We start from the raw sequence: 115343 nt of genomic DNA, 5'->3' as shown, positions 1-115343 counted from the left end.
TACAAGAGAAATTCCCATTTCGACATTATTATCTGTTGACATAAAAAAACTTAAAATGATAGCTCCAAGCCCTAGCAGCCCTAAAACGCCGCCTGGCACTACAATCTCTAATAGAAGCAGTATAATTCCTGCTATAAATAAAACGAGGACTTCCATTCCTGCTAATCCTGCTACCATATGACCATAGAAAAATAAAAGAAGTGAAGCTACTCCAATGGAGCCCGCAATACCAAATGAAGGCGTAAACAATTCAATTACAATTCCTAAAGCACCAATAGATAATAAAATGGGAACAACAAGCGGATGGGTAAGAAAACGAGCAATTTGTTCACTTACACTCATTTTTGCATACGTCAGTTTAGCATCTTCATAGCCAAGCACGCTCAGGAGATTATCTAAATTTTTTACAGTTCCTTCTGAATAACCAACTTGCTCGGCTTGCTTCGGAGTTAGCGTCAACAATTCGTTCCCTTTTAAGTTGAGCTCAGGTATGACCATCTTTGTGTTTGCCATCGCTTCTGCATATTTAGGGTTTCGGTTATTTTGTTCTGCTGCGCTCTTCATAGCCGATAACCAGTAGGACTGAGCTTTTTTTCCTGCTGCATTTCCCTGTTGGTCAATCACAGCTGCCGATCCCATTGTAGAACCGGGTGTCATATAAATTTGATCGGCGTTAAGTGCAATATACGCTCCGGCCGATAATGCTTTTTTGTCGACAAAAGCAGCGGTAGGAATAGGTGTTGAGGTTAAGCTTTTAGCTATTTCAGAAGCTGCATCTACAGCTCCTCCAGGAGTATCTATGTCCAATATAATCAAATCTGCACCGTCATTTTCCGCATCTTCAATGGATCTGTTTAAAAAAGAAAGCAGTCCATTTTCTACCGTTTTATTGACAGGAATAATGTGTACACGCTTCACGTCAGCGGTGCTAATAGTGGGGAATAACCCAGTGGCTAAAATAAGAAAGCACACGAAAGAAAATAAGGTTTTCACCGAATACACTTCCCTCCTTCCATAGATAGTATGAGTATGTATCTGTATATACGAATAACTTTAACAATAGTTTCAAATTTTTTAAAATTTATCTATTTTATTCTTTGCACTAGAGAAACAAAACATACGTTCGGATATTATCTATATAAAAAACACCTTACACAAGGTAAGGTGTTTTTTATGATAAGTGTTGAAGGACAAGCTTATTAACAAGAGAGCCATCCGCTTTGCCTTTTACTTTCGGCATAAGCGCTCCCATAACTTTCCCCATATCAGCTTTAGAGGAAGACTGCGTTTCTTCAATCGTCGTTTTAATAATTTCAGATAACTCTTCTTCAGTTAGCTGTTTAGGAGCGTAAACTTCTAAAACCGCTAATTCAGAATGAATTTTATCAACAAGATCTTGACGACCTGCTTTCTCAAATTCATGGAGGGAGTCTTTACGTTGTTTGAATTCGCGAGAAATAACCGTCAACTCGTCTGCTTCAGTTAGGTCAGTGCCTAACTTAATGGCTTCGTTTTGAAGAGATGCTTTGACCATACGAATGACCCCAAGCTTCTCTTTCTCTTTGTTTTTCATCGCTTGTTTCATATCACTATTTAAACGCTCGAGAAGACTCATAAATCCACCCTCTTATTAGAACTTGCGTTTTCTAGCAGCTTCAGATTTCTTCTTACGCTTTACGCTAGGCTTTTCATAGAATTCGCGCTTTCTTGCTTCTTGTAACGTACCAGTTTTTGAAACTGAACGTTTGAAGCGACGAAGAGCATCTTCAAGCGATTCGTTTTTACGAACAACTGTTCTTGACATTCTAATTCCCTCCCTCCGAACAAAACCACTAACATCATAATGAAATGACATGTTAGACATGTCTTTTGCAATTATAATATAATGATTCCTTAAGGTCAACCGCTTTACATAAAGTAATGCAGTTATTCCTCCTTTATTTTATGAACTTTCTTGATAAAACATTACTCGCTCAGCTGTTTTATACGTATGAAAAAAGCTGCGCAAACACGCAGCTTTCCAATAAGTGTTATGAGCTCATTTTCACCTGATCTTGAAGATGAACCTCATCTAGCACGCGAACAAACTCACCTTCATTATAAGGATATCCAGCTTTTGAAATTTTCACTTTTACAAGCTTTCCAACCATTTCTTCAGACGCTTTAAACACAACCTTTAAGTAGTTATCAGTATATCCTACATATAAACCACTTTCAGGATCTTCTTTATATTTTTCTTCCGGAATTACTTCCAGTACTTCTCCTTCAAACGTTGAAGCATATTCTTTTGCCAATTGGTTTGAAAGTTCGATTAAACGGTGCACACGTTGATTTTTTACTTCTTCATCAATCTGGTCGGTCATACGAGCTGCTGGCGTACCTGTACGTTTAGAATACGGGAATACGTGAAGCTCTGAAAAACCGTGCTCTTTAATAAAGTTATACGTCTCCATAAACTCTTCTTCTGTCTCACCTGGGAACCCGACAATCACATCTGATGTAATCGCTAATCCAGGAAGAGCTTCTTTCAGGCGGTTTAAGCGCTCGCCAAAGAACTCCATTGTATACTTACGACGCATGCGCTTCAATACCGTATTTGAACCTGATTGAAGAGGGATATGCAAATGACGTACAACCATTTCTGACTGATCTAGTACCTCTATCACTTCGTCCGTAATTTGACTTGCTTCAATTGACGAAATACGAATGCGTTTTAATCCTTTTACTTGAGACTCTAAATCACGAAGAAGCTGGGCAAGATTGTAATCTTTCATGTCTTCTCCGTATCCGCCAGTGTGAATACCTGTTAACACGATTTCTTTATAGCCTGCATCCACTAGCTGCTGTGCTTGTGCTACTACTTCTTTAGGATCACGAGATCGCATTAAACCGCGTGCCCATGGAATAATACAGAATGTACAGAAGTTGTTACAGCCTTCTTGAATTTTTAACGAAGCACGCGTACGGTCTGTAAATGCCGGTACATCTAGCTCTTCATATACGCGTGTTTTCATAATGTTTCCTACACCGTTAATCGGCTGACGCTCTTTTTTAAATTGTTCAATATAATCAAGCATCTTAACACGATCTTGTGTACCTACTACGATATCAACACCAGGAATGGCCATAATTTCAGCTGGCGAAGTTTGAGCATAACATCCAGTTACACAAATAACCGCATCTGGATTTTTTCGCACAGCTCTGCGAATAACTTGACGGCTCTTTTTATCTCCTGTATTTGTTACCGTACATGTATTAATTACATATACATCGGCAGTTTGTTCATATTCAACACGCTCATAGCCTTGGCCTTTGAACAATTGCCAAATTGCTTCTGTTTCATAGTGATTTACTTTACACCCTAGCGTGTGAAAAGCAACTGTTGACATAATCGTCACCTCATTAACTCAGTTTGATAAGATATAGCAGACAGCGCATATAATGGAGCTGTTTCTGCTCGTAAAATCCGCGGACCAAAGCCGCTTATTGTAAATTCATTTTCTTCTAATACTTCTACTTCCTGCTCGGTCAAACCACCCTCGGGGCCTACAACCACAAGCACGGAATTGCCGGGTTTTAAAGCTGAAAGAACAGCATGCAGATGAGATGTTTCTCCTTGCTTTGCTCTTTCTTCGTAGGCTACAACTTTATGAGTATAGTCACCGCTAATTTCTACTAGTTTCTTAAAAGAAATTGGGGCTTCTACTGCTGGTACAATCGTACGATGAGATTGTTCTGCAGCCTCTTTAGCAATCTTGTTCCAGCGATCTACTTTTTTTTGACTCTTTTTATCATCCCATTTAACAACTGAACGAGCCGCAATAAAAGGGATAAACCTATACGCTCCAAGTTCTGTCCCTTTTTGGATAATAAGCTCGAGCTTATCCCCTTTAGGCAGACCGTTCACAATTGTAACATGGACTGGAAGCTCTTTTTCTTCGCTTATCCATTCTATAATAGATGCTTTCACTTCGTTAGCGGAAATATTTTCAATTTCACACAAAGCAGCTTGCCCCTGTTCATTACAGGCAATAAACTGTGATCCTTCATTCATTCTCATGACGCGTGAGATATGATGGGCATCATCTTGTATCACTGTGACACTTTGCTCTTGAAATTGATCATTTGGCAGAAAATAACGTTGCATCTTGACACCTTCTCACTTGTTAAGCTTGTTTTTGCGCAATAATTGCTACCCAGTCTTCCATAAGCGTTACTTCTTGAATAACAAAGCCCGCTCCCGTTAACGCTTTTTTGACATCTTCTTTTTTCGCACTAATAATACCTGATGTAATGAACATGCCTCCTGGCTTTAATACCTTTGCAGCATCGTCTACAAAACGAACGATTACCTCAGCTAGAATATTCGCCACAACAATGTCAACCGGCCCTTCTATGCCTTGCAATAAGTTGTTTTGACCTACTGTTACGATATTTCCAACTTGATTCAGTTCAATATTTTCGCGGGCAGAACGTACGGCTACTTCATCAAGATCTAGAGCTTGTACATTACTTGCTCCTAACAGGGCTGCGCCAATACTTAGCACTCCTGAGCCTGTACCCACGTCAATAACGGTATCTCCTGCTTTCACTGTTCTTTCCAATGCTTGAAGAGACATAACCGTCGTTGGATGCGTACCTGTACCAAAAGCCATTCCGGGATCAAGCTCGATAATCAATTCATCTGTGCTTACTTTTTCATAGTTTTCCCAAGTTGGTACAATCGTAAAACGCTCTGAAATTTTCACAGGGTGGTAATATTTTTTCCAAGCAGTGGCCCACTCTTCCTCGTTCACTTCACTGATCGTAACTTTGTTAGCTCCTAAATCAAAGTCGTAAACAAGCAGTCCATTAATTTCTTTTTTGATACCATCCACAGTTTCTGCTAAAAAGCTGTTAACTGGAAGGTATGCTTTAATCACTACACCTTCCTCTGGGTAGTCTTCTACGTTTAAATCATAGATTTCACCAAAAGTTGTATCTCTGTCCTTCACTAAATCAGCAGGATCTTCAATGACTACCCCGCTAGCTCCTGATTCATGTAAAATATGAGAGATGGGTTCAATTGCTTCTTGCGCTGTATGAATACAAATTTCAGACCATTTCATTGCTACCAACTTCATCCTTTCTGCCTTCAGTAATATAGGATTTTAAATATGAACATGACAGATGACAGGTTGGCAAAGTACCTTTACCAACCTGTCTCTGTTTATTATGAAAGACAATTATTCTCCTTTAATTGCTCGTTTTACTTTTGCAAAAAAGGAATCATGCTGCTCATCAACGGCTTCTTGACCGCTCAGTTCAGCGAACTCACGCAATAATTGTTTTTGTTTTTCTGATATTTTTGTTGGCGTTACAACGCGAACGTGAATATGCTGATCTCCTTGACCATACCCTCGTACGTTTGCCACACCTTTTCCTTTTAAACGGAATTTCGTCCCCGTTTGTGTACCAGCAGGAATCTTAAGCTTCACCTTGCCGTGTAGAGTTGGTACTTCTACTTCATCACCTAGTGCTGCCTGAGCAAACGTTAAAGGCATTTCGCAGTAGATATCGTCTCCATCACGTTCAAAGAATTCATGAGTGCGCACGTGGAACACTACGTATAAATCTCCCGGAGGACCACCATTTACCCCTGGTTCTCCTTGAGCACTAACGCGCAGCTGTTGACCATCATCTACACCAGCTGGAATTTTAACATTAATTTTACGTCGTTTTGTTACTTTACCGTCACCGTGGCACGTTGCACATTTGTCTTTAATGATTTTCCCCGTACCATTACAATGATGACACGCACGTCGATTTACCACGCGACCAAACGGCGTGTTTTGTTCAACGTTTAACTGACCTGAACCATTACAGTGCGAACATGTATCAACTTTTGTTCCAGGTTTTGCACCTGAACCGTGACATGTTTCACACGTTTCTTCACGTGGAATTTCAATTGTTGTTTCTTTTCCGAAAACAGCTTCTTCAAAAGAAAGTGTCATCGTGTATTGTAAATCGGCACCTTGTCTCGGAGCATTAGGGTCACGTCTGCGACCACCACCACCAAAGATCGAGCTGAAAATATCTTCAAAGCCGAAGCCGCCAAAGTCTGAGCCGCCTCCACCAAAGCCGCCAAAGCCTTGATTTGGATCAGTATGACCAAATTGATCGTATTGTGCTTTTTTTTGGTCATCACTCAATACTTCATATGCTTCTTTTACTTCTTTAAATTTGTCAGCAGCATCTTCCGCTTTATTAATATCTGGATGATATTGTTTAGAAAGCTTGCGGTATGCTTTTTTTATTTCATCTTTTGTAGCGCTCTTACTGATACCGAGTACTTCATAGTAATCTCGCTTACTCATCAATACTCACTCCCGAATCGTTTCACATAAACGTAATTGTATCATTATTAATAATTCCATAGCAACATAAAAGTTACTTTCTATTGCTCACGTGCACGCAGAGAGCCAAGAGAAAAACTTCCCCTTTCGCTTTTCCACGTTAAAAAAGTCAAAGCCAAGAAATAAGCTTGACTTTGACTTTTTAAAAAGATGTGAATCGCACCATGGCGTCATTCACGTTAGTCGTCAAGATGCATTATTTTTTGTCGTCGTTTACTTCTTCAAACTCTGCATCTACAACATCATCATTTTGAGCGCCTTGTTCACCTGCTTGCTGAGCTTGTTGAGCTTGCTCATACAATTTTACAGTTAACGCTTGAACGATTTCTTGAAGTTCATCTTTTTTCGCTTTGATTTCTTCAAGGTCATTCTTTTCAATCGCAGCTTTTAAAGCATCTTTTGCTTCGTTAGCTTTTGTTACTTCAGCTTCTTCTACTTTTCCTTCAAGATCTTTTAATGTTTTTTCAGTTGTAAACACTAGTTGATCTGCTTCGTTGCGTAGTTCCACTTCTTCTTTACGTTGCTTATCAGCATCTGCGTTTTCTTCCGCCTCTTTTACCATGCGTTCGATTTCGTCATCTGATAAACCAGTTGAAGATTTAATTGTAATCGCCTGCTCTTTGTTTGTACCTAAATCTTTTGCACGAACGTTTACGATACCGTTCTTATCAATATCGAATGATACTTCGATTTGAGGTACTCCGCGTGGTGCAGGAGGAATGTCTGTTAATTGGAAACGTCCTAGCGTTTTATTGTCTGCAGACATTGGACGCTCACCTTGAAGAACGTGAATATCTACAGCCGTTTGGCTATCTGCAGCCGTTGAGAATACTTGTGATTTACTTGTTGGAATTGTCGTATTACGCTCAATTAGCTTTGTAAATACGCCACCCATTGTTTCGATACCTAGTGATAAAGGCGTTACGTCTAGTAATACAACGTCTTTTACATCACCAGTTAATACGCCACCTTGAATTGCTGCACCAAGTGCAACTACTTCATCAGGGTTTACACCTTTATGAGGATCTTGACCAGTTTCTTTTTTGATTGCATCTTGTACCGCTGGGATACGAGTTGAACCACCAACTAAGATTACTTTATCAAGTTCGCTTGCAGAAAGACCTGCATCTTTTAAAGCTTGACGCACAGGGGCCATTGTACGTTCAACAAGACCTGCTGATAACTCGTCAAATTTAGCACGTGATAAAGATACTTCTAAGTGAAGAGGACCAGCTTCTCCAGCAGTGATAAATGGTAAAGAAATTTGTGTAGATGTTACGCCTGATAAATCTTTTTTCGCTTTTTCAGCCGCATCTTTTAAACGTTGAAGCGCCATTTTATCTTTGCTTAAATCAACGCCGTTTTCTTTTTTGAATTCAGCTACTAAATAGTCGATGATCACTTGGTCAAAGTCGTCACCACCAAGGCGATTGTCACCTGCAGTTGCGCGAACTTCAAACACGCCGTCGCCAAGTTCTAGAATAGATACGTCAAACGTACCGCCACCAAGGTCATAAACTAAAACTGTTTGATCTTCATCTGTTTTTTCTAATCCGTATGCAAGCGCTGCTGCAGTAGGCTCGTTAATAATACGCTCTACTTCTAAACCAGCAATTTTACCAGCATCTTTTGTTGCTTGACGCTCAGCATCATTAAAGTAAGCAGGAACTGTGATAACAGCTTTTGTTACAGGCTCACCTAAATACTCTTCAGCATAACCTTTTAAATGTTGAAGAATGATAGCTGACATTTCTTGAGGCGTGTATTGCTTGCCTTCAGCTTCCACCTTATGGTCTGTACCCATATGACGTTTAACTGAAATAATTGTGTTAGGGTTTGTAATAGCTTGACGTTTCGCTACTTCCCCAACTTGACGCTCACCGTTTTTGAATGCCACAACTGATGGCGTTGTACGGTTTCCTTCTGGATTTGGAATTACTTTTGGTTCGCCGCCTTCTAATACAGCGACACAAGAGTTAGTTGTACCTAAATCGATACCAATGATCTTACTCATTGACAATGACCTCCTTCATAATATGTAGTGTTATTGATTCACTTTAACCATCGCAGGGCGGATGATTTTATCTTTTAATTTGTAACCTTTTTGAAGCTCTTCTACTACCGTGTTCGGTTCGTATTCATCGTCTTCTACTTGCATCACTGCTTGATGCTCGTATGGATCAAATGTTTTCCCAACTGACTCAATTGCTTCAACACCTTCTTTTTGAAGTGCCTCTACCAATTGACGGTATACCATTTCTACACCTTGTAGCACAGATTTGGTTTGTTCGTCCGCTGTGTTAACTTGTAATGCACGTTCAAAGTTATCAAGTGCTGGTAAAATATCCGCAACCAATGATTGAGCACGGTATTTTTGAGCAGCTTCTGCATCGAGACGTGAACGACGACGGAAATTATCGAAATCAGCTTGTAGACGTAAGTAGCGATTCTCTTCTTCTTCAAGCTGTTGCTTTAATTGATCATTTTCTTGTTGAAGAGGGTTTACTTCCTCAGACGCTTCAGCTTCAGTTGCTTCAGCAGCTTCTGTTTGAACTTCTTCAACCACTTCTTCGTTTTGTTCTTCTACTTGCTTTTCGTTTGACAATTCATTCACCTCCCTTAAATGTTTACACACATTTTCACATTTTAAACAACGATTTTTATTTTATCACAGGGAAAGGATGGAAGTAATATATTCCACCCGATTCCTTTATTCTTTATACAAGTTTGTTAACACTTGAGACATATCTGATGATAGCAGTGTAAGCAAACTAATCACACGCGCATATTCCATGCGGGTCGGTCCCAGTATAGCAATTGTGCCAAGCTGTTCGTGACCAAAAGAATAACTAGCTGTAATTAAGCTGCAGCCTACCATTTCATTCAACTTATTTTCATGACCAATTTTCACGTGTATGCCAGCCTCATTTGGGCTTAGCAGCTTATAAAACTGCTGTTCATGTTCAATAATGTTGAACAGCCCGCGAATTTTATTAAGATCATGAAATTCCGGCTGAGCAAACATATTCGTTTTGCCGCCAACTACTAATTTGCCATTCATGTTGAGCTTTAATGCATCATTGAGTATATCCATCGTCTGCTCATACCCTTGAATGTGGCTTTTTAAGAGCGTCGCTACTTCTTTGTACATTTTATCATGTAAATCAGTAATGCGAACGCCGATGAGCTTTTCGTTCAAAATGTTAACCATCTTTTCAATATCGGAAGGTTGAATACTGCTCGGTAACGTAATCGTCCGACTTTCAACGTGTCCTGTATCAGTCACAATAATGGCAACAGCTGACTGAGCCGTTAAAGGTAAAATCTGCAGCTGTTTTAACTTATGGCTGACCGCTTTTGGCCCTAGCACAATGGACGTTAAACTCGTTAAATCAGATAAAATTTGCGCTGATTTTTGAACGAGCTGCTCCAGTTCTACAATGCGCTCAGCAAATACCGAACGTACTGTAGAAACATCGCTTGCTTTCAAGTGCTGCGGGGACACTAGGTGATCAACATAATAACGATAGCCTTTCTCAGACGGAACGCGCCCTGAAGAAGTATGAGTTTTTTCAATAAATCCAAGTTCTTCTAGGTCTGACATCTCATTACGAATCGTAGCCGAACTAAAATTAAACTCTTCTTTCTTAGATAATGTTCGAGAGCCTACCGGCTGCGCAGATCGAATGAAATCATCAATAATGACTTGTAAAATTAATAACTGTCGATCAGTAAGCACGCTTCATCACCTCTGTTAGCACTCTAAAACTCTGAGTGCTAAATCTAATAATAAATTACCAAATCACTATAGCGATGTCAACGATTTGGTATTAGATTATCCCAATAAAGGCTTGAAAAACTTCATTCCCCAAAAATCGACCATTGTGTGTTAAAAAGACGGAGCTATTGTCTTCACCCAAAAGTCCTTTCTTTTTGTATTCTTGAATAGGTTCTCCAAATACATCTTTTAATTCTCGATTGAATTTTTGCTTAAACTCCTCTTTTGAGACTCCTTTCGTTTTACGAAGACCCAAAAACATTTCTTCTTCCATTTTTTCAGCCTCGGTCACGCTCACTTCATTAAGATATGCATTTCCTTTTTGCTCGACTGAATCAATGTACTTTTTTAATGGTCCAATATTTGCTCGTCTTATTCCGTCAATATAGCTATGTGCGCCTGCACCAATTCCGTAATAATCGTCGTTGTTCCAATATGTTAGATTATGAATACTCTCGTAGCCTGACTTTGCGAAATTACTGATTTCATATTGATGAAAACCTTGTTTGTCCATTTCTTTCATAAGCAGCTCATACATAGCTGCTTCTTCTTCTTGAGCAGGCAGCGGCAGCTTCCCTTTATTCATTAAATTATAAAATACCGTTTTAGGTTCAATAATTAACGAATAGGCAGACATATGCTCTACCTCTAATGAAAAAGCGGTTTGAAGCGTAGAAGAAAAATCAGCTACCGTTTGTTCCGGCAAGCTATAAATTAAGTCTAAGCTTATATTCGACATTCCAATCTTTCTCGCTTGCTCAATACAATCAAATACCTGCCTATTTGAATGCACACGTCCAATTTTCTCCAATAACCTTTCATTAAACGTTTGTACACCAATACTTAAACGATTCACGCCATAGTCATGGAGAAGCTGAAGCTTTTCTTTTGTCAATTCATTCGGATTCGCTTCAAATGTAAACTCACCTTTCTCATCATAAGGAAGATACATACGAATGGATTCTAAAAAATACTCCAGCTGCTGTTCATCTAAGGCTGTGGGCGTTCCACCCCCAACGAATATCGTGTTCAAATTGGTCGTTGGATAACGTTCGACTGTTTGTTTCATTTCTTCTCGCATGCTTTCCAAATACGGCATAACGGGCTGATTTTTGAAAAACACTTTATTAAAGTCACAATAGTGACAAATATGATGACAAAACGGGATATGCAGATATGCTGCCTTCACCATGGACTTTCACCTCAATCACATTTATAAATGATAAAAATACCGCAGAGTCTCTCTGCGGTATTTTTATCTATGTTCGTTCACACTTATTTACAGCGCTCAAAACTCTTTACTATCGTATCAGATTCGCTTCATTTTCAAAACTAATTTGACATGTTAAATAATAGAATTTCAGCTATTAATCTTCGTCCATGCGAAGCACAGCCATGAATGCTTCCTGCGGTACTTCAACAGAACCGACCTGCTTCATACGTTTTTTACCTTCTTTTTGTTTTTCAAGAAGTTTACGTTTACGAGAGATATCTCCTCCGTAACATTTTGCTAAAACGTTTTTGCGAATGGCTTTAATTGTTGAACGCGCCACAATTTTTTGACCGATTGCCGCTTGAATCGGCACTTCGAACTGTTGACGTGGAATAAGCTCTTTAAGCTTTTCTACAATGACTTTACCACGATCATAAGCTGAATCTCTGTGAACGATAAAGGACAGCGCATCGACCGTTTCACCGTTTAAGAGAATATCCATCTTCACAAGCTTCGAAGGCTGATATCCGATAAGCTCGTAGTCAAACGACGCGTAGCCTTTTGTATTTGATTTTAGTTGATCAAAGAAATCATATACAATTTCAGCCAGCGGAATTTCGTATACAATACTCACGCGATTAGCATCCAAGTACTGCATATCAATAAAGTTGCCTCGCTTCTTCTGACAAAGCTCCATCACAGCACCAACATAATCGTTTGGTACCATCATTGTGGCCTTCACATACGGTTCTTCCACGCGTTCAATCTTTTGTGGGTCCGGCATATTAGAAGGGTTATCTACAGACAGATGAGTCTCGTCTGTTAAATATACGTCATAAATAACGCTTGGAGCTGTTGTAATTAAATCAATTTTAAATTCACGCTCAATACGCTCTTGGATAATCTCCATGTGAAGCAGTCCTAAGAATCCACATCGGAAACCAAACCCTAAGGCCTGAGACGTCTCTGGCTCAAACTGAAGTGCAGAGTCATTTAGCTCTAACTTTTCTAGTGCTTCACGAAGATCGTTATACTTCGCTGTATCAATCGGATACAGTCCGCAGTATACCATTGGATTCAGACGACGATAGCCAGGAAGAGGTTCACTTGCTCCGTTTTTGGCAAGAGTAATCGTGTCCCCTACTCGCGTATCTCCAACATTTTTAATAGCTGCTGTTAAAAACCCTACGTCGCCAACAGAAAGTTCATCTTTAGCAACGGCTTTTGGCGTTAACACACCTAGCTCCGTTACCTCAAACTCTTTTCCTGTTGCCATCATTTTAATTTTGTCGCCTACTTTTACTCGTCCCTGTACGATACGAATAGATGCAACTACACCTCGGTATGCATCATAAAATGAATCAAAGATTAGCGCTTGAAGCGGTGCATCTGGATCCCCTTCAGGAGCAGGAACTTTTTCAACAATTTGTTCTAAAATTTCTTCGATTCCAATTCCTGCTTTAGCTGAAGCTAATACAGCTTCCGACGCATCTAATCCAATTACGTCTTCAACCTCTTGGCGCACTCGCTCTGGCTCTGCGCTCGGCAGGTCAATCTTATTAATGACAGGTAAAATTTCAAGGTTGTTATCAAGCGCTAAATATACGTTTGCTAGTGTTTGAGCTTCAATACCTTGAGCTGCATCTACTACTAGAATAGCACCTTCACACGCGGCTAAACTTCGCGACACTTCATATGTAAAATCGACGTGTCCCGGTGTGTCAATTAGATGAAAAGTATACTCTTCTCCATCTTTTGCTTTGTATTGAAGCTGCACAGCATTTAATTTAATGGTAATTCCACGTTCACGTTCTAAATCCATCGAATCTAAAAGCTGAGCTTTCATTTCTCGCTGTGTTAACGCATTTGTTTTTTCTAAAATACGGTCTGCTAATGTTGACTTACCGTGGTCTATATGAGCAATAATCGAAAAGTTTCTGATTTTCGATTGTCGTTTCAATCTTGCTTCTCTATCCATATTTTTTTCACTCCTACTGAAAATCGGCAAAATACACTAAACTAAATTATAACAACACATTCGTCAACATTCAATAAGCATTCCATTGGGGATTTTTCCATACAAAAAAGCAGAAAGAGATTCTGCTTTTAATTAAGAAGATGATGGATAGCCTTAAAAGCTTTCCCTATTGTACTTTTCACGCCTTGCGCTAGACTTTGACCTAGCGAGGAGAAAAAGTTAAAAGCCTTTCGTTTTTCTAAAAGCTGCTGTTTTTCATCAATGTTCACAACTTTTTTTGAACCTAAAACAGCAGCTTCCACCTGACCATCTGACGTTTTAGACACATTAATAACATGTTCAATCGAAGGATCATTATATCCCTTCATTTTAATCAGCCCTTGCTGAGCCGTCTGCATTCCTAAAAATACGACGAACAGTAAAAAAATAGTTAGCACTACTGATTTTAAAGTAAATTTAATCATATTATTAGGCCCCTTACTTCTTTATCTTCTGTAGTACTAACCATTATGACTATATTCTGAAGAACTCATTCATCTAAAAGCGTATTAATGAGTATATGCCCCAAAGTTCTCCTGGTCCACTTCATGATGCAAAGCAGCGTTAAGTCCTCCTGCAACTACATTAGCCATATCTTCAATAAACATATCCACTTCTTTTGGTGTAACCATCAAATTATGACCTAAAGGTGCAAGCACTTCATGAATAAGACGTCTTTTTTCTTCAACGGGAAGAGTGCCAATCATACCGAGGTACGTTTGACGCTGCTCTTCATTGGGTAAATCATCCTCCGTGAGCTTCTTTTTTTCTCCAAACGTCATACCGGACGGAAGCAGCGACTTAGACGGCTTTCCCTGCTCTTTCATTTCTCGGCCAAAATGTTTTAAGATAAAGTCAATTGTATCGCTTGTAATGGACACAGCATCCACCACCGTTGGAATACCTATTGCAATAACTGGAATGCCAAGTGTTTCATAACTGATTTCTTTGCGCTTGTTTCCAACCCCAGACCCAGGATGAATACCTGAATCTGAAATTTGAATGGTAGCATTTACCCGTTCAATCGAACGAGCGGCCAGCGCATCGATTGCAATAATAAAATCCGGATTCACTTTCTTTACAACGCCAAAGATAATATCACTTGTCTCAATACCCGTCATTCCCATTACTCCCGGAACAATGGCGCTAACGGGTCTAAAGCCATCTTGCACGCTTTCAGGCTGTAACTCAAACAAATGTCTTGTAATCAACAAATTATCTACTGCCTTTGGTCCAAGCGCATCTGGTGTCACACTTAAGTTTCCAAGACCCACTACAAGACAGCTAGCATCATCTGGAATGTTGAGGCTTTTAATAAAAAAATTCAGCTCTTTAGCAAATACTTCTTCCATAGCCTCTTGCTTTTCAGTATCCTGCTCGCGAATGCCTACCGATTCAAGGGTTACATATCGGCCTTTTTTCTTACCGATTGCTTCTGCGCCCTCTTCCGTAATTTCTACCATTGAAATTTTGACACCTTGTTCTTCTTTTTCTTTTACAATTACGCCGTTGATTTCTGACTGGTTATTCGGTTTAGGCTGATTTTCTAACGCTATGTCTTTTGCTTCGACAGCTAGATCCGTGCGCACGCTATATTGACTTAAATCAAGTTCTTTTTCCATTTCTTAACCTCCTAGACAATCTTTGTTGAAATTATTGTCACCGAGGACTGGCAGATTCATGCATTTAAGAAACGAAAAGTAGAAGGAAGGGCGCAATATCAGCTACAAGCTTTTAAAGAGAGGTCTGTCATATAAAATTCCTTGTCAAGGCTATTGCATTCTGTCCTTGTGTTTGATAAAATATCTTTTGTTCTTATTGTGAAGAATGTCGAGTTCTATATAATCTCGATTGTTATCATTTCGGGAGGTGAAACGGATGCCAAACATTAAATCAGCTATCAAACGTGTAAAAACTACTGAAGCTCGCCGTGCTCATAACATTCAAGCTAAATCAGCTATGCGTACTGCAATCAAAAACTTTGAAGCTTTAGTTGAAAACAACGATGTAGATAACGCAAAAGCAGCATTTGCTGTTGCTTCTAAAAAATTAGACAAAGCCGCACAATCTGGTCTTATCCACAAAAATGCTGCAGCTCGTCAAAAATCTCGCTTAGCAGTAAAACTTAACGGTTTATCTGCATAATTGAGACAAAAACGATCCCATTAGGATCGTTTTTTTATTGCGCTCTTTTTAATAAAAACAGCTGTAAAATAAGCGCTTTATCCATTTTTCCCGTCTTCATTTCATAATCTGCCTCTGCTAAATCCTTTAAAATTCCTTTAAGCTGCTGTTCCTCAAAACTTCTGCTCTGCTGCAAAGCGATTTTCACACGAAACGGATGAACCTTAATCGTTTGAGCAATTTGCTGCTGACCGTACCCTTGACTAGACAGCTGCTTCGTATGATAAATTAAACGAAACTGCGTCGCTAACAAAGATAAAATTTTAATAGGCTCTTCGTTGTTACGCAGCAAATCCTGATACATATTTAAAGCGATAGAAACCTTTCGCTGAATAACAGCATCAATAAGCGTAAATACGTTTTGTTCAAGCGTTTTTGCCACAAGCTTAAGCACCACTTCTTTTGTAATGACTCCTCCTTGTCCAACGTATAACACCATTTTTTCAATTTCATTTGTCACGAGCGTTACATTAAGCCCCACAAGCTGAATAAGCAGCGTTTCAGCATCTTCATCCATATTCACTCCATCTTTTGAAAGCAAATTATGAATCCACTGCTTCATTTCTTTTTCACCAAATTCGTTCGCTTCGATGTAAGCTGCTTGGTTTTTTAATAATTTTGTTATTTTTTTTCTTTCATCCAGCTTTTCATAAGGGGCTAGAAGAATTAACGTTGAAAAAGACGGGGGCTGTTCGACATATTGCTGAAGTTTTGCCAGATCATGCTCAACTTTATCTTTTGATTTTTCAGCCGTTAAAAATGCTGCATTTTTCGCAACCACTACACGCTTGTCTCCTAAAAAAGGAAGCGTTTCAGCATCTTCTAGAACTTGATCAATCGATGTCTCTTCTAAATCGTATAGGGACAAGTTAAATTCTTTATCTTCTTCATTCAACGTATAGTCGACGATTTTATCTCTAATCTTTTTACTCATAAATGCATTAACCCCGTGTATTAAATAAACGGGGGCGATATTATTTTTGGTAATACTTTTTAAGCTATCAACTGCCAACGTATATACGCTCCTCTTTTTTTATTCATCTATATTGATTATGTATAGTTACTGATAAACAAAATACAATTTCTATCGTAAAGGTGTTATGAGTTTTTGGCAACAATACAAAAGGAATTGTCTTAAAACGACAATTCCTCAGTTTATGATAAACATCAACAATATAAGCCCTAGGTTACTTATTTGTTAATGATTAAACCCTTATCTCTATTTTCTCCTCATGCTCATAAAGTATAGTTGTTAACTGTTGTCAGTTTGTGAAAACGCTTTTAAATTGTCTAGATTTTTAAAAAAAGTTAGATTATACTGTAAACAGGAGGGGTGTTAATGAACCAATTTGAAGAAAGTGTCCAAAGTAAACGCAACGACGCTGTCGATTCTGCCGTAGGATTTGGTGTTTCATTTGGCTTTTTCACTGCCTTATTTGTTATTGCAACTGTGATTCACTACTTGGGTTCGTAAAATTGCTTCAAGGCTGCTTCTTAGCAGTCTTTTTCAGTTCGTTTTTCTTACTATAGACTATGGAAGTTGCTGCAAAAACGTTCCTGACTTTTTTGTAAATTCATACATTACCCCACCATCTTCATCCGTTCGGTAAATATACACCCCGTAGCTTTTCAGAAGCTCTAATATTTCTTGATGAGGATGACCATAACGATTTTTTTGCCCCGCTGAAACAAGCGCTACTTTAGGGTTTAAATGTTGAACAAACTCTTCTGAAGTTGAGGTTTTACTGCCATGATGACCCACTTTTAATACATCTGCTTTAAGGTTGGGAAAGTCTTTCAATATTCTTTGTTCTCCTTCCTTTTCTAAATCTCCGGTGAATAGCCATCTTAAATTTCCTAACTTAGCGTCTATTACAATTGAGCCGTTGTTGCTCGTTTCTTCGAAACCTGTCGGAGAAATAACCTGAAATAAGACACCTCCTTCTTGCCAGCTATCTCCTTGTTGAACAATTTGAACAGGCACGCTTTGTTTTTGAGCAGCGATCACCAAGCCAGTCTCTACGTCATTTAATTCGGCTTTTTTCCCAAGCACCAGCTCTCCGACAGCCACTTGTGAAAATAAATGCTGTGCCGCCCCTGCGTGATCATAATCGCCGTGTGTAATAATCATTTTATCTACCTTTGTCATTCCTTTTGAATGCAAAAAGGGAACAAGTACGTCTTCTCCCACGTCAAAAGAAGAACGGCGTTTTTGCCATGGTTCTTTTGGAAATGAAACGGTTCCTCCGGTATCGATCATATACACGCCTTTTCGATAAGGAAGCTCAATGATAAAGCAGTCTCCTTGTCCTACATCGACCATTGTGACCGTTCCTTTTGGATTCAAATAAGGATACATACATTGTGCGGCTAACAATGCCGCGAGAAGAAACATATAGCGAACGAAAAATTCCCCTTCTTCGACCGCCACAAATAAAGCATAAATGCATAGGTACATGCCCAAAAACAGCAAAATGTGGGGTTTTCCTGTTACGAAATCAGCGGGAATCCACTCAAAAAAATCAAGCAATTTTTCACAAGCAAGTAAAAGAACATGAAGAATTTGCTCCAGCAATTCACTCACTCCCGGCAAGATGATACGAACAAAAAGAATGAGCAAACAAAGAGGTAATACAACAAGAGAAAACAACGGTACAAAAACCATATTTAATGGCAAACTGAGGAGAGATACTCCATAAAAATAGTACAACAATAAAGGAAGTGAACTGACTTGTGCAATCGCTGAAACAGCCATGAGCTGGCTGAAAGAAGAATGAAAACGAGGTAAAATTGTCTGACTCGATAAAATCAAGGCAAAACTAACGGCAAAAGAAAGCTGAAATCCTACATCAAATAAATAGTACGGTTTGAAAAGCAGCATGCTCATAAAAGCAAGGCTGATGCTATCAACCAAAAGAATTTTTCTTTGTATTTTTATCGATATAAGCATCAGCATACTCATAAAAACAGCTCGGACAACTGAAGCGCTGCCACCGGCCAAAACCATGTATACAGGAAGAAGCAAAAGTAAAAGCGTAATGGCTCGCTCGCGCGTTATTCCAATCCGAATGAGCAAATAAAAACACATCGCTGTCAGCAGTCCAACATGAAGACCTGATATGGCAAGCAAGTGTATTAAACCAAATTGCTGATAGCGCTTGATACTCTCTTCTTCGATCCCAGTACGCTCGCCGTAAATTAGTGCCTGCATAAATCCAGCGCCTGGATCCGACATGTTTTGTTGAATATAATTAATTCCTTTTTGACGAATAAAGGTAAGGTACGTAAGTGGAGTTAAGGTGGGGAGCTGGCATTTTGCCAAATCAAGTCTCTTGACGTTAAGCTGCCAATGAATAGACTGATGGTATAAATATTGCTGATAATCAAATGCATGAAGGTTGCGAGCAGATGAAGGAGAAGTTAATTGCCCTGCTAGTTGACAAACTTGATGAATCGTTAGCTTTTCGAGCTGCTGTTTCTCTTCCAGCGTTTTTAGTTTATAAAAAGCCATGACTTCTTCATTTTGAACCGTAAACTTAAAAGTAAGCTTGTCGCCGTCACTATACGGAACAGATGAAATTTCGCCTGTAAAAGTAGAAGATTCAGCTAAAAGAACCGTTTTGTTATGGTTATTTGCCTCAGCTAATAGGTAGACGCACAAAACGCTCAACAGTGTAGAAGCAATAACCACTTTCCTCGGACATTGTAGCCATTGAAAAATGAAAAGCACGATTAGCAAAAACAGGCTTACAGCGGAATGATTATCATATACATATAAGGCTAGCATCATGCTAAAAGCACAGTAAATATAATATCCTTTCACTTTTAGCTCCTTTCTTCCTTAAAAGAAAGAGGCTTCTTACTGTTACCAAGTAAAAAACCTCTTTTACCTTTAATTTGCCGTAAACAAAGCGAGAGCTTCACGCTGTAAATTCATCACTTCTGCTTCGTCAGCTCCGCTTTTTTCTAAACGAGCGAGAACATCCGTTACAAATTGAAGCTTCTCTTTACTTTTTAAGTCAATGATTGCTTCATCAAGTTCAACTTTTGCTGTTTTCACTCCCGCCTGTTCAAATAACTCAACAGCATACGGATGATTTTTGTAATCATTAGCATAATATACTGTTTTAATTCCCGCTTGAATAAGAGCTTTACAGCAGTTTAAACAAGGAAAATGCGTGACGTATACTTCCGCATCTTCTGTCTTCACACCAAACTTAGCACACTGCAAGAGTGCATTCACTTCTGCATGGACAGTTCTTACGCAGTGGCCATCAATTACATAGCAGCCTTCGTCAGCACAATGCACGCCTCCACTGATCGAACCGTTGTATCCTCCAGCTATAATACGTTTATCACGCACCACTGTAGCTCCAACAGCCAGACGTTCACAAGTGCTTCTTAAAGCTAGCAAATGGCTTTGTGCCATAAAATATTGATCCCATGAAATCCGGTTCATCTCATTCCCTGCCTTTTTATTTAAAACTGAATAATGATACTTTTCTCTTTCATAGTGTAGCGTTTTTTTTCCTTTTTCGTCAATAAGTCTCTACTGTACCGTAATTTGAGCTTTGATTTTTTCTAGCGACTTCTCGCCAATACCTGATACTTTTCCCAAATCCTCTACTGTTTGAAACAAGCCATTTTCCTCTCGATATGAAACGATGGCACTGGCTTTTGAAGGTCCAATGCCATTTAACGTTTGCAGTTCATCAGTGTTCGCTGTATTGATATTAACAAGGGGCTGATCATTTGAAGTTCCTGAGGAAGAAATTAAAGAAACTGGAGATGAAGGGGGGATTTCTTCTCCAGCAGCTGGAATATACACAGCCATTTCATCTTGTAGCTTGCTAGCTAAATTGAGCTGTCTTAAGTCCGCTTCTTTCGTAGCGCCTCCGGCTTGTGCTAGAGCATCTTTTACCCTTGCATCTTTCGGAAGCTGGTATACACCAGGCTTCTGAACAGCTCCTTTAATATCCACCATCACAAACGGGGAATCTTGGCTTGAAATTACTTGATTAGACGACTCTCCTTCTTTTTTTGTACCAGAAGATTCTGCCTTGATTATATCTGAGGTTTGAAGAGAACTTTCTGGTTTCTCTCCGCCTGTTCGATAGATATAAAAAGCCAACCCAACTGCTAAGCAAATACACCCAATTAGCCATTGTTTTTTTGAAAAAGTCAACTTGTACACTCCTTTGAATTTTGAAGTAACGTCATAAATTCCATTACGTCTTCATAGTGTTTAGAAGAAAAGGCTTTTGAAGGAGGGAATGAATCAGTGAACATAGGGTTTATCGGAACAGGAAACATGGGGAAAATATTAATTGATGCGTTTATTGAATCAAAAGCCGTACGTCCTTCTAAAATTACTATTATGAATCGTACAAAAAAAAGGGCCAAAGAGATTCAACAGCAGCATAAAAAAATTCATGTTGCTGATACAGCTGAAGAAGTTGTTCACGCATCCAAAGTCATTTTTATTTGTGTTAAGCCATTGGATATTCACCCCCTTTTAATAAAATTAGAACCACTGCTGACGAAAGATCACTGCATTGTATCCATTACCAGTCCAATTAGCGTAGAACAAATCGAACGCCTCATTCCGAGTCAAGCAGCTAGAATTATCCCTAGCATTACGAATCGGGCATTAGCAGGTGTTTCTCTTTTCACATTTGGAGAAAGATGTACGCCTTTTTACCAAAATTATTTACATGAATTATTTTCATCTATGTCAAAGCCTGTGGCTATTGATCAAACGATTACCCGCGTATCATCCGATATCGTAAGCTGCGGTCCTGCATTCTTCAGCTTTTTGCTTCAACGCTTTATTGATGCAGCAGTTCAAGAAACAAATATTTCTGAAGAAGAAGCTACCGTCATGGCCAGCGATATGATTATTGGAATGGGAAAACTGTTGGAAAAAGAAATATTTACGCTTCCTACCTTGCAGGATAAAGTATGCGTAAAAGGCGGTGTAACCGGAGAAGGTATTAAAGTTTTAGAAGCTGAACTCGGAGAGATGTTTGTGCACGTATTTCAAAAAACACACGAAAAATTTGACGAAGACATTGAGCTTGTTCACAATCAGTTTGATAGTCTTATTCCATAATTTCTGTAGAAATCCTGCTTTGAAACAAAAAAAGAAGCCTCTACTCGGCTTCTTTTTTTTGCGCAGAGAAAAAGATGCGCTCACTGTTTGAAGTAGGCTTACTCATTTTGAAATCTGCACTTACTTCTATATTTATAAAACCAGCTTGGCTCAACCATGATTGATAATGGTCAATCGACCAAGTGCGCTGAGCATGCACCTCATCAAAGCGATGATATGCATCGATTTCTTCATCATAAGCAAAAAACGTAATATCATGCTCTACACGCATGTCTGTATCGTCATAGGTGCAGTTCCAAATATATGACACGTCTTCATCTACATAAGAAAAAGATTGATTTCCAAATACGTCCTTCATCTTGTGCACTGAATGAACATCAAATATAAAGAGCCCACCTGGTTTTAAGTGTTTATATACACGTTGAATGGTTTCTTGAACTTCTTTATCACTTTGCAAATAGTTCAAAGAATCACAAAAGATTACTACACAATCAAACTCTTTCAATAACTCAAGTTCCGCCATATTTTGCTGAAAAAGAGATAGCGTTACCCCTGCTTCTGCTGCCTTCTCTTGAGCTACCATAAGCATATCATCAGACAAATCAACGCCGACTACGGAGAAACCTTCTTTTGCAAATCGAACGGAGAGTTCTCCCGTGCCGCAGGCAAGGTCTAATATACTGTTAGGCTTTGTTTTTGCTTTTGCCACCTGCTGATTAAAAAATTCAGCCCAATCGTCATACGGAACGTCTGCCATTAGCTGATCATATACGTAGGCAAATTCTCCGTACCTGCTCATAGCTGTAGCTCTTCTGAACTTACAAATGGTGCATCTCCCCATAAGCGTTCTAAGTTATAATATCCGCGCTCATCTTTATGGAAAATGTGAACCACAACATCTCCAAGATCAACAAGCACCCACTTAGCCTGCTCAAACCCTTCTAAACGCTTCACAGAAATGCCTTGTTCGTGTGCTTTTTCTTTAATTTCACGAGCAATTGCCTGCACTTGTTTATCTGAGTTACCGTGACAAATAACAAAATAATCTGCCACAAGTGAGATTCCTTCCATATTTAACGCTACGATATCGATTGCTTTTTTATCATCGGCTGCTTCTACAACAAGAGATAGCAATTCACGTTCAGTCATGTGTTTGACCTCCTAAGATTAAATCATTATATGTCATCATCGTATCGGGATAAACGGCCTGATGTTTGGTCATTAAAAAAGAAATAGTATTCTTTAATGATTGAATAAGTGCTGCATTTAAGTCGGTTTTAGCTAACTCCCGCACTTCATCAACACCTGGAAATCTCCTTCCAGGTTCAATATAATCAGCAACGTACACAATTTTTTCAAGTAACGTCATGCCAGGTCTTCCGGATGTATGGTAAGCAATTGCATCCAATACTTCCTTATCCGTAATCCCTACTTCATTTCCCACTAAAAACGCGCCTACTGGAGCATGCCATAATTCGGTATTGTATTCCAATAAAGAAGGGTTCATGTTTTGATCAATAATAATTTGCTTCATCTCTTCCTTTGGACGAAACTTGGCATAGTCATGAAAAATAGCAGCCAGTTCTGCTTTTTTTTCGTCTGCTTCAAAACGTTTAGCTAATTCAATTGCTGTTTCCATTACCCCGACAGTATGAATATAACGACGTTCTGTTAACTGTTTCTTTACGATTTCTAATGCCTCAGTTCGATTCATATAATTGATTCTCCTCGATATATTGTTTAACACCAGCAGGTATAAAATAACGAATGGTTTCTTTCTTTACTACTCGTTCGCGAATAAAGGAAGAGGAGACATCAAACTGCGGAACTTCTACTTCTTTTATCGGGTAAGGGGACGTAATGGTATACCCCGGGCGCTTTACACCTACAAATGTAACCAAATTGACTAATTCATCAATTTCATACCACTTCGGCAAATATTCTACCATATCAGCACCAATGATGAAATGAAACTGATACGTTGGATATTTCTCTGTTAGTATTCTCATCGTATCATATGTATATGAAGGCTCTTTGCGCTCAAATTCAATCGGCTGCAGGGTGAATTGATCATGTTCTTCAATAGCTAGCTTTAGCATTTGTAAACGATGATATGGCTCAATAGGCTCTTTGATTGTTTTATGAGGTGGAATATATGACGGCATGAACCATATCTCATCTAATTTCAAGGCATGCAAAACCTCATTTGCCATCATTAAATGCCCCAAATGAGGCGGATTGAACGTTCCACCTAAAATTCCAATACTCTTCAACAATCCCCGACTCCTTTAATTTACTTCATTTTTAAATAGAGCGGGTTTCCCCGCTCTATTTCATTTCACTTTTGGAAGCATTAACTGCTTATTTTCACGTGATTCTTTATATAACACAATTGTATTTCCAATCACTTGTACAAGCTCTGCTTTTGTTCCTTTTGTTAATCGAGCAGCAACCGTGTCACGATCTTCGTCACAGTTTTGCAGAATGCTTACTTTTAATAATTCTCTTGCTTCTAATGCATCAGCAATTTGACCAATCATATTTTCATTGACTCCACCTTTTCCTACTTGGAAAATTGGATTTAAATGATGTGCTTTTGAACGTAAAAAACGTTTTTGTTTACCTGTTAACATAAAAACCTCCGTTGTATCTTATCTCTTAGTTAGTGTTGAAAGAACAATGTGTTCCATTGCCTCTTCGTCAGGACGGACCTTCGTCCATTTTTCAAATGCAAGTGCACCTTGCAGTACAAACATACCGACACCGTTATGAGTGCCTGCCCCTTTTGCTTCAGCCTCTTTCAAAAGCTTTGTTTTTAAAGGGTTGTAAATAATATCGCTGACTACCGCTTCTTTTTGCAATAAAGTAAGTGCTAAAGGCAGCTCATCAACGTTAGGATACATCCCCACGGAAGTGGTATTAATAATAATATCGAATGTATCTAGTTGTTTTTCCGCATCAGAAATAGACATCGCCGCCGTTTTCGTCGAAAAAGGCAGCTCGTTAGCTAGTAAAGCTGCTTTTTCGACGGTACGATTGCATATCGCAATTACATCGGGAGCGTGCTGAGCTGCAATTGTATAAAAAATAGCTTTTGCAGCACCTCCAGCTCCAATAATTAAAATTCTTTTTTGGGATAAGCCGCCTTCTACTGCTTTGAGTAAAGAAGTCACATACCCCTCTCCGTCGGTATTGTATCCAATATAACGGCCATCTTGATTAACAACTGTATTTACAGCGCCAATTGCCTTTGCTAATGAATCGACTTCATCCAAATGATTCATAATATCAACTTTATACGGAATCGTGACATTAAATCCTTGAATGTTTTTATCTTTTAGCTCTCCAATAGCTGACTCAAAATGAACAGGTTCAATTGGAAAAGCCTCATAATGCGCATCCATGTTCAGACGTTTAAAGGCATCATTTTGCATCAATGGCGATAGTGAATGCCCAAGCGGATAACCAACTAGCCCATATAATGTACTCAAGATTTTTTCCCCTTTTTGTTTAAATTAAAGAATCGCGCACAAATACGCCGACTCCTTTTGGTGCATGCGCCACAACTTTTGAACCTGACTCATTAACCGTCACCCAGCCAAGCCCTGAAAAAACAATATCCGTCTTTTCATTTTTGATTGTAAATTCATGTGCAACAAGTTCAGGAAACTCACTCATTTGCTCTGGGCGCGGCGGCTGAAGCAGTTCACCTGCTTGCTTTTCATACAACTCATCTGCTTTTTCAAGCTTTGTACGATGGATATGCAAATCATTCGATACATAACATGTTAACGACTTGCGGCCTCCCTGTACATAATCTAAGCGCGCCAGTCCTCCAAAGTATAACGTTTGCCCTTCGTTTAGCTGATAAACCTTCGGCTTTATTTCTTTTTTAGGAGAAATTAACTTTAAGTCTCGTTTATCTACATAGTGAGCCATTTGATGATGATTAATAATGCCAGGCGTATCATATAAAGACGCGCCGTTATCAAGCGGGATATCAATCATATCAAGCGTTGTGCCCGGATATTGAGACGTAGTAATAATATCTTTTTCTCCCGTTACTTCTTTAATAATGGCATTAATAAATGTCGATTTACCAACGTTTGTACATCCAACAACATATACATCTTTACCTTCGCGATAATGTTCAATGGCTTCGGCAATTTCTCGAATTCCTTGTCCTTTTTGCGCGCTCATGAGGAACACATCCACTGATTTTAGGCCAAGCTCTTTCGCTTCTCGCTTCATCCAATGAATTAGTTTATTTTTCTTTATAGACTTCGGCAGTAAATCTGCTTTATTTCCCACTAAAAGAACCTTATTATTTCCAACAAATCGATGCAAACCAGGTAACCAGCTGCCGTTAAAGTCAAAGATATCTACAACTTTTACAACCAAACCGTCCGTTTGACCAATTCCATTTAAGATTTTTAAAAAATCATCGTCTGTTAAGGAAACATCTTGTACTTCATTATAATGCTTCAAGCGAAAGCATCGCTGGCAAATAATAGCTTCTTTTTCTAATGCTGATTTTGGAGCGTAGCCAAGTTCATTCGGTCGTTCTGTTTGAATCTCCACTCCGCATCCTACGCACTGTATTTTTTCTTCACTCACGTTTTAATCCTCCCAGTTAATCATACCTTTTCGTTTCATCCAACCTAAAATTCTTCGTTCCATTTTACGGTTAAATTTCGTTACAAATCCATCTGTTTGCGCAACTGGTACAACCAAAACCGTATATACGCCTAGGCGATTTCCTCCTAATACATCCGTTAAAAGCTGGTCGCCAATGACCACAACCTCATCTTTTTGCAGCTCCATATCACGAAGAGCTCTTCTAAATGCTTTACGCATCGGTTTGCGTGCTTTATATACAAATGGAAGTCCAACTGGATCTGAAAACAGCTTGACTCGTTTCTCCACATTATTCGATACAATCGTAATTTTAATTCCACTATCTTTCATTAACTGAAACCACTCAATTAATTCCGGAGTGGCATCAGGGCGATCCCATTCCACCAACGTGTTATCTAAGTCGGTAATAATTCCTTTTATCCCGCGCTCTTTCAAATCGTCTGGCTTAATTTGAAACACGTTTTTCACATGTTCATTTGGTAAAAAAAGTTTCAACACGTATCATGCACCTCGAATATATAGTTACATACTAAAATTAACGCCGTCTATCATTATAACGACTTCTTGTTATTTTCCAACCTAAAATTTTATTCTCTTCAAAAACAGGTCTTTTCTTAGTATAAAGGATATGCCTTGTGAATGCTTTAACTTTATACAGAAAGTTATTGACAAAATGCAGTAAACCTCCATTTGTTCGTGAGCTTACGATATATTTACCCACTGCAAACTTAAAATAAAAAATAGTGCAGAAAACGTTTATTACTTATCAAATAGGGTAAGTGGTAAACAAATTCTGTTAAAAGTTTTCGACAAAAAATGATAACCCCAACTATGTGGATAAGGTTATACACATTATCCTCTGTTATAGTTCAGCAATTAATGGTAATTATAAACAACATACCCACATTTTATCCACCGAAAGCTGTGGATAACAGAACGATTGTTCCTTTATTTGATTCATGTTAGATTATAAATAAGGAATTTATTAGCATTTAAATATAACTTTTTAGGATATTTATTTTAGTAGGAGGTGGCGGCAATCTTATGAGAAAATTATCAGATGAGCTGCTTATTGAGTCATACAGCAAAGCAACCGAACTGCAATTAAGCCCTGATTTTATAAAATTAATTGAAGAGGAAATTGAAAGAAGATCATTAAAGATTAGCATACAAATTCCGTCTTAACGAATAAAAGAGCCTTCTTAATAAAAGAAAGCTGCATCTTCATTTATCTATCTACTCTTTTATTATATAGGCTCTATCTTTTCAAATGAGCAATTGGTTCTCCACATTTTACGTAAGAACCTGAGTGGACGTTAGAATCAAAAGTGATTGAGTTCTTCTCAAATAATAAAATGACAGTCGAGCCAAACGTGAAGTAAGCCATTTCTTCCCCTTTTTCGACTACTTCTTTTTTAGAAACCGCTTCAATGCTGTTTATAAACATGGCTCCTACTTTTACCATCAGCATGTGACCATTTTCAAATGTTAACTCCGTGAGCTTCCGGAAATTTTTCACAAGCGGTTCTTTCCCATACTTGATTCCTAATGAATTTACTGGATAAGACTTTTGTCCAACGGTCCACGTATTCCCTACTTGTGCTTTAAGAGGACTGTGAATGCGATGATAGTCTTTTGGACTAAGATAGAGGATGATAAACTGTCCTTCTATATATTTTTCAAGAATGAGATCATTTGAAACCATTTCCTGTATAGAATAAGGTTTGTTTTTTACAATCATTTCTTTTTGAGGCGTAATGACTCCATATGCTTCTATCTTTGCATCTACAGGACTGACAACGCTGTCTTTCTGCTGATCGACCGGACGGGCAGAGGGCTTCAAACGACGAATAAATAGCTCGTGTAAGTTTTGATAATGATGCAGAGGCTTGTCCATTTCTTCTTTATTTACTTTAAAAACTTTTGTATAGGAGGGTATAATAAACCGACTCCATTTAGAGAAAGTGAATTTTCGAATGAGCTTCGATGATCCCTGGTGATTCGTAAGCTCAATAAACGTTCGATACAGGTGCTGCAACAATAATTTTACCTCCACATACTGAATAGTTCTTTACTAGAATAAGGTTTGCGTCTACAATGAAATTACCATTATTTTTACCTTTAGTTCATTCCATCCTTTAAAGGAGTGAGGAAATTGTTTTTATTAGACTATCTAGATCATACAATTAAAAAGCTGAGATCCCAAGCGGCAAACTCCTTAACGATTGTTAATTTAAGTTTAGGAAGCTTTGCTATTTTATTTGTCATGAAAAATGAATTGAACTTAAGTTTATTACTAATTTTTTTAGCAGCGTTAGCAGACCGATTCGACGGCATGGTAGCCAGAAAGCTGCAAATTGAATCTGAACTTGGAAAACAACTGGACTCCATGTGCGATATTATATCATTTGGCATCGCTCCAGCTCTACTACTTTATCAAAGTATTTTATCTCACTTTGGTGCTGCAGGTTCAATTGTTACCATCTGTTACATTGCTTGCGGAGCACTTCGTCTTGCCCGCTTTAACATCACAGAAAATACTGGGTATTTTACAGGGCTCCCTATTACCGCAGCAGGTTGTTTATTAACTCTTAGCTACTTGGGCGTCCCTTATTTGCCTTCACACTTTTATATGTTTTTAATTATCGTACTCGCTTGCTTGATGATTAGTACGTTCAAGCTAAAAAAAGTATAGAGCTCCATTTACTTTTACAAAGGAATATTATCATCTTGCTTCTTTTCTTAATTATAGAATAAATCATCTTCTTTAAGAAACAAAGCGAAAATTCCTTAAGAATTCTTAAAAATGAATGGTTCTATTCGGTAGGATATGTCATCTAAAAAAACTCATGCACATGCATGAGTTTTTTTTAACACCAGCAGCTAAAAAACCAATAGAAGCTTCCGAAAATTAATAACAGAACAAATAGAACAATCAACAATCCAAGTCCCCAGCCGAACCCTCCTCCGCATGGGTAAGCTGGATAATTAGGATAACAGCAGCCTCCGTAACCGTACATACTCTCCCTCCTTACACTATGAACTACTACTAGCGTATGTACATACTTTTTCTCTGTATAGGCTGGTAACTATCTCTAAAGAAAAATCTGTGGACTTTTTCAAACTCTCTTGTCCCTGGGGGGAATTTTAAACGTACAGGCAAAGACATCCTTCTTTTTACATATAGTGTAATGTTAGTCTCTCACAGGTTGATATCCCCTTATGGAGGTGAAGAGATGTCTGCATTATTTACCGCACTAGGCTATTTCTTTAAAGAATTGGTTTTCCTTGTTTCCTACGTAAAAAACAATGCGTTTCCTCAACCCTTGTCTGCTGCTGAAGAAAAGAGATATTTATCTTTAATGGAACAAGGAGATCAAGAAGCGCGAAACCTTCTTATTGAACACAATCTCCGACTCGTTGCGCATATTGTTAAAAAGTTTGAAAACACGGGAGAGGATGCGGAAGATTTAATTTCAATTGGGACAATCGGTTTAATTAAAGCAATCGAAAGTTATTCGCAAGGAAAAGGAACAAAATTAGCTACTTATGCCGCACGCTGTATTGAAAATGAAATATTGATGCACTTGCGAGCGCTCAAAAAAACAAAAAAAGATGTGTCGCTGCATGATCCAATTGGCCAGGATAAAGAAGGAAATGAAATCAGTTTGATTGATGTATTAAAATCAGAATCAGACGATGTAATTGATATGATTCAACTAAATATGGAATTAGAAAAAATAAAAGAATACATCGATATCCTCGATGATCGAGAAAAAGAAGTAATTGTTGGCCGCTTCGGTTTGGATTTGCAGGATGAAAAAACCCAGCGAGAAATTGCAAAGGAGTTAAATATTTCAAGAAGTTATGTTTCGCGAATTGAAAAGCGAGCGCTGATGAAAATGTTTCACGAATTTTACAGAGCCGAAAAAGAGAAAAAAAAGAGCGGAAAGAAGGAGAATTAATCCTTCTTTCCGCTCTTTTTTTAAAATAATTTCCAAATGATAATCCGCAGCAAACACATCATTACTCCCCCTACTAGTCATTTAGGTGGAATCTTTCTCCACAAGCAGCCATACAACGATATATCCTTTTTGATTAATCATCATTCATCCACTCCTTTCCACTATTCAAATTAGAAATGACGATAAAATTCATACTTGCGGTCTTTTATTTCTTCTTCTAATTGTCTTACATACTGTTCATGCTTAATTTCTTCCTCTGAGTATTGACGGGACTTTATGGTAATAGTTAAAAAGAAAATATTCAGTGTCATTCCAATCACCTCCTTATACAAAAAAAACCACAGTTATGCATAAGCATCCTGTGGCTGAAAAACAATAAAAACCACAGGGCTACTATTCGCACCTGTGGTGAATTAACGTGTTTTAACGATCAAGGTAAGAAAGTTACTTGATACAGGAACACGGCCGAATAGTATACATATATAGACGATTTTTGAACATAGCCCAAACTGAATGATCCATACCTGATAAACGTCTTAACATATGACTCGACCTCCTTTTAATAAAGTATTTTCCTTACAATGGTAATTATATCCACGAACTTATAAAAAGTAAACTGTTTTTTTGAAAAATAGGGAATTTTTTTATTTTTTTAACCCTCATAAAAAAAAGACGATGGATCATCGCCTTTTTGTATCTATTATTCTTTTTCTTTCATTAATTCTTTTTTTAGTTTTTTAGTTTGATAACTAAAATAAAAAGCAAGGGCGGTAAAAAGAATAACGATCGCTTCCATTATTCCAAGCTGCATATCACTTTTTTCACCTTGGCCAATCATAACACCAATATACAAGAATGTACTTACGGCTAGAAGGACGTAAATAAAGCGGCTGTAATCTTCAATTTTTGCTTTGATGTGTTGAGCTTTCATACAATCACCTTCTCAGTAGAATGTTATAACTCTACTCTATCATAGATCTATAGGTCTATAAAAATCCTATTTTTACCACCTTTATTCCAATGCTCTTTCTAAGTCTTCAATTAAATCTTCTACATCTTCAAGACCTACAGAAATACGAATTAATCCATCTGTAATTCCTAGCTCTTTACGTCGGTCGCTCGGTATAGAAGCATGAGTCATTTTAGAAGGAATAGAAATGAGGCTTTCGATGGCTCCTAAACTTTCTGCTAATGTAAAATACTTCACTTTGCTCAGTACTTCTTCCGCTTTCTCTTCGCTTCCCACATCAAACGAAACCATTCCCCCAAAACCTCTTGCTTGCTTTTTAGCAATGAGGTGGTTTGGGTGGGTTTTTAATCCTGGATAATATACTTTTGCCACAGCAGGATGGGCAAGTAAAAATTCTACTATTTTCCCCGTGTTGAATTCGTGTTCTTCCATTCGTATTCCTAATGTTTTAATCCCTCTCATTAAAAGCCAAGAATCCTGAGGTCCTAAAATGCCTCCAGTCGCATTTTGGATAAAATGAAGGTCTTCAGCTAATTTAGGCGAATTCACCACTGCTAGCCCTGCTACAACGTCACTGTGTCCCCCTAAATACTTAGTTGCACTGTGCAGAACAATATCTGCGCCTTTTTCGATAGGATTTTGCCAATACGGCGTACTGAATGTGTTGTCAACGATGGTAAGTAAATGGTGTTGTTTAGCTACTGAAGAAGCATGCTGCAAGTCAGTAATTTTTAGAAGAGGATTCGTTGGAGTTTCAATAAAAATGGCTTTTGTGTTAGGGCGAATTTCTTTCTCGATATTTTGGATATCGCTTGTATCAATAAAAGTAGCCTCAATGCCGATACGGCTTAGTACCTTTGTGATCACTCGATACGTTCCTCCGTATACGTCATCTGTAATTAACACATGATCTCCGCTGTTAAACAGCATGAACACGGCAGTAGTAGCGGCCATACCAGATCCAAACGCAAACCCAGCATATCCTCCTTCAATTTCTTTGATAAGTTCTTCTAGGGCATGACGTGTAGGGTTACCGGTTCTCGAATACTCATATCCCGTATGTTTTCCCGCTCCCTCTTGTTTATAAGTACTCACTTGATAAATAGGAACAGAGACAGCACCCGTCTGTTCATCGCCAACAATTCCACCATGAATCAACTGTGTTTTACGTTTCATCTTATCTTCCTCCACTGTAAATATTTTTACTTAAGTACCGTTCACTGCTATCCGGAAAAATCGTGACGATATGAGCCCCTTTTTCTGCATTTTTTGCTTCGATCAGGGCTGCTTCAAAGGCTGCTCCTGAAGAGCTACCTACTAGTAACCCCTCTTTTAAAGCCAGCTCTTTCACTCTTTGAAAAGCATAAACATCTTCAACAGTATGAATAGCATTAAAATAAGATCGCTCCATATAATCAGGAATGAACTCCATTCCAATTCCTTCAGTTAAGTGAGGACCGGATTTCCCCCCGTTTAAAATTGAACCTTCTGGCTCCACGATGACTGTTTTTAGAGAAGGATTTTTTTCTTTCAAAAATTTCGCTGTACCCATAAATGTCCCCCCTGTACCTGCTCCAGCTACAAACACGTCAACTTTTCCATCAAGCTGTTCATATATTTCTGGCCCTAAGGTTTTATAATAAGTCATAGGGTTGGCCGGATTAGCAAACTGTTGAGGACAATAAGAACCAGGGATTTCACGCAGCAGCTCTTGAGCTTTGTTTATAGCACCTTTCATACCAGCTTCAGTAGGCGTTTGAACCACCGTTGCCCCCAAAGCCTTCATAAGCTGCTGTTTTTCAATACTGAATTTTTCTGGAACACATAGTATGACGTTTATTTCGTACTGAAGAGCAGCTAAAGCCAGCCCGATCCCCGTATTCCCAGCAGTAGGCTCAACCAGCGTTCCGCCTCGCTTCAGTCTTCCAGAGCCAAGAGCTTCTTGCAGCAGTTCTTTTCCTAAACGATCTTTTACACTTCCTCCTGGATTAACATATTCCAGCTTGGCAAATATCCTGATTTCCCTAGGTAAATCAAATTGTGTAATCTCAATCATAGGTGTGTTTCCAATCAATTCATGAACGTTTTTGACTACCTTCATAATCTTGAACACCTCGCTATCGAAATAATATAACTTAACCTATAAATAAAGTAGGAATTAAGATAAAAATATAGTCTACACCCCATGTTATGACAAACGATGCAGAGTGTAGACGAAAACAAACTCTATATTTTATGAACAGCTTATTTTAATTTTGTAATAAAATTCAATACTAATTTCGTTGAATTAACAGCTGCTTTTTCTAAAAATTGCTCAAAAGAAACATTTGATTCTTTGCCGGCGATGTCAGAAAGAGCACGAAGAATAACAAACGGTACGCCAAATTGATAGCATACTTGAGCAACAGCCGCTGCTTCCATTTCAGCTGCATAAAGGTCTGGAAACTTAGAGCGAACAAACTCTACGCGCACAGGATCGTTCATGAACGAATCTCCTGTAGCAATTAATCCTTTTACAATTTTCATATCCGTTACTTCAAGAGCGCTTTCTTCAGCAAGGCGAACTAGTTTTTCATCTGCTTTAAAAGCTGCAGGCAAGTTTGGCACTTGACCGTATTCATAGTTGAATACCGTTACATCTACATCATGATGACGAACTTCTGTTGAAATAACCGCGTCCCCTACGTTTAACTCTGGATGGAAACCGCCTGCTGATCCTGTGTTAATAACGTAATCAGGTTTGAACTTCTCTAGTAAGATGGCTGTAGATAACGCCGCATTTACTTTTCCAATACCTGATTTTAATAATACAACCTCCACGCCGCTGATTGTTCCTGTTGAGTATTCACATCCTGCGATTACTGTTTCTTGACGATTCTCAATTTTATCGCGTAAAATCGTCACTTCTTCTTCCATTGCTCCAATGATTGCTACTTTCATTTTAAAACCTCTTTCTACTATTGTTTCGTTGCCTCCAATACCCACACAAAGTGATTAAATTGTGTAAAGGTTATGTGAAAACCATTGCTTTCAAAGATTTGCTTTAAGACAGGGATCGTTGTATAGTATTCCCTCTCTAGATCTTCTGCTAGTTGCGTATACCCTTTTTGTTTTGCCTGAACAATGGTATCAGCAAATGAATCCGCTGTTTCAAACATTGTATCGGCAAACACTATTTTACCACCGGTTTGAAGTAACTTTCCATAGTTTATCACAGCTTCTTCTTTTTCTTTATCTGTTAAATGATGAAATGCATACGTACTAACTAAGCTCTCTGCTGGAAACAACGATGTATCAAACTGTAAAAAGTCTCCCGGTGTGACTAAAACATCTGCTCCTAATTTCTGGTGTGCCAATTGTCTCATTGGCACTGACGGCTCAATTCCTACTACCGTAAGTTCTTTTTCTAAAAGTTTTTTTGTTAAGTTTCCAGTGCCTGTTCCAAATTCTATCACATGCCCTATTGAACGGTCTGCTACATATTCTAAGATTTCATTATAATTGCGAAACACTTCTCTATACTGTTCATCTTTCCCGCTTACCGATGCATCATACTCATTCGCCCACTTTTCAAAGATATCTAAAAACTCTAGCCCCATAAAAAACGCCTCCTCCTAACTAATAATTCTTATGGATATAGTATGTTTTTAGTCATCGTTTGTTCTTCATTTACAAATATTTTAAGCTTTTAACTTTCTATTTGCTATACTATAGTAATGAGGTAAGGAGGCCGTAAGATGAATTTTGAATTTGAAATGATTGAAGATAAAATAGAATTTTTTGAAGCGCCTGATGTTAAAATGCTTGAAAAACAAATTGCTGAAAAAATTGATCAAAATAAGGCGATTTTACTTGAGGTACATAGCGTATCTCATCAAATGTCTGTGGACTATGAACAAGGTAAAAAACTGTACTCTGCAGTTGTTCATTTCAAAATAAAAAAGCAGCGCTAGCGCGCTGCTTTTTTTATTGAAGCTTATCCACTACTGCGGGCTTCCAGCCTTCTCCATCTACCCATTCAATTTGAACGCGGTATTTTGTTGATGAGTTGCCTTTAGGACTAACCGTAGCTACAGCTTTACCTACGCCACCGTTATTACCTAGACGCCATACGGTCATATTGCTTGGGCTAATGCCTGACCCTTCGCCTACAGCTTTTAGCATTTCGTTCCAATCCGTTGATCCTTTTTTATATGTTGCTGCAGGAGCATCTTGTGATGTACCTACTGAATCCCATGAAGGATCTACCTTGCGTTCTGCCACGCCAGGCTCTGGATTTTTCTCTACTTCAGCCTGTGAATCTGAGTCGTTTGATTCTTCATCTGTTGCTTGATCATCTTCAGAGCTTTGGTCATCTTCAGAGCTTTGATCGTCCGTTGCTTGATCCTCTGTTGCTTGATCATCTTTCGAAGAATCATCGTCTTTTTTAGCCGTCTTGTCCGTTTTTTGGTCATTTGTTTGCGGATTGTTTTGAGTTGTTTCCGCTTGGTTATCCGATTTATCCTTGTTTCCAAGAATCATCGTACCACCGACAAATACAATTAAAACCGCTACGACAGCAATTAACAGATTATATAATCGGTTTACTTTTTTTTCTTTGTTTTCGTGTCTTGAAGAACGATTGTTATTCATTGCTACAATTTCCTCCAACTTTTATAATGCTTTATTCTAACATGTGTTTTCTTATACATGAAGCATCAAAATTTATTTGAAGTATATTTGTAATATTTTTTACAAATTCTTCTTGTTTTAACGTGTATTTAAGTCATACATCCCTTTAACAATATCATAAAATACGCTGTTTGTGGGAGATATCGCACTTTTTGTATTTAAATCCACTACTACCATTGCGTATTTTGGATCATCTGCCGGAAAGTAACCCGCAAACCATTTATTGACGATATCGGCCTTCACATTGATTTCAGCAGTTCCTGACTTTCCTGCCACTTCATAAGGAAGCGTTTGAAATCTTCTTCCTGTTCCTTTTTCGCTCTGTACGACGCCTTTTAAAAGCTGCTGCATAGAAGCAGCTGTGGCTTCATTAATCGTATCTCCTTTTAGCTCATGCTCTTTAAACGTATACAGTGACGTATTGTTTTTATAGTCCAGCGCATCTACCGCTTTTACCTGCTTCTTTTCTCCTCCCCGTGCAATTGTCGCCATCATATTTGCTACTGCAAGCGGAGTCACTTTTACGTCAAGCTGTCCAATTGCTGTTTGCGCTACAGCATTTGGTACTTTTTTTTCTCTATCATTTGTCCAAACTCTTCCCGATTTTTCTCCTAAAAACTGCTTAAAATGTTCAAAGTGAAACACATCACCCGTCCATCCTACAGGCTGAAGAAGCCCTAACTTATCAGCATATTGTTCAATGATATCCGGATTAGATATTATCATTTCTTTTGCTAGCTGGGCAAACGTTGCATTACAACTTTGCGCAAAGCTTTCTTCAAACGTCAGCTGCCCTTTTTGATGATCTTCTTCTACATTATTGCCATAAATACTTTTATCGCAGTTATAGGTAAAAGAAGGCTGAATTTTATTTTGTTCAAGCGCTGCAGCTGCTGTTACGGTTTTAAATATAGATCCAGGAGTTTGCGGCGTCAGCAAACGATTTTCTACGCTGTCTGAACCGTTTTGCTTTTTAAATGGATCTTTCTTATTAATTGAAGGCCTGCTGGCCATCGCAATTACTTTATTGTTTTTTATATCAATTAAGACGGCTCCTCCGTCTTTTAACTTATAATGATTCAATGTATTCTCCACTAGCTCCTGAGCAGACAAATCAAGCGTCGTACGCACACTGACTGGATAATAAGGGTTAGCTGTGCCCGTATATTTTACATCGATGCCAAACATAGGCCCACCTAGTCGATCAACATGATAAAGGAGCTTAGACTCTTGTTCAGGCAGCAAAAACTCGTCAAAAGCCCTCTGCATCCCTGAGATACCTACAGGCGTAGTTGATTTAATAGCTCCATTTTTCAATTTATCACTGTACTTCTCTTCAATTATTTGTTTGCTTTGTGCTTCTAGTCCGATTAAATGTTCAGCAAGAGGAACTGGACGCTCATCTTTTAGAGGAATTCCAAACACGCCAGGTACCTTTAATGCATTTATTTTTTCGACTTGTGCATGGGATAATTCTTTTGTAATAACAACCGGTGTTTTAGCATTCGCTAGTCTGTTCGTTAATTCCTGTGGTTGCATTCCCACAATTTCGCTTACTTGCTGAACGGGCCACTTCATTTTTTCTAAAAATGGAAACAGGACTAAGCGATTATGCGTGATAGATGTTAAAGACTGTCCATTTGTATCTTCGAATTTCCCTCGTCCGTCGTCTACCACCATTTCCTGCGTACGCTGTTTTACGCTTCCTTCAATTAAGTTAATATTTTTATCAGTAAAAGATTCTGTGCTGACAAGCTGGAGTTGAACAAGCCGTGCTCCCAGTCCACTAATTAATAATAAAATAAAAATAAGAGTAATATAAATTCGCTTGTGAATTATTTTCATGACTACACCTCACTCTTTACAAGTGTCGACGTTGCCATTACTTTTAAAACCATTATCTTAAGAAATATTCATTCTTTTTTTCATTCCATAAAAAAACTTGCTGATTCAGCAAGTTTTTATTATTCATTTTCCGTTAAAAATTGTTGAGTTGTTCGTAGCTTTCCTATTTTCGGAAAGATGTAAGAAAGAGTGGCTTCATGCTCTTCTTTTGTAAATGTCGCCATGGCATCCGTGATAAAAATTTGGTTATATCCATACTGAAATGCTTCACGAGCTGTGCTTTCCACACCAATATTTGTTGCAATTCCGCAAAGGACAATTGTATCAATTCCTCTTCGGCGAAGCTGAAGGTCTAAATCTGTCCCAAAAAAGGCTCCCCACTGACGTTTTGTCACAATGTAATCAGTCTCTTGAACATTAAGTCTTGGATCGAATTCTGCCCAGTCTGCAGGTCTTTCTTGAGGAGCAGATGGCTTTTGATCCGTTTCTGGCGTCAACGCATCTTTTCCATCTTGAAAATCTACTCGTACAAAGCTAATAAATCCACTTTGTTCGCGGAAACGATTCACAAGCTGAACAGATTTTTCTACGATTTCGTCTCCTCCAATTGGAACAATCCCTTTTTGTAAATCAATTAAAACAAGCGCTGTTTTAGTAAAATCGATATCTTTCATCTTCATCTTTCCTTTCCTACATATCTTTTCTATTCTCTCCGTTTTTTTAAATCATATAAAAAAAAGCTGACGCGTGTCAGCTTTTTTACTTACGAGCATTCAGTAGAACGCTTCCAACCATATGTTTTACTTAACAGATACAATTTTCACTGACATATCTCCACCAGGAGTTTGAACAGTTACTTGATCTCCAATTTGTTTGCCCATTAGACTTTTAGCAATTGGCGAATCATTTGAAATTTTCCCTTCAAATGGATCTGCTTCTGCACTACCTACAATTGTATACGTTTCTTCGTCACCATCTGGCAACTCTACAAATGTTACAGATTTACCTAATGATACGATAGAAGAATTTTCTACATCTTCTTCAATAATTTTCGCATTGCGAATCATATTCTCAAGCGTTGTAATACGTCCTTCCACGAAAGCCTGCTCGTCTTTTGCAGAATCGTACTCAGAGTTCTCCGATAAATCTCCAAAACTGCGGGCGATCTTGATACGCTCTACAACTTCTTTACGTTTTACTGTTTTTAAATATTCTAGCTCTTGCTCTAGCTTTAGCTTTCCTTCTTCTGTCATTGGAAATACTTTTTCTTGTGCCATAATCCCTTCACTCCTTCTTGAACTCAAAATCTCTAGTGTATACAGTCGATTTCTGTATGTACAAAAAATTTTCCACTCTGTGGAAAAATCAGTTAATAGAGAAATGACAGCTTCAAAATAGAAGCTGCTCGTTTCTCTATTCTTTATAATGTTTGTGTTTAGTTAGCAGAATATGTCTGCATTGTCTTCAAAAAAATTCCTGCATCTATGCTATGTTATTATAAAATGGCATTTTGTTCAAGAATTGTTTGAATTTTAGTGACCATCAAGTCAATCGCTACGTGGTTTTGACCGCCTTCAGGAATGATAATATCTGCATAGCGTTTTGTTGGTTCAACAAACTGATTATGCATCGGGCGAACGACAGATACGTATTGATCAACAACTGACTCAAGCGTACGCTCTCGTTCTTTAATATCACGAAGCATACGACGAATGATACGAAGATCCGCATCTGTATCTACGTATAGCTTGATATCCATTAAATTACGCAAGCGCTGATCTTCTAGTACAAGAATACCTTCTAAGATAATAACATCTTTTGGTTCTTCTTTAATTACCTTCTCAGAGCGCGTATGAATTGCGTAATCATATACCGGTTTGTCAATGCTCTCATAATTTAATAAGTTTTGCAAGTGTTCAATCAGCAAATCATTATCAAATGCTAGAGGATGATCGTAATTTGTTTGCAAACGCTGTTCAAACGGTACATCGCTTTGATCTTTATAATAATAGTCTTGCTCAAGAAGCATAATAGAATGCCCTTTAAAATACTCATAAATAGCTTTGGTTACAGTTGTTTTACCAGAACCGGATCCACCAGCGATACCGATTACAACGGGCTTTTTCCCCATTTTATATTTAAATCCCCTTTCGCATCATGTTATATGAAAATAGAGGTTGGTCCACTTTAAATTTCACAATTTGCAGCGGATGACGCGCAGCATCTAGTTCATTGCCATCTTCGTCCCAAATTTTATCTATTTTTTGCGTAAAGTTTTTAATTTCCGGACCAAAAAATTCCACTTCTTCTCCCGGTTTAAAATAGTTACGCTGTTGCAATGTCACGATGCTTGTTTCTTCATCATAATTCAATACTAAACCAGCAAAATCAAATTTTGTTTTCTTGCCGTGTACGCCAAACATTTGTTCATCCACTCCAGGAACCCCTTCAAAAAAGGCGGGAGCCGTATCGCGATTCGCACATTTGTCTAGCTCATCAAGCCATTCTTTTTGAATCACAAAATTCTCAGGATCTGCACAGTATGCGTCAATCACTTTGCGATATACGCTCACCACTGTTGCAATATAGTGGATCGACTTCATACGTCCTTCAATTTTCAAGCTATCAATACCCAGCTCAATCATTTGAGGGATAGATTGAATTAAATTTAGATCTTTTGGACTCATTGCAAACGGATCGTCTTGCTCATCAAATAAAGGCGTTTCCGTTTTACCGTCTTCTACTTTAAATAAATCATAGTCCCAACGGCATGATTGACAGCAGCCTCCACGGTTTGAATCACGCGCTGTCATGTGGTTACTTAGCACGCAGCGGCCTGAATAAGCAATACACATCGCTCCGTGAATAAAAGCTTCAATTTCAATATCCACTTTTTCTTTCATTTCGCGCATTTCTTCAGCACCCGTTTCACGAGCAAGTACAACACGTTCTAATCCTTCTTCTTTCCAGAATTGAACGGCTTTCCAGTTTGAAAGTGATTGCTGCGTACTTAAGTGTACTTCAAGCTTAGGTGCAACGCGTCGACAGGTTTCGATAATTAACGGATCAGCTACGATGATTCCAGAAACGCCAGCGCGCTCTAATCCCATTAAATAATCTTCAAGTCCGTCCATATTTTCATTGTGAGCAAAAATGTTTGTTGTAACATAAATACGTGCGCCGTATTTGTTTGCAAACTGAACACCTTCTGCCATTTCTTCAAATGTAAAGTTATCTGCATTTGAACGAAGGCCAAACTCTTTTCCTCCGATAAACACAGCATCTGCTCCATAGTGTACGGCAACTTTTAATTTTTCAAGGTTACCGGCTGGAGCTAACAACTCAGGCTTTTTCGTAATAACTCGTTTACCTTCTACTACAGTATCGATTTGAACAGCCATCGTTTGTACCTCCTTTGTTTATCTTTCTTTGCATGCTTTTTAATATACCGTTTCTTTAAAGAAAAACCCTGTGTCTAACGGGCGGTTAATTGGCTGCAAGCTTTCAATTTCTTCTAACAAATCGTCTTTAACGTTTTCGTATTCTTCACGGTCATCTACACATAAATCAATCGCTTGACGATATTTTTTTGTTACTTCTAAAATATATTGCGGTGACTTTAATACGCCGTCAATTTTAAATACATCTACTTCAGCGTCAATCATTTCGGAAAGCTCATCGATAATGCACATATCATTTGGACTCATAATGTGCGTTCCATTTTCATCTTCGAAAATTGGATACTTATTGTTTCGCTCATTATCAAGTAAAAACATATCTTTTTCTACTTTACGATTTTCAATTTCCATGACTTTTCCTTGATACTCAAAGTAGTTGCCAAGAAGTGAACGTTTCGATTGGAACATACACGTCATGCCATGCACCTGAACTTCAATTTCTACTTCGGCTTTTTCTTTGATATCAATGATGCTATCCATGCTTAGCTCACGAGCAAGAACTGCACGCTTAGCTCCTTTGCGGCCCCAGTAGTTACATGAATACCAGTTTGTTCCCGTTGTTTCAGTACTCCAGTGCATCTTCATTTCTGGAGCTGTTTCACGCACTGCCATTAATACAGCCGGATCTCCAAATACAATCGCATCCACGCTTGCTTCTTTTAAGAATAAAATATATTCATTTAATTCGGCGATTTTATCATTGTGAAATAATCCGTTCATCGCTACGTAGACTTTTGCATCATGCTGATGAGCAATATTTACAGCTTCTACGATATCTTCACGTTTGAATTCACCTGCTAAACGCAAACCGTAGCGCTGTTCACCAACCATAATAGCTGTTGCTCCAGCTTGTAGTAATGATTCGATTTCCGAAACTGCAGTTGGTGTCACTAATAGTTCTGGTTTTTTCATTCTTGGTCACCTCTTTTAATACTAATCGCGATTCCGTCTCCAATAGGGAGAATAGTTGTATAATAATCGGGATGATTCATCAGCCACGTATTGTATGCCTGAATTTTTTTAATTAAGCTACGGCGTCGACGTGTTTCTACTTCCGCCAAATCGGTCGCTACGTGACCTTTAAATAGTACGTTATCCGAAATAATCATTCCTTTAGAAGATAGCATCGGCTCATAATGTTCGAAAAAACGCTGATACTGACCTTTAGCTGCATCGATAAAGACTGCATCATAAGGACCATGACGTTCAATTTCATCTCTAAGCTCAAGTGCATCTCCAAACAACGACACAATTTTATCTTGTTTTCCCGCCCGTTCAATAAACTCTTGCGCTTTTTGGTAACGCTCTTCATTTCGTTCTACCGTAACCACTCGTGCCTCTGGAAGCGCATGGGTGATTCGAATAGACGAATATGCAATCGCTGTTCCAATTTCTAATATATGTTTTGGCTGATGAAGACGAAGAATTTGCAATAGCGTTTCAACACCAATCAATTCCATAATCGGAACGTGATGTTCTTCTGCATAAGCTTCCATTTCTTCAATAAGCTCCTGGCGCTTAGGAATAAGCTTTTCCACATACTGCTCTACGTTTTGTAAAAGCAAAACACTTCCTCCGTTCTCAGAAGTACATTTTACATTATGTTTTCATAACGTTTCATTACTGCAAAATAGTAAGACAACTAGTCTATTATAAGTTTTTTTCGTTTTTACGTAAACCCGATATATTTTAACATAAAAGATGGGGAATGCGAAGTATCGCGATTCCCCAATTTTAAATTTCCAATTATTTTTCGGTATTTTGCTTTTCTTTACCTGTAATATGCTTGGCTTTTTCTTTGTTATGTTCTTCTAACGTTTTGGTAAAAATAACTTTTCCTTCAGGTGTAGCCAAGAAGTATAAATAATCTGTATTGGCTGGATGTAACGCAGCTTTGATTGACATCAATCCAGAGCTGGCAATTGGTCCTGGAGGCAACCCCTTTACTTTATACGTATTGTAAGGAGAGTCCACTTCTAAATGCTTATAGAACACCCGGTCTTTATGCTCTCCTAAGGCATATAATACGGTTGGATCCGTTTGAAGAGGCATGTTTTTTTCAAGGCGATTATAAAAGACGCTGGCAATTTTTTCTCGGTCGACTTTCGCAGTCGCTTCCTCTTCAATTAGAGAAGACATGGTTAACAATTTATGTGCACTGAATTTTTTCTTTTCCATTTGCCCACTGTACTGACCTAATACATTATTTGTTTTCCCTACCATTTTATCCAATATTTCATCTAACGACACATTTTTATCATAAAAATCATACGTAACGGGATATAAATAACCTTCTAGCGGATGTTTAATATCTTTTTGCATCACTTCATCCGTTACTAAATCTGGATACTTTTCTTTCATTTTATTGATGAATGCCTTATCGTCTAGCTTTTTCATGACTTCGTCTTTTGTAAACTTTGTATTTTTAGCAATGATATCAGCAATTTCGACAAGCTGGCGTCCTTCTGGAATGGTGACACGAATATCAGGTTGTTTTGAAACCTCGCCTTTTTCCATTTTTTCAACCATTTCCCCTAAGCTCATGGAAGGAGAAAATAAATACGTTCCAGCTTGAAATCCAGATACATGGGTTAATTTCACGTAATAGCGAAAGGCACTTTTACTTTTAATTAAATCTTCTTTTTTCAATACCGTACCAATCGATTGAACGGAAGAACCTTGTGGAATGGTCACATTTACTTTTTTATTGCTGTTTCGATCCACGGGTGTTAAGCGGGATTGAGCATAGAAAAATGCACCGCCAACAAGTAAAAGAAGTACGATAATTGTAATAAAAATAACTCGTTTTTTCCTTGAACGATTAGGTGGTAAAAATGTTTGTTGCGACAAGCAGCTTCCTGGTTAAATCTACTTCTGTAAAAGAAGATACAACCAGTTTCACCTCTTTTCTTCTTGATTTTTTGTAAGTATGAACAGAGAGGATACATGAGATTGCGATTCATTCGTATCTCCTATAGGTGTGAGATGGTATCGCTTCCTTAAACTATCGCCTCTCCTAAATTTTTTCCATGATTTATGTTATTGTCTGCCCAAAGTCTAGTTTCATCCGTTCAAACAATGAATTCTTTTATTAAAATGCACTCTCACACGCAGGAATTATTATACTACAATTTATCTCATTTTTCGTCATTATCATACAATCTCCCCTAAGAATGCAAGGAAAAACCTTTTTATATCTAAAAAGAACGGCCGCTATGTAAAAAAAAGCTGATAACGATTGTCATCAGCTTTTTCACTATAATTATTCGCCTTCTTCGTCAAGGAATGTGTTAACCATTTCCTCAACCATGTCCCACTCTTCTTCTGTTTCAATCGGTTGAAGCTCGCCGTCTTGACCGTCTTCACTTGGTGTGAAAGCAGATGCATGAATTTCAATTTCTTCTTCATCATCTTGGTCTGCTCCGATTGGATAGTAAATTACATATGATTTGTTATATTGATCAGAATCAAATGTGAATAAAATTTCGCATAGCTGCTCATTTCCATTCTCATCGACGATTGTAATTTTATTTTCTTCTACGCTCATGTTTGCACCTCATTTTATATTGTAAGCTCTTAGCTTAACTTTTTCTTCAGCGAAAAGCAAGCTGTTCAGTTATTTCACTTCCCTTTTACGTACAAAAGAATATGTAAAAGGGAAAGTCATAACTTGTCAGCTTAAGCAAAGCCTGCTGCTTTTCTTATTGCTTGCTGTCTAAGTATCCTTGAAGAATCATAACAGCTGCCATTTTATCGATTACTTTTTTGCGTTTCTTGCGGCTTACGTCGGCAGACAGCAGTACTCGCTCTGCTGCCATCGTTGACAAGCGCTCGTCCCACATCATCGTTTCAATGTTAAGTTTTTCTTTGACGTTGTCAGCAAACTCGATGCACGCTTCGCCTCGAGGGCCAATCGTACCATTCATATTTTTAGGAAGACCCACTACGATTTTCTCTACGGAATATTCGTCAATTAACTGCTGTAAACGAGGATATGATTGCTCCATCTGCTCATCTGCAATTTTAATTGTTTCAATTCCTTGCGCTGTCCATCCCATTTCATCACTAACTGCCACACCAATTGTTTTGGTTCCTACATCTAATCCTAATACGCGCATTTATGAATCCTTTCGATGCTGTTGTAAATAAGATTTAACAAGTTCTTCAATGAGCTCGTCTCGCTCTAACTGGCGAATTGTGTTTCTCGCATCGTTATGACGAGGAATGTAAGCAGGGTCTCCTGATAACAAATACCCAACGATTTGGTTAATCGGGTTGTAGCCTTTTTCTTGCAGTGCGTCATAAACCGTAAACAATACTTCATGTACGTTTGTTTCAGCTGGCTCATCTTGAAAATTAAATTGCATGGTTTTATCAAATGAACTCACGGTCCCACCTCACTCTCTTAATTTGTGAACACATTGTGCACTATGCTAAGTCTTATTTATATTGTACACCAAGAAAGAGGAGAATTAAACGGATTTAACCCATTCTTCTACAGTGCCAAGTGCTTTTTCAATTTGGCTAGCGTCTTTTCCTCCAGCTTGCGCCATGTCAGGGCGTCCGCCTCCGCCTCCGCCGCAAATCGTTGCTACTTCTTTAACAAGTTTGCCAGCATGATGGCCTTTAGCAATTAAATCTTTTGTTACACCTGCAATAATATTTACCTTTTCACCTTGTGGAGAAGCTAATACGATCACAGCAGATTCTAATTTTTGTTTTAAATCATCAACCATTGCACGAAGGTTATTCATATCCGTTGCATTCACTTTTGCTGCTAGGACATTTACACCATTAATGTTTTGTACGCGGTCAACAAGATTGCCAGCTTCAATATTGCCAAGCTTTGTAGATAGTGAATCATTTTCACGCTGAAGATTACGAATTTCTTCTAGTAATCCTTCAACGCGCCCTACTAAATCGCGCGGGTTGGATTTTACTTTTGCCGCAGCTTCTTTTAGTAAACCTACTTGATCATTCATTAACTGATAGGCAGCTTTTCCAGTTACAGCTTCAATACGTCGAGTACCTGCACCGATTCCAGATTCTGATACAATTTTAAATAAACCGATAACAGATGTATTTGGTACGTGACATCCACCACATAATTCTAAGCTGTAGTCGCCTACTTGTACTACGCGCACGATATCTCCGTATTTCTCACCAAATAGCGCCATTGCACCCATCGCTTTTGCTTCGTCAATTGCTTTGTTTTCAATTTGTACAGAGATGCTGTCCCAAATCTTTTCATTAACGATTTGTTCAATTTTCTCAATCTCTTCTTGTGTCACTTGACCAAAGTGAGAGAAGTCAAAGCGCAAGCGATCCGCTGTTACTAAAGAACCCGCTTGATTAACATGCGTTCCTAACGTATCTTTTAATGCTTGATGCAATAAATGCGTTGCCGTATGGTTTTTCACAATTGCACTGCGGTTTTCTTCATCAAGCGTTGCCATGTATGTTTCACCTTTTACAAGCTCGCCGCTTGTTACAGATACCGTTTGGACATTTTGACCATTTGGCGCTTTTTGAACGTCTTTTACTTCCGCTTTTCCTGAAGCACTTTGGATCGTACCTTGGTCCGCAATTTGACCGCCGCTTTCTGCGTAGAATGGCGTGTGGCTTAAAATGACTTGCGCTTCTGTTCCAGCTTCAGCACGGTCAACAAGCTCACCGTCTACAATAATTGCTTCAACAACTGTTTCTACTTCATTTTTATCATAGCCCACAAACTCACTTGCAACCGTTACTTCACCAAGTACGCCGCCTTGAACTTGCATAGAACTAGAATCTTGACGAGCAGCACGCGCACGCTCACGCTGTGCTTCCATTTCACGTTCAAAACCTGCATGATCGATTTTCATGTTCTCATCTTCTGCGTATTCTTCCGTTAATTCAACAGGGAAGCCATACGTATCATATAGACGGAAAACATCTTCGCCTTGTACCGTATCACTGTTTTGCGCTTTTTCTTTTTTAATAACAGTTGCCAAGATAGCTAGTCCGTCATTTAACGTTTCGTGAAAACGTTCTTCTTCATTTTTGACTACGCGCTGGATAAAATCCGTTTTTCCCTTTACTTCCGGATAGAAATCAACCATGATTTCACCTACTACCGGCACTAGGTCGTACATGAACGGACGATTAATGTTTAACTTTTTAGCATAGCGAACTGCTCGGCGTAACAAACGACGCAGCACATACCCGCGGCCTTCATTTGAAGGAAGAGCACCATCACCTACAGCAAATGTTACCGTACGAATGTGGTCAGCAATGACTTTAAATGCCGTATCTTGCTCATCATTTGTACGATATTTAGCGCCTGAAATATTTTCTGTTGCTTCAATAATTGGCATAAACAAATCTGTATCAAAGTTTGTTTGCACATCTTGAATAACAGAAACCATACGCTCTAAGCCCATTCCTGTATCAATATTTTTCTTTGGAAGCGGCGTGTACGTATTATCAGGATTATGATTAAACTGAGAAAATACAAGGTTCCAAATTTCTAAATAACGCTCATTTTCTCCACCTGGATATAATTCGGGATCAGTTAGGTCATTTCCATATGCTTCTCCGCGATCATAAAAGATCTCTGTATTTGGACCACTCGGACCTTCTCCAATATCCCAGAAGTTACCTTCTAAACGAATGATACGCTCTTTAGGCACGCCCATTTTTTCATTCCAGATCTTAAATGCTTCTTCATCTTCAGGGTGAACTGTTACAGATAGCTTATCTGCGTCGAATCCAATCCATTTATCGCTCGTTAAGAATTCCCATGCCCATTGGATTGCTTCTTCTTTGAAATAATCACCGATAGAGAAGTTACCAAGCATTTCAAAAAACGTATGATGGCGAGCCGTTTTACCTACGTTTTCGATATCGTTTGTACGAATAGATTTTTGTGCGTTACAAATACGCGGATTTTGAGGAATAACACGACCATCAAAATATTTTTTTAATGTAGCTACTCCACTGTTAATCCATAATAAAGATGGATCTTCATGCGGAACTAAAGATGCGCTTGGTTCTACATCATGGCCTTTTTCTTTAAAGAAATCTAAATACATTTGACGAACTTGTGCTGACGTCAGTTTTTTCATGATTGGTCCTCCTTTAATACTCTTCTTATTTATAGACAAAAAAATGATGACATAAAAGCATCTATTTTCCCTGTGTCCAAAAGTAATTGCTAGTTATTTGCACACAAAAAAACTCTCATCCCTATAGCAGGGACGAGAGTTGAACTCGCGGTACCACCCTGATTATAAATGCCAAAAGCATTTATCACCTTCATAGCGTTAACGTTGCTGACACGGCAGGTTTTAGCCTGCACTCTGGACTAGCGTTCAGCTGCTCTTTGTTTAGCGCTTCTTTCAGCCAAGGAAGCCCTTCTCTAAAAACCAGTGTGCAACGTACTCGATCCATCATTGTGTTCAAAATATGTAGCGTTTTCTTATGGCGATATTATGACAAATTAACCGCTCTTTGTCAATGTTTGAGCGTATAAGAGCGAATATGCAAAATAGATATTTTAACGACTGCTAAAATTGGCACAGCCAAAATGAGACCCAATACTCCTCCAAACTCTCCTCCTAAAAGGAGCGCAAGCATGATAAACAAAGGATGAATATGAAGGCTCTTTCCTACGATAAGCGGAGACAGCACATTTCCTTCTAGAAACTGCAGCACAAAGATAATAATGACAATGGTAATAACCAACTTTATCGAGATAGTTGCTGCAATAATAGCTGCTGGAACCGCACCAATAATCGGGCCAAAATACGGAATGATATTCGTTACGCCAATAATAAAGCCTAAAAGAAGTGCATAAGGTACATGAAAGAACCAAAGTGCTGCTGTGGCAATCACACCAATAATGAGACAAACAAAAAATTGTCCTCTAATATAATTGCCAAGCGATTCATTCACATCCGATAAAAAACGTTCGCCTGGTTTGTGCCACTTTTTAGGTGTGACATAAGCTGTTGCTTTCTTAATAGAGGAAAAATCCTTCAGCATATAAAAAACAATAAATGGAATAATGATTAAAATCAAAAAAGAGGTAATCAATGATTTTAATCCTTCCGCCACTTTTGTAAGCCACACGTTGAGCGTAGCCTCTACATCATCAATGCTGCCTTCAATTTTCTCATGTACACCGTTTGGAAGTGAAGTTGTACGATCATGAATCGATTCTACCCAATGTCTATATGTATTCGTAAAATGAGGCAGCTGTTCATTTAAATCTTTTACTTGTTCCACAAAAATAGGATACGACTTATAGGCTCCGAACCCGATTCCTCCAAAAAAGATAATGTAGATCAGTAAAATAGCTAGAGGACGAGGCACGCCTTTATCATGCGTTTTTTCAATAAGCGGATGAAGTAAATATGTAATGAATGCTGCAATAAAAAAAGGCAGCAGTGCTTTTAAAAACATGTAAATAACAGGCAGCCATAAAAACTGGACTTTAAAAAAGACTAATACGCACAGCAGTGCTAATAACAGCAGTCCGAATCTATAGAACCATTTGAATGAACTATCTTTCAACGTAAACTCCTCCTCCCTTCTATTTTTTGATAAAGAAAGGAGTTTATACATGCAGTTGTATCTTCTGCCTGCAAAAAAGCACTATTGCAGCTCAGTGCAATAGTGCTTTTTTATTAGTGAATAGCTTTCATCATACGTTTACGCATTTTTTTCATATTTCTTTTTGTAAACATCTCTCGATCATCTGCCATTTTAAATGCATAAGCTCCAAGACCGAAAGCGACTACTGACGGAATGATTCTGCCCATTGCTCTTCCTCCCGGTAAAAAAGAATTAGAAATTGATTGTGCGCTCGTCATCTGAGAACAAATCATCAAGCGAGCTCAATGTTCCATCTTCTTCTACTTGGTGAGTATTAATTTGTCCTTTTGAAATAGTCATTTCAATAAAACAATTCCAGCAGTAATACTGATTTACACCAATTTTGCCAACGTCAATACTTTTACAGTTTGGACATTTAAACAAAGTCGACACCTCTTTATACGTTCTACTTATATAAACGCATTATGTCCACTTTTTTTCACGCCCATACTTTATTTTCTGACAATTAGCAAAGAAGGATGGCAACAAAGGAGTTTATTTAACTCTTTGTTAGCATGCGAAAGGTTACATGAAATCATACGGCGTAACGTTTTCCATCCCAATATTTGCATCTTTCATAAATGGAATTTCGGGATCTTCTATGTCGTTATCCAAGCTTTCTCGAAGCAGGGGCTGTAAATTCGTTTGTCGAACGCTGTCTTCATTCCGGCTGACTCCAAGCTGAAACGCTTCGTCTTCGCCGCATAAAATTAAAAACTGTTTACTTCGCGTAACGGCCGTATAAAGTAAATTGCGTCGCAGCATTCGGTAATAGCTTTTGACAATTGGAAGCACAACAATGGGAAATTCACTTCCCTGCGATTTATGAATGGAACAGCAGTATGCATGAGTTATTTGATTAAAGTCTTGCTTTGTATAAGTTACTTCGTTTCCTTCATATGAAATAACCAGCATATCCTGTTTTTCCGTATTTTCTTTGGCAAAGAAAACTGAGACGATTTCTCCCATATCTCCGTTAAATACGTTGCTATCCGGCTGATTTACAAGCTGCAGCACTTTATCTCCGACTCGGTACGTAATATCTCCGTGCTTAAGCTCTCTTCTTTGCTCAGAAGCCGGGTTAAATAATTCCTGAAGAACTTCATTCAGTTTATCAATCCCTGCAGGACCTTTATACATAGGAGCTAGAACTTGAATATCTTTAGCCGTATAGCCTTTTTTTAACGCATTCCCGCAAACTTGTTGCACGACATTCGTGATGTGCTGTCCTTGACAGCGAATAAAGGAACGATCTCCTTGCTGCCTCGATAAGTCTTCCGGAAGCTTTCCTTTTTTTATTTCATGAGCCAAATCAATAATCGACGACCCTTCCGCTTGCCGGTATACATCTGTCAGACGGACGGTAGGAACTACTTCTGAACTCAGTAAATCTTTTAACACCTGTCCCGGACCTACTGAAGGAAGCTGGTCTTCGTCTCCAACTAAAATAACCTGTAAATTAGCAGGAAGAGACTTAAACAGCTGATGAGCAAGCCACAAATCTACCATCGATACTTCATCCACAATCAATAATTTTCCGTCAATTGGATTCTCCTCATTATGGTCAAATCCTTCTTGTCCGTTCCATTTTAATAATCTGTGAATCGTAACTGCCGGAAGTCCGGTCGCTTCGCTCATTCGTTTAGCAGCGCGTCCAGTAGGTGCCACAAGTAAAACAGGAAAAGCTTCATCTTTTTTATAATCCCCTGGATTTAACGAACATCCGTGAAGTTCTGCATAGAGTTCGACTATTCCTTTAATAACCGTTGTTTTCCCTGTACCTGGTCCACCTGTTAAAAGAAGCATTGGAGACATTAAAGCAGTTTGTATGCCCTTGCGCTGAGACGGTGCATATTGCACGTCTAATCGCTCTTCTAGTTCACCTAAAGCTAGTAAAAATTCTGATTCTGGAAACTGCTCTTCGTATTGCGTTTGGGCCATAATTTTTTGAATAGCTTTAACCAGCCCTTTTTCAGCATAGAAAAGGGGAGGAAAATAAATTTTTTCGTCTTGAATGATAAGCTTTTTGTCTGCTTTTAATGCGTCCACTTCTCTTGTAAGATCCATTTCAGACAGATTCTCATGCCTGCTTTTTCGAAGAAGCTCTGCTGTTTTTCCATACAGCTGATCTGCCGTGACGTATACATGTCCCATTTGATTACATTCTTGCTCAATGACGTATAAAATACCTGCACGCAAACGATCAGGATGGTTGGTTGCCATACCAAGCCTCTTTCCAAGTTCATCGGCCCTGCTAAAACCAATACCTTGAATATCTTCTACGAGCTGATAAGGATTATTTTGAACAATTTCAAGCGCTTCTTGTTTGTACGCTTGGAAAATCTTCATCGAAAGCTGCGGTCCAAACCCGAGGTCTGTCAGCTTTACCATTACTTCTTCTAACCCTTGATGTTCACGAAGCTGCGTTACTAAAGCCTCTGCCTTGTCGGCTGAAAGCCTCGGAACCTCTTTTAGCACGGACTCATTTTGCAAAATACGAAAAATAGCGCGTTCTCCTAGGGCGTCCACAATATTTTCAGCGGTTTTTTTACCGATTCCGTGAAATAAATCGCTTGATAGGTACTGAACAACCCCTTGCCTTGATTGCGGAAGTTCTTTTTTAAACTGCTCAACATGAAATTGCAGACCAAACTTTGGATGCTCTTTGAAGTCCCCGTAAAATGTGTATACTTCATCTTCATTAAGCTTAGGAAAATAGCCTGTAACGACCGTTTCTTTATCTTCAATCTCTAAATTTGTTTTTTTGATCCGTATCCGCGTAACGTTATATAAGTTTTCTTCGTTATGAAAAACCGTTACAATTGACGTGCCGCTTATATAATGACGTTCTGGCTGTGAAGGGTTCACTAGTTCTTCGTTCATGTTATCCTTCCTTTACCCGCTTTCTTAATGTTCTAATGTAGACAGAACTTGTTTAGCATTTGCTGCCATTACGTGATCTGGCTGCACGTTTAAAGCTTCATCTAACATCTCAATTGCTTTGTCCTTATCATCTTTCATGGCATACGCTACGCCCAAATTATAGAAAGCATCGGCATGTTCTGGCTCTTGATTTACTACCTTAAGAAATTCAGCAATCGCTTCATCTACCATTTCGAGCTGTGCTAAACAAAGACCGTACTGAAATTTTGCTTCTACATCATGTTCGTTTAGTTCTACCGCTCGCTGCAGATAAGGCATCGCAAAACGAATTTCTTCCATATGAAACAGCGTTAAACCAAGCATAAAGTAGGCATCGGATGAATCTAAGCCTTTTTTGATTGCTAAATCAAAGTAGTGCTTTGCCTGCTCAAGCTGCTCTGCATTAAAATAAATATTTCCTGCTCCGTAATACGCTGTTGCCGTTTCTTCATCTAATTCAATCGCACGTTCATAAAATTTCAAAGCACGATCCATCTCACTAACAGCCGCTAACAAATTGCCAAAATTCACATACACAATTGGATCTTTTGGATTATCTTCAATTGCTTCTGAAAATGTTTTAGCAGCCTCTTCAAATTTCCCTTCCTGCATATACTGAATTCCTAGCTGATTTTTATCTGTCATTTTTTCGTTCACTCCACTGTTTTAGTTATGATTTAAAAGATTTTCACATCATGAAAATCTAGAATATGTAAGTTATTAGTTTACCCAATAAGTAAAGTATATCATAGAAAAACCTCAGCTATATACAGCTGAGGTTTTTCGTTCTTGCTTATATAAATTATACGTACCAAATTTGCTCTTCTTCTTGAAATACTTTGTCAATAGTTGCTCCGCCAAGACATTCGTCATCTTTGTAAAACACAACTGCTTGACCTGGCGTAATTGCCCGCACGGGTTCAGCAAAAATAACTTTAATTGTATCATCATCGACTTTCTCAACGGTTACTGCTGAATCGGTTTGACGATAGCGGAATTTTGCTGTGCACGTCATTGGTGACGACCAGTCACGGTCGCTTACCCAGCTGACATTTGTTGCTGTAAGAGATGTAGAATAAAGCAGCTCATTGTGAAAGCCTTGATCGACGTATAAAACGTTTTTTTCTAAATCTTTTCCAACTACAAACCAAGGTTCGCCGCTGCCTCCGATACCCAAACCATGGCGTTGACCAATCGTGTAGTACATAAGGCCGTCATGCTTGCCTTTCACTTCGCCGTCAAGCGTTTGCATCACACCTGGCTGAGCAGGAAGATACTGACTTAAAAATTCCTTGAAGTTGCGTTCGCCAATAAAGCAAATACCTGTGCTGTCTTTTTTCGTTGCTGTAGCAAGGCCTGCTTCTTTTGCAATTTCACGCACTTTTGATTTCTCAATTTCTCCAATTGGGAACATTACTTTTGAAAGCTGATCTTGTCCTAATTGATTTAAGAAATACGTTTGATCTTTATTTCCATCTACGCCTCGAAGCATTTTATACTCCCCGTCACGATACGCAACGCGTGCATAATGTCCTGTCGCTAGATAGTCTGCTCCTAGCGTCATTGCATGCTCCAAAAAGGCTTTGAATTTAATTTCTTTATTACACATTACATCAGGATTCGGTGTACGACCTGCTTTATATTCATCTAAAAAGTAGGTAAATACTTTATCCCAATATTGTTTCTCAAAGTTGACTGCATAGTAGGGAATACCAATTTGATTACATACGCGAATAACATCGTTATAATCTTCAGTCGCAGTACAAACGCCGTTTTCATCCGTATCGTCCCAGTTTTTCATAAAGATTCCGATCACATCGTACCCTTGTTGTTTTAATAAAAGAGCTGCTACAGATGAATCAACGCCTCCGCTCATTCCGACTACTACACGTGTATCTTTAGGTGATTTTGTCAACTTCGCCACCTCCGTTTTCTTCATTTTAATTAAATTGTTCGCTAAAAAGCGAAAGAAACGACACAAACCATCAGTGAGGGATGAAGACCCTACTGATGGCTGCTATTTACATCGTTAGTCGCTTAACGATGTTTGCTGTTTGACGTGCGGTTTTTTCAATTTGCTCAGCAGAGTTTCCTAGGCCAAAGCTAAATCGAATAGAAGTTGTTAAACGCTCAGACCCTTTTCCAAACATAGCAACAAGCACATGAGAAGGATCGATTGCTCCCGCTGTGCAAGCTGAACCGCTCGATGCCGCAATTCCTGCTAAGTCTAAATTTACGAGCATCGATTCAACATTTGTTTTTGGAAATGATAAATTTAACACATGTGGCAGAGCATTTTCAAGATGTCCGTTAATTTCAAATGAAATACCTTCTTCTTTCAACACAGCTACCATTATTTCTTTGTATCTTCTATATTCATCTGCACGTGTTTGCAGCGTTTGTTGCGAAATTTTCACAGCTTCTTCAAACCCGACGATACTTGTCATGTTCTCAGTTCCAGCTCGTCGTTTGCGCTCTTGTTCTCCTCCAAATAGCAAAGGAGACAGTGAAACGTGAGCAGCTGCATATAAAAAGCCCATCCCTTTTGGTCCGTTAATTTTATGAGCCGAAACGGATAAAAGATCGACACCTAATTGTTGCACATTTAACGGAATTAATCCATAAGCTTGCACTGCATCCGTGTGGAAATATGCTCCATGCTCTTTTAATAGAACTCCAATTTCTCCAATTGGCTGAATAGCACCTACTTCATTATTTCCAAACATCACCGACACAAGAATTGTTTGATCCGTTAGGGCTGATTTTATTTCATCCACAGATACTTGTCCGTACTCATTAACTGGTAGGTAAGTCACTTCAAAGCCCTGTGTTTCTAAATATTCACACGTATGAAGCACAGCGTGGTGTTCAATTTGCGTGGTAATAATATGATTTCCTTTATGGCGGTTTGCAAGAGCGACTCCGATCAGTGCCATATTATCTGCTTCTGTCCCACCACTTGTAAAAATCAGTTCATTTTCGTGTGCTCCAATACTTGCTGCAATCGTTTGGCGAGCTTCGTCTAAATAGCGTCGACTTTCCCGCCCGTAGTGATGAATACTAGACGGATTTCCAAAGTACTCATGCATAAAAGTCGTCATTTTCTCAACGACTGCTGGATGTATTGGAGACGTTGCTGCATGATCAACATAAATACGTTCCAAAATAAACGCCTCCTAGCTCATTATTAAATATAAAACATATAAGACGCTTGATCATCATCAGAATGATTTGCTAAATCTTCAAGCGTTGTGCTATCTAGCACTTCTTTAACTGCATCTCGAATACGAATCCACAGCTCGCGTTTTGCAGGCTCTTCATCTTCAATTCCTTCTACAGGACTAATAGGACCTTCTAAAACGGAAATAATATCGCCAGAAGTAATGTTAGCAGGTTCATGTGCCAAGATGTAACCTCCATAAGCTCCGCGCACGCTTTTTACAAGCCCAGCGTTACGCAGCGGTGAAATAAGCTGTTCTAAATAATGTTCAGATAAATCATGCGTTTGAGCAATAGTTTTAAGCGAGATAGGACCTTCTCCAAAGCGCTTCGCAAGCTCAATCATAATCGTTAAACCGTAGCGTCCTTTTGTTGAAATTTTCATACGATACACTCCTTCAATACACTTTTTTTATTTATGAAAAAAATAAGACCCTCACGTTGTCACTGAATGCTGTGATGAGTCGTTTTTTACTAAGCTATATGAACTTCTCTATACGCGTTTCTTGCAAATGTAACTGTTGATATTATAACATACTATGCCTATAAGATAAATTTCCACCACCTATTCACCTCTTGTGATACAGTGAAAGAAAAGAAAGGAGAAAAACATGTCTACAAAACCTCTCGCATTTCGAATGCGTCCGACTCATTTAGATGACGTTATCGGGCAGCAGCATTTAGTTGGCAAAGATAAAATGATTTATCGAATGGTAAAAGCAAATCACTTAAGCTCGATGATTTTATATGGGCCTCCAGGCGTCGGGAAAACAACAATTGCCACAGCTATTGCAAAAACAACCAACACGGCGTTTCGTCAGTTAAATGCCGTTGTAAACAATAAAAAAGATATGGAAATTGTCGCCGAAGAGGCCAAAATGTCAGGCAAAGTAATTCTTCTGCTAGATGAAGTTCATCGCCTTGACAAAGCCAAGCAAGACTTTTTGCTTCCTTATTTAGAAAACGGCATGATCATTCTAATCGGAGCGACAACAAGCAATCCTTATCACGCGATTAATCCTGCTATTCGAAGCAGATGCCAAATCTTCGAATTAAAATCTCTTACGCCAGATGATATCAAAATGGCGCTAACAAGAGCACTCAACGACTCATCCAATGGATTTGGGGATAGAAAAATCGTCGTAGAAGATGACGCCATGAACCACTTTGCCAACAGCTGTAACGGTGACGTGCGCTCGGCTTTGAATGCTCTGGAACTAGCTGTTTTATCAACAAGTGAAAGCGATGGTAAAATCGTTATTACCTTACAAACGGCAGAAGAATGTCTGCAGCAAAAGTATTTTTCACATGATAAAAATGGTGACGCTCACTATGATGTATTATCGGCTTTTCAAAAATCGATTCGCGGGAGCGACGTAAATGCCGCTCTTCATTATTTGGGACGGCTAATTGAAGCAGGAGACTTGATCAGCATCAATCGTCGCCTTTTAGTCATTGCCTATGAAGACATTGGACTAGCTGATCCGGATGCCGGCATGAGGACACTAGCAGCTATTCAAGCAACTGAGCGATTAGGACTTCCAGAAGCACGCATCCCGCTTGCAAACGCCGTTATTGAGCTTTGCCTATCACCGAAGTCCAACGCTGCTTACAAAGCATTAGATGAAGCGATAAGTGATATTAAAAAAGGGTTGTCCGGCGACGTTCCCATTCATTTGAAGGATGCTCATTACAAAGGAGCAGAGAACCTTGGACGAGGCGTTGAATATCAATACCCGCATGATTTTGATAACGGATGGGTCCTTCAACAGTATTTACCGGATCGCATCAAAAACAAACAATATTTTCATCCTAAACAAAATGGACAAGAAAAATACTTTTCAAAAGTTTTCAATCGTTTAGAGACATTAAAAAAAGAAAATGGCTGAAACTGTTGCTCAGTTTCAAAGCCATTTTCTTTTTTGTCTTTATCTATTAAGCTGCACTTTTAACGTCTTTTCGTTTTTTCGTTTTTGTTGAACCTTTAAAGTAGCTGTCTAAAAGTTTTGCTACTAAACGAGCGATGATATTAAACAACAGAACCATAATGATTAGAATAGCAGCTGACTTTGTTGCAATCAATCTCGCATCAGGTACAATTCCTTCAGAGTTTAATTTCCAAATGTGGACGGCAAGCGTCTCCGCTGGTCGAAAAATATTAAACGGGTTTACAGGACTCGTTAAGTCGGCATTTGAATTTAACATCGGCGTCGTTAAGCCAGCTGTATAAATCAGCGCAGCTGCCTCTCCAAAGATTCGTCCCGCTGTTAAAATAACGCCCGTGATAATTTGTTGAATCGCTGATGGAATCACTACTTTGACAATTGTTTGCCATTTAGTCGCACCCAAGCCTAAACTCGCTTCTTTTACACTCGCAGGAACAGATGCAATCGCACTTTCACATACGCGCGTTAAACCAGGTAAATTTAAAATTGTAATCACAAGTGCTCCGCCGATAAGCGTATAGCCCCAGCCTGAAAATGTGACGAAAATTAATAATCCAAATAAACCAACTACAATGGACGGTAATGACGCCATTGTCTCAATACATAAGCGGACGAAATTTAGGAAACGACCTTGCTTCGCGTACTCCGCTAAGTAAATTCCGGCTCCTAAACCAAGAGGAATAGAAATGATCAGCGTTAAAACAAGCATGTAAAACGAGTTAAACAGCTGCGGTCCAATACCGCCACCTGCCATCGTATTGCTTGGCTTTCCAAATAAAAAGTTCGGATCCCAAAATCCCCAGCCCTTGGCGATAATTTCAACAACTAAATACACTAATAGCGCCACAACTAGAGCGGCAATGCCATAAAAAATACCTGTCCATATATTATTTACTGTGCGTGCATTTTTGTTTCTCATTGATGAGCACCTCGTTTCCCAATTGCTCGGATAATTAAAATGAACACGAAAGAAATAAGCAGTAAAATCATGGCTAACGTCCACAATGCGTTATTCCATGCCGTTCCGTTTAACGTATTAGACATATCCATTGTTAAAATACCTGTTAATGTTGCCGTTGGGCTGTATAAGCTTTCAGGAAGCTTAACCGTATTTCCGATAACCATTTGAACAGCTAGCGCTTCTCCGAATGCACGGGCAAGCCCTAACACGATACCTGTTAAAATACCTGTTTTAGCAGATGGAATAATAACTCGGCTAATTGCCTGCCATCTTGTTGAACCTAGTCCATAAGAAGCTTCTAAATATTCAGGTGCTACGCTTCGAATTGCATCGTCAGCAATACTTGCAATTGTCGGAAGAATCATGACGCTTAAGACAATAATTCCGGCAATCAAACTAAAGCCCACTCCGCCGAAGTTATCGCGAAGAAGCGGCACTAAAATGGTAACCCCTAAAAGACCGTATACCACTGAAGGAACTCCGACTAAAAGCTCTAAAACCGGTCGTAAAACCGTTGACCCAAATTTAGGCGAAATATAGTTGTTAAAAATGGCAATAGCAATTCCAATTGGAGCACTTATAATAACGGCTCCGATTGATACAAGCATTGAACCCAGAATAAACACAAGTGCCCCGTATTCTTTATTGTTTGGGCTCCATTTTGTTGAAGTCAACATTTCACCGATTGATATATTGCTTTGTAAAAATGACTGTATGCCTTTTTCACAAATAAATACGATAATAGCTAACGTAACAAGTACAATTAAAATACCGCAAAATGTAGAAAGCGTACGGCCAATGTATTCGCTTTTTACATAATTAATGGATTTTTTCCCCTTCATCGCTCTGTCTCCTTACATATTCAGTATATATTCGCTTTTCTTTTTATTTGCTATATACTTTATTAACATTCAAATAGAATAAGACTGACTGTGTTAGTCAGCCCTATTCTTTTTAAAAACACTTTTATTTTTTGAATTCAGTCATTGGGATATAGCCCATATCTTCTACTTGCTTAGCAAAGTCTTTACCAGATACATAATCAATGTACTCTTTTGCACCATCTTTTGGCTCACCGTTTGTAATCATGTACTCATAAGACCAGAACGGATATTTTTTAGAAACAATATTTTCTGTTGTTGGCTCCACACCATCAATATTAAGCATTTTTAAACTTTCTTTTTTATCGCCAATTAAATACGACATAGCAAGGTAACTTACTGCTCCTGGAGTTGAGTTTACTGATTGCTCAACCGCTCCGTTTGAATCTTGAGCTGTACCAACGCTGTCATTTACTTTTGCGTCACCCATTAATGTTTTCTCAAATGTAGCACGTGTACCAGATGATGCTGGACGGTTGATTACGTTAATTTTTTCGTCGTTTCCGCCAACTTCTTTCCAGTTTTTAATTTCACCAGAGAAAACCTTTTGAATTTGCTCTTTTGTTAACGATTCTACTTTTACATCTTTATTTACAACAAGTGCGAACCCAATGCCCGCTACTTTCGTATCGACAAGTTTATCTGCTTTTGATTTATCTTCGATTTTATCGGCTGCTGGAACGTCAGAGTTTCCAATGTCAACTGCTCCTGATGCTACTTGGTTAACACCAGTTCCACTACCTCCACCTTGTACCGTTACTGAAAGGTTTGGATATTTTTCCGTAATTCCATTCGCTGCTTCTTCTGCAAGTGGTTGTAAAGCTGTAGATCCCGCCGCTGTTAACGTACCTGACACTTCTTCTTTGCTGCCCGAACCACTGTCGTTGCTTGCTCCGTCTTTACCACATGCTGCTAGTGCTCCTACCATTAAAAAAGCTGCTAATGTTACTTTAAAACCCTTTGTTTTCATTACATTACCCTCCAATAAATATATGTGTAATTAGTACTAGTCCTTTGTACTCGAACAACAGGTACAAGACACATTATACGAGTAGATTGTTGTCTTTATATGAAGTGAATTTTAAGTTACTGTAAACTTACTTATTTGGGGTTTATTTTTTCTTATTTCTATCAAAACCCTTGATATATAAGACTTTCTGAATATTACTGTAGAAGATACAACAGAAAGAAAGCCAAAACGTAAATTTTATGTAAATAAAGCGTTAAATAAATTTACATAAATCTCTTTTTTTACTACAGTGTAAATTCACCACCAAGCCATATTTTTCAATTTATTAGTACTTTTTATACATATCAAACAGAAGATTCCATCCAAAGCATAAATAGAACAGATATTTCCATAAAAAAAAGAAGGCTGCGATAGCCTTCTTTTTATTGATCACCTACGCGGCGAATCTTAATATTACTTAATAATTCATTGATAACATGACCGCCCATAATTAATCCCGCTACAGATGGAACAAAAGCATTAGAAGATGGGGGCATTTTCGCTTTTCGAATTTGCGCTTGATCGTTTCCTACTTCTTTGCGAACTTCTTCGCGAATAACGATTGGACGTTCATCAGAAAAAACGACGTTAATTCCTTTGCGAATTCCTTCTTTACGCAGACGAGTACGAACCACTTTTGCAATCGGATCTGTATGCGTCTTTGAAATGTCTGCAATTTTAAAACGTGTTGGATCCATTTTATTCGCAGCACCCATACTTGAAATAATCGGAATATCACGTTTTAAACATTCTTTCATTAAATGAATTTTATACGAAATCGTATCGGATGCATCCACTACAAAGTCCGGTTTGTAACTAAAGAACTCTTCATACGTTTCTTCCGTATAAAACATTTGAAGAGAAACGACGTCACAGTCTGGGTTAATATCCAAAATACGCTGTTTCATTAATTCTGTCTTGGGCTGACCTACCGTCGAAAGCAGCGCATGAATTTGACGATTTACGTTTGTAATATCAACATCGTCTTTATCTACAAGAATTAAACGACCTACTCCTGACCGAGCCAAAGCCTCAGCAGAAAACGACCCTACTCCTCCTATCCCTAAAATAGCAACCGTGCTGCCTTTTAAAGTAGCTAACCCTTCTTTTCCTATCGCCAGTTCATTACGCGAAAACTGATGCAACATGTTAAAACACTCCTCTATTAAATACACCAACGTGTATGATTAATTCAAATAAACAACGAAATTGACTATACCATATTTTTAGCAAAACGAACATGAGCATTCGTTATTTCTCCATAAAAAAACTCTATGCAAATCATTACATAGAGGATTTCTTATATGTATGCTAGTCCCGATCGTGCCGTCTCGAGTGCCTTCGTTTTGAACCCGCTCTCGGCAGGTGGGTGCTCTGCTTTAACCATTGTAAGTCCTCGAGATGAGGCATGTACGCTCGTTAAAAACTCCGAGCTCCCAAGCAAAAAATTGTTCGGTCAAAACTGGATTAAGGACGAACACATCAGGACTATTTAGTTCTTGAAAGTATCTTATCACAGAAAAAATCACTTTGCAATTAATAAGTAAAACAAAAAAAATCGAGCCTGTCGTGCTCCAGTGACAGGCTCGATTTAACAGATGGTTTAATCGATTACGCTTCTGTTTTTTGCTTTTTTACCTGCAAATGCAGCTCGTCTAATTGCGCTTCACTTACTTCACCAGGTGCGTTTGTTAATAGACAGCTTGCACTTGCTGTTTTAGGGAAGGCAATTGTATCGCGCAAGTTTGTACGTCCTGCTAAAAGCATAACCAAACGGTCAAGACCTAACGCAATTCCGCCGTGAGGAGGAGTACCGTATTCAAATGCTTCAAGTAAGAAACCGAACTGCTCATATGCTTCTTCTAATGTAAATCCAAGCGTTTTAAACATTTTTTCTTGAATATCACGCTCATAAATACGTAAAGATCCTCCGCCAAGTTCGTAACCATTCAACACTAAGTCATATGCTTGTGCACGGACTTGTCCAGGATCGCTTTCTAACATTGGTAAATCTTCACGAACTGGCATTGTGAATGGATGATGAGCCGCGTAGTAACGGTTGTCTTCTTCGTCATGCTCAAGAAGAGGCCAATCTGTTACCCATAGGAAGTTAAATTTCGTTTCATCAATAATCCCTTGTTCTTTTGCAAGCTTTAGACGAAGAGCGCCAAGTGCATCTGCTACAACTGACTTTTTATCAGCTACAAATAAAAGTAAATCTCCTTCTTCCGTTTGAAGAGCTTCAGCAAATTGCTTTTGCTCATCTTCGTTGAAGAATTTTGCAATAGGTCCTTTTAAGCCGTCTGCTTCAACTTTCAGCCATGCTAACCCTTTAGCACCGTAAATTTTCACGAACTCTGTTAAAGCATCGATATCTTTACGTGAATAGCTAGAAGCGGCACCTTTTACGTTAATCGCTTTTACTTCTCCGCCGTTTTCAACTGCTGCGCTAAATACTTTAAACCCGCAGTCTTTCACAAGCTCTGATAAGTTGACTAGCTCCATTTCAAAACGTGTATCCGGCTTATCTGAACCATAGCGGCTCATCGCTTCATCATATGACATGCGCGGGAAAGGCGTCGTTACATCTAAATCTTTTACGCGCTTCATTACTTTAGACATCATTTCTTCCGTCATTGTCATGATGTCCTCTTGAGATAAAAATGATGTTTCAATATCGATTTGAGTAAATTCAGGCTGACGATCTGCACGCAAGTCCTCATCGCGGAAGCAGCGAGCAATTTGATAATAACGCTCAACTCCGCTTACCATTAACAGCTGCTTAAAGATTTGCGGTGATTGAGGAAGAGCATAAAACTCACCTTCGTGTACGCGGCTCGGCACAAGATAATCACGTGCACCTTCTGGCGTGCTTTTTGTTAAAATAGGTGTTTCAACATCTAAAAAGTCATTTTGATCTAAGAAGTCGCGAATTGTTTTTGTAATGTCATTGCGCATTTTAAGCGTGTTAAACATTTCAGAACGTCGAAGATCTAAATAACGATATTTTAATCGAACATCTTCTGATACTTCCGTTTGATCCGCAATGGCAAAAGGAGGTGTTTTGGCTTTATTCAACACCGTAATTTGCTCAGCGTGAACTTCAATTTTACCTGTTTTTAAGTTCGGGTTAACGGTTCCCTCTTCACGAGCTACAACAGTTCCCTGCACTTCCAGTACGAATTCATTACGTACATCTTCAGCAATTTTTAGCGCTTCAGCAGATTTTTCAGGATTAAATACAACTTGCACAACTCCGCCGCGGTCGCGTAAATCAATAAAAATTAATCCCCCTAAATCACGGCGCTTTTGAACCCATCCTTTTAATAGAACTGTTTCGCCAGTTGCTTGTTCTGTTACATCTCCACAGTAGTATGAACGTTTTGTCATCATGGTTCCCCCTTATACTTGTTCCTGCAAATAGCTAACCAATTGATCAATTGATACTTCTTGCTGTTCGCCAGATTCCATATTCTTTACGTTTACAATTTGTTTTGCTAGCTCATCTTCACCTAGAACAACAACAAATTTTGCTTGTACACGATCGGCTGCTTTGAACTGAGCTTTCATTTTTTTATCTTGATAATCTTTATCTGCTACAAAACCTGCACGTCGAAGCGTATTTACAATTGAAACAGATTTTTCTTTCGCCTCATCGCCCATTGTCACTACATAGCAATCTACGCCAGTTTCTACCGGAAGCTCAATTCCTTCTGCTTCCAATGCAGATAATAAACGTTCAATGCTTAAAGCGAATCCGATACCTGGTGTTTCAGGTCCGCCGATTTCTTGAATCAGCCCATTATAACGGCCTCCGCCGCAAAGAGTTGTAATGGCGCCAAATCCTTCTGCTTCACTCATTAGTTCAAATGCTGTGTGATTATAATAATCTAACCCGCGTACTAGCGTCGGATCTACAACATAGTCAATGTCTAAATCGGTTAAGTACTGCTGTACTTTTTCAAAATATTCTTTTGAATAGTCGTTTAAATAATCAAGAATAGACGGCGCTGTAGCCATCAGTTCATGGTCACGATCTTTTTTACAATCTAAAATACGAAGAGGATTTTTCTCCAATCGGCTTTGACAGTCGCTGCAAAACTCTCCGATGCGAGGTGCAAAGTGATCGATAAGTGCTTGACGGTGAGCTTGACGACTTTCTGTATCTCCTAAACTGTTAACAACCAGCTTTAATTTTTTTAATCCAAGCGATTGGTAAAAGCTCATTAACAGGGCAAGAACTTCAGCGTCGATAGCTGGATCATTTACCCCTAATGCTTCTACGCCAAACTGAACGAATTGACGGAAACGTCCCGCTTGAGGTCGTTCATAACGAAACATAGGACCGATATAAAACAGCTTTGTTGGCTGCGTTGGATTTCCAAACATTTTATTTGAAACAAATGATCGTCCAACTGCAGCTGTTCCTTCTGGACGAAGTGTTAAGCTGCGGTCGCCTCGATCCTTAAATGTGTACATTTCTTTTTGCACGATATCCGTTGTTTCTCCCACTCCGCGCAAAAATAATTCAGTGTGTTCAAACATTGGTGTACGAATTTCTTGGTAGTTGAACGCACGGCAGATTTCTCTTGCTCGCTGTTCAACAAACTGCCAATATTCTACTTTGCCCGGTAAAATATCTTGTGTGCCTCTAGGTATTTGAACTGACATAACGTGATATGCCTCCTATATTTAAAATTTACAATACAAAAAAACTCTCGCCTCTACTATTTTTCCATAGTAGGGACGAGAGTTAATCTCACGTGGTACCACCCTAATTGAAACATATGACATGTTTCCACTCATTTCGTTAACGCACGAACACGTTCATCTCCTACTAAGTTTCCCTTTTCAGAGTGAAGCCTCCTGAGTGTTCTTTCATAAAGTCATCATGTAGAAATGCTTTCAGCCTAAGACATTTCCTCTCTAGCCATGTGTCATCTTTACTACTTTTCTCGATCTTTGGCTTATCAATATAAAAATGTTATACATTCATTTTAATTTAGCAATTGCTTTCTATATTACGAATGAAATGAGCAGTTGTCAAGCACCTTTCATGTTAAGAGCGGTCTAATTGTTTTCTTAGTTTCTGAATATCTCGAAGCGTTAAACCAAATTCAGAAGCCAATTCAAGGGATGAAGCTTCACTTTCTCTATCAATAAAATCATGAAAATGAATGCCAAATACCGGATTTACCTGCTGAAATGATTGTTCACCTTTTTCACTAAACTTCATCGTTTCTTCCTCCCTGCCTACACTTACTTATCCTTTTATTAGCATTGCCCAAAAAAGATGTTTTTACATAAGAGAAAGGATTTTTTTTCTTTTCATCGAATACTCTATTTTGTTATAAAAAGGAGGTCTATCTATTCGCCATCTTAACATGAAGTCTGTATCTGTTTTGGCTGCAAGTATCCTTTTGTTACTGTGCTCTTCCTCATTTGAGCGCCCCAATGTACCGGTGCATCAACCCATTGTTGTAACAGCTGACTCTCTTCATGTACGCAGCGGTCCAGGACGTTCATTTTCAATTACAAATAAATTGACGAAGAATACAAGACTATCCGTTTCAGACCGTCAAGGAGATTGGTATTATGTAGAAAGCTCGGGTATTCAAGGCTGGGTGTTTAAAAAATTCACGAAAATCGTAGCGCTCCGCAGCGTTCAGCCTAGCATGCAAGTAGCGCAGCGCCAGCCTGTTTATACGCTGAGTAAAAGCTTGCAGCACCTAAAGGGCAAAACCATTATTATTGATGCAGGCCATGGAGGAAAAGACAAAGGAGCCATCGGCACACAGGGCACATATGAAAAAGATCTCACTCTCCGAACAGCGCTGATTTTACAAAACAAACTTCAAAAAGAAGGCGCACACGTCATTTTAACCCGCACCCGTGATGAGTACGTTCTGCTTTCACAGCGCACGCTGCAATCGACTAAAGCAGATGCTTTTATAAGCGTTCATTACAACAGTACGAACAGCTCACAGCTAACTGGCCTTATGACGTATTATTATCATCAGCATCAGGACAGTCCACTCACACATTCTATTCATCAGTCACTCATTGAACATGCAAAATTGAAAGACAAAGGAGAACGATTTGGAAACTATTATGTTCTTCGCGAAAATACACGTCCGAGTACATTAATTGAACTGGGCTTTTTAAGCAACGAACGGGAAGAAACGTATATTAATTCCATCAGTTATCAGCAAATGATTACATCCGCTATCGCTGAAGGATTAAATCACTACTTTCAAAACAAAGAAAAAACGCAGACTCATCTGTGAGCCTGCGTTTTTTCTTTGCTTTCTACAATAAGTGTGACCGGTCCGTCATTCGTAAATGATACGTCCATCATTTCGCCAAATGCGCCGGTTTCTACTCGAATATTTTTTCCTGCTAATACTTTATTAAAATAGTTGTAAATCGTTACAGCATGATCTGGCCTAGCAGCTTCCATAAAGTTTGGTCTTCTGCCTTTTCGGCAATCTCCGTAAAGCGTAAATTGAGATACCGATAAAATTTCTCCTTCTACATCTAGAAGCGACAAATTCATTTTGCCAGACTCATCTTCAAACACTCGCAAATTTACAATTTTGTCTGCTACATACTCTGCATCGGCTTCAGTATCCTCATGGGTAATACCGACTAAAAGCATATATCCGTGCTCAATCTCGCCGACCGTCTCGCCTGCAACAGTTACTTTTGCACTCTTTGCTCTTTGTACGACTACTCTCATGTATAACGACCTTTCTTAATGCATAATTCGGCGAACTGAATAAATGTCTCGAAGCTGCTTAATGCGCTCGACCACTTTATGAAGATGACTGATGTTATGAATAGAAATTGACATATGAATCGTAGCCATTTTGTTTCGGTCCGATTTTCCTGAAACGGCTGAAATATTCGTTTTAGTCTCGTTTACAACCTGCAGAACTTCATTTAGTAAGCCTCGACGGTCGTAGCCCGAAATTTCAATTTCCACATTAAACTCTTTGCCCTCTTTAATATGTGTTTCCCACTCTACAGGAATAAGACGGCTTTCAGCATCATCTGTGTGAACGTTTAAACAATCTGCTCTATGAACAGATACTCCCCGCCCCTTTGTAATAAAACCAACAATCTCATCTCCGGGAACTGGATTACAGCATTTAGACAAGCGAATCAGCATGTTCTCTACACCCGGTACGATAACACCGGAATCTTTTCGTTTATGCTGGCGAACACGTTTAGCCGCAGTGTCGCGTGCAATGTCATCAATTTGGATCTCTTGTTCTTGATCGCGCTGCTTTCTCCACTTCTCGGTTAAACGATTAGCTACTTGAGCCGCAGTTAATCCGTTATATCCAATAGCTGCATACATATCATCTTCATTTGAGAAATTAAACTTCTCCGCTACTCGTTTGATATTATCAGCTGTTAATACTTCTTTTAAGTCAAACTCCATTTGACGAATTTCTTTTTCAACCAGCTCTTTGCCTTTTTCAATATTTTCATCGCGGCTTTGCTTTTTAAAGAATTGGCGAATTTTATTTTTGGCTTGAGACGTTTGAGCAAGCTTTAACCAGTCCTTGCTTGGACCATATGAATGCTTAGACGTCAAAATTTCGATAATGTCCCCCGTTTTCAAACGGTAATCAAGCGTAACCATCTTGCCGTTGACTTTTGCTCCAATGGTTTTATTTCCGATTTCAGAATGAATACGATAGGAAAAATCAATTGGAACAGAACCCGAAGGAAGCTCAATGACGTCGCCTTTTGGCGTAAAAATATAAACCATGTCAGAAAACAAATCAACTTTTAGAGATTCCATAAACTCTTCTGCATCGTTTGCATCATTTTGAAATTCTAAAATTTCTCTAAACCACGTTAACTTTTCTTCAAATGAAGCATGCTCAGCTGTTTTTCCCTCTTTGTAAGCCCAGTGAGCAGCAATTCCATACTCAGCAATTTGGTGCATGTCAAATGTTCGAATTTGAACTTCTAACGGATCACCTTTTGGTCCGATAACCGTCGTATGAAGAGACTGGTACATATTTTGTTTTGGCATCGCAATATAATCTTTGAAACGTCCTGGCATTGGTTTCCAGCACGTGTGAATAATCCCTAACACCGCATAGCAGTCTTTAATACTATTTACAATAATGCGCACAGCTAGTAAATCGTAAATTTCATTAAACTGCTTGTTTTGCAGTGCCATTTTACGATAAATGGAATAAATATGTTTTGGACGTCCTGAAATTTCAACTTTAATCGACACTTCATCTACTTGCTCACGAACTTCATCAATAACTTCAGCCAAATATTGCTCGCGTTCCGCACGCTTTTTCTTCATCAAATTGACAATGCGATAATATTGCTGAGGATTTAAGTAACGTAAAGCTGTATCTTCAAGCTCCCACTTAATTTTTGAAATACCAAGACGATGAGCAAGAGGAGCAAAAATTTCAAGCGTTTCATTTGAAATGCGTCGCTGCTTTTCCTGCGGTAAATGCTTCAGCGTACGCATGTTATGAAGACGATCCGCAAGTTTGATCAGTATGACTCGAATATCTTGAGCCATTGCCACAAACATCTTGCGGTGATTTTCAGCCTGCTGCTCTTCTTTAGACTTATATTTAATTTTTCCAAGTTTCGTTACGCCGTCTACTAGCATTGCTACTTCTTCGTTAAAAGCTTTTTCTAAATCCTTTAGTGTTATCTCTGTATCTTCGACCACATCATGTAGAAATCCAGCTGCAATTGTTGCTGGATCCATATCTAGATCAACTAAAATTCCTGCGACTTGAATCGGGTGGATAATATATGGTTCACCCGACTTGCGATATTGTTCTTTGTGAGCTTCTTTTGCAAAATCATATGCTTTTTGTACAAAAGCCACGTCTTCTTCATTTAAATATCGCTTCGTATTGTCAATGACCTGTTCCGCTGTTAGGACTTGCTCATTTGCCATGAAATCACCTTTTATCAACTAGCATTTTTAATTCATATTGTAACTATTATCTTGAAAAAATCCAAGGATGTAAAGCCTTTGCGTCTAATTTATGAAATTTACATCATTTCCATTTTACGTATTCACGTTTTTTAACGAAAAAAGAGCACCTGTATCAGGTACTCTTTTTTATGTGATCGTTCTTCTTAATACGTCATTAATGTGAATACATCGTAACCGTCTAGTTTGTCACGGCCGTCAAGGTAAGAAAGTTCAATTAAGAACGCAGCTCCAACAACAATTCCGCCTAATTCTTCAACAAGCTTAATTGTCGCTTCAATTGTACCGCCTGTTGCTAATAAATCATCTGTAATCAACACGCGCTGACCTGGCTTAATTGCATCTTTGTGAATCGTTAATACGTCTTTACCGTATTCTAAACCGTAATCTACTTTAATTACTTCACGCGGTAATTTTCCTTCTTTACGAACAGGTGCAAAGCCGATACCTAACGCATATGCTACTGGACAACCAACGATAAATCCGCGAGCTTCCGGTCCTACGATAATATCAACTTGTTTATCATTGGCATATTTTACAATCTCATCCGTTGCGGCACGGTATGCGTCACCGTTATCCATTAATGTTGAGATATCTTTAAATGTAATACCTGGTTTTGGCCAGTCAGGTACAATTGTAATATAATCTTTAAAATTCATTCTAATGTTGCCTCCTCATTCAATCGAACGCTTAAAAATATCTTGAAATTGATTTTTAAGCTGTACATATGACGTATAAATAAAGTTTTTTTCTATTTCAATCTGCTGCTGCTTTTGGCGATAAGTCGCAGATTCTATTAAATCACGTTTCGTAGAATTTTTCACTAACGAAATTAAGCCATTGTTTATTGTAACAAATTCTAACTCAAAAAACACCTTTGCCATAAAATCAATCGTTTCTTTCGACCAGCCCTTATGAATTGCTAAATCTTCTTTGTAGCGTTTTAAATCAAAAGGACCCTTTTTCGCTAAAAAGCCGTAGAACCATTTAAAGTGATCGCGAGTTGGGATTGTATCAAAATAATGGTCTTCTTCCGTTAAGAAAATAGCGTATATCCTAGAAGGAATACCTTGGACAAACAAAGCTTCAAGCCACTTCTGTGACGGAGGCAAATCTAATAAAACGATCTGTTCTCCTGCAAACATGCATGCTTTTGCCTGTTCTTCATTTTGAATAAGAACAACATGTTCCATCGGCAGCATCGACTTGTATTTATCAATTGTTGAATCGTGAAAAGCAACAACTTTCATTTGATCTGTGAATACCTGTTCAAAAAAACGTTTGACATCAACCGCGCTGCGATAATCAAACATCTGCCACTCATCTACAGAGATATCTTCTACCATCAGCTGCGGTTTGCGCATATTGTTCCACTCATTAATAGATAGTTCACCTACTAATGATACCTTAGCTATAGGAGATACTTCATCTAATATATAGCCTAACCCAAATCCTACTGCATCAACCGATACACCGCTGTCTTCAAATACGAGTTTTAAATGATTTTTATTCGCGCCAATTTTCCGCATAGATGTTGTATGAACATCTTTAATGAGAACTTTTGGCTTCGGATTATGCATACCAAATGGAGCAAGCGCACTCATTTGTTCAATGTTTTCCAGCGTAATTTCCTCTGTTTTGCATACTGTATCAACTGATGTAATTGGAATAAAGTCCTGTTGAGTTAACACGTTGCTTGCTTGTTCATTAAGGCGTCTGCGCAGTTCTTCTACATCCTCGCTGTTTAACGTCATGCCAGCTGCCATTGGATGCCCTCCAAAATGCGGCAAAATGTCACGGCATTTAGATAAGTTCGCGAATAAGTCAAAGCCTTGGATACTTCTTGCTGAACCTTTAGCAATATGGTTTTCAGAGTCAACACTTAATACAATTGTTGGTCTGTAGAACTTTTCTACGAGCCTAGAAGCAACAATTCCAACAACGCCTGCATTCCATCCTTCTCCCTCTACAATAAGAACGCTATTTTCATCCGGAGGATACATACTTTCAACAAATTCAACGGCTTCTTCCGTAATATCATTTACGATTTGCTGCCTTTCCTTGTTTAACGCATCAATTTCTTTAGCTAAACCTTTTGCTTCTTCAGCATTTGTTGTCATAAGCAAATGAACAGCTGGATCAGCATCTTGAAGACGTCCTACTGCATTAATGCGAGGAGCCATGGCAAATCCAATTGTATCTTCAGTAATTTCTTCGCGTTTTACTCCACATACGCTCAGCAGCGCTTCAATTCCAGTACGCTTCGTGAGCTTGAGATAGTCAAGACCTTTGCGAGCAATTAAGCGGTTTTCGTCGACTAAAGGAACTAAGTCAGCAATCGTCCCAATCACTGCTAGTTCTAACAAATGTTCCGGAAGCTCCCCTAACAGCGCATGAGCGAGTTTAAAAGCCACTCCTACACCTGCCAGTTCTTTAAATGGATATGTACTTCCCGGAAGCTTTGGATGAATAATTGCATACGCATCGGGTAAAACCGGACCCGGCTCGTGGTGATCAGTAATAATTAAATCAAAATCTAATTCACGTGCATACGCCGTTTCTTCGACTGCCGAAATACCTGTGTCTACCGTAATCACCAGCTGATAGCCGCCTGCGTTTATTTTATCAAATGCTGCCTTATTCGGCCCATAACCTTCTGTAAAGCGATTAGGAATATAAAAATCAGTATCAGCGCCGAGCTGCTGTAAAGCAGATAACATAACTGAAGTACTGCTGACGCCGTCCGCATCGTAATCTCCATAGATCATAATTTTTTCATTATGATCAATTGCTTGCTGAATACGAGCTACTGCTTTGTCCATATCGTGCAATAAAAACGGATCGTGGAACGTTTGTGCATCAACGTGTAAAAACTCACGTGCCGCTTCTACTGTTGTCATGCCTCTATTAAGTAATAACGAAGCTACTAGAGGTGTAATATTGAGGTTTTCTACAAATTCATTAACAAGTTGTTCATCACATTCTTGAACATTCCAACGTTTTTTTGACTGTAACATGTCTCTTCACCCCTTAACCCACATTATTATACTAGAGTGGATGAAATGGAGCAACGAAAGAAAATAAGCATATTTTTCTGACAGTGCGCCTTAAATTTTCACGTACAAAAAAAACGTGCGAACACTTCGCACGTTTTTGAATTACTTGCTTTCTACTTCTTTTTGTTCCTCACGCTTCAACTGTTTACCTTTCCACACAAGCCATAGCTGCGCAGCAATAAACACAGATGAATATGCACCAAGAATTAAACCTACTAACAGGGCAATTGAGAAGTTTTGAATGGACTCACTTCCGAATAGAAGAAGTGCTACAACTGCAATCACAACTGTTAACACGGTATTCATCGAACGAGTAAACGTTTCGCGTAAACTTAGATTTACGATAAATGCCAAATCGTCGAACGTTTTGGATTTGAATTTCTGCATGTTTTCACGAATGCGGTCAAACGTAACGATCGTATCGTTAATTGAGTAACCAACAATCGTCAAGACAGCGGCGATAAACGTTAAATCAACTTCTAATCTCGTTAAGCTGAAGACCGTAACGATAAAGAACGCATCATGCAACAGAGCAAGCACGGCTGCAAGCGCCATGTAAAACTCGAATCGAATCGTTACATAGATGATAATTCCGATTGAAGCAATTAAAATCGCAAGCATCGCATTTTTCGCCAGTTCTTTTCCAACCGTCGGCGAAACGGTGCTTACGTTTGGTTCAGAACCGTATTTGTCTTTAAAGTGGTCTTTTAAATTGGCAATTTCTTTTTTATTCAAGACCCCAACTACACGTACGACACCCGTATCATTACTTTTTCCTGTAATAACTACGTCATCCGTTTCGATATCAAGAGACTTCATTTCACGCTGTATCTCAGCCTGCGTAACGGTATGATTTGCCGGAATCTCTATACGAGTTCCGCTCGTAAAGTCAATACCGAGGTTCAGTCTGAACACGGCAACTGAGATAATACCGATAATGACGAGCACGCTTGAAAACGTGAAGAACGCTTTACGGTATTTAACAAAGTCAATTTTATCCCAACGCGTAGGTAAAACCGTTGTGCCGTCATCTTTGCTTAAATCGTGAATTTGCTCTTTCTTTACGCCAAAGTAGCCTGGTTTTTTATCAAACCAGCGGCTGTTTACTAAAAGGCTCATTAGTAAACGAGTACCATAAACAGCAGTTACAAAGCTTAGCACAATCCCGATCATTAAAGTTGTAGCAAATCCTTTTACTGAGCTTGTACCGTAAAAGAACAGTACAAGCGCCGCTAGCATCGTTGTAATATTGGCATCAAAAATGGTCGCAAGTGAGCGACGATTTCCTGCCCGGTAAGCCGATATAACAGACCTTCCTGTTTTCAGTTCATCTTTAATCCGCTCGTAGGTAATAATATTCGCATCTACTGCCATACCTACGCCGAGAATAAGAGCCGCAATCCCTGGAAGCGTCATAACCACATGCATCCAGTCAAATACAACTAAGTTTAAGTAGATATAAAAACTGAGTGTAATAATGGCAATAAGCCCCGGTAAACGGTAGAAAAACAGCATATAAAGGAAAATAATTCCGATGCCGATAATACCCGCTAGTATAGTCGTATGAAGAGCTTCTTCTCCAAACTGCGCTCCAACGGATGTAGAGTATAGCTCATCTAATTTAACTGGCAGCGACCCGGCATTTAGTAATTCCGCCAGCTGCGTTGCACTTTTCACTGTGAAGTTTCCACCTGAAATTTCAACATCTGGCTGTGTTAACACGCTGCTAACAGAAGCTGCAGACAGGTACTTCGGATTTTGTTTTGCTGATTCTTTTTGGTACGAGTCTTTTCCTTCTTCATAATCCAGCCAAATGACAATTAAATTGTTAGGTGCTGGTTTTTGAGAAAGCTCTCGCGTAATCTTTTCAAATTTTTTCGCATTTTTTAACTTTAGTGAGACGCTAGGCTGATTGCTTTGGTCAAACGATTGCTTTGCCCCGCCTTGCGCTAAGTCTGTACCATCCATCAGCACCTTATCGTTCACGTCACGGAACGTTAAGTTTGCTTGAGTTGATAACAGATCCCTGGCTTGCTTTTGATTCGTGACACCAGCTAGCTGAACACGGATGCGGTCGTTTCCTTCAATTTGAATGCTGGGCTCACTAACTCCCAGTACATCGACACGTTGACGCAGCGCTTCAACCGTGCTGTTAAGTGCCTTTTTGTCAATGACATCGCCTTTTTTAGCTGGACTGACTTTATATAAAATTTCAAATCCACCTTGAAGGTCGAGGCCAAGTTTAATATCTTTTGTAATTCCAGTCATCGTTGTTCCGATTGTACTAAACACAAGCAGTACTAAGAGGAAAAAGGCAACGATACGTCCTCTTTTAACCATCGACAGAAAATCCTCCTTCTTATGTAAAAAACATGAAATGATAACAATAGATAAATGACCAATCTAATTATCATTCATAACCTAATGTCTGTCAAATAAAGACCTTATCAAATTTTAATACATGTATTTTACAAACTCTACTTTAATAATTCTTTCCAGTCTTCTCCATTATTAACACTTGAGAACATATCAGATTTATAAGATTCAATGGTTACATAGCTCATCACCTGCGTGATCTTAACAGATAAAATATCATTTACAACTTGATGGAGAGATAGCTCCTTTTCTTTTTTCCATTTTTTCATTTCCAAATAACTCAATAAATCGTTCTCCGTTACTTCTTCATATCCGAGCATATGAAATTCTTCCATTTTGCTGGATACGACAGGCTGTATAAGTTCTTTCGAAGCTGAAATAAATGGATGTGTCATATTGATCCTCCTTTCCGTTTGACATTTTGCGTAAAATTTCTTTCTCGTATGAGGAATACTTGTCATGCTTGGACACCGACGGCGCATATATTCACTGTATAAACCTCAAGAAAGCAGTGAGTATATGTCTAAATTTTTACAGGGAACTATTATTTTAATAATTGCTGGCTTAATTACACGTGTACTCGGGTTTGTCAATCGAATTGTGGTGGCTCGAATGATTGGAGACGAAGGTGTGGGACTTTATATGATGGCGGTCCCCACGCTGGTATTAGTAATCACCTTAACACAGCTTGGGCTACCGGTTGCCATTTCAAAGTTAGTGGCAGAAGCAGAAGCTTTAGGTGACAGGCATAAAATAAAAAAAATACTTGTCGTCTCTTTAAGTATTACGTGTACGCTGAGCGTTTTATTTACGCTCGGACTAATATTATTCGCTCCCGTTGTAGCAAAAACCTTCTTTACAGATTCACGTACGATCTATCCGCTGCTTGCGATTATTCCTGTTATTCCGATCATCGCCGTGTCGTCTGTCATTCGCGGATATTTTCAAGGAAAGCAGCAAATGAAGCCCGCTGCTTATTCTCAAATTATTGAACAAGTGGTGCGAATTACGTTAATTGCTGTCTGTACAAAAGCATTTTTACCTTATGGAATTGAGTACGCCGCGGCTGGCGCTATGCTCTCTTCGGTATTTGGAGAGCTCGCTTCCCTGTTTTACATGGTGTTTATGTTCAAGCGAAAGAAGAAAATAACGGTAAGACGAAAATTTTTTGCTTCTTTACATGCGGGCAAAGATACGTTCCTTGACTTAATGCGAATCGCTCTTCCCACGACAGGAAGCCGCATGATTGGGTCAATTTCTTGGTTTTTAGAACCTATTGTAGTAGCTCAAAGTTTAGCAATTGCAGGAGTAGCGACAGCGGTAGCAACGAAGCAGTACGGAGAATTAACAGGCTTTGCACTCCCTCTCCTGATGCTGCCTTCTTTTGTAACGGTGTCTCTATCCACTTCTTTGGTTCCCGCAATCAGTGAATCTCTTGCACAGAATCAAATGAAACAAATCGAATATCGGCTTCATCAAGCTCTCCGCTTGTCGTTTGTAACAGGCGGACTGGCCGTTGTTGTTCTTTATGTATTTGCTAATCCGGTAATGGAATTGATGTATGGTTCTGACAAAGCTGCTATTTTTGTCAAAGTCATGGCGCCTTTTTTTATCTTTTATTACTTTCAAGGGCCGCTTCAAGCTGTTTTGCAGGCGCTAGACCTTGCAAAAGCCGCCATGATTAACAGTTTTATAGGAGCAGCGGTCAAAACGTCTCTTATCTTCTTACTCGCAACTCAGCCCAATCTAGGCATTATGGGAGCTGGCCTTGCAATTGTTGTGGGAATGATGCTTGTCACTCTTTTACATCTGTCTACGGTCATGAAAAAAATCACGTATAAGCTTCATGTGTTTGAGTATCTTCGCAGCTTTGCTGTAATGGGCATATCAGGCTTTATTGGACACTTTGCTTATATGAACCTTTTCACTTCCATCCCGTTAAGCTTACGAACCATTTTATCAATTGCACTGACAAGCTTTGTATATGTACTGTTTTTGCTGCTTTTTAGACTGATAACAAAAGAAGAATTAAATCGCTTTTCTGTTTTACGTTATTTTAAACGAAAATAAAACGCGGAGCACTCCGCGTTTTATTGTTTCACATCTATTAAATCTATAAAAAATTTTCCGTTGTCGTAGCTGCAATATGAAATCTTGTCTAAGTTTGAATGCCCCAGTTTCTCTAACTCCTGCCTTAACCATTCCGTTGTTTTATGTTCATGCAACAGATGCTCTTCTTGAATAACGCCGTCAATGATAAAAGGCAAATTCAAATTGCCTTTTTTACCTGATTGCTGATCTTTTTCAAACACGGATAGCCTTCCTGAAGATTCTAAAATAGCAAATTCAACATCAGCTACATTTTTTATATTTTTATCTCGTAGCTGCACAAGCAAATCATTGAAGTTATATCGCTGCCTTTTCATTTCATGTTCATTTATTTTTCCATTTTCAATGATAATACTAGGTTTACCATCAATAAAATTTCGCATTCGATTGCTTTTAAGAGACCATATAGCTAAACCAATTTGAATAATAAGAAGCGTTAACATCGGAAGAATTGAATACAGCAAAGGATCTTTTGGGTTTTCAATAGCCATTACTGCCATTTCAGCAATCATAATAAAGACAACTAAATCCAAAATGCTCAGCTCTCCTATTTCCCTTTTGCCCATAACGCGAAAAATAATTAAAACTACTACATACAAAAGCACGGTTCGCGCAACCATGATTAATAGTTCCACTGCAAAGACCTCCTTTATGTATTCCCTTGTAGTTTGTACCATTTATTTTAAAATAGCCTTACTTTTATGCGTCTATTTTGAAGTCATCCCGAATATGCTCGTACTAAGGGTTCACCTATCTTTTTATTTCATGAGGGGGAAACAAGTTGGGTGCAAAACGAATGAGCAACGCTGTATTTGCAGGGGTAGCAACAATCTTAGTGATGGCTTTAGCGATTAGCATTATCTTTTCGCTTATTTTAAAATTCACATCGCTTGAAGAACAGTCCGTACGTTTATTTTTACTTATTCTCTCATTTATTACACTGTTTATCGGAGGATTTATCGCGGGAGGACGAAACGGTTCAAAGGGACTGCTTGTTGGAGGAGCCACTGGTATTTCTTATTCTTTTTTAATGTTTTTGCTGCAATTCCTCGGCTATAGTCACCTGTTTTCTGCACAGCAGCTTTTATTTCACGCTGGGTTTATTGGAGTCGCTATTCTCGGGGGAATTGTTGGCGTAAACATTGCCGGTTCACGAGAAGCATAAAAAAACGTCACGTACATGTACGTGACGTTTTTTTATTAATCTACGCTTCTTACTTCACGAATAGCATTGCGGTCAAATGTTAATTTTGAACCGTCAGTGCTGCGAACCACAACTTGTGACTCATCGATTGCTTCTACCAAACCGTGCATACCGCCAATTGTAACAATCTTATCACCTTTTTTAAGTGCTGATTGCATTTGCTGTACGTTTTTTTGACGTTTTTGCTGTGGACGGATTAACAAGAAATAGAAAATGACAAACATTAAAAGTAATGGCCAAATATTTTGTAAAACACCCATGAAAACTCCTCCTTTTATTTATATTATCAACAGGTACTCATTCATAAATTTGATGAAAATTCCTGTAGTGACCTAGAAATTCTTTGCGTCTGGGCCGTTAAACCCATATTTTTCAAAGAACTCATCGCGGAAATCGCCAAGTCGGTCTTCGCGAATGGCTTCACGGACTTGCTCCATTAAGTTTAGCAGAAAATATAAGTTATGGTAAGATGTTAAACGAATTCCAAACGTTTCATTACAGCGAATTAAGTGGCGAATATACGCTCTTGAATAATTTTGACATGTGTAGCAGTCACAGTTTGGATCAATCGGACCGAAGTCTTCTGCATATTTGGCATTTTTAACAACAAGACGACCTTCACTTGTCATAAGCGTTCCGTTACGTGCAATACGCGTTGGTAATACGCAGTCAAACATGTCAATCCCGCGAATTGCTCCATCAATTAACGAGTCAGGTGATCCTACTCCCATTAAATAACGAGGTTTGTCAGTTGGCAAGTATGGCGTCGTAAACTCAAGCACACGATTCATCACATCTTTTGGTTCTCCAACTGACAGGCCTCCCACAGCATAACCTGGGAAGTCCATTGATACTAAATCAGCTGCACTTTGACGGCGTAAATCTTCAAACTCTCCGCCTTGAACAATTCCAAAAAGACCTTGGTCTTGAGGGCGGCTGTGAGCCTCAAGGCATCGCTCTGCCCATCGGCTAGTACGCTCTACTGAACGTTTTAAGTAGTCATATTCTGCTGGATAAGGTGGGCATTCATCAAATGCCATCATAATATCAGACCCAAGCGCATTTTGAATGTCCATCGCTTTTTCTGGAGATAGGAAAAGCTTGTCTCCATTCAAATGGTTGCGGAAATGAACGCCTTCTTCTTCAATACGGCGCAAATCGCTTAAACTAAAAACTTGGAAGCCGCCTGAATCTGTTAAGATAGGACGATCCCAGTTCATAAATTTATGCAGACCACCTGCTTTTTTAACAATTTCATGACCTGGACGAAGCCATAAATGGTACGTATTACTTAAAATAATGCCTGCCCCCATTGCTTTTAAATCTTCCGGAGACATTGTTTTTACTGTAGCTAATGTGCCTACTGGCATAAAAATAGGCGTTTCAAATGAACCATGAGGCGTGTGGACAATACCTAAACGCGCTCCTGTTTGTTTACAAGTTTTTATATGTTCGTAACGAATTGCTGTCATTGATGTATTCCTTTCATGTTAAATTACACGATTAGCATCGCGTCGCCGAAGCTGAAAAAGCGATACTTCTCTGCTACAGCTTGTTCATAGGCAGAAATGACGTTTTCTCTTCCTGCTAAGGCACTTACAAGCATAATGAGCGTAGATTTTGGAAGATGGAAGTTTGTAATCATTCCATCAATTGCTTTAAATTCATACCCTGGGAAAATAAAAATATTGGTCCAGCCTGAAGAAGCAACAAATTTTCCGTTATGCTCAGTTGCAATTGTTTCAAGAGTACGGGTAGAAGTTGTACCTACTGAAATAATGCGTCCGCCTTTTTCGCGTACGCTGTTTAGTAAAGCCGCGGTTCCTTCACTCACTTGATAAAACTCTGCGTGCATATCGTGCTCTTCTAAGTCGTCAACGCTGACTGGACGGAACGTACCTAATCCGACATGAAGCGTTAAAAATGCAATATGCACACCTTTTGTTTTTAACTGTTCAAGCATCTCTTCTGTAAAGTGAAGACCTGCTGTTGGCGCTGCTGCAGAACCTTGCTCACGGGCAAAAACCGTTTGATAGCGCTCTTGATCATCCAAACGTTCTTTAATATAAGGCGGCAGCGGCATTTCTCCTAACTGTTCAAGCACCTCATAAAAGATGCCTTCATAGTTGAATTCTAGCAAACGTCCGCCTTGATCGCTCGTTTCTTTACATACAGCAGTCAGACGTCCGTCACCAAACGAAATAACCGTTCCTTCTTTTACTCTCTTAGCCGGTTTTACAAGCGTCTCCCACGTATCGCCTTGTGTTTGTTTTAAAAGCAATACTTCAATATTAGCACCTGTATCTTCTTTTGTGCCAAATAAACGTGCAGGAAGAACACGCGTATCGTTTAACACTAAACAATCTCCTTCTTGCACATAATCAAGAAGGTCATGAAACATATGATGTTTCACATTTCCTGTTTCTTTGTTTAATACCATGAGTCTTGATGCATCTCGCTGCTCAAGTGGTGTTTGCGCAATCAATTCTTCTGGTAAATGAAAATCAAATAAATCTACTTTCAAAATGTTCACCTGTTTCTACTTAATTATTTAAACCTGCCAATTACATAAAAAATAAGTGATAACACAACGCTTACTAGGATACATGTCACAATCGGGAAATAAAAGGTTGTATTTCCTTTTTTAATAAAAATATCGCCAGGAAGCTTGCCAACGAACTGCCATAACAGCCCAATGACTACTAAAATGCCTCCTAATGTGATCAGCATCTTAGGCATATCATTCACTGATCAGGCACCTCCAGCTGAAAATGATCATAAACCAAAGGAGTCACAATTCGTCCTCGAGGCGTTCGCTGCAAAAAGCCAATTTGTAGTAAATAAGGCTCGTATACATCTTCAATCGTGTGAGATTCTTCACCAATAGTAGCTGATATTGTATCTAAGCCTACAGGCCCGCCTCTAAATTTTTCAATAATCCCTCTTAATAATTTATGGTCAATATGATCAAGACCTAAACGGTCCACCTGTAACATTTCTAATGCTTCAGTAGCAAGGGTTTCAGTTATAGCTCCGTCTCCTTTTACCTGGGCAAAATCTCTGACTCTTCGAAGCAAGCGATTCGCAATACGTGGAGTTCCCCTAGCACGCCTAGCCATCTCAAACGTCGCTTTCTGATCAATCTCTACATCTAAAATAGCTGCTGTTCTTTCTACTATCGAAGCAAGATCTTCTTCTTGATAGTATTCCAAACGGCTTAAAACGCCGAAGCGATCACGTAAAGGAGAAGATAAAAGCCCTGCTCTTGTTGTTGCACCTACTAGCGTAAACGGAGGCAAATCAAGACGGACAGAACGTGCACTCGGCCCTTTTCCAATCACAATGTCCAAACAGAAGTCTTCCATTGCTGGGTACAGTACTTCTTCAACTGAACGATTTAATCGATGAATTTCATCAATAAAAAGCACATCTCCAGGCTCTAAGCTGGTTAAAACCGCGGCTAAGTCGCCTGGACGCTCAATGGCTGGCCCTGAGGTCGTTCGGATTTGCACGCCCATTTCATTAGCGATAATAGTGGCAAGGGTTGTTTTACCTAATCCTGGAGGACCATATAAGAGCACGTGATCTAACGTTTCGCTTCGCATTTTGGCAGCTTTAATAAAAATGTCAAGATGGGATTTTACTTTATGCTGACCAATATACTGCTGTAAGGTTTGCGGCCGCAAACTTTGCTCGATGATTTCTTCTTCACCAAGAACATCTCCCGTTACAATACGATCGTCCATTTTACTCCTCCCTTACTTATTGTTTCAATAATCGTTTTAGCGCTTCTTTAATATACTGATCTGTTGTCATCGTTTCCTTCATTAAAGCTGGAACAATTTTTTTGATTTCTCTTTCTGCGTAACCTAATACTTTAAGTGCTTCAATCGCTTCATCGAGTGCTTCTGAACTTTGAGATTTGACTTCTTGTGCGTCCAAATCTGCAAATAAAGAAGGAACGGCATCTGGCACAATATCATGCAGCTTTCCTTTTAAATCTAGAATCATCTGTCGAGCTGTTTTTTTACCTACTCCTGGAAACTTAACTAAAAACTTCTCGTCTTCCTCCTCCACAGCTTGGACAACCTGCGCTGGATTACCTGACGCTAAAATAGCTAAACCGCCTTTTGGGCCGATTCCTGACACGCTAATTAACTTCATAAATAAATCCTTTTGTTCTCGCGAAGCAAACCCGTAAAGTGCAATTACGTCTTCTCTTACATATTGATAGGTGTAAACCGTTTTTGGTTGTTCATCAATTGAAAACACGTATGGATTCGGCGTAAAGACCTGATAGCCTATTCCGTTGTTTTCAATTACTATATACTCAGGATTTATATATGTAACCGTGCCTTTGATATAATCAAACAATAAGCTCTCTCCTTACTCACGTACGCGCGGGCAGTGACCTTCCATCTTACCTATGAAGAGTCCTGCCCGCATCGTTCTCTATTTTCCTTTACAGTTCCTTTTAAAAAGACGTTCAAGAGAACGTTCGCCTCTTTTCATCTTTCTCAACCCACTTTTACAATAGCTGTAAAAAATAGAACCGCCCACTTTTATTGATGAATGACCTTTTAAGTTATATACAATACTAGACTGCTGAATACCATTTTAACATATCGCCAAAAGCAAATAGAAGCAATTTAGAATGTTGAATTCAATAATTATTTTACCATACTAAAAAACGGCTGCTTGATCGAAAGCGGCCGCTGCTGGAGCTGATAGATTTTATAGAAATTAATGAGGGAAAGATATTCATCTTTTGATTGAACGCGAATACCTTTCTTTAATTGTTCATGCTGATAGCTTTCAAGCCTTTTGATGTCAATTTGAAAAAACGACTGTATAATGTGCTGCGACGAAGCTGGCTTGCCTTCAAATGCTGAGAGAATACCGTTAACAGAAAGCCCTACGTAGCCGTTGTCTTTTAAAATAGGTGAAATATCGTCTATGCTTGTTCTAAAAACTAGCTCTCGATCGGTTTCTTTAAGCAGTCGCCAATTTTTATATTTTTTCATTAATTGTTTTTTTGTCATAGAAGGGCTTTTGATCATCTCTTGACTTACGACTCCATCCACATACACGCGCTCAAGAAATAATGTCATCGGCTCCTTTTCATTCGCATCTGCACGGTATGGCATTATACAAAGCACAATACTTACTAACATTAAAAAAGCTGCTTGATGAATGACTTTCTTCACTCACCTTCACCTCACACGTTAATCATACTCTTTTTAGTATTATCTAAAAAGGTTTTGTGAAAATCTACACTAATAGTTTGACCTACTTATTTTCTTTTATCCTCTTATTTTATGAAGCGAATCCTTTTCACGATATTATGTTAAGAAAACATGGAGTATTTGTTACATTTGCACACTATTTGTAAAATTTTCTCTTAAACGTTTTAATTAAATTTTCGCAGGGTATGTACATAGTGGAAGTAATTGTAAGGACTTCTATTATCTATTTTCATAAAAAAGGGAGCTGAAGTAATGAGAATGAATAAACGTGTAGTCGGAACTTTTTTTTCAGAAAAAGAAGCTTTAGATGTTATCCATAATTTAAAACGTCAAGGTTATCGAGAAACAGACATCATGGTCATTTCTAATAGTAAAAGCAATACATTTCAAATAGGTCATGATACAAATGTAATTATTGAAGCTGGTTCGCCTGCCGTAAGTTCATTAGCTGGCGTCATGATGGATAACTTTTTTACCATGATGACAGGCGGCATGGGGCTCAAACAAGGAAGCGGCTTGAAATCAAAATTAATCCGCATGGGCATACCAGACATCTCAGCCGTGCAGTGCGAGACAGATGTAGCTGCTGGTAAAATTCTAATTTTGATAGATGCCGTAAGCTCTGAACAAACTCCAGCGTACGGAACCTATACGGAACACAACGAGCATAGAGCTGTCCAACTGCGTGAAGAAAAATTAGATGTCTTAAAAGAACGCGTTCAAGTAGGTGAAGTAAAACTCCACAAAAAAGTAATAGAGGAAGAAAGAACTGTACACGTTCCTGTTACAAGAGAAGAGTTTTATATTGAACGCCGCCCTGTAATTGACGGAGACTATAACGCTGGCCCACTTACAGAAGATGAAATTATTCGTGTTCCAATCATGGAAGAACGAGTAGAAATAACCAAAAGACCAGTTATTGTTGAAGAAGTAATTATAGGAAAAAAACTTATTCAAGAAACAAAAGAATGGACTGAAACGATTAAGAAAGAAGAAGCAAGCGTAGAACCTGATGGACTCGCGAGCCCTGAAGTATACGAAAATATGATGAACTATACAGACCATACTTACGCTCAAGTTTCTGCAGCTCTAGCAAGCGACGTGGAAGCTGAATACGAAAATAGTCAGACAACTAACAACGAGAAGCCAAACACACAAGCTAATAAGACAAGCTCTTCTGCAAAAAATGTTAAAAATACAAAGAGTGTCGCTACGGCACCAGCAGATACGAAAAAAAGAGAAGGTCGCCTCAAACAAAACGAAACTAACGCTCAAAATGAAGAAGCGGAATCTAAAACAACAAACAAATCTGCTTCTAACAAGAAAAATTAATAGTTACATGTTCGAGGAATAGCTGCCTGGCTTCAATGGCAGCTTTTTTATATGTATTCTCATCAAAAAAACAGCCGCCCTTCACAGACAGCTGCTTCTTCATTTAACGATGTTTATGATTGACATTCTCATCGACTGATTCAAATAGACCATTGAAATTAGTTTGAATCGTATTTCGGTCTTTTCCATTTCGAATATCGTCATCAAGAGAACGAGCATTCATAAATACATCGTGATCTACTTTTACTTGAACATTGTAGTCCTTCGCAATAGGCTTTACTTTATCGAGCACATTTTGTCTTAAACGGCCGTTATTTATGTCTTTGGCAGGATCCACAGCAACTAATAGCTGATCTCCACGGACAACGGCGCGACTATTTTCTACACCTTTAACGCTTGCAGCTCGATCAGCCACTTTTTCCGTAAAGTCTCTTGGATAATCTTCACCGTAATACATATTAGCCACGCCATTTGTACGATCATTTGTATTATTGATGTTTCCATAAGGGTTTGTCGGATTGTCAAAACGTCCATCACTTACGTTTAACGGATAATTAGGTGTTCCATTCCCATCTAAAACTTCAGTCATTGGACCTTTCGGATTATCTACGCGATGTTCATTCGCTTTTTCATTTGTATGATACCCAACAGGCTGTGTCGTATCTGTATAGCGTTGTTCCATACCTTGGTCTTTGTTATTGCAAGCGCCAAGTCCCATCATACATGCAAAAGCTAAAGAAGTTGCTACATACCTATTCAACATAATCGCCCCCTAATTTAAGCTCTATTTACTCTGAGCTTACTATTAGGATTAAAAGACAAGCCGTTTCTTATTCGATGAAGTGTTTATAAACTCTTTACATGTCATGTAGGTTTTGTAAGTGCTGGTAAATCAATCGATAAAACCGTGTACGCTGTGACCATTCTTCAACTGATTGCTGCATTAACCTTTGACGGTTTGCCCATGATAAAGCAGAGGGGTTTATATTCCAGTTTCTCATCAGCATCGATGGAAATAGCAAAGAAGCAAGAAAAAAACGCTGCTTGCTTAATTCTTTTATTTTCGAGTGTTGAAGTAGTTCTTTCATCGACCACTGGACGTAAGGCAAAAAGCGCTGGGCCAGCTGAACATAGTCATAAAGAGCAGGAGCTTTAGCCGCTAAGTCAAAATCAATCATAACAATACCCAAGTGGTTTGTTTTCAAGAAATTATGTGAAGCAACGTCACCATGAATAATGGAGTGGTTCAACTGACTATCTCTGAAACGCTCCATTAAAACTAAAGCTTTTTCCCCCCAAGTCACAATATCTTTATATACATGAAATTGATTACACTCTTTAAATATATACGACGTTTCTCGAAAAGAGGAAAGCCGCTTTTTCCATTTTAAAATAAGATCATATTCAGGAAGCTTTGTATACGCAGCTATTTTCTTTTTACGAACTTCTCCATGATAGCGGATCAATGTTTGTAATACCTCTTCCCGATCCTGAAAACTTTCGTACGTTATCTCTTTTACTTGCTTAACAAAGGGCATCATCGCCCAATACAAATGACGGTCCTTTATATAAAGTTCACCTTCTGGGTAAGTTTCAAAATTAACCGCATACCCCTGCTTAATTTGAGATAAAACGTGATAAACATGTTCAATTTTACCTTTGTCTCTGTATGCTTTTATTACTTTTCTTCCTTTATTCGTATCCGCGATGATGACGTGAGGCTTTTTCATACGGTAGGTCTCAACGTGAATATCTCTTTTTTTCAAATAGAGAAAGAGACGATTTAAATTAAAATCGTCTCGTCTATAATAATCAATCTTCATCTTCGTCGTACTCATCATATTCTGGAATACTAAATGCATTTGGGTCAAACGCAGGATACGGAGGTACACCAATCATGCCATATGGGGCTGGATAGAGTGCCCTTGGATCCTGAAAGCCGTAAGGTACCGGCTGCTGATACTGTGGATAAGGCTGCTGTGTGGCATAGTCGTCAGGTCTTGGTTCACCGCAGCCGCAGTCTCCTTGCTGCTGTGGGACATAGTGCTGCCCATAATGGTAAGGCACGTTTCCAAAACCTTCCGAAGAACTTTCATAATGTCCACCTGTCATGGCTCCCTGCACTTGTGGATACATCGGTGCTTGATGATAGGCCGGATAAACGGGCTGCTGATATCCCCATGGAGGCGGACAAGGAGAGCATTGTACCGGTCCATAGCAGCTGTGTGGCATCATTGGATACATTGGCATCGGTGCCATATGAGCACCCATTGCATGTTCTTCAAACGATTCGTTTTCATAACCGTGATGATACATTGGAGCCTGTTGATACATTGGCATTGGATACGGCTGTGGTGCATACATTGGCGGATGACACGGCATATAATTAAATCCGTAGCCTGGCATCACAGGCGATATCGGCGTGATTGGATAACATGGCATTTGAGGAGGCATTTCGATACTCTCCATTTCAGGACTTTCTGGCGATTCATGCTTTGGCAGTTCTTTTGGCGCTTCTTTTTTTGGAGCCTGCATCGCCATATTAACCGTGTAATAGTTGTTAATATCAATCTCAGGTGCAATTGGCTTTAATTTAGGAAGCTTTGGCGCAACTGGCATTTCTTTTTTAGGCTGAACAATTGGTGCTTCTTTTTTAGGCTGGGCGACCGGCGCTTCTTTCTTTGGCTGCGCAATCGGCGCTTCCTTTTTCGGTTGAGCAATCGGTGCTTCTTTTTTAGGCTGGGCAATTGGTGCTTCTTTTATCGGTTGCATAAACGGTGTCTGAGCAGGCTGATTAGCTGATTTATTGTCATCTGAACTTTCATCAATTTCCGTTACTGGATAAGCTTTAGTGGATTGGTCACTATAAGGGTGTTGAACTTTAGGCATTTCTTTTATACCAGGTGAAGGAGCTCCTTCTTTTTGAACAGGCACTCCGCTTGTCGGCACTTTAATTTTCATTCCAGGCATGATCATGTCTGGATTGCTTAATTGAGAATTCGCTTTTTTTAACTCTTCAAAATTAACCCCATACTTTTCAGCGATTTTCCAAAGGGTATCCCCTTTTTGAACGATATGGATTTTCAACGTCATTCCCCTCCCGAGTAGAGTCTCTGCCATCTATATGTGCAAAATCAAAGTAAGTTCTGTTTGTTCATCACAAGATATGCCTTGAACCATTTTTTTATTCATTTTGCCCACAGTTTGGTTCAAGTTTTTATGATAAAGAAAAAAAGACTTATCAACACAAACAATATGTCAATAAGTCTTCTTTTAGACCTTCTTTGTTTAATTGTCTTAAAAATCTTTATGCTCGTTCTAGCATATTCGTTAGGGCTTTGATAGCACCTTCTGCTGTATGTTTATCCACCTTGATTTGATTTACTTCTTTTCCTTCTTCGATGCTTTCTAAAGCCCACAGCAAGTGAGGCAAATCAATTCGGTTCATCGTCAAACAAGGACACATATAGGGATTAAGTGAAACAATTTCTTTATCCGGATGACTGTTGATAATCCGTTTCACTAAGTTCATTTCCGTGCCAATGGCCCATTTAGAGCCTGAAGGAGCTTGTTCAATTGTATCAATAATATATTTTGTAGAACCTGCATAATCTGATTTTTGCACCACTTCATGGGAACACTCTGGATGAACAATAATATTCATCCCAGGCTGCTTCTCGCGTAAATAATCAATATTTTTAACCGTGAAATTTTCGTGCACAGAACAGTGACCTTTCCATAGAATCACCTTGATGTTGTTTATATCGCCTTCATATTCAAGCATTTCTTCAATAGGATTCCAAATGGCCATTTCATCTAGTCCAACACCTAAATCATAAGCTGTGTTTCTGCCCAAATGCTGATCTGGTAAAAAGAGAATGCGCTCTTTTTTAGAAAATGCCCACTCCACCATATTTTTTGCATTTGAAGATGTTACTGTTGCACCATCATGTTCGCCTACAAAAGATTTAATTGCAGCTGTAGAATTTACATACGTAAGCGGAATAATCGTATCTCCGAAAAGAGCCTGCAAGACAGGCCATGCCTTTTCTGTTTGCTGAATAGTAGCCATATCAGCCATTGAACAGCCAGCTCGCATATCGGGTAAAATGACTTTTTGGTTTTCATCTGTTAAAATATCAGCTGTTTCTGCCATGAAGTGAACGCCGCAAAACACAATATGCTCAGCTTCTCTATTTTCAGCCGCTATTTGAGCCAGCTGTAAGGAGTCTCCTACCGTATCTGCAAACTCGTACACTTCGTCTTTTTGATAATGGTGGCCGAGCAGAAACAATTTGCTTCCGAGTTTTTTCTTGATTTCTAATACTCTTCTTTTCATTTCATTTTCTGTGAGCTCCGTATATTTAGCGGGCAGCGTTTGCTGCTGAAGCGTTTGTAATAAACTCATCATTTTCTGTTCCCCTTTCTGTTAATAAGTCCAAGCTGATATCGATAGACCCTGCTGAATGCGTTAAAGCTCCAAGTGAAATATAGTCCACTCCGCTGTCTCTAAAAGAATGGAGCGTGCCAAGCGTAATTCCACCGGATGCTTCTGTGACAATATGAGCGGGAACCAGCGGTATCCAATCTTTAATGACTTCTGGAGAACAGTTATCGAACATAATGACATCTGCTCCTGCCTCTATTGCTTCTAGCAATTGACTTTTATTTTCAATTTCTACTTCCACCTTAACCATATGTCCAAGCTGATCTCTTACTCTCACAACAGCGTCTAGAATAGATCCTGCATGTGCAATATGGTTATCTTTTAACATGACGCCATCGTACAAGCCAAAACGATGATTATAACCTCCTCCAGCACGAACGGCATACTTCTCTAACATTCGCAGACCAGGCGTTGTTTTTCGCGTGTCACATATGCGGGTATGTGAGCTGCCAAGCATCGCTACGGCTTTGTGCGTCATCGTGGCAATGCCGCTCATTCTTTGAAGTAAGTTTAAAATTACCCGTTCACCGGTCAAAATAGATCGCACGGATCCTGAAACGGCAGCTATTTTATCTCCAGGCTTAAGAACATCTCCATCTTTTTTTTCGAAATCCACTTTCACATTAGGGTCTATTAAATGAAATCCTTCTTTAATCAATTCCACTCCTGCGATAATACCTGATTGCTTTGCCGTAAACACAGCCTTCCCTTGGTCAGACGGAGAAAAAATAGCTTCACAAGTTATATCTCCATCTCCAATGTCTTCTATAAAAAAAGACTGCAACAGTGTTTGTAATTTCAACGTGTTCATTATGCTACCTCACCTTTCTTTTTAGATTTCCTTGCTTATAAAATCAATGATTGTTTTGTTGAAGCGGCAGACTGCTTAATAATTCGCTTATGCTCCCACTCTTGCTTTTCATGTGGAAAGTCACTTCGGTAATGACCTCCTCTACTTTCTTTTCTTGCAAGAGAGGACTCGGCAATAAGCAGACCTGCAGTTAGCATATTGCAGATGGTTGCAGCTTCCCTCGAATATATAACTTCTTGATCAAGAGGTATTCCATCCAAATAATTTGTGAATTCATGCACAATGGTAGCCAATTCGTTTTCATGACGAATGATTCCTACACAATCCATCATTTTATGCTGAATTTGTCTTGTGGCAGGCAGGATTTTAGGCATGCCTTTATAGACGTAACGAACGGGAGTATAACGAGATACCGTTCTCGCTTTATGTAAAATATGACGCCCTGCCCGTTTTCCGAATACAAGACACTCTAACAATGAGTTGCTTGCTAGACGATTTGCTCCATGAACGCCTGTAGAAGAAACTTCCCCCACGGCATACAATCCTTCAACACTTGTTTGTCCGTAAGCATCTACTTCAATTCCACCCATTAAAAAATGTGCGCCCGGAGTAACAGGTATTCGTTTTTTGTCCAATTGAATTTTATACTTTCGACACAGTGCCGTAATCGTAGGAAATTTTTGTTCAAAATGAGCCACTTTTTCAATGTCTAAAAATACGGATCTTCCTTTTTTCATTTCATTAAAAATCGTCCTTGCTACAACATCTCGCGGTGCTAAATCCTTAAAGAGATGAACGCCTTCCATTATGCGTTCATTCCATTCATTTACCAGTACACCACCTTCACCTCGAACCGCTTCGGATACTAGACCTTTCGCTTCCTTTTGATACAAAAGGGTCGGATGAAACTGAACAAATTCTAAGTCCGCTAATTTTGCTCCAGCCCTGTACGCAAGCGCTAGCCCATCTCCTGTCGCAAGCGGCTGGTTAGATGTATGCTTGTACAAAGCGCCGATTCCTCCGGTAGCAATAATGGTTTGGCGAGCATAATATATAGTAATTTTGTTGTTTTCACCTTGTCCGATAGCACCTCTACACGTTCCATCTACAGTTACTAAATGCTGAATCATTTCGTTTTCAATCACTGTAATATATGGCAGTACTTCTTTTTTCAAAAAAGCGAACAGCGCTTGTCCTGTTGCATCCCCACCTGCATGCAAAATACGATTGACACGATGGGCTCCTTCTTTTCCAAAATGCAGCGTACCATCTGGATTTTTATCAAACTTCATTCCTTTATGAATCAATTCATTTACTACAGCCGCACCTTCTTCCACTAAAGTGCGTACCGCTTGTTCATTGCAATGCTTATTGCCCGCAATCAACGTATCATAGAGATGTTCACTCCAGTGATCGCTGCTTCCAATAGCAGCTGCTACTCCGCCTTGAGCAAGAACTGAGTTATTGCGGTCAATTTTCCCTTTCGTTACCATTACAACTCTGTTATGACGACACAGTTCATAAGCTGCAGAAAACGCTGCTAATCCGCTTCCAATAATTAAAACATCCGTCTCTAACATTTTACACCTCTTTATTTACATGTGTCTTGACACCTATATTTACATATTATTAAATGAAAGACAAGAAGTTTTTTTATCGGGGGGAGAAAATGATTTATCTGGACTATGCAGCAACAACGCCAATGAGACAAGAAGCAATTGAGGTATATACTGAAGCGGCAACGAGCTATTATGGAAATTCCAGCAGTCTTCACACACTTGGAACACAAGCAGAGAATCTGCTTACACTATGCAGAAAAAAATTAAGCCTGTTAGTAAATTGCCGAGAGGATGATCTTTTTTTTACAAGCGGGGGAACAGAAGCTAATTACTTAGCTATTCACTCTCTTTTAAAAGGAAACACTAGCAAACGAAAACATTTGGTTACAACGAAGCTTGAACATTCTTCAGTTCTTCATACGTTGCAGCAGCTTGAAAAAGAAGGCTTTTCCTTATCTTACGTACCTGTAGATCAAAACGGCGTTGTGTCTGTAGACGACTTAAAGAAGACGATTCGACCTGACACTGTGCTAGTAGCCATTCAGCATATCAATCATGAGCTCGGTACAATTCAGCCAGTTGAGGATATTGGCCATTTTTTATCTAAAAAAGAAATTCTCTTTCACTGTGATTGTGTTCAATCTTTCGGTAAGCTTCCTATTGATGTTAAAAAGCTGAAAGCTGATAGCATCTCAGTTTCTAGTCATAAAATTTACGGACCAAAAGGTGTAGGAATGGTATACATGAATTCAAGTTCTTCTTGGAAGCCTATTTACCATAAAGCAACTCATGAAAAAGGCTTTCGCCCTGGGACTGTAAATACCACAGGCATTACTGCCTTTACTGCAGCAGCTGAATGCGCATATGCAGAAATGAAGACCGCTCAAAGCCATTATGAGCGCTTAAAATCGTACTTACTGGAAAAACTAGAATCTCTTGCTCCTTTTATAGAGGTAGAAGGCCTTGGGAACTCTCATTTTCCTGGAATTATTGGACTGACATTTTCAAACATACAGGGTCAATATGTTATGTTACAATGTAATCGTCACGGAATTGCTATATCTACGGGAAGTGCCTGCCATGTAAATCAGCAGGAACCATTAGCTTCTTTACTTGCGATTGGCAAATCGACTGCGAATGCTAAGAACTTTGTACGTCTTTCATTTAGTCAACATTCAACGTTTAAGCATATTGATCGACTCATATCCGTTTTTCATTTATTACAGCAAGAATTTATGACAGTGTAAAAGGAGGGATTAAAGGTGCCAGGAACTCAAAAAAAAATTCTTGGAGAAGAAAGAAGAGAACTTATTCTACAATGGTTACAAACAGAGAATAAACCAATGACGGGCAGTGAGCTTTCGAAAAGAACAAACGTTAGCCGCCAAGTCATTGTACAAGATATTTCGCTGCTTAAAGCTAAAAATGAGCCCATTATCGCAACAAGCCAAGGATATATTTATATTCAAAATCCATCTCAAACTACCGTGCATCAGCGAATTATTGCCTGTCAGCATACGCCAGAAGATGCTGAAAAGGAGCTTCTCCTGCTTGTTGACCACGGCGTTCTCGTAAAAAATGTAACCGTTGAACACCCTGTGTATGGTGAATTAACGGCTTCCGTTATGATTCAAACCCGAAAAGAAGTAGAAACGTTCATAAAAAAAATTCAAGAAACAAACGCAACTTATTTATCTCAGTTAACAGAGGGGATTCACCTTCATACGATTGAAGCAGATACAATTGAAAAACTGAATGCTGCCTGCTTAGCTCTTGAAGCGGAAGGTTATTTAGTTTCGAATGAGTAAAAAGGTGTTATAACAAAAAAAATCCCGCTTTAAAGCGGGATTTCTGTTTCAAGTAGTGTATGAGGATAGCTTCCTAACAGCTCTACGCTACAGCCTAGTGCCTCAAGTTCAGCCATAGCCCCAGGGATTAATACTTCATCCATTTTTTGTTCAATATCAACGATAAAGAAATAGTTTCCAAGCCCTGTTTTCATGGGACGGGATTCAATTTTAGACAGATTTAGCTTACGCCAAGAGAAAGCTGAAAGCACTTGATGAAGCGCTCCTGCCTGATCAGATGGAAGTGTAATCATTAACGTTGTCTTGCACCCGTTTCCAGCTAAAAATGGCACCTCTTGCCCTCCATCTTTATGCAAAATAACAAATCTTGTTGTATTATGATCATAATCATGAATGTTCGGGCAAGCAATATGTAATCCATATTCACGGGCTGCTAATCCATTCGCAATAGCTCCAATATTAAGCTCAGGGTGTTCGCTTACATATTTAGCAGCAAACGCCGTTGATGTCATCTCTTCTACTGCAGTTGACGTACATTCTCCGTGTAAAAATTTATGACACTGCGCAATTGCATGAGGATGAGAATAAATCGTTTCAATGTTTTTCCACTGTTCTGCATGAGATGGATGAACCATTAAATGCTGACGAATTGGAAGCACAATTTCTCCAACAATCGGCAGACGACGTTCATGAATGAGATAATCAAGTGTTAAATTTACAGATCCTTCAAGTGCATTTTCTAACGGTACAATTCCATACTCAATTTCTCCTTTATCCACTGCATCAATGCATGCTGGAATTGTTTTGTATGGAATATGGTCGTGCTGTTTAAATACGCCTTGGACGGCCACATGTGTAAATGTTGCCTTTGGTCCTAAATATCCTACTTTCCCCACAATCATGCCTCTCCTTATCTATATCTGTTTACCATTATGCCCCTGAACCAAGCACGTCCACTTTATCTACAAACTCTAAGCTTTTCAGTCTTCGCAGCATTTCATTTAACTCAACACTCATACTTGCTGTATCTAATGAAAGAGTTACGTTGGCACGCCCTTGTAAAGGGATGGTTTGGTGAATTGTTAGAACATTGCATCCCGATGATGCAACGGTGCTCAATAAATGTGATAAAGTTCCTGATCGATCTTCAATATGAAAAAACAGTGAAATAATGCGCTGTTTGACAACCGTCTGAAACGGAAAGACCGTGTCGCGGTACTTATAAAAAGCACTGCGACTCAAGTCTACGGCTTGTACAGCATCTGCTACCGACTCAGCTTTTCCCCGTTCAATTAACAGCTTCGCATCCAATGTTTTTTTCATCGCTTCTGGTAATACATCTTCGCGAACTAAATAAAACTGCTTATCGCTCTTATGCAAGTAAAGCCCCTCCCCTTATCCTATGAACAACAATTAGTCGATAAATTCAAATTCATATTCAAACAGCTTTACAATGTCGCCATCTTTTGCTCCTCGTTCACGAAGGGCTTCATCGACGCCCATGCCTCGAAGCTGGCGCGCGAATCGACGAACTGATTCTTCACGTGAGAAGTCAGTCATCTTGAATAATTTTTCGATTTTTTCACCGCTTAATACGTATGAGCCATCGCTATCACGCGTAATAACAAATTCCACTTCTTTCTTTTCATGCTTGTACAGTACGCGGTGCATAGATAGATCTTCCTCTTCTTGCATTGGGAATTCCGGCGTCGTTTCTACAAGATCAGCTACTGTAAATAACAGTTCGCGGATTCCATCACGCGTTGCCGCAGAAATTGGAAAGATTTTCACTTCGTCCCCTACTTTTTCTTTGAATGCAGCTAAATTCTCTTCGGCTTGCGGGATATCCATTTTATTTGCTACCACTACTTGCGGACGTTCCGTTAAACGCATATTATACTGACGCAGCTCTTCATTAATAGTTAAGTAATCTTCATATGGATCACGGCCTTCTAAACCTGACATATCGATTACATGGACAATCACGCGGGTACGTTCAATGTGACGTAAAAACTGATGACCTAATCCTACACCTTCATGTGCACCTTCGATTAGCCCTGGTAAATCTGCCATCACAAAACTGCGACTATCTTCTGTCTCAACTACTCCCAAATTCGGATTAATTGTTGTAAAATGATATTCAGCAATTTTTGGCTTTGCAGCAGACGTTACGGATAATAACGTTGACTTTCCAACACTTGGGAAACCAACTAATCCTACATCGGCTAATACTTTTAATTCAAGAATGACATTTCTCTCTTTACCTGGCTCTCCATTTTCTGAAAGCTCCGGTGCTGGATTTGCAGGTGTAGCAAAACGCGTATTCCCACGCCCTCCGCGTCCACCTTTAGCAATCACTGCGCGCTGGCCGTGCTCAACTAAATCAGCAATCGTTTCGTTCGTATCTTCATCCAACACAACGGTACCTGGTGGAACTTTTACAATCATCGGCTCAGCGTTACGTCCGTGCTGTCCTTTTGACATTCCATGTTCACCACGGCTTGCTTTAAAGTGACGCTTATAGCGGAAATCCATCAGCGTACGTAATCCTTCTTCTACTTCAAAAATGACATCTGCACCGTGACCACCGTCACCACCTGCAGGACCTCCTTTTGGTACGTACTTTTCGCGACGGAAGGCAACCATTCCATTTCCTCCGTCGCCACCTTTTACATATACCTTGACCTGATCTACAAACATTTCTTTTTCACTCCGTTCTATATCTTAGCTCTTGCCATAGCAAAAGCGCTTTTAACTTATTGTGAGCATAAGGCTAAATTCATCTTCAGACATATGCTGTTCAACTAATGCAACTCCTTGAGCGCACTCATAACATTGTAGCTTGTTTTGTAGCTTCTGTATATCTGTTAGTATTCCACTAAAGTCAAAAAAGAAACGAATTCCCTGTTCTTCAATGCATACTGAAATACTCAAATAGTTTTCTGCATGATAATCAACATATTTTTCGAGTGCTTCTGTCAAATAGCAACACCAGTTGTATACGAACTCATCGTATTGTGATAAATCCTTCAATTCTCCAAGCACTTCCACATCTAAGCGAACAGCATGGTTATTCCAATGATAGGTCATAACAAAGCCCGCAAACAGTCGCATATTGATGTTTGTTAACTTGGATTCATGTTTGGATTCATTTACAATTTCTTCAATGATTTCATTCGCTCGATCAAGCCGATTCAACGCTAGATTGCCTTTGATTAATTGCAGCTTATTTAACCAATCATGCCGCGCGTATCTTAATACCTCTACGACATCCCATTCTTTTTCCATCTTAGCACTCCTAACTTTGACTCGAGCATAAGTATTTCACAACGCTGACAAACATCTCGTATCAATCTTCTTAGATATGTTCGATTATAACAAATTCCAATGGGTAATAGGTGAAATATTCTACAAAAAGAAAACTCTAACCTACTTGGGTTAGAGTTTTCTTTTTGTATCTTATGCTTCTTGAGCAACAGGGTATACAGATACTTTTTTACGGTCACGACCGAAACGTTCAAATTTAACGATACCGTCGATTTGAGCGAATAAAGTATCATCTCCACCACGACCTACGTTTGCACCTGGGTAAATTTTAGTACCGCGTTGACGGTATAAAATTGAACCACCAGATACGAATTGGCCATCAGCACGTTTAGCACCAAGACGTTTCGAGATTGAATCACGACCGTTTTTAGTACTACCTACTCCTTTTTTAGAAGCGAAGAATTGAAGGTCTAATCTTACTAACATGACATCCACCTCCTGTTTAGTTGTCGTTAATTTTTATATAATTACTGTAATCTAATTCGATCGTTTTCAGTGAAACAACCATACCTTCTAATAGCAATTGAATCTGTTCCAATGTGAACGAATCCACATCTTTCGGAATCTCACAACGGAGATAGCCACCATCTCCACCTTGCTCTAAGTGCGGTTCAACCCCACTTATTGAAAAGATAGCATTAATTGTTCCAAATGAAACTGCAGATGCTCCCGCACAAACAAGATCTTTTCCGTGTTCGGAAAAGTCAGCATGTCCACTCATCGTAAACCCGTCAACTTTCTTATTTGCATCACGAGAAATCGTCACCTTAATCATTTGTTATAATTACGCGTTGATAGCGTCGATTACAACTTTTGTGTAAGGTTGACGGTGACCTTGCTTACGACGATAGTTTTTCTTTGCTTTGTATTTAAATACAGTGATCTTTTTAGCGCGACCTTGTTTTTCAACTTTAGCCGTAACTGTTGCACCTTCTACGAAAGGAACACCAACTTTCACGCTGTCGCCACCTACAAATAATACTTTGTCAAAAGTAACTGTTTCGCCTTGTTCACCAGCAAGTTTTTCAACGTAGATTGCTTGACCAGCCTCTACTTTAATTTGCTTACCACCAGTTTCAATAATTGCGTACATTCTCTGCACCTCCTCTAAAAACTAAGACTCGCCATCACAGGTGTTCAAGTGAACTTAAAACCTGTTCTGAGCGGTTGTAGCACGGGTGCTACAAACCAACATACTAAATCTTACTACAAATCAAAGGTTAGTGTCAATTGGAATTCATGTTTTCTTCTAAAAATTTATATAGAAGCAGAGACCCTTTTTTGAATCTGCTCTTTCGACCCCAATTGACGCAAAACAAATGCGTTTGTATAATCATCGCTTGGCGTAAGATATACGGTTTTTTTAACCATTTTCTCTAGAGCTTTGAGAAACCCTTGAGCTTTCATTTCATTTATAACATCACTTCGCGTCTCAATCCAAATAGCCTCTTCTTCCGCGCCGCGATGTTCCCAAATTACACGTTCAATTTGAAAAGCAACCGTTTTGGAATCAATCATTTTACCGGTTCCTTCACATACTTCACAAGGCATAGTTAATGTTGACCCAATGCTATTGCGCACTTTCTTCCGCGTTAATTGCAATATGCCGAGCTCTGTAAAGCCAACTACATTCGTCCGCACTTCATCTTGTTCACATAGCTTTTTCATGTACCTTTCTACTTCTGTCCGATCTTCTTTATGAGACATATTTATAAAATCAATTAAGATCATGCCGCCTAAGTGACGTAATTGCATCTGTTTGGACAGTTCATACGCAGCTTCCATATTTGTTTGAAGCATCGTCTTTCGAATATTATCTTTTCCGGAAAACTTCCCCGTGTTCACGTCTACGACCGTCATCGCTTCCGTTTCGTCAATAACGATATAACCTCCACTTTTGAGCCACACGATTCGCTTTAAAAGCTTCTCTATTTGCCGTTCCACATCATAAAAGGAGAAAATATTTTCATTTCCTTTATAGTACTCTATTGACGAGTTAGGGTAGGCAGCTTGAAGATGCTGATATAGGTCAAAGTCATCTACTACTATCCCGTCAATTCCTTGTTGAAGTGCAGCTTGCACTCTTGTTTCGAGAAAATCTTGTCCTTTGCTGACTAGGGCAGGAGCTTTCATTCCCTGTGTCTGTCGTTCAAGGCGCTCATATTTCTTCTGTAGCTCTTTTATTTTGTGTTGGACCGCAGCTTCTGATTTTTCCTCAATCGCTGTTCGAAATAAAAAGCCTTCCATCCCCTGTTTTAACCGCTCGCCAAGCTGTTTCCACTGTTGGCGTTTTGGCTCATCTATTTTTTTGGATACAGCGACATAGTTTCCGTGCGGTAAATATACAAGCTCATCAGAAGAAAATTCAATAATACCCGTCAGCTTCGGCCCTTTTGTTCCAATGCCTTCTTTTACAACTTGAACCAATACTTTTTCTCCTTCACGAATAAAAGCAGACATCGGCTGCTGATCCTTGTGAGGATTATCTGACTGCTGATAGGATACAAGTTCATTTCGATGAATAAATCCGTTCATTGATAAACCAATATCGATAAAGGCTGCTTGCATATTCGGCAGGACTTTTACGACTTTACCCCAATATATATCACCAATAATTTGATTCTCGCTTTGTTCTTCTAAATATATTTTTTCTAGTGTTTTATCGTTTATCACGGCTATACGTTTGGAAGAAGTAGCCGCGTTAATGATACATGCCTTCACATACATTGCCTCACTTTAATCTAAATTCATAGGAAAAAGTTCGGTCAGTGCAACCGAACTTTTTTCATTTTATTCTATGTTACTAGAAATCAGTAAACTGTTACAAGTTCATCTAGTGGGCTATTTGTTCTTTTTTCTACAAAGTAAGCGTGTAAAAGTTCATTTTCATCAATTTGTACATGCTCGCCTGTTTGAGATGTAGCAATAATCATATGCTTACAACCTCTTTGGAATTTTTGCAGGACTTGATGGAGCGTCTCACTGGTTGATACACTTAGCGTTTTTAAAGCTCCAATTGGATGCTCTTTTCCATGATACCTCTCCAACAAAAAGCGCATGTAGACAAATTGCCTGCTCTTCCATTCCAAATATCCGGATATAATTAAAAATGAAATAACAATCCATAAGTGCAGCTGAAAAGGATGCATAATGACGGCGTAGATAATACCGATAGCTAAAAAAAACGTTGATAACCGGAGTGCAAGCTTATGCGCTTCTAAAAATGGTAAAGAACGACTGCACATTAAAAAAAGCAGCTTCCCTCCGTCCAATGGCCAAATGGGCAAAAGGTTAAACAGTAAAATTACTGTGCATTGAAACATAAATTGCTCATACGTTTCCAAAGACAACACATTTATTTTCATTAATAAGAAAGCAGCTCCAAACATCCAAAGATGCTGAAGAGGTCCACTTATTGTCACAATAAACTCTTCTCGAAATGGACGATTACCATGTTCATCTACTTCTGCTACTCCTCCAAAAGGTAAGAGCATAATTCTACGAATTCGCCAAGAAAAACACTGAGCCGCTACGGCGTGGCCCAGTTCATGAATAATTACAATAATAAATAACAAAAAAAGCTGCTTTACCGTAGCCGTTAAGATACCAATTACGAAAATTCCCCAAAACAATGGATGAATGTGAATTTTCATCAATAACGAAAAAGCACTATTCAAATTGAATCACCTGACTAGGATCCACAAACTTATCGCCTTTTTTAATAGCAAAATAGAACGTTCCAGCATCGCCTTTTTTACTGTTTTCCACAATTCCTACTTCTTTGCCTTTATTCACAAAATCATACATGCTAACATTGATTTTTTTGAGCTGTCCATACCAAGTTTCAGTTCCATCGGCATGTTGAATAATAACCGTATTCCCAGTATCATCACGTTTTCCTACATACCTTACAATACCTTCACTCATTGCTTCTACAACAGAATCCACTCCTGTTTGAACCGTCACCCCTTGCTTACTTTGAGCAAATGTTTCCGTTACTTTCCCTGAAGCTGGAGTAGCGTATTCTCCGCTTACACTTTGCTCCGTTTTGCTAGACTCCTTATTCGGCAGGAGCGTTAACGGCTTCCCAAACTTATCTTCATACCAAGAGGAAACAGCTGCAAACTGAAATTCTTTATCCATTGTTTGTTGAACCACCACTCTGGCCTGTTCAAAAGCAGGAGAAGCGTTCTTGAACATAATCCCTACAATTAACACTAAGCAGGCCGAAGCTAAAATTTTAAATAAAAAGCGTTCTTTTCGAAATAATGGGTGATATTCCTTTGCTGATGGTGTGTATTCAACCGCAGAATAATCCATCGATCCATATTTTTCTTCTTCACTCATTAAGGACGTATGAAGAGGTTCTTGAGGAAGACGCTTCGTTGTATTTAATTGTTTTCGCTTGCGCTCAGCAATTCGTTTACGGATTTCATCAGCACGTCGATTCATGATTCATCATTCTCCTTGTTCTTATCGTATAATCAACTATATGACTTGTCCGTGGAGCTTATGACAGCTTGACTCTACAAAATCACACAAATAAAAAAAGCTTCCTCTATCGGAAGCTTTTTAAGAACGAACACCAAAGAATCGTTTAATACGTGCAAACATTCCCTTATCTTCTTCATCTAACGATTGAAGAGGAACCGTTTCACCTAGAATACGTCTTGCAATATTACGATATGCAATTGATGCTTTGCTTGATGGATCCATGACAATTGGTTCACCGTTGTTAGAAGCACGAATAACATTTTCATCGTCAGCAACGATTCCAATTAAATCAACAGCCAGAAGCTGAGAAATTTCTTCCACGTCCAGCATGTCTCCATTTTTCATCATATGACTACGGATTCGGTTAATAACCAGTTTTGGAGATTCGATATCCTCTTGCTCCAATAATCCAATAATACGGTCAGCATCACGAACAGCTGAAACTTCCGGTGTTGTCACAACGAGTGCCTTATCAGCGCCAGCTACGGCATTCTTATAGCCTTGTTCAATACCAGCTGGGCAATCAATAACCACATAGTCATAGTCTTGCTTTAACTGAAGAACTAACTCTCGCATTTGTTCTGGTTGAACAGCTGTTTTGTCACTCGTTTGAGCAGCAGGAAGTAAGTACAAACATTCAAAACGCTTGTCCTTAATCAAGGCTTTTTGCGGTTGGCATCGACCTTCTACCACGTCTACAAGATCATAAATAATACGATTTTCAAGCCCCATTACAACATCCAAGTTGCGTAAGCCGATATCAGTGTCTACTAGACACACGCGCTTTCCAGCTAATGCTAGAGCAGTACCTAAATTGGCTGATGTCGTTGTTTTTCCAACTCCACCTTTACCAGACGTAACAACAATAGCCTCTCCCACTGTCAAATTCTCCTTTCTACCCTGGTCAAATTCGGTCTTAGATGCGGTAAAGCTTGCACGCGATCTATCACCATTTGATCATTATCATCTAAGTATGCACATTCCATTATATTCTCTTCCTTCTCACTGCGCTCTTCTTCTGATCGGGTAATGATATCAGCAATGCGCAGCTGTGAAGGTTTCATTAACGATGCAGCAATAACGGCGTTTTTATTGCCGCGATATCCTGCATGAGCAATCCCTTTTAAAGCACCTAATACAAATAAATTTCCTCCAGCTACAACGGTTCCTCCGGGATTTACGTCTCCGACTAGAAGCAAATCGCCTTCTACATGGAGAACCTGTCCTGAACGAACTACCTTTGTAACAGATACTAATTCACTTTCTTCTCTTACTCGGACTGCATCTTGCTTTAAAATAACGTTACTATCAATTTGTTTAACTACTAAATACTGATTTTCTTCTATGAGCGCCTTCAATTCGGTTTCCTGCTCTGTAGTTAAATAACGATTTCCGATTTTGACATACACTGTGACGATTTGATCGGCATCGCCATGCTTATTTGTCAAAAGCTTCGTCTTAAGTTCCGTCAAAAGCTCTGCAAATGAACATGTATCATTGAGATGCAACGTTAATCCATCTTTTGTTCCTTTAATTGTCACATTTTGTTGCTTTTGTTTATTCAAGACGCTCACCTCAACGAATATATAATTTCGACAGAGACTTACTCAATTCCTTTTTTTCGTTTCTTCAATCAGCATTTTTATCACATCACGAACGAGAAGCGTAATATATTTTCGGATCAGCGTTCATCGATAAATTTAGCGAAATATTGAAAACATCTTTGAAGCGGAAATGCAAAAATGAGTGCAAATATGGCATTTAAAATGATGGTTGCGTAAAATCGCTCTTGCAAGAAGCGACCAATGGTCATATCGGATATATTAATAATGCTATTAATTCCATATACATAAAACTCAATAATGGCTACAGCTAATAGCGACATGCAGATTACGATAAGCGTATTTTGCTGAAAAATCTTCATTAGTTTTGATACGATATAGCATACGGCCGGCAATCCAAGCGCGTATACTCCTAAGACATCCGTAAAGGCAATATCGTACATGAATCCAAGGATTACCCCATATAGCATCGCTTGCTTTGGGTGATAATACACTGCCATAAAAGCCAGTACCACTACAACAAAGTGAGGCGATAGAATCCAGTCTCGCCATGGTGATGCCATGGCGACAAAATTAACAAAGATACTTTCAAACATAAAAACGACAAGCACGAGAATAGGAAGGACAAACCGCTTCATCAGTTAGCCTCCTCCGCCCCTAAATCGTCTTCAGCAGCGGGCGCACTTCTTTTAGCTACAACTACGTTATCTAAGTCATACAAGTCAGCAGCAGGTTTGATATAAGCTTTTTTCGTTAATCCATATTCATCAGGCTCAATTTTTGTGATAACGCCAATTGGAAGATTGCTAGGAAAAATGCCGTCTTCTTGTCCTAGACCGGACGTTACTACTTTTTGCTTTTCTTTAATATCAGCATCAAAAGGAATACGACGCATAACAAGCGCCTGTTCTTTATCATCATAGCCTTCAATTAAACCAAACACTTCTTTTTTAGCCTGAATTTTAGCAGATACACGGTTTGTACGATCTGATGAACTAATTAACTGCACAGTAGATGTGAACTTAGATGCATGCTTCACTTTACCAATCAGCCCTTCAGGAGTCATAACAGCCATATTTTCCTGTACATTATGAACCGTCCCTTTATCAATGGCAATTACCTCATGCCAACGATCTGGATTACGAGCAATAACTGTTGCTTCGATTGGATTGTATTGACTTAAATCCGTTTTTTTGTCGAGCTGTGCTCTTAATTTTTTATTTTCTTGCTGCAAAGCGTTGGCTTTCGTTTCTAATTGCATGCGTTCGTCTAAACGGGCTTTTAATACCTCGTTTTCTTCGTATGTACGCTTTAAGTCACCTACATTCTGAAAGAAACCCGCTACAAATTGTGCGGGTTCATTAAAGGTAGCCTGAACAAGACCAACCGTATCTTTGACAAACTGCTCAGGCCACGTTACATTTTTACGACCATTTAACGAAAAACCAATCAATGCCACTAATACAATAATACTGACCAATAAAATAACTAAACGTTTATTTAAGAAAAATTGTGGCACGATCTACACCTCTTAATATTTAGCGATATGAATCGCTTGTACGATTTTTAAATAAATCAATGTGTTCTAACGCTTTACCAGTTCCAATTGCAACACAGTCAAGCGGATCTTCTGCGATGACAACCGGCATATTTGTTTCTTCACTAATAACTTTATCTAAATTACGTAGCAATGCGCCACCGCCTGTTAATACAATACCGCGATCCATAATATCTGCCGCAAGTTCAGGTGGTGTTTTTTCTAATGTACTTTTTACTGAATCGACAATAGAAGCCACTGTATCTTTTAGCGCTTCTGCAATTTCTTCTGCTGAAATTTCGATTGTTTTCGGTAGACCTGTTAGTAAGTCACGTCCGCGAATTTCCATGTTTTCAATACCTTCTGGAATTCCGGCAGAGCCGACTTCTACTTTTAATGCTTCTGACGTACGCTCACCGATCATTAAATTGTAATTCTTGCGAATATATTGAATAATCGCTTCATCCATCTCGTCCCCAGCGATACGGATTGACTGACATGTTACGATTCCGCCTAAAGAAATAATCGCAACTTCTGTTGTTCCTCCACCAATATCTACTACCATACTTCCCGTTGGCTCCCAAACCGGTAGATTGGCGCCAATTGCTGCAGCAAACGGTTCTTCAATTGTATACGCATCACGCGCGCCAGCCTGACGAGTCGCATCAATAACGGCACGCTTCTCAACAGCTGTAATGCCAGAAGGTACACAAACCATTACATACGGCTTACCCGCAAACAAACTTTTTGTTTTTTGAGCTTGATTGATGTAATATTTCATCATCGTCGCAGTTGTTTCGTAATCTGCAATAACTCCATCTTTCATTGGACGAAGGGCTACTACGTTCCCAGGTGTACGACCAATCATATTTTTTGCATCGTTACCTACCGCAACGATTTGTTTTGTATCAGTTTGCAAAGCCACAACAGACGGCTCACGCACAACAATTCCTTTTCCTTTTACATAAACGAGCGTATTTGCAGTACCCAAATCTATTCCAAGGTCTCTAGTACCGATTCCAAACATGTGTCTCTTCCTTTCTCTTACCAAAATGCAAAGGTAAAAATTCCATAATTCAATTTCTTCATTTCATAAGTAACATTTTTTATTTTCTATACTTTTTTCATAGATGTCAACGCCAAATATTGTATGATAAAAAGTCATACTTTGTCTATTAATAACGAATGATTGTAAAGAACTTGTCATTTAAAATCATGACTACTATTATAACCCAAGGATTTTAAAAAGCATAGCCTTACATGTATCCTTTTTCTTTTAAACTAATATATTTTCGATCTCCGATAATTAAATGATCTAACAATTCAATTCCTATGATAAATCCGCACTCTTTTAAGCGTTTCGTTACCTCTATATCTTCTCTGCTGGGAGTAGGGTCGCCGGAGGGATGATTATGAATACAAATAAGAGATGCAGCTGAACGACGAAAGGCTTCTTTAAATACTTCTCTTGGATGGACAATAGATGAATTGAGGCTTCCGATAAAAATGGTTTGCTTGTGGAGAACTTGATTTTTCGTGTTGAGGTATAAACAGACGAAATGCTCTTGGGACAGCACGCGCATTTCTTCCATCACATAATTAGCTCCGTCTTCAGGGCCATGAATGGTATATCGCTCACTAGATTTCCGCTGTACAATCCTCTTACCTATTTCAATAGCCGCTATAATTTGAATCGCTTTTGCAGGTCCGATACCTTTAATATTCATCATTTCATCAAGCGATGCATGCTGTAAAAGTTGAAGACCTTCAAAATGCGTTAATATGCGATTGGACAGCTGAAGAACAGATTCATCTTTGGTTCCGGTGCGCAGCAAAATAGCAATAAGCTCGTGGTTAGAAAGACTAGAAGCACCCATTGCCACAAGGCGCTCTCGAGGTCTTTCATCTTGAGGAAAATCTTTAATTAGCAATGATTGATCCAATTTCGTCACTCCTTTTTAGTAGACGAAACCGTATTGTTTTAGCTCACGTATTGTTCGGGAGAGCGGCAAGCCCACCACGGAGAAATAGTCTCCTTCAATTTTTTTAACTAGCGCAGCACCGAGACCTTGAATTCCATAAGAACCAGCCTTGTCCATAGGCTCTCCTGACTCTACGTACTGTACGATTTCATCTTGTTCAATCGGCCAAAACTCTACATCAGTTTGTTCATAAAACGTATGAACTTTTGCATTTGATACGAACGCTACTCCAGTTAACACCTGATGTTTTTGACCTGACAGCATCGTAAGTGTTTCAATCGCTTCTTGTTTCGTTTTTGGCTTTCCTAAAATACGATTGCCATATACGACAACTGTATCGGCGCCTAGGACCATATCCTCTTTATAATGCGAAGCGACGTCCACTGCTTTTTGCCTAGCTAAATCCATTACTACCTCGGACGGAGTGTATGATGGATTGACGATTTCTTCAATTGTACTAACGTGAACGGTAAAGGGAATGTGAAGCTGCTGAAGTAATTCTTTTCGACGAGGAGAGCCTGAGGCTAAAATTAATGTTTGTTTCATACATCTCACCTTTGCATTTTGATTTTAAAAAAGAAGGACACACCGTTATTTTAGCAATTTCATCTCTAAATGACAATAAACAAGTGAGGCAGCATTACACTACCTCACCTGTTAAGACGTTACAAGGCTTTCATACTGCTGAAGAGCTTTTAACACATATCGCTGAGCAAGCCAAGCGTCTTTACTGCTTTTATTGTCTTCATATGAAGAAAGAGAAGCAGCAGCCTTTTGAAGGGTGCTCACCATGGTTTTAATGTCTTCATTTGACGCTTCTTTCTGAACTTTTGTCAGCTCTTTTTTCAAAGATTTGATATCGGCTACCCGCTCTCCCTCAATCGCTTTAACAGATTGATCTAAGAGATTAGCCATAAACGGCTGCGCTGTTGTTATAACCGTTTGATCTTTTTTCCCTAATTCGCTAGTGGGCTTAATTTCATAAGACTTTACATATACATCTTTACCTTGTTGTTTATACGTTTTACTAAGTGCCTTTGCTTTTTCTTCTCCAGTGGCAGCACCAACGACAAGAGAATAGGTTTTAGGTGAAAAAATCTCGCCTGCTTCGTTCTCTTCTTTCCATTTATCCATTGCTTTATTTGCAGCAGTTTTTGATGAAAAAGCACCTGCTTGCACAATGTAAAAGGAAAAAGGGTCTAAAGTAGAAGCAGCAGCTGACGTATCCTTCGATTCCTGTTCTCTTTTCTTTTCAGCTTTACCAATACTTTCAGTGGCAGACGCTGTTTGAGCAGCTTTTTCTTCTTTCGCTCGCTCACTTGTTTGTGCTTTTCCTACAGGCTGTTCGCTTCCTGTCATCATTTTCACACCAACCATACCGATGCCGCTGCCTATTCCGACTGCTAGTAATACAATCACAGCCGTTCGTTTGATCACACCGCCGTTTACTGTTTTAATCGAAACATTTTTAGGGTGTAATCGCGGCTTTTTCTTCTTTTCATTTCTTACATCTTCAATAAACACCACTTTATTTTCTTCCACATGAGAATCTTTGGATGCCGGTTCCGGAAGAACCCACGTAAATTCGTCTTTTTCCGGCGCTTGTTCTTCCTTCTCATCCTTAGATTGACCATTGATTTTAATTGAAATTTTTCGTTCCTGCTTGTCCACTGCCCCACCGCCTTTAGTTAACGTAGTCTTAGTACCGGTTGTAAGCTGAGGTAAACCGACATAAAACATACACTTTTTTCCATGCTATCATAGAAGAAAAAAAAAATAACAAGACATTTGTCGTCTTGTTACAAAAGGTTTTCGCTATTTAGTTACAGAAATTTTAACTTTGTCGAAGACTTGAAGCTCAATAAAAATAGTTGCTAACATACCAATCTATCAATTCGTTTCCATGAAAATAAGCAGCGATTGTCCCTATAAAAATAAAAGGAACGAAAGGAATTGGTACACCTACCTTTGCCTTTTTCATTAATAATGCTCCTATACTAACGGTTCCGCCTATTAATATAGCTAAAAAAAGTGATAGCAAAACAAGCTTTACTCCAAGCACAATACCAATCAAACCATACAATTTAATATCTCCTTCTCCAAGGCCTCCTCTGCTGAGAAATGCGATTAGAAAGAGGAGAAAAAATGCGATTCCTCCTCCCATTAAAGAATCACTCCACGAAGTTAATGGAATGAAAAGACGCTCAAGAAGAAAGATAGGCAAAAAGAAAAGCAGCACCTTATTTGGGACAATCATATAGGCTATATCTGAGACAACGATAATTGTTAAAAAAGAAACAAAAGTTAATATGACAATCAGTTCTAACGTCATATTAACTTTTAAAAAAGCATATACAAATAAACTTCCTGTCGAAAATTCTACGAACGGGTAGATGAAGGAGATTTTTTTGCGACACATACTACATTTTCCTGCATTTTTAATGTAGGAGACTACGGGGATTAACTGTTGTGGAGAAAGAACGTATAAACAGTGTGGACAATGAGATCTTGGAGATAAAATAGATTTTCCCTGAGGAATTCTAAGGCCTGCTACGTTGTAAAATGAACCTAGAGTGATACCTGAAACGAATAGATAAAGGTAAATTATACTCATACGACTCCTTCCATTTCAGGGGTATAGAATACTAACTGTAGATTTTCTTTTGAATGGGGCAATGTATCTTTTCCTTTTAAATAGCTGCCAATAAACGGTATGAGAAAAGCTGCTAGAAGACCTATTACGATAACCAGTATGATCACTTGCGTGAGAGAAAGTCCTTTATTCTCTTTTGACAGTTTATCCATTTCCACACCTCTCTTTTATTGATTAGTATCAAACAGCTCCTTCATTAATAAACTGAATCTTAATACCCATAAAAGTCATATTCTGTATGCCTCCTTCCTTAAAACACACCTTTTATAGGTAATAAGGATTATACCACTAAAAAACAAAAACAGCATAAAAAAACGTCTGCAAAAGCAGACGTTTTTTAATAGTAAGGAGCCATAAATAAGTAGACAATTACACCTGTAAGGCTTACATAAAGCCAGATTGGCATTGTCCATCGCACAATTTTTTTATGTTTTTCAACTTGCATTGTCCAGCCCCACACAAGTGCAAACAGTGCCAGCGGAACGATAATCGCTGCTAAGAAACTGTGTGTGATCAAAATAAAGAAGTAAATGGGACGAACAATTCCTTCTCCACCAAACGTAGCTGTTTCCGTTGAGATATAGTGGAACGTTAAATATGAAACTAAAAAGAGCAGTGTAGAAGTGAATGCCGCTAAGATAAACCCTCTATGAGCATTGATGTTTTTTCTAAAGATTGAAATCAACGCTGCAACTAAAAAAATAAACGTAAAACTATTCAAAATAGCATTTAACCGTGGAAAGATAGTCAAATCAAAACTTACTTTTCCTTGATAGCCAATATTCGAAAAGAATAGCAGTAAGATAATAACATTCGCTATCACTGAAAAGGTAAGAATAATACCGGTAAAGTTTTTATTACTTTTCGGTACAATTTTTTCATTATTCTTACTCATGTTAACAATCTCCTTATTTAGTGATGTACATGTTTATTATATATCACTTACCTAGGGGGTGAAAGTGACAATACTTTGAACTTAGTGCTTCCTTATTATTTGTATCCCTTTCATACATTATGTTAAAAGCAGCAAGATTTCACTTGCTGCTTCTGCTGCTCATTTGAGAAGAAAGGCTCGCACTTCTGATATAAAATACAGAGACCCTGTAATCACGACCATGTCTTGTTCACCTGTCGCCTTTTCCTTTACGTAAGCAATTGCTTTTTTCCACTCCTCGTCCATATGCTTATTACGATGAGTACTCATCTCATAAAGCTCCCCAGCTGCGCGAGCACGAGGAAAGTCAAACGACGTAAATGTAATACTTGCAGCGATTGTTTCAAGTTCTTGGACCATTCGATCAGCGCTTTTATCATTTAAGCAGCTGAAGATTAAATGAATGTTTCGATCTTCATAATGAAGGCGTAAAGTAGATAACAAGCTATCAATGCCTTCTGCATTATGAGCCCCGTCAATAATCGTTAAAGGATGCTCATTTACTATCTCAAAGCGGCCGTTCCACTTTGTATGCTGAATCCCTTTTATCATTTGCTCATTGAAGATAGAAAGCTTTTTCTTTTCTTTTAAATAACAAACGGCCATCACAGCCAAAGCTGCATTTTTAACTTGATGATAGCCAAGCATATTTAATTGCAAGTGTTCAAATGTACCATACGGCGTTTTTAACGTAAAGCCTTCTCCATTTGCTAAGGGCTCATAGTTTTCAATTTTAAATTCTTTTCCTAACACAAATAACGAAGCCTGCTTCAAATTTGCCTCTTCTGTAATGACGTCAAGCGCCTTTACTTGCTCTGCACCAGTAATAATAGGGACTTCTTTTTTAATAATCCCCGCTTTTTCTGCTGCAATTTCTTCTACCGTATCACCTAGTATCGCCATGTGATCAAATCCAATGTTTGTAATAATACTCACCATAGGATTCACAACGTTTGTTGAATCATATCGTCCCCCAAGACCTGTTTCAAACACAACATAGTCAACTGAATCATGATAGCCGAAATAAAGAAAAGCCATGATTGTAATCACTTCAAATTCCGTTGCTGACCCTAAGTCCGTATGTTCTAGTCGCTCCACTACAGGCTTTACTTCCTGAACAAGAGCGGTCATTGCTTCATTTGAAATAGGCTGTCCATTCACGCTAATCCGCTCATTAAATGTTTCGATATAAGGGGAAGTAAACGTTCCAACTTTATACCCTGCTTCTTCTAACATATTTCGCAAATACGAAACAGTAGAACCTTTACCATTCGTCCCAGCAACGTGAATAGCATTTATATTTTGCTGCGGAAAATCAAGCTGCTCTAGCATCCATTCCATTCGTTCTAACCCCGGCTTGATTCCAAAGCGAAGTCTGTTATGAATCCAATCAAGCGCTTCTTCATATGTCGTTATCATCTTTTATTCACCTTTCTTTTCCATCGCTATTATTATGTAAAGAAAAAGCGTCGCTATACAAGCCACGCTTTTTCTGTTAGTTTATTAACCCATTGATTATCCGCGTAATTCAGCAATACGAGACTGCACAGCTTCACGTTTTTCAACGTAATCTTGCTCTTTTGCACGCTCTTCTTCTACTACTTTAGCAGGCGCTTTTGCAATAAAGCCTTGGTTGTTTAATTTCTTTTGTACACGTTCTACTTCTTTGTTTAACTTATCGTATTCTTTTTCTAAACGGGCGATTTCTTCTTCGATATTAATTAAACCTTCAAGAGGTAAAATTAATTCTGCGCCTGTTACAACAGCAGTCATCGCTTTTTCATCTAATGAAACATCGGTTGAAATCACAAGCTCACTTGGATTACAGAAACGTTCTACATACGCACGATTCTTTTCAAGCTGACTTTGAATATTTTCATCTTTAGCTTTAATAAATAATTTTACTTGTTTGCTCATCGGCGTGTTCACTTCAGCACGAATGTTACGAACAGCACGGATAATATCTACAAGTAAACGCATATCGTTAGCAGCTTCTTTATCCGAAAGCTCAGCGCGTACTTCCGGCCATTTAGCTACTGTAATTGATTCACCTTCATGCGGCAAGCTTTGCCAAATTTCTTCAGTAATAAACGGCATGAATGGATGTAAAAGTCGCATTGTGTTATCAAGTACATAAGCTAAAATTGAGCGAGTGGTCTTTTTAGCTGCTTCATCTTCTCCGTAAAGAGGAAGTTTAGCCATTTCAATGTACCAATCGCAGAAGTCATCCCAAATAAAGTTATAAAGAATGCGTCCAACTTCACCAAATTCATATTTGTCAGCTAATTTTGTTACGTGCTCAATCGTTTCATTTAAGCGCGTTAAAATCCATTTATCCGCAACTGACTTTTCGCCTGATAAATCAAGCTCTTCAAATGTGATGCCGTCCATGTTCATTAATGCAAAACGAGAAGCATTCCAAATTTTATTTGCAAAGTTCCACGTCGCTTCGACTTTTTCAAAGCTGAAGCGTAAATCTTGTCCCGGTGAGCTTCCTGTAGATAAGAAATAGCGAAGAGAATCTGCACCGTATTTCTCGATTACTTCCATTGGATCTACGCCGTTACCAAGTGATTTACTCATCTTACGACCTTCAGCATCTCGTACAAGACCGTGAATAAGTACATCGTCAAACGGACGTTTACCCGTAAATTCAAGACCTTGGAAAATCATACGAGATACCCAGAAGAAAATAATGTCGTAGCCCGTTACAAGCACATTTGTTGGGTAGTAGCGTTTGAAATCAGCTGCATCCACATCCGGCCAGCCCATTGTTGAGAACGGCCATAGCGCTGAACTGAACCATGTGTCTAATACATCTGAATCCTGTTCCCAGTTTTCGATATCTGCTGGAGCCTCATGATCTACGTATACTTCTCCAGTTTCTTTATGATACCAAGCTGGAATGCGATGTCCCCACCAAAGCTGACGCGAAATACACCAGTCGCGAATATTTTCCATCCAGTGTAAGTATGTCTTTTCAAAACGATCAGGCACAAAGTTTACTTTTTCTTCTTGTTTTTGAAGATCTACTGCTTTATCTGCTAACGGCTGCATTTTTACAAACCACTGAGTTGATAAATAAGGTTCAACAACGGCACCGCTTCGTTCACTGTGACCTACTGAATGCATGTGGTCTTCAATGTTGAACAATACGCCGTCTTCTTGAAGGTCTTTAACAATTTGCTTACGGCAAGCAAAACGATCCATTCCTTCATATTTACCTGCTTTGTCATTCATCGTGCCATCTTGATTCATCACTAAAATACGCTCTAAATTATGACGGTTTCCAATTTCAAAATCGTTCGGGTCATGAGCAGGCGTAATTTTTACCGCACCAGAACCAAATTCCATATCTACATAATCATCGCCTACGATTGGAATTTCACGACCTACAATCGGAAGGACAACCTTTTTGCCGATTAAGTGCTTATAGCGATCATCTTCAGGGTGAACAGCTACAGCCGTATCTCCTAGCATTGTTTCAGGACGAGTTGTTGCGATTTCAATATGTCCAGAACCATCTGCCAACGGATAGCGCATATGATAAAACGCACCTTGTACATCTTTGTAAATAACCTCGATGTCTGAAAGAGCTGTTTTTGTAGCTGGATCCCAGTTAATAATATATTCTCCGCGATAGATTAACCCTTTTTTGTAAAGCGTTACGAATACTTCGCGCACTGCTTTAGAAAGGCCTTCATCAAGCGTGAAGCGCTCGCGTGAATAGTCTAAGCCAAGTCCTAGCTTCGACCACTGCTGGCGAATAAAGCTTGCATATTCTTCTTTCCATTTCCACGTTTCGGCTACAAAATTTTCGCGGCCTAGATCGTAGCGGCTTTTCCCTTCGCTGCGAAGCTTTTCTTCTACTTTTGCCTGCGTTGCAATCCCCGCATGGTCCATGCCAGGAAGCCATAAAACGTCATAGCCTTGCATGCGCTTCATACGCGTTAAGATGTCTTGTAACGTTGTATCCCAAGCGTGGCCTAAATGCAGCTTGCCCGTTACGTTTGGGGGTGGAATTACAATTGTATATGGCTCTTTTTCAGGGTCATTTGTTGCTTCAAAAAACTTCCCGTCTAACCAATACTGATAACGATTTTCTTCAACGGCTTTTGGATCATACTTCGTTGGAAGAGTCACTTCTTTTTCAGACATAATGTATACCTCCATAATATAAAGTTTCAGTCTTTAGAAACTGTGTAAAGCTTTTATAAACATAAAAAAACTCCTTTCCTAATAAAAGGACGAAAGGAGTTGATTTCGCGGTACCACCTTTTTTTATAGACGTATCCCGTTTGATAAGCCTATACACTTCATTTCATAACGGTTGATTAACCGGCTTTTTCTACTGAGCTATGCAGCTGTTCAAAAAAGCTACTCATAGGCGACATTCCGAGTGCACATTCTTAAGAAATCTCACAGCAGCTGATTTCTCTCTCTGAAAGACGAACATCCCGTACTCTTCCTATTCACTGTATTTATGTATGAATTTCTCTTAATTATACTATATGAAAAAATGTTGAATCGTCAATAATCTTCTCCATTTTTTTATGATTATATTCATAATTTTTTTGTTCTGCTCTTTATTTTTTCATTCACTCGCTAATTTTGGAAATAAAATGAAAAGTCCGCTCAAAAAAATGGCACCATTTCTTTCTTTTTTCATATACTTACTTTAACCTGGGCACGTGGATTGAAAGGGGCATGTACAAATGAAGAAACGAATAAATGTAAATTCGTATCAGCTGCAGCGGTGGCTCAAAACAGCAGGAGCGGCTTGTGGACAGTTTATTGTTCCTTTAACAATTTTTCAAGGTATACGTACACTATTCTTCCCCACAACCTTTGATGTACTGTTGTTGGCACTTCTTGCCATACTAGCGGTTGCTTTATATTCGGACTGGATTTAAAAACCCAAGCGCTATTCGTTCGCTTGGGCTTGTGCAGCTGCTTCCGCTGCCATTTTTTTTTGCTGATCTACTTCAAATATTTTAATATTGAGCTGTTCAATGTTTTTCGTCAGCCAGTATGCTCGAATAAATGACTGCATATGTTCAAGCTCCGTTTTACTTTCTTTATGCTGCCTATAT

At 38.9% G+C, this 115343-nt stretch carries 121 protein-coding genes, 1 other RNA gene and 3 other annotated features (2 of these 125 running past the window's edge); of the genes, 15 read left to right on the top strand and 107 right to left on the bottom strand.

Translation table 11 applies throughout. The features are described 5' to 3' along the window. The 14 genes from AC1VNJ_RS01720 to gpr form a co-directional block, all read right to left on the bottom strand. Nucleotides 1-993: the 5' portion of an NfeD family protein gene (locus tag AC1VNJ_RS01720; RefSeq protein ID WP_482640268.1), read on the bottom strand. Its footprint begins 339 nt before the window's first position; 993 of the gene's 1332 nt are visible here — the first part of the coding sequence; the start codon lies at nt 991-993; its stop codon lies off the left edge, out of view. 178 nt (nt 994-1171) lie between these two features. Continuing rightward, nucleotides 1172-1615 (bottom strand): GatB/YqeY domain-containing protein, encoded by a 444-nt coding sequence (locus AC1VNJ_RS01715; RefSeq protein WP_013059236.1) that lies wholly within the window; start codon nt 1613-1615, stop codon nt 1172-1174. Between the two features lie 15 nt (nt 1616-1630). Further along, complete coding sequence (gene rpsU, locus AC1VNJ_RS01710) at nt 1631-1804, bottom strand: 30S ribosomal protein S21 (RefSeq protein WP_013059237.1); 174 nt, start codon at nt 1802-1804, stop codon at nt 1631-1633. Between the two features lie 226 nt (nt 1805-2030). Then, a complete protein-coding gene (gene mtaB, locus AC1VNJ_RS01705) occupies nt 2031-3389 on the bottom strand; it encodes a tRNA (N(6)-L-threonylcarbamoyladenosine(37)-C(2))-methylthiotransferase MtaB (RefSeq protein ID WP_025750549.1) in 1359 nt (452 codons plus the stop codon). 5 nt (nt 3390-3394) lie between these two features. Beyond that, nucleotides 3395-4147: a 16S rRNA (uracil(1498)-N(3))-methyltransferase gene (locus tag AC1VNJ_RS01700; protein ID WP_033579675.1), complete on the bottom strand. Its 753-nt coding sequence runs from the start codon at nt 4145-4147 to the stop codon at nt 3395-3397. 19 nt (nt 4148-4166) lie between these two features. Next, nucleotides 4167-5108 carry a 50S ribosomal protein L11 methyltransferase gene (gene prmA / locus AC1VNJ_RS01695; RefSeq protein ID WP_028411654.1) on the bottom strand — a complete coding sequence of 314 codons (942 nt, stop codon included), beginning with the start codon at nt 5106-5108 and terminating at the stop codon, nt 4167-4169. Nucleotides 5109-5225: 117 nt separating this feature from the next. Further along, nucleotides 5226-6356 (bottom strand): molecular chaperone DnaJ, encoded by a 1131-nt coding sequence (gene dnaJ / locus AC1VNJ_RS01690; RefSeq protein WP_013059241.1) that lies wholly within the window; start codon nt 6354-6356, stop codon nt 5226-5228. 235 nt (nt 6357-6591) lie between these two features. Then, nucleotides 6592-8409 (bottom strand): molecular chaperone DnaK, encoded by a 1818-nt coding sequence (gene dnaK / locus AC1VNJ_RS01685; protein ID WP_014458181.1) that lies wholly within the window; start codon nt 8407-8409, stop codon nt 6592-6594. A 30-nt stretch (nt 8410-8439) separates the two neighbouring features. Beyond that, on the bottom strand, nt 8440-9000 hold the full coding sequence (gene grpE / locus AC1VNJ_RS01680) for a nucleotide exchange factor GrpE (RefSeq protein ID WP_028411655.1): 561 nt from the start codon (nt 8998-9000) through the stop codon (nt 8440-8442). Nucleotides 9001-9105: 105 nt separating this feature from the next. Then, entirely contained in the window at nt 9106-10134 is a 1029-nt protein-coding gene (gene hrcA / locus AC1VNJ_RS01675) for a heat-inducible transcriptional repressor HrcA (RefSeq protein WP_013059244.1), read from the bottom strand. 91 nt (nt 10135-10225) lie between these two features. Beyond that, nucleotides 10226-11365, bottom strand: coding sequence for a radical SAM family heme chaperone HemW (gene hemW, locus AC1VNJ_RS01670; protein ID WP_376184597.1), 1140 nt, complete (start codon nt 11363-11365; stop codon nt 10226-10228). A 175-nt stretch (nt 11366-11540) separates the two neighbouring features. Continuing rightward, the gene (gene lepA / locus AC1VNJ_RS01665) at nt 11541-13364 is read right to left on the bottom strand and encodes a translation elongation factor 4 (protein ID WP_013059246.1); all 1824 of its coding nucleotides are present in this window, start codon (nt 13362-13364) and stop codon (nt 11541-11543) included. Between the two features lie 128 nt (nt 13365-13492). Next, on the bottom strand, nt 13493-13828 hold the full coding sequence (locus AC1VNJ_RS01660) for a YqxA family protein (RefSeq protein ID WP_482640267.1): 336 nt from the start codon (nt 13826-13828) through the stop codon (nt 13493-13495). A gap of 84 nt (nt 13829-13912) precedes the next feature. Then, complete coding sequence (gene gpr, locus AC1VNJ_RS01655) at nt 13913-15025, bottom strand: GPR endopeptidase (protein ID WP_482640266.1); 1113 nt, start codon at nt 15023-15025, stop codon at nt 13913-13915. Nucleotides 15026-15281: 256 nt separating this feature from the next. Between gpr and rpsT the strand changes: the two genes are divergently transcribed. After that, nucleotides 15282-15548, top strand: coding sequence for a 30S ribosomal protein S20 (gene rpsT, locus AC1VNJ_RS01650; protein ID WP_013085065.1), 267 nt, complete (start codon nt 15282-15284; stop codon nt 15546-15548). A 34-nt stretch (nt 15549-15582) separates the two neighbouring features. Here rpsT and holA read toward each other — a convergent pair whose 3' ends face one another. Further along, entirely contained in the window at nt 15583-16599 is a 1017-nt protein-coding gene (gene holA, locus AC1VNJ_RS01645; RefSeq protein WP_482640265.1) for a DNA polymerase III subunit delta, read from the bottom strand. Between the two features lie 327 nt (nt 16600-16926). Between holA and AC1VNJ_RS01640 the strand changes: the two genes are divergently transcribed. Then, nucleotides 16927-17061 (top strand): YqzM family protein, encoded by a 135-nt coding sequence (locus tag AC1VNJ_RS01640; RefSeq protein WP_013059251.1) that lies wholly within the window; start codon nt 16927-16929, stop codon nt 17059-17061. A 57-nt stretch (nt 17062-17118) separates the two neighbouring features. Here the strand turns inward: AC1VNJ_RS01640 and AC1VNJ_RS01635 are convergent, their stop codons facing one another. The 3 genes from AC1VNJ_RS01635 to AC1VNJ_RS01625 all read right to left on the bottom strand — a co-directional run bounded on the left by AC1VNJ_RS01635 (nt 17119) and on the right by AC1VNJ_RS01625 (nt 20772). Next, complete coding sequence (locus AC1VNJ_RS01635; RefSeq protein ID WP_482640264.1) at nt 17119-19410, bottom strand: DNA internalization-related competence protein ComEC/Rec2; 2292 nt, start codon at nt 19408-19410, stop codon at nt 17119-17121. Between the two features lie 69 nt (nt 19411-19479). Then, nucleotides 19480-20046, bottom strand: a complete 567-nt coding sequence (locus AC1VNJ_RS01630; protein ID WP_028411661.1) for a ComE operon protein 2 — start codon at nt 20044-20046, stop codon at nt 19480-19482. Nucleotides 20047-20136: 90 nt separating this feature from the next. Further along, nucleotides 20137-20772 carry a helix-hairpin-helix domain-containing protein gene (locus AC1VNJ_RS01625; RefSeq protein ID WP_412762853.1) on the bottom strand — a complete coding sequence of 212 codons (636 nt, stop codon included), beginning with the start codon at nt 20770-20772 and terminating at the stop codon, nt 20137-20139. Nucleotides 20773-20868: 96 nt separating this feature from the next. Between AC1VNJ_RS01625 and comER the strand changes: the two genes are divergently transcribed. Continuing rightward, nucleotides 20869-21699: a late competence protein ComER gene (gene comER / locus AC1VNJ_RS01620; RefSeq protein WP_025750559.1), complete on the top strand. Its 831-nt coding sequence runs from the start codon at nt 20869-20871 to the stop codon at nt 21697-21699. A gap of 40 nt (nt 21700-21739) precedes the next feature. On the opposite strand, the gene AC1VNJ_RS01615 is transcribed toward comER, so the two are convergent. The 8 genes from AC1VNJ_RS01615 to AC1VNJ_RS01580 are packed head-to-tail and all read right to left on the bottom strand — an operon-like array spanning nt 21740 to nt 26832. After that, entirely contained in the window at nt 21740-22498 is a 759-nt protein-coding gene (locus tag AC1VNJ_RS01615) for a class I SAM-dependent DNA methyltransferase (protein ID WP_028411663.1), read from the bottom strand. Further along, a complete protein-coding gene (rsfS, locus tag AC1VNJ_RS01610) occupies nt 22495-22848 on the bottom strand; it encodes a ribosome silencing factor (protein ID WP_013085071.1) in 354 nt (117 codons plus the stop codon). Before rsfS ends, AC1VNJ_RS01615 begins: the two co-directional genes overlap by 4 nt. After that, nucleotides 22841-23413 (bottom strand): bis(5'-nucleosyl)-tetraphosphatase (symmetrical) YqeK, encoded by a 573-nt coding sequence (gene yqeK / locus AC1VNJ_RS01605; protein WP_224980542.1) that lies wholly within the window; start codon nt 23411-23413, stop codon nt 22841-22843. The genes rsfS and yqeK overlap by 8 nt, the downstream gene beginning before the upstream one ends. Then, nucleotides 23400-23972, bottom strand: a complete 573-nt coding sequence (locus AC1VNJ_RS01600) for a nicotinate-nucleotide adenylyltransferase (protein WP_025750563.1) — start codon at nt 23970-23972, stop codon at nt 23400-23402. The genes yqeK and AC1VNJ_RS01600 overlap by 14 nt, the downstream gene beginning before the upstream one ends. A 60-nt stretch (nt 23973-24032) precedes the next feature. Further along, entirely contained in the window at nt 24033-24332 is a 300-nt protein-coding gene (yhbY, locus tag AC1VNJ_RS01595; RefSeq protein ID WP_013059260.1) for a ribosome assembly RNA-binding protein YhbY, read from the bottom strand. Nucleotides 24333-24350: 18 nt separating this feature from the next. Further along, nucleotides 24351-25190: a shikimate dehydrogenase gene (gene aroE, locus AC1VNJ_RS01590; protein WP_028411665.1), complete on the bottom strand. Its 840-nt coding sequence runs from the start codon at nt 25188-25190 to the stop codon at nt 24351-24353. Nucleotides 25191-25209: 19 nt separating this feature from the next. Further along, complete coding sequence (gene yqeH, locus AC1VNJ_RS01585) at nt 25210-26316, bottom strand: ribosome biogenesis GTPase YqeH (RefSeq protein WP_028411666.1); 1107 nt, start codon at nt 26314-26316, stop codon at nt 25210-25212. Nucleotides 26317-26319: 3 nt separating this feature from the next. Beyond that, nucleotides 26320-26832: a YqeG family HAD IIIA-type phosphatase gene (locus AC1VNJ_RS01580; protein ID WP_013059263.1), complete on the bottom strand. Its 513-nt coding sequence runs from the start codon at nt 26830-26832 to the stop codon at nt 26320-26322. A 549-nt stretch (nt 26833-27381) separates the two neighbouring features. Here AC1VNJ_RS01580 and AC1VNJ_RS01575 point away from each other — a divergent pair. Beyond that, the gene (locus AC1VNJ_RS01575) at nt 27382-27522 is read left to right on the top strand and encodes a sporulation histidine kinase inhibitor Sda (RefSeq protein ID WP_013059264.1); all 141 of its coding nucleotides are present in this window, start codon (nt 27382-27384) and stop codon (nt 27520-27522) included. A 73-nt stretch (nt 27523-27595) separates the two neighbouring features. Here the strand turns inward: AC1VNJ_RS01575 and AC1VNJ_RS01570 are convergent, their stop codons facing one another. Then, nucleotides 27596-28378, bottom strand: a complete 783-nt coding sequence (locus AC1VNJ_RS01570) for a phosphatidylserine decarboxylase (RefSeq protein WP_482640263.1) — start codon at nt 28376-28378, stop codon at nt 27596-27598. A 114-nt stretch (nt 28379-28492) separates the two neighbouring features. On the opposite strand from AC1VNJ_RS01570, the gene pssA reads away from it, so the two are divergent. After that, the gene (gene pssA / locus AC1VNJ_RS01565; RefSeq protein ID WP_013059266.1) at nt 28493-29032 is read left to right on the top strand and encodes a CDP-diacylglycerol--serine O-phosphatidyltransferase; all 540 of its coding nucleotides are present in this window, start codon (nt 28493-28495) and stop codon (nt 29030-29032) included. A gap of 175 nt (nt 29033-29207) precedes the next feature. Here the strand turns inward: pssA and AC1VNJ_RS01560 are convergent, their stop codons facing one another. Beyond that, nucleotides 29208-29357 carry a hypothetical protein gene (locus AC1VNJ_RS01560; protein ID WP_014458166.1) on the bottom strand — a complete coding sequence of 50 codons (150 nt, stop codon included), beginning with the start codon at nt 29355-29357 and terminating at the stop codon, nt 29208-29210. Between the two features lie 216 nt (nt 29358-29573). On the opposite strand from AC1VNJ_RS01560, the gene sigK reads away from it, so the two are divergent. Then, the gene (gene sigK / locus AC1VNJ_RS01555) at nt 29574-30302 is read left to right on the top strand and encodes an RNA polymerase sporulation sigma factor SigK (protein WP_013059268.1); all 729 of its coding nucleotides are present in this window, start codon (nt 29574-29576) and stop codon (nt 30300-30302) included. Between the two features lie 170 nt (nt 30303-30472). Here the strand turns inward: sigK and AC1VNJ_RS01550 are convergent, their stop codons facing one another. The 6 genes from AC1VNJ_RS01550 to AC1VNJ_RS01525 form a co-directional block, all read right to left on the bottom strand. Next, entirely contained in the window at nt 30473-30613 is a 141-nt protein-coding gene (locus AC1VNJ_RS01550) for a YrzI family small protein (protein WP_014458165.1), read from the bottom strand. Between the two features lie 389 nt (nt 30614-31002). Beyond that, a complete protein-coding gene (locus tag AC1VNJ_RS01545; RefSeq protein WP_028411668.1) occupies nt 31003-31233 on the bottom strand; it encodes a YrhC family protein in 231 nt (76 codons plus the stop codon). A gap of 81 nt (nt 31234-31314) precedes the next feature. Then, the gene (locus AC1VNJ_RS01540; RefSeq protein ID WP_028411669.1) at nt 31315-32448 is read right to left on the bottom strand and encodes a bifunctional cystathionine gamma-lyase/homocysteine desulfhydrase; all 1134 of its coding nucleotides are present in this window, start codon (nt 32446-32448) and stop codon (nt 31315-31317) included. Nucleotide 32449: 1 nt separating this feature from the next. Next, complete coding sequence (locus AC1VNJ_RS01535; protein WP_028411670.1) at nt 32450-33373, bottom strand: PLP-dependent cysteine synthase family protein; 924 nt, start codon at nt 33371-33373, stop codon at nt 32450-32452. A 143-nt stretch (nt 33374-33516) separates the two neighbouring features. Beyond that, nucleotides 33517-34212 (bottom strand): 5'-methylthioadenosine/S-adenosylhomocysteine nucleosidase, encoded by a 696-nt coding sequence (gene mtnN, locus AC1VNJ_RS01530; RefSeq protein WP_028411671.1) that lies wholly within the window; start codon nt 34210-34212, stop codon nt 33517-33519. A gap of 17 nt (nt 34213-34229) precedes the next feature. Then, the gene (locus tag AC1VNJ_RS01525) at nt 34230-34871 is read right to left on the bottom strand and encodes a class I SAM-dependent methyltransferase (protein ID WP_013059274.1); all 642 of its coding nucleotides are present in this window, start codon (nt 34869-34871) and stop codon (nt 34230-34232) included. A 138-nt stretch (nt 34872-35009) separates the two neighbouring features. On the opposite strand from AC1VNJ_RS01525, the gene AC1VNJ_RS01520 reads away from it, so the two are divergent. Further along, nucleotides 35010-35225, top strand: coding sequence for a YrzA family protein (locus AC1VNJ_RS01520; RefSeq protein WP_033579671.1), 216 nt, complete (start codon nt 35010-35012; stop codon nt 35223-35225). A gap of 13 nt (nt 35226-35238) precedes the next feature. Here the strand turns inward: AC1VNJ_RS01520 and AC1VNJ_RS01515 are convergent, their stop codons facing one another. The 21 genes from AC1VNJ_RS01515 to cymR form a co-directional block, all read right to left on the bottom strand. Further along, the gene (locus AC1VNJ_RS01515) at nt 35239-35904 is read right to left on the bottom strand and encodes a YrrS family protein (RefSeq protein WP_045292102.1); all 666 of its coding nucleotides are present in this window, start codon (nt 35902-35904) and stop codon (nt 35239-35241) included. A gap of 117 nt (nt 35905-36021) precedes the next feature. Continuing rightward, nucleotides 36022-37788, bottom strand: coding sequence for a peptidoglycan D,D-transpeptidase FtsI family protein (locus AC1VNJ_RS01510; RefSeq protein WP_482640262.1), 1767 nt, complete (start codon nt 37786-37788; stop codon nt 36022-36024). Between the two features lie 119 nt (nt 37789-37907). Beyond that, complete coding sequence (locus AC1VNJ_RS01505; protein ID WP_430051762.1) at nt 37908-38468, bottom strand: isochorismatase family protein; 561 nt, start codon at nt 38466-38468, stop codon at nt 37908-37910. A 120-nt stretch (nt 38469-38588) separates the two neighbouring features. Further along, nucleotides 38589-39065 (bottom strand): transcription elongation factor GreA, encoded by a 477-nt coding sequence (greA, locus tag AC1VNJ_RS01500; protein ID WP_013059279.1) that lies wholly within the window; start codon nt 39063-39065, stop codon nt 38589-38591. Between the two features lie 218 nt (nt 39066-39283). Then, the gene (gene udk, locus AC1VNJ_RS01495; RefSeq protein WP_028411675.1) at nt 39284-39919 is read right to left on the bottom strand and encodes a uridine kinase; all 636 of its coding nucleotides are present in this window, start codon (nt 39917-39919) and stop codon (nt 39284-39286) included. A gap of 7 nt (nt 39920-39926) precedes the next feature. Then, complete coding sequence (locus AC1VNJ_RS01490; RefSeq protein ID WP_028411676.1) at nt 39927-41189, bottom strand: peptidase U32 family protein; 1263 nt, start codon at nt 41187-41189, stop codon at nt 39927-39929. A 39-nt stretch (nt 41190-41228) separates the two neighbouring features. Further along, nucleotides 41229-42158, bottom strand: coding sequence for a peptidase U32 family protein (locus tag AC1VNJ_RS01485; RefSeq protein WP_028411677.1), 930 nt, complete (start codon nt 42156-42158; stop codon nt 41229-41231). After that, on the bottom strand, nt 42155-42811 hold the full coding sequence (locus AC1VNJ_RS01480) for an O-methyltransferase (RefSeq protein ID WP_028411678.1): 657 nt from the start codon (nt 42809-42811) through the stop codon (nt 42155-42157). The genes AC1VNJ_RS01485 and AC1VNJ_RS01480 overlap by 4 nt, the downstream gene beginning before the upstream one ends. A gap of 181 nt (nt 42812-42992) precedes the next feature. Continuing rightward, nucleotides 42993-44096, bottom strand: coding sequence for an endolytic transglycosylase MltG (gene mltG / locus AC1VNJ_RS01475; RefSeq protein WP_028411679.1), 1104 nt, complete (start codon nt 44094-44096; stop codon nt 42993-42995). Nucleotides 44097-44508: 412 nt separating this feature from the next. Beyond that, nucleotides 44509-44793, bottom strand: coding sequence for a DUF1292 domain-containing protein (locus tag AC1VNJ_RS01470; protein ID WP_013059285.1), 285 nt, complete (start codon nt 44791-44793; stop codon nt 44509-44511). A 154-nt stretch (nt 44794-44947) separates the two neighbouring features. Next, a complete protein-coding gene (ruvX, locus tag AC1VNJ_RS01465) occupies nt 44948-45364 on the bottom strand; it encodes a Holliday junction resolvase RuvX (RefSeq protein WP_013059286.1) in 417 nt (138 codons plus the stop codon). Next, nucleotides 45365-45634 (bottom strand): IreB family regulatory phosphoprotein, encoded by a 270-nt coding sequence (locus AC1VNJ_RS01460; RefSeq protein WP_013059287.1) that lies wholly within the window; start codon nt 45632-45634, stop codon nt 45365-45367. It lies immediately after the preceding gene. 84 nt (nt 45635-45718) lie between these two features. Continuing rightward, the gene (alaS, locus tag AC1VNJ_RS01455; protein ID WP_482640261.1) at nt 45719-48352 is read right to left on the bottom strand and encodes an alanine--tRNA ligase; all 2634 of its coding nucleotides are present in this window, start codon (nt 48350-48352) and stop codon (nt 45719-45721) included. 388 nt (nt 48353-48740) lie between these two features. Beyond that, nucleotides 48741-49802: an AI-2E family transporter gene (locus AC1VNJ_RS01450; RefSeq protein WP_028411681.1), complete on the bottom strand. Its 1062-nt coding sequence runs from the start codon at nt 49800-49802 to the stop codon at nt 48741-48743. Nucleotides 49803-49915: 113 nt separating this feature from the next. Then, a complete protein-coding gene (locus tag AC1VNJ_RS01445) occupies nt 49916-50050 on the bottom strand; it encodes a YrzQ family protein (RefSeq protein ID WP_013059291.1) in 135 nt (44 codons plus the stop codon). Nucleotides 50051-50075: 25 nt separating this feature from the next. Further along, nucleotides 50076-50267, bottom strand: coding sequence for a hypothetical protein (locus tag AC1VNJ_RS01440; RefSeq protein WP_013059292.1), 192 nt, complete (start codon nt 50265-50267; stop codon nt 50076-50078). Between the two features lie 141 nt (nt 50268-50408). After that, nucleotides 50409-52766, bottom strand: coding sequence for an SF1B family DNA helicase RecD2 (gene recD2, locus AC1VNJ_RS01435; RefSeq protein WP_033579666.1), 2358 nt, complete (start codon nt 52764-52766; stop codon nt 50409-50411). 24 nt (nt 52767-52790) lie between these two features. After that, complete coding sequence (locus AC1VNJ_RS01430) at nt 52791-53450, bottom strand: tetratricopeptide repeat protein (protein ID WP_013085089.1); 660 nt, start codon at nt 53448-53450, stop codon at nt 52791-52793. A 157-nt stretch (nt 53451-53607) separates the two neighbouring features. Further along, nucleotides 53608-54720, bottom strand: a complete 1113-nt coding sequence (gene mnmA, locus AC1VNJ_RS01425; RefSeq protein WP_028411683.1) for a tRNA 2-thiouridine(34) synthase MnmA — start codon at nt 54718-54720, stop codon at nt 53608-53610. A gap of 106 nt (nt 54721-54826) precedes the next feature. Continuing rightward, nucleotides 54827-55969 (bottom strand): cysteine desulfurase family protein, encoded by a 1143-nt coding sequence (locus tag AC1VNJ_RS01420; RefSeq protein WP_028411684.1) that lies wholly within the window; start codon nt 55967-55969, stop codon nt 54827-54829. 23 nt (nt 55970-55992) lie between these two features. Further along, nucleotides 55993-56409 carry a cysteine metabolism transcriptional regulator CymR gene (cymR, locus tag AC1VNJ_RS01415; RefSeq protein ID WP_013059297.1) on the bottom strand — a complete coding sequence of 139 codons (417 nt, stop codon included), beginning with the start codon at nt 56407-56409 and terminating at the stop codon, nt 55993-55995. 226 nt (nt 56410-56635) lie between these two features. On the opposite strand from cymR, the gene AC1VNJ_RS01410 reads away from it, so the two are divergent. Beyond that, nucleotides 56636-57913, top strand: coding sequence for a replication-associated recombination protein A (locus tag AC1VNJ_RS01410; RefSeq protein ID WP_033579665.1), 1278 nt, complete (start codon nt 56636-56638; stop codon nt 57911-57913). 46 nt (nt 57914-57959) lie between these two features. On the opposite strand, the gene pstA is transcribed toward AC1VNJ_RS01410, so the two are convergent. From pstA to AC1VNJ_RS01370, 8 genes are all read right to left on the bottom strand, one after another. Continuing rightward, complete coding sequence (gene pstA, locus AC1VNJ_RS01405) at nt 57960-58889, bottom strand: phosphate ABC transporter permease PstA (RefSeq protein ID WP_025750576.1); 930 nt, start codon at nt 58887-58889, stop codon at nt 57960-57962. Then, nucleotides 58886-59773: a phosphate ABC transporter permease subunit PstC gene (gene pstC, locus AC1VNJ_RS01400; protein ID WP_013059300.1), complete on the bottom strand. Its 888-nt coding sequence runs from the start codon at nt 59771-59773 to the stop codon at nt 58886-58888. Before pstC ends, pstA begins: the two co-directional genes overlap by 4 nt. 124 nt (nt 59774-59897) lie before the next feature. Continuing rightward, nucleotides 59898-60782 carry a phosphate ABC transporter substrate-binding protein PstS family protein gene (locus AC1VNJ_RS01395; RefSeq protein ID WP_482640260.1) on the bottom strand — a complete coding sequence of 295 codons (885 nt, stop codon included), beginning with the start codon at nt 60780-60782 and terminating at the stop codon, nt 59898-59900. A 422-nt stretch (nt 60783-61204) separates the two neighbouring features. After that, entirely contained in the window at nt 61205-61969 is a 765-nt protein-coding gene (locus AC1VNJ_RS01390; RefSeq protein ID WP_028411687.1) for a tRNA threonylcarbamoyladenosine dehydratase, read from the bottom strand. Nucleotides 61970-62131: 162 nt separating this feature from the next. Next, nucleotides 62132-62313: non-coding RNA, 6S RNA (ssrS, locus tag AC1VNJ_RS01385), on the bottom strand. 119 nt (nt 62314-62432) lie between these two features. Next, nucleotides 62433-64211, bottom strand: a complete 1779-nt coding sequence (gene aspS, locus AC1VNJ_RS01380) for an aspartate--tRNA ligase (RefSeq protein ID WP_013059303.1) — start codon at nt 64209-64211, stop codon at nt 62433-62435. Between the two features lie 12 nt (nt 64212-64223). Continuing rightward, nucleotides 64224-65492: a histidine--tRNA ligase gene (gene hisS / locus AC1VNJ_RS01375; RefSeq protein WP_098112960.1), complete on the bottom strand. Its 1269-nt coding sequence runs from the start codon at nt 65490-65492 to the stop codon at nt 64224-64226. A 68-nt stretch (nt 65493-65560) separates the two neighbouring features. Next, nucleotides 65561-65793: a binding site (T-box leader), on the bottom strand. An 87-nt stretch (nt 65794-65880) separates the two neighbouring features. Next, on the bottom strand, nt 65881-66057 hold the full coding sequence (locus tag AC1VNJ_RS01370) for a hypothetical protein (protein WP_013059305.1): 177 nt from the start codon (nt 66055-66057) through the stop codon (nt 65881-65883). A 166-nt stretch (nt 66058-66223) separates the two neighbouring features. Here AC1VNJ_RS01370 and AC1VNJ_RS01365 point away from each other — a divergent pair, with 166 nt between their 5' ends. Continuing rightward, complete coding sequence (locus AC1VNJ_RS01365; RefSeq protein WP_328170661.1) at nt 66224-67108, top strand: N-acetylmuramoyl-L-alanine amidase family protein; 885 nt, start codon at nt 66224-66226, stop codon at nt 67106-67108. On the opposite strand, the gene dtd is transcribed toward AC1VNJ_RS01365, so the two are convergent. The 6 genes from dtd to AC1VNJ_RS01335 all read right to left on the bottom strand — a co-directional run bounded on the left by dtd (nt 67099) and on the right by AC1VNJ_RS01335 (nt 75640). Next, a complete protein-coding gene (gene dtd / locus AC1VNJ_RS01360; RefSeq protein WP_098112962.1) occupies nt 67099-67560 on the bottom strand; it encodes a D-aminoacyl-tRNA deacylase in 462 nt (153 codons plus the stop codon). The genes AC1VNJ_RS01365 and dtd overlap by 10 nt on opposite strands. A gap of 15 nt (nt 67561-67575) precedes the next feature. Then, the gene (locus AC1VNJ_RS01355; protein ID WP_013059308.1) at nt 67576-69774 is read right to left on the bottom strand and encodes a RelA/SpoT family protein; all 2199 of its coding nucleotides are present in this window, start codon (nt 69772-69774) and stop codon (nt 67576-67578) included. A gap of 185 nt (nt 69775-69959) precedes the next feature. Next, entirely contained in the window at nt 69960-70472 is a 513-nt protein-coding gene (locus AC1VNJ_RS01350) for an adenine phosphoribosyltransferase (protein ID WP_013059309.1), read from the bottom strand. 15 nt (nt 70473-70487) lie between these two features. Then, a complete protein-coding gene (gene recJ, locus AC1VNJ_RS01345) occupies nt 70488-72830 on the bottom strand; it encodes a single-stranded-DNA-specific exonuclease RecJ (protein ID WP_047749811.1) in 2343 nt (780 codons plus the stop codon). 141 nt (nt 72831-72971) lie between these two features. Further along, nucleotides 72972-75209: a protein translocase subunit SecDF gene (secDF, locus tag AC1VNJ_RS01340; protein ID WP_047749810.1), complete on the bottom strand. Its 2238-nt coding sequence runs from the start codon at nt 75207-75209 to the stop codon at nt 72972-72974. Between the two features lie 137 nt (nt 75210-75346). After that, entirely contained in the window at nt 75347-75640 is a 294-nt protein-coding gene (locus AC1VNJ_RS01335; RefSeq protein WP_028411692.1) for a post-transcriptional regulator, read from the bottom strand. A gap of 64 nt (nt 75641-75704) precedes the next feature. Here AC1VNJ_RS01335 and spoVB point away from each other — a divergent pair, with 64 nt between their 5' ends. Continuing rightward, nucleotides 75705-77315: a stage V sporulation protein B gene (gene spoVB, locus AC1VNJ_RS01330; RefSeq protein WP_028411693.1), complete on the top strand. Its 1611-nt coding sequence runs from the start codon at nt 75705-75707 to the stop codon at nt 77313-77315. 20 nt (nt 77316-77335) lie between these two features. Here the strand turns inward: spoVB and AC1VNJ_RS01325 are convergent, their stop codons facing one another. Next, complete coding sequence (locus AC1VNJ_RS01325) at nt 77336-77989, bottom strand: DUF421 domain-containing protein (protein ID WP_028411694.1); 654 nt, start codon at nt 77987-77989, stop codon at nt 77336-77338. A gap of 146 nt (nt 77990-78135) precedes the next feature. On the opposite strand from AC1VNJ_RS01325, the gene AC1VNJ_RS01320 reads away from it, so the two are divergent. Next, on the top strand, nt 78136-78519 hold the full coding sequence (locus tag AC1VNJ_RS01320; protein ID WP_014458132.1) for a TIGR04086 family membrane protein: 384 nt from the start codon (nt 78136-78138) through the stop codon (nt 78517-78519). A 35-nt stretch (nt 78520-78554) separates the two neighbouring features. Here AC1VNJ_RS01320 and yajC read toward each other — a convergent pair whose 3' ends face one another. From yajC to AC1VNJ_RS01285, 7 genes are all read right to left on the bottom strand, one after another. Further along, a complete protein-coding gene (gene yajC / locus AC1VNJ_RS01315; RefSeq protein ID WP_028411695.1) occupies nt 78555-78818 on the bottom strand; it encodes a preprotein translocase subunit YajC in 264 nt (87 codons plus the stop codon). A 72-nt stretch (nt 78819-78890) separates the two neighbouring features. Then, a complete protein-coding gene (gene tgt, locus AC1VNJ_RS01310; protein ID WP_013059317.1) occupies nt 78891-80030 on the bottom strand; it encodes a tRNA guanosine(34) transglycosylase Tgt in 1140 nt (379 codons plus the stop codon). A gap of 23 nt (nt 80031-80053) precedes the next feature. Next, nucleotides 80054-81082 (bottom strand): tRNA preQ1(34) S-adenosylmethionine ribosyltransferase-isomerase QueA, encoded by a 1029-nt coding sequence (queA, locus tag AC1VNJ_RS01305; RefSeq protein ID WP_028411696.1) that lies wholly within the window; start codon nt 81080-81082, stop codon nt 80054-80056. A 23-nt stretch (nt 81083-81105) separates the two neighbouring features. Continuing rightward, nucleotides 81106-81306: a DUF2905 domain-containing protein gene (locus AC1VNJ_RS01300; protein WP_028411697.1), complete on the bottom strand. Its 201-nt coding sequence runs from the start codon at nt 81304-81306 to the stop codon at nt 81106-81108. After that, nucleotides 81303-82304 carry a Holliday junction branch migration DNA helicase RuvB gene (ruvB, locus tag AC1VNJ_RS01295; RefSeq protein ID WP_028411698.1) on the bottom strand — a complete coding sequence of 334 codons (1002 nt, stop codon included), beginning with the start codon at nt 82302-82304 and terminating at the stop codon, nt 81303-81305. Before ruvB ends, AC1VNJ_RS01300 begins: the two co-directional genes overlap by 4 nt. A 16-nt stretch (nt 82305-82320) precedes the next feature. After that, a complete protein-coding gene (gene ruvA / locus AC1VNJ_RS01290; RefSeq protein WP_028411699.1) occupies nt 82321-82932 on the bottom strand; it encodes a Holliday junction branch migration protein RuvA in 612 nt (203 codons plus the stop codon). A gap of 296 nt (nt 82933-83228) precedes the next feature. Next, nucleotides 83229-83765: a BofC C-terminal domain-containing protein gene (locus AC1VNJ_RS01285; protein ID WP_028411700.1), complete on the bottom strand. Its 537-nt coding sequence runs from the start codon at nt 83763-83765 to the stop codon at nt 83229-83231. Between the two features lie 291 nt (nt 83766-84056). On the opposite strand from AC1VNJ_RS01285, the gene AC1VNJ_RS01280 reads away from it, so the two are divergent. Beyond that, entirely contained in the window at nt 84057-85136 is a 1080-nt protein-coding gene (locus AC1VNJ_RS01280) for a YsnF/AvaK domain-containing protein (RefSeq protein WP_028411701.1), read from the top strand. Nucleotides 85137-85239: 103 nt separating this feature from the next. On the opposite strand, the gene AC1VNJ_RS01275 is transcribed toward AC1VNJ_RS01280, so the two are convergent. From AC1VNJ_RS01275 to nadB, 6 genes are all read right to left on the bottom strand, one after another. Then, a complete protein-coding gene (locus tag AC1VNJ_RS01275) occupies nt 85240-85899 on the bottom strand; it encodes a YhcN/YlaJ family sporulation lipoprotein (RefSeq protein ID WP_033579658.1) in 660 nt (219 codons plus the stop codon). Nucleotides 85900-85993: 94 nt separating this feature from the next. Continuing rightward, nucleotides 85994-86959 (bottom strand): phosphotransferase, encoded by a 966-nt coding sequence (locus AC1VNJ_RS01270; protein WP_325077292.1) that lies wholly within the window; start codon nt 86957-86959, stop codon nt 85994-85996. After that, nucleotides 86949-88229, bottom strand: a complete 1281-nt coding sequence (safA, locus tag AC1VNJ_RS01265) for a SafA/ExsA family spore coat assembly protein (RefSeq protein WP_482640259.1) — start codon at nt 88227-88229, stop codon at nt 86949-86951. The genes AC1VNJ_RS01270 and safA overlap by 11 nt, the downstream gene beginning before the upstream one ends. Nucleotides 88230-88443: 214 nt before the next feature. Then, complete coding sequence (nadA, locus tag AC1VNJ_RS01260; protein WP_482640360.1) at nt 88444-89544, bottom strand: quinolinate synthase NadA; 1101 nt, start codon at nt 89542-89544, stop codon at nt 88444-88446. Next, a complete protein-coding gene (nadC, locus tag AC1VNJ_RS01255) occupies nt 89501-90394 on the bottom strand; it encodes a carboxylating nicotinate-nucleotide diphosphorylase (protein WP_033579656.1) in 894 nt (297 codons plus the stop codon). The genes nadA and nadC overlap by 44 nt, the downstream gene beginning before the upstream one ends. A 35-nt stretch (nt 90395-90429) precedes the next feature. Continuing rightward, complete coding sequence (gene nadB / locus AC1VNJ_RS01250) at nt 90430-91974, bottom strand: L-aspartate oxidase (RefSeq protein ID WP_028411707.1); 1545 nt, start codon at nt 91972-91974, stop codon at nt 90430-90432. Between the two features lie 89 nt (nt 91975-92063). On the opposite strand from nadB, the gene AC1VNJ_RS01245 reads away from it, so the two are divergent. Further along, nucleotides 92064-93200 (top strand): IscS subfamily cysteine desulfurase, encoded by a 1137-nt coding sequence (locus AC1VNJ_RS01245; RefSeq protein WP_482640258.1) that lies wholly within the window; start codon nt 92064-92066, stop codon nt 93198-93200. 15 nt (nt 93201-93215) lie between these two features. Beyond that, entirely contained in the window at nt 93216-93761 is a 546-nt protein-coding gene (locus AC1VNJ_RS01240) for a transcription repressor NadR (RefSeq protein WP_028411709.1), read from the top strand. A 29-nt stretch (nt 93762-93790) separates the two neighbouring features. On the opposite strand, the gene pheA is transcribed toward AC1VNJ_RS01240, so the two are convergent. The 23 genes from pheA to AC1VNJ_RS01125 form a co-directional block, all read right to left on the bottom strand. Continuing rightward, the gene (pheA, locus tag AC1VNJ_RS01235) at nt 93791-94663 is read right to left on the bottom strand and encodes a prephenate dehydratase (RefSeq protein ID WP_028411710.1); all 873 of its coding nucleotides are present in this window, start codon (nt 94661-94663) and stop codon (nt 93791-93793) included. 28 nt (nt 94664-94691) lie between these two features. Next, nucleotides 94692-95141: an ACT domain-containing protein gene (locus tag AC1VNJ_RS01230; RefSeq protein WP_028411711.1), complete on the bottom strand. Its 450-nt coding sequence runs from the start codon at nt 95139-95141 to the stop codon at nt 94692-94694. A gap of 33 nt (nt 95142-95174) precedes the next feature. Continuing rightward, complete coding sequence (obgE, locus tag AC1VNJ_RS01225; protein WP_034265523.1) at nt 95175-96461, bottom strand: GTPase ObgE; 1287 nt, start codon at nt 96459-96461, stop codon at nt 95175-95177. Between the two features lie 51 nt (nt 96462-96512). Next, nucleotides 96513-97049, bottom strand: coding sequence for a Spo0B C-terminal domain-containing protein (locus tag AC1VNJ_RS01220; RefSeq protein WP_013085118.1), 537 nt, complete (start codon nt 97047-97049; stop codon nt 96513-96515). 171 nt (nt 97050-97220) lie between these two features. Next, entirely contained in the window at nt 97221-97514 is a 294-nt protein-coding gene (gene rpmA, locus AC1VNJ_RS01215) for a 50S ribosomal protein L27 (protein WP_013059335.1), read from the bottom strand. A 16-nt stretch (nt 97515-97530) separates the two neighbouring features. Next, complete coding sequence (locus AC1VNJ_RS01210; protein WP_013059336.1) at nt 97531-97863, bottom strand: ribosomal-processing cysteine protease Prp; 333 nt, start codon at nt 97861-97863, stop codon at nt 97531-97533. Nucleotides 97864-97872: 9 nt separating this feature from the next. Beyond that, nucleotides 97873-98181: a 50S ribosomal protein L21 gene (gene rplU / locus AC1VNJ_RS01205; RefSeq protein WP_013059337.1), complete on the bottom strand. Its 309-nt coding sequence runs from the start codon at nt 98179-98181 to the stop codon at nt 97873-97875. 14 nt (nt 98182-98195) lie between these two features. After that, nucleotides 98196-98267: a sequence feature (ribosomal protein L21 leader region), on the bottom strand. A 78-nt stretch (nt 98268-98345) separates the two neighbouring features. Continuing rightward, nucleotides 98346-99815, bottom strand: coding sequence for an Rne/Rng family ribonuclease (locus AC1VNJ_RS01200; RefSeq protein WP_049166226.1), 1470 nt, complete (start codon nt 99813-99815; stop codon nt 98346-98348). Between the two features lie 83 nt (nt 99816-99898). Continuing rightward, nucleotides 99899-100765, bottom strand: a complete 867-nt coding sequence (locus tag AC1VNJ_RS01195; protein ID WP_033579652.1) for a M50 family metallopeptidase — start codon at nt 100763-100765, stop codon at nt 99899-99901. Further along, complete coding sequence (locus AC1VNJ_RS01190; RefSeq protein WP_028411716.1) at nt 100758-101540, bottom strand: M23 family metallopeptidase; 783 nt, start codon at nt 101538-101540, stop codon at nt 100758-100760. The genes AC1VNJ_RS01195 and AC1VNJ_RS01190 overlap by 8 nt, the downstream gene beginning before the upstream one ends. A 120-nt stretch (nt 101541-101660) precedes the next feature. Next, nucleotides 101661-102461, bottom strand: coding sequence for a septum site-determining protein MinD (gene minD / locus AC1VNJ_RS01185; protein ID WP_013059341.1), 801 nt, complete (start codon nt 102459-102461; stop codon nt 101661-101663). Nucleotides 102462-102463: 2 nt separating this feature from the next. Continuing rightward, a complete protein-coding gene (gene minC / locus AC1VNJ_RS01180; RefSeq protein ID WP_028411717.1) occupies nt 102464-103147 on the bottom strand; it encodes a septum site-determining protein MinC in 684 nt (227 codons plus the stop codon). Between the two features lie 116 nt (nt 103148-103263). Continuing rightward, nucleotides 103264-103782 (bottom strand): rod shape-determining protein MreD, encoded by a 519-nt coding sequence (gene mreD, locus AC1VNJ_RS01175; protein WP_014458115.1) that lies wholly within the window; start codon nt 103780-103782, stop codon nt 103264-103266. After that, nucleotides 103782-104663, bottom strand: coding sequence for a rod shape-determining protein MreC (gene mreC, locus AC1VNJ_RS01170; protein WP_013059344.1), 882 nt, complete (start codon nt 104661-104663; stop codon nt 103782-103784). The genes mreD and mreC overlap by 1 nt, the downstream gene beginning before the upstream one ends. A 19-nt stretch (nt 104664-104682) precedes the next feature. Next, nucleotides 104683-105708 carry a rod shape-determining protein gene (locus tag AC1VNJ_RS01165; protein ID WP_013059345.1) on the bottom strand — a complete coding sequence of 342 codons (1026 nt, stop codon included), beginning with the start codon at nt 105706-105708 and terminating at the stop codon, nt 104683-104685. Nucleotides 105709-105937: 229 nt separating this feature from the next. Then, complete coding sequence (radC, locus tag AC1VNJ_RS01160; RefSeq protein ID WP_028411718.1) at nt 105938-106624, bottom strand: RadC family protein; 687 nt, start codon at nt 106622-106624, stop codon at nt 105938-105940. A gap of 15 nt (nt 106625-106639) precedes the next feature. Continuing rightward, a complete protein-coding gene (locus tag AC1VNJ_RS01155) occupies nt 106640-107209 on the bottom strand; it encodes a Maf family protein (RefSeq protein ID WP_033579650.1) in 570 nt (189 codons plus the stop codon). A 111-nt stretch (nt 107210-107320) separates the two neighbouring features. Next, on the bottom strand, nt 107321-108403 hold the full coding sequence (locus AC1VNJ_RS01150) for an SPOR domain-containing protein (RefSeq protein WP_482640257.1): 1083 nt from the start codon (nt 108401-108403) through the stop codon (nt 107321-107323). 118 nt (nt 108404-108521) lie between these two features. After that, a complete protein-coding gene (locus AC1VNJ_RS01145; protein WP_049166229.1) occupies nt 108522-109277 on the bottom strand; it encodes a prepilin peptidase in 756 nt (251 codons plus the stop codon). Next, on the bottom strand, nt 109274-109468 hold the full coding sequence (locus tag AC1VNJ_RS01140; RefSeq protein WP_033579647.1) for an ATP synthase subunit B family protein: 195 nt from the start codon (nt 109466-109468) through the stop codon (nt 109274-109276). Before AC1VNJ_RS01140 ends, AC1VNJ_RS01145 begins: the two co-directional genes overlap by 4 nt. 185 nt (nt 109469-109653) lie before the next feature. Next, entirely contained in the window at nt 109654-110211 is a 558-nt protein-coding gene (locus tag AC1VNJ_RS01135) for a DUF420 domain-containing protein (protein WP_028411723.1), read from the bottom strand. 159 nt (nt 110212-110370) lie between these two features. Then, on the bottom strand, nt 110371-111669 hold the full coding sequence (locus tag AC1VNJ_RS01130) for a bifunctional folylpolyglutamate synthase/dihydrofolate synthase (RefSeq protein ID WP_049166230.1): 1299 nt from the start codon (nt 111667-111669) through the stop codon (nt 110371-110373). Between the two features lie 96 nt (nt 111670-111765). Beyond that, nucleotides 111766-114408, bottom strand: coding sequence for a valine--tRNA ligase (locus AC1VNJ_RS01125; protein ID WP_034265552.1), 2643 nt, complete (start codon nt 114406-114408; stop codon nt 111766-111768). Nucleotides 114409-114490: 82 nt separating this feature from the next. Next, nucleotides 114491-114735 (bottom strand) — a binding site (T-box leader). A 230-nt stretch (nt 114736-114965) separates the two neighbouring features. Between AC1VNJ_RS01125 and AC1VNJ_RS01120 the strand changes: the two genes are divergently transcribed. Next, nucleotides 114966-115163: a hypothetical protein gene (locus AC1VNJ_RS01120; RefSeq protein WP_013059354.1), complete on the top strand. Its 198-nt coding sequence runs from the start codon at nt 114966-114968 to the stop codon at nt 115161-115163. An 11-nt stretch (nt 115164-115174) separates the two neighbouring features. On the opposite strand, the gene ysxE is transcribed toward AC1VNJ_RS01120, so the two are convergent. Further along, on the bottom strand, nt 115175-115343 hold the 3' end of the coding sequence (gene ysxE, locus AC1VNJ_RS01115) for a spore coat protein YsxE (RefSeq protein ID WP_049166231.1). The gene runs 881 nt beyond the window's last position; only the last 169 of its 1050 coding nucleotides appear in the window; its start codon lies beyond the right edge, outside the window; it ends in the stop codon at nt 115175-115177.

This window comes from Priestia sp. 3CA3, from assembly GCF_056836725.1.
Note: the sequence above shows the minus strand (reverse complement) of the source record. Positions and strands in the feature narration are given on the sequence as shown.

Excerpts from the sequence above, each read along its gene's own strand:
- AC1VNJ_RS01525 (WP_013059274.1), bottom strand. The coding sequence starts at position 34,871 with ATGGGGCTAGAGTTTTTAGATATCTTTGAAAAGTGGGCGAATGAGTAT.
- AC1VNJ_RS01150 (WP_482640257.1), bottom strand. The coding sequence starts at position 108,403 with ATGTTTTATGTCGGTTTACCTCAGCTTACAACCGGTACTAAGACTACG.
- AC1VNJ_RS01145 (WP_049166229.1), bottom strand. The coding sequence starts at position 109,277 with ATGAGTATAATTTACCTTTATCTATTCGTTTCAGGTATCACTCTAGGT.
- AC1VNJ_RS01155 (WP_033579650.1), bottom strand. The coding sequence starts at position 107,209 with ATGAAACAAACATTAATTTTAGCCTCAGGCTCTCCTCGTCGAAAAGAA.
- mreD (WP_014458115.1), bottom strand. The coding sequence starts at position 103,782 with ATGAAGCGGTTTGTCCTTCCTATTCTCGTGCTTGTCGTTTTTATGTTT.
- safA (WP_482640259.1), bottom strand. The coding sequence starts at position 88,229 with ATGACGTTGAAAATCCATATCGTTCAAAAAGGGGATACCCTTTGGAAA.
- sigK (WP_013059268.1), top strand. The coding sequence starts at position 29,574 with ATGTCTGCATTATTTACCGCACTAGGCTATTTCTTTAAAGAATTGGTT.
- AC1VNJ_RS01560 (WP_014458166.1), bottom strand. The coding sequence starts at position 29,357 with ATGTACGGTTACGGAGGCTGCTGTTATCCTAATTATCCAGCTTACCCA.
- lepA (WP_013059246.1), bottom strand. The coding sequence starts at position 13,364 with ATGGATAGAGAAGCAAGATTGAAACGACAATCGAAAATCAGAAACTTT.
- AC1VNJ_RS01370 (WP_013059305.1), bottom strand. The coding sequence starts at position 66,057 with ATGAAGTTTAGTGAAAAAGGTGAACAATCATTTCAGCAGGTAAATCCG.
- udk (WP_028411675.1), bottom strand. The coding sequence starts at position 39,919 with ATGGGGAAAAAGCCCGTTGTAATCGGTATCGCTGGTGGATCCGGTTCT.
- nadA (WP_482640360.1), bottom strand. The coding sequence starts at position 89,544 with ATGAGTTTATTACAAACGCTTCAGCAGCAAACGCTGCCCGCTAAATAT.
- AC1VNJ_RS01715 (WP_013059236.1), bottom strand. The coding sequence starts at position 1,615 with ATGAGTCTTCTCGAGCGTTTAAATAGTGATATGAAACAAGCGATGAAA.
- dnaJ (WP_013059241.1), bottom strand. The coding sequence starts at position 6,356 with ATGAGTAAGCGAGATTACTATGAAGTACTCGGTATCAGTAAGAGCGCT.
- AC1VNJ_RS01245 (WP_482640258.1), top strand. The coding sequence starts at position 92,064 with ATGATTTATCTGGACTATGCAGCAACAACGCCAATGAGACAAGAAGCA.
- cymR (WP_013059297.1), bottom strand. The coding sequence starts at position 56,409 with ATGAAAATTTCAACAAAAGGACGCTACGGTTTAACGATTATGATTGAG.
- AC1VNJ_RS01545 (WP_028411668.1), bottom strand. The coding sequence starts at position 31,233 with ATGAAAGCTCAACACATCAAAGCAAAAATTGAAGATTACAGCCGCTTT.
- pstC (WP_013059300.1), bottom strand. The coding sequence starts at position 59,773 with ATGAAGGGGAAAAAATCCATTAATTATGTAAAAAGCGAATACATTGGC.
- spoVB (WP_028411693.1), top strand. The coding sequence starts at position 75,705 with ATGCTTGGACACCGACGGCGCATATATTCACTGTATAAACCTCAAGAA.
- AC1VNJ_RS01335 (WP_028411692.1), bottom strand. The coding sequence starts at position 75,640 with ATGACACATCCATTTATTTCAGCTTCGAAAGAACTTATACAGCCTGTC.
- AC1VNJ_RS01535 (WP_028411670.1), bottom strand. The coding sequence starts at position 33,373 with ATGAAGGTAGTCAAAAACGTTCATGAATTGATTGGAAACACACCTATG.
- AC1VNJ_RS01355 (WP_013059308.1), bottom strand. The coding sequence starts at position 69,774 with ATGGCAAATGAGCAAGTCCTAACAGCGGAACAGGTCATTGACAATACG.
- AC1VNJ_RS01510 (WP_482640262.1), bottom strand. The coding sequence starts at position 37,788 with ATGAAAATAATTCACAAGCGAATTTATATTACTCTTATTTTTATTTTA.
- recD2 (WP_033579666.1), bottom strand. The coding sequence starts at position 52,766 with ATGAACGAAGAACTAGTGAACCCTTCACAGCCAGAACGTCATTATATA.
- pstA (WP_025750576.1), bottom strand. The coding sequence starts at position 58,889 with ATGAGAAACAAAAATGCACGCACAGTAAATAATATATGGACAGGTATT.
- AC1VNJ_RS01615 (WP_028411663.1), bottom strand. The coding sequence starts at position 22,498 with ATGAGCAGGTACGGAGAATTTGCCTACGTATATGATCAGCTAATGGCA.
- AC1VNJ_RS01130 (WP_049166230.1), bottom strand. The coding sequence starts at position 111,669 with ATGATAACGACATATGAAGAAGCGCTTGATTGGATTCATAACAGACTT.
- AC1VNJ_RS01430 (WP_013085089.1), bottom strand. The coding sequence starts at position 53,450 with ATGACAGATAAAAATCAGCTAGGAATTCAGTATATGCAGGAAGGGAAA.
- obgE (WP_034265523.1), bottom strand. The coding sequence starts at position 96,461 with ATGTTTGTAGATCAGGTCAAGGTATATGTAAAAGGTGGCGACGGAGGA.
- AC1VNJ_RS01395 (WP_482640260.1), bottom strand. The coding sequence starts at position 60,782 with ATGAAAACAAAGGGTTTTAAAGTAACATTAGCAGCTTTTTTAATGGTA.
- hemW (WP_376184597.1), bottom strand. The coding sequence starts at position 11,365 with ATGGTGAAGGCAGCATATCTGCATATCCCGTTTTGTCATCATATTTGT.
- mtaB (WP_025750549.1), bottom strand. The coding sequence starts at position 3,389 with ATGTCAACAGTTGCTTTTCACACGCTAGGGTGTAAAGTAAATCACTAT.
- AC1VNJ_RS01700 (WP_033579675.1), bottom strand. The coding sequence starts at position 4,147 with ATGCAACGTTATTTTCTGCCAAATGATCAATTTCAAGAGCAAAGTGTC.
- AC1VNJ_RS01575 (WP_013059264.1), top strand. The coding sequence starts at position 27,382 with ATGAGAAAATTATCAGATGAGCTGCTTATTGAGTCATACAGCAAAGCA.
- AC1VNJ_RS01190 (WP_028411716.1), bottom strand. The coding sequence starts at position 101,540 with ATGAATCGACGTGCTGATGAAATCCGTAAACGAATTGCTGAGCGCAAG.
- AC1VNJ_RS01520 (WP_033579671.1), top strand. The coding sequence starts at position 35,010 with ATGAATTTTGAATTTGAAATGATTGAAGATAAAATAGAATTTTTTGAA.
- nadC (WP_033579656.1), bottom strand. The coding sequence starts at position 90,394 with ATGAACACGTTGAAATTACAAACACTGTTGCAGTCTTTTTTTATAGAA.
- rplU (WP_013059337.1), bottom strand. The coding sequence starts at position 98,181 with ATGTACGCAATTATTGAAACTGGTGGTAAGCAAATTAAAGTAGAGGCT.
- greA (WP_013059279.1), bottom strand. The coding sequence starts at position 39,065 with ATGGCACAAGAAAAAGTATTTCCAATGACAGAAGAAGGAAAGCTAAAG.
- nadB (WP_028411707.1), bottom strand. The coding sequence starts at position 91,974 with ATGTTAGAGACGGATGTTTTAATTATTGGAAGCGGATTAGCAGCGTTT.
- AC1VNJ_RS01445 (WP_013059291.1), bottom strand. The coding sequence starts at position 50,050 with ATGGGCAGAATCATTCCGTCAGTAGTCGCTTTCGGTCTTGGAGCTTAT.
- aspS (WP_013059303.1), bottom strand. The coding sequence starts at position 64,211 with ATGACAAAACGTTCATACTACTGTGGAGATGTAACAGAACAAGCAACT.
- AC1VNJ_RS01135 (WP_028411723.1), bottom strand. The coding sequence starts at position 110,211 with ATGAGTAAGAATAATGAAAAAATTGTACCGAAAAGTAATAAAAACTTT.
- alaS (WP_482640261.1), bottom strand. The coding sequence starts at position 48,352 with ATGAAAAAACTGACGTCAGCACAAGTTCGTCAAATGTATTTAGATTTC.
- rpsT (WP_013085065.1), top strand. The coding sequence starts at position 15,282 with ATGCCAAACATTAAATCAGCTATCAAACGTGTAAAAACTACTGAAGCT.
- gpr (WP_482640266.1), bottom strand. The coding sequence starts at position 15,025 with ATGGAAAAAGAACTTGATTTAAGTCAATATAGCGTGCGCACGGATCTA.
- AC1VNJ_RS01120 (WP_013059354.1), top strand. The coding sequence starts at position 114,966 with ATGAAGAAACGAATAAATGTAAATTCGTATCAGCTGCAGCGGTGGCTC.
- AC1VNJ_RS01640 (WP_013059251.1), top strand. The coding sequence starts at position 16,927 with ATGAACCAATTTGAAGAAAGTGTCCAAAGTAAACGCAACGACGCTGTC.
- AC1VNJ_RS01270 (WP_325077292.1), bottom strand. The coding sequence starts at position 86,959 with ATGAAGATTGATTATTATAGACGAGACGATTTTAATTTAAATCGTCTC.
- AC1VNJ_RS01660 (WP_482640267.1), bottom strand. The coding sequence starts at position 13,828 with ATGATTAAATTTACTTTAAAATCAGTAGTGCTAACTATTTTTTTACTG.
- recJ (WP_047749811.1), bottom strand. The coding sequence starts at position 72,830 with ATGTTACAGTCAAAAAAACGTTGGAATGTTCAAGAATGTGATGAACAA.
- AC1VNJ_RS01505 (WP_430051762.1), bottom strand. The coding sequence starts at position 38,468 with ATGAAGATGAAAGATATCGATTTTACTAAAACAGCGCTTGTTTTAATT.
- AC1VNJ_RS01515 (WP_045292102.1), bottom strand. The coding sequence starts at position 35,904 with ATGAATAACAATCGTTCTTCAAGACACGAAAACAAAGAAAAAAAAGTA.
- AC1VNJ_RS01210 (WP_013059336.1), bottom strand. The coding sequence starts at position 97,863 with ATGATTAAGGTGACGATTTCTCGTGATGCAAATAAGAAAGTTGACGGG.
- ruvX (WP_013059286.1), bottom strand. The coding sequence starts at position 45,364 with ATGCGCGTATTAGGATTAGATGTAGGAACCAAAACAATTGGTGTGGCA.
- pheA (WP_028411710.1), bottom strand. The coding sequence starts at position 94,663 with ATGATTGTGGGGAAAGTAGGATATTTAGGACCAAAGGCAACATTTACA.
- yqeK (WP_224980542.1), bottom strand. The coding sequence starts at position 23,413 with ATGAATCGAACTGAGGCATTAGAAATCGTAAAGAAACAGTTAACAGAA.
- AC1VNJ_RS01125 (WP_034265552.1), bottom strand. The coding sequence starts at position 114,408 with ATGTCTGAAAAAGAAGTGACTCTTCCAACGAAGTATGATCCAAAAGCC.
- mtnN (WP_028411671.1), bottom strand. The coding sequence starts at position 34,212 with ATGAAAGTAGCAATCATTGGAGCAATGGAAGAAGAAGTGACGATTTTA.
- AC1VNJ_RS01485 (WP_028411677.1), bottom strand. The coding sequence starts at position 42,158 with ATGAAAAAACCAGAACTATTAGTGACACCAACTGCAGTTTCGGAAATC.
- secDF (WP_047749810.1), bottom strand. The coding sequence starts at position 75,209 with ATGGTTAAAAGAGGACGTATCGTTGCCTTTTTCCTCTTAGTACTGCTT.
- yhbY (WP_013059260.1), bottom strand. The coding sequence starts at position 24,332 with ATGTTAACAGGTAAACAAAAACGTTTTTTACGTTCAAAAGCACATCAT.
- AC1VNJ_RS01275 (WP_033579658.1), bottom strand. The coding sequence starts at position 85,899 with ATGTTGAATAGGTATGTAGCAACTTCTTTAGCTTTTGCATGTATGATG.
- dtd (WP_098112962.1), bottom strand. The coding sequence starts at position 67,560 with ATGAGAGTAGTCGTACAAAGAGCAAAGAGTGCAAAAGTAACTGTTGCA.
- AC1VNJ_RS01490 (WP_028411676.1), bottom strand. The coding sequence starts at position 41,189 with ATGGCTGTTCAAATCGATACTGTAGTAGAAGGTAAACGAGTTATTACG.
- AC1VNJ_RS01410 (WP_033579665.1), top strand. The coding sequence starts at position 56,636 with ATGTCTACAAAACCTCTCGCATTTCGAATGCGTCCGACTCATTTAGAT.
- ruvB (WP_028411698.1), bottom strand. The coding sequence starts at position 82,304 with ATGGACGATCGTATTGTAACGGGAGATGTTCTTGGTGAAGAAGAAATC.
- AC1VNJ_RS01550 (WP_014458165.1), bottom strand. The coding sequence starts at position 30,613 with ATGACACTGAATATTTTCTTTTTAACTATTACCATAAAGTCCCGTCAA.
- AC1VNJ_RS01470 (WP_013059285.1), bottom strand. The coding sequence starts at position 44,793 with ATGAGCGTAGAAGAAAATAAAATTACAATCGTCGATGAGAATGGAAAT.
- AC1VNJ_RS01200 (WP_049166226.1), bottom strand. The coding sequence starts at position 99,815 with ATGTATGTGAAGGCATGTATCATTAACGCGGCTACTTCTTCCAAACGT.
- AC1VNJ_RS01220 (WP_013085118.1), bottom strand. The coding sequence starts at position 97,049 with ATGGAAAAAGAATGGGATGTCGTAGAGGTATTAAGATACGCGCGGCAT.
- dnaK (WP_014458181.1), bottom strand. The coding sequence starts at position 8,409 with ATGAGTAAGATCATTGGTATCGATTTAGGTACAACTAACTCTTGTGTC.
- AC1VNJ_RS01540 (WP_028411669.1), bottom strand. The coding sequence starts at position 32,448 with ATGAAACGTAAAACACAGTTGATTCATGGTGGAATTGTTGGCGATGAA.
- AC1VNJ_RS01350 (WP_013059309.1), bottom strand. The coding sequence starts at position 70,472 with ATGAATTTTAAAGATTATATTACAATTGTACCTGACTGGCCAAAACCA.
- AC1VNJ_RS01165 (WP_013059345.1), bottom strand. The coding sequence starts at position 105,708 with ATGTTTGGAATCGGTACTAGAGACCTTGGAATAGATTTGGGTACTGCA.
- yajC (WP_028411695.1), bottom strand. The coding sequence starts at position 78,818 with ATGGGTGTTTTACAAAATATTTGGCCATTACTTTTAATGTTTGTCATT.
- AC1VNJ_RS01630 (WP_028411661.1), bottom strand. The coding sequence starts at position 20,046 with ATGAACCGGATTTCATGGGATCAATATTTTATGGCACAAAGCCATTTG.
- tgt (WP_013059317.1), bottom strand. The coding sequence starts at position 80,030 with ATGACAGCAATTCGTTACGAACATATAAAAACTTGTAAACAAACAGGA.
- rpmA (WP_013059335.1), bottom strand. The coding sequence starts at position 97,514 with ATGTTAGTAAGATTAGACCTTCAATTCTTCGCTTCTAAAAAAGGAGTA.
- AC1VNJ_RS01390 (WP_028411687.1), bottom strand. The coding sequence starts at position 61,969 with ATGTTGCATCAGTTTTCGCGTAATGAACTGGCGATAGGAAAAGAAGGG.
- AC1VNJ_RS01280 (WP_028411701.1), top strand. The coding sequence starts at position 84,057 with ATGAGAATGAATAAACGTGTAGTCGGAACTTTTTTTTCAGAAAAAGAA.
- AC1VNJ_RS01140 (WP_033579647.1), bottom strand. The coding sequence starts at position 109,468 with ATGGATAAACTGTCAAAAGAGAATAAAGGACTTTCTCTCACGCAAGTG.
- hisS (WP_098112960.1), bottom strand. The coding sequence starts at position 65,492 with ATGTCAGTTCAAATACCTAGAGGCACACAAGATATTTTACCGGGCAAA.
- rsfS (WP_013085071.1), bottom strand. The coding sequence starts at position 22,848 with ATGACTGAACGTGAATTGCTATCTCTTGTTGTAGAAGCAGCCGATGAT.
- rpsU (WP_013059237.1), bottom strand. The coding sequence starts at position 1,804 with ATGTCAAGAACAGTTGTTCGTAAAAACGAATCGCTTGAAGATGCTCTT.
- prmA (WP_028411654.1), bottom strand. The coding sequence starts at position 5,108 with ATGAAATGGTCTGAAATTTGTATTCATACAGCGCAAGAAGCAATTGAA.